Below are 115,343 nucleotides of genomic sequence, written 5' to 3'. Positions count from 1 at the left end.
AAAGTTAGCAGCCAAACAAAGGCGGTCAAACTAAGGGCGCTAGGAACAAGCAGCCATATTGACTTACCTTCTCTTAGCCATAAATATGGCAAGTAGCAACCTACAATCTCTGCTAGTGCAGTAATGGCAAAAAGCCCGACAGTTTTTAATTCAGACAAAATTATTCCTTTGATTATTTATAATGTAGTGTCTAAACAATACGGCTGATGTCTCTACTGATGACAAGAATTATCAGCAAGAGCATTTAATATCCCACAGGATACTGCGGGTGCGCTAGATAGGCATTTTTTTCGCAAATCCATTAGATGCTGTTTTAACTGCATCAACTCTTCAATACGAACTTCTACCGCCTCAATATGCTCATCCAACAAGGCATCTACATTGCCGCAGTCTCTGTCAGGCTCATCCCAGTATTGTAGTAACACCCGTACTTCATCCAACGTCATATCAAGCGTACGACAGTGCAGGATAAACTGTAGACGCTCGATGTGCGTGTCATTATATAAACGATAATTGCCTGCACTGCGTGAAGGCTCAGGCAACAATCCTTCCTTTTCATAGTAACGAATGGTTTCTACTGTCGCGCCTGTGCGTTTAGCAAGTTCTCCGATTTTAATCAGCATAACTGCCTCTTGAGCATTAAACATTAAAGTAACTATAAAGTTTAATGGCTAATAAATCAATGTTATGACGTTAAAGACGAAGTACCTTGACTCTAAAGCCACTATAGGGTTCATAATAGATTTATTAAAAAATGCTTATAGCAGCACAAGTTATCAGGACAACGCATTAGGAAAAATAATTATGCAATATCATATTGAAGGTATGGACTGTGCCAGCTGCGTCGGTAAAATCGAAACGGCGCTCGCTCGTATGCCTGACATCTCTGATGTACAGCTTAACTTTGCCACCGAAAAGTTAACGCTAACACTGGCTCCTGATGGAGAGACGCAATTTAGTGACATCGAAAAAACCATTAAGCGCCTCGGGTTTGGTATATCTGCCATAACGGATCAATCAACCGCAGCAAATAGTAGCCGTCAGTCCGCTACAGAGCAGCCACGTTGGTGGCAAAGCGGCAAAGGTAAGCGAGTCATTGGTCTTGGTGTGTTGATGAGCGCCGCTTACGCGCTATCAGTGGTTTTTTCTGATTATGGCATGTGGGCATTTGCTGTTGCCGTCATTGTGGGCGTGTCTCCTTTTGCTCGTAAAGCCTTTGCCTTAGCGTCGACCGGCACGCCTTTTTCGATTGAGATGCTGATGTCGATTGCGGCAATTGGTGCGCTTATTATTGGTGAGCCTGCAGAGGCAGCAGCAGTGGTATTCTTATTCTCAGTCGGCGAGCTACTAGAGAGCGTGGCTGCTGATCGCGCGCGTGCTGGCATTAGGGCTTTGGCGGCACTGGTGCCAAAGACTGCGATTTTACTTGACGCACAAGGCGGGCAGCGCGATGTACCGGCATCTTCATTACAAGTCGATGATTTGGTGCTGGTACGTCCGGGCGATAAGGTATCTGCTGACGGCATTATTACTCAGGGCGCATCTAGCCTTGATGAATCGCCCATCACCGGCGAGTCTATCCCCGTTGCCAAAACAGTAGGCGACGAGGTGTTTGCAGGCGCCATCAATATGGAGGGCGCGCTGCACATACGCGTAGAAAAAACAGCCGCTGACAATACCATTGCACGAATCATTGAGCTAGTGGAGCAGGCACAAGCCTCCAAAGCGCCCACTGCGCGTTTTATTGAAAAGTTTAGCCGCTACTACACGCCAGCAGTGATGGCGATTGCCGCTTTGGTTATCGTTACCCCGCCGTTAGTGATGGGCGGGGAGTGGGCAACTTGGTTATATCGCGGTTTGGTATTATTGCTCATTGCCTGTCCTTGCGCCCTCGTCCTATCCACACCGGCCGCTATCGCCTCGGGTCTGGCTGTTGGGACGCGCCGCGGCCTGCTAATCAAAGGTGGGAGCGCGTTAGAAACCATTGGTCGCGTCAATACGGTTGCTTTTGACAAGACAGGTACGTTAACGGAAGGCAAGCCCCGCGTGACCGACGTTATCACCTTTGCCCAGCAGTATATGGATGCTCAAGATGAAAATGCGATATTAGCGCTGTTTGCCAGTGTTGAGTCCGCCTCTAACCATCCGCTTGCAAAAGCCATCATCGATCACGCCAAAGCGGCCAGTATTGCTATACCAGTAGCGTCTAAGGCTCATGCGACTGCAGGTAAAGCTGTGCATGCAACAGTAGCTGGACGCTCTTTAACCATCGGCTCTCCTGTATATGCCGCCGACCAAACCTCAATAACCGCCAAACAAAATGCCCAAATTGAAGCGCTACAAAATGAAGGAAAAACGGTGTCGGTACTGTTCGATGAGCAAAACCGTGAGGTGCTCGGGCTAATCGCGCTACGAGATGAGTTGCGGGACGATGCCAAAGAAGGCGTAGCACAGCTTCATGCAATGGGGGTTCGCTCCATGATGCTGACGGGCGACAACCGCCTTACTGCTCAAGCGCTTGCTAGTCATCTAGATATAGAGTGGCAAGCTGAGCTGTTGCCCGAAGATAAGCTGCGTTTGATAGACGAGATGAAGACTAAAGCCCAAATAGCGATGATTGGTGATGGTATCAATGATGCGCCAGCGTTAGCGACTGCCGATGTCGGTATCGCGATGGGCGGTGGTACTGATGTCGCCATTGAAACGGCTGACGTCGCTTTATTAAAAAGTCGCGTGACCGACGTCGCTCATCTGATTGCATTGTCGCGTGCAACCTTATCTAATATTCATCAAAACGTGATTTTTGCGCTGGGCCTCAAAGCAGTGTTTTTAATCACCACGGTACTCGGTATCACTGGTTTATGGATCGCGGTATTGGCTGATACTGGCGCAACCGTGCTGGTTACACTTAATGCTTTGCGTTTAATGCGTTTTAAAAACGTCCATTAGCAAACGCCCTTAATACAACGAGATATTGAATATATGTAATGTTTAGAGCGTGTCCTTACTTCAATAGATAATCATCTAAATGGGTTAAAGATGGCTAACTCTGGCCAAATGCTGTCAATTAGCTGACTAATAGCTCGATATTCTCTGTGCTGTGTTCGTTGTTTGATGACAATGTTTGATCAAAATGTCTAATCACAATGTTTGGCTGCCATTCATCTCATTTTTATCACCATTTTTAAAATAAGGGCACGCCCTATATAAACCCCAGTTCGGAATAAGCAAAGTGCCCGTATTAACTGGGCAGTTTTGGTGGTTTTTTGGGTTTTGGCAGTGGCGTTTTGGCATCGCCTGCAGGCTTGCTATCAGGGGCGCTCATGCTTTGGTCAGCACTATTTTGGTCAGTACGATGGCGCTGGTTTTGCGCGCTACTATCAGCTGACAGATTGTTGGTTTTGCCGTATTGAATATCATTGGCGTACGGCACACTGTTTAGCTCTTCATCGACGAGGCCGTCATCTAAGTCGATGACTTTTTTTGGCGGTGCATGCGGCTGTATATGATCGCCTTTTGGCTGATTGGCGTAGTATATGTCGGTGCTGGTCTGCGCATTTTGTGCCCCTGCCTGTTTGGACTCAGGCAGTATTCTGACATCGGATAGGCGGCGTACCACATAGTTACTTGGGAGGGGTTTACCGCTTTTTTGTGCCGAGGTGTCATCAAATATCATGTGTCCTTGGCTATCGATACGCGCATATTTCATGGGCTTGTCACGTGGCCAAAAAAAGTCAGAAGGATGACTGATAATGTGACCAAACACCAATTTGGTCAAACGGCCCCATTCAAAGAAACGTACTTCTTTGGAGCGTAGCGCGACAAACAGCGCCAGAGAAAAACTGACCATCAGGTTGACGATGCCGATTAGCGCCACTCCTAGGATCGACAATAAAATCACGCTCCAGCTGATTTGGTCGGCGGAGATATTAAACAATCCATGCGCTAGGTTGGCTGAGGCAAAGGCGATATGGCGGATATCAATCGGTAGCCCAAAGATAAAGCCGATGGTAGCTGTACTACCCAAAAACACACCGAACAAAAAGTTGCCCATGATAGCGCCGAGGTTGGCCTCGACAAAACCGCCCAGCCGCTGGAGCCAAGATTTGGGCAGTACGTATTGCAAGAGTCGATGCCGCTGGATACGCGCCCCGACATGGTTATAAACCGCCAAATTATCGTAATAGCCTGCAATCAGACCTGATAAGAATAAATAAACCCCAGCGATGGCAGCATGAGGCAGAGCCAATGAGCGAAAAGGGTCAAGGTCGTGCAGGAGGTGCTCAGCCTTGGTGGTGTCGATCATCGGTGCGCCTGTGTACTGTAGCCATGCAAACGAGATAATCAAAGCAACTGGGATAGCCAGCATGACGTTACCCATGATAGCGATAAACTGCGTGCGCAAAATGTCGACCACCAGCTCTGAGAGCTTGGTCAATTGCCGTGATTTTTTGCCCGAGCCGTCCGATATCGTTGAAGCGATGGCCGCAGCAGTCATGGCCGGCTGCTTGGTGGCGACTGTGCCGCGAATGACATGAATGAATACAAAACCCAAGCCATAAATCATACTATTAACAAACGCGCGTCCCATTGGCGCTAAGGCCAATTGATAGGCCAATATTTTGATGGTAGCCATAAAGGCAATGACAAAACCACCGATAGAGGCCTTTTTAAACATTTTTTGATAGCCAGCTTTATCGGTACTGATATAGTGCTCACCAACGCGGCTGGCGTTTTCTGTGACTTTGCGCGATAGCAGTTTGGTATTGTTATCAATCAAATAGCCAATACTATAGCGGCGATTGGCCGTGGTAATCAGCGTCTGCACCAGCTCAATCACCGCATGATCTCGCTTTTGATGATCATCGGTCACAAGCTCGGTCAAGATGCGCATGCGCTGCAGGCTTTGATCAAGGCGCAGCATCATGTTGGTCAGACGAATAGAGATACCTGTTTTATAAATGCGTTTACGTACGGTGGCGACGATGCCTTCGCATTGCTCAAGCATGACCAGCAAGGGCGCTGGGTCTACGGCTTTTTCGGGTGTGATGTCTGTCAGCGTATCTAGCTCATGGGCTTGGCGATACTGATTGACAAACAGCACGGCTTCTTGGTTTTGGGCGACAAAAGACGCAGAGTAGTTGAGTATCTGAGGATACGACTCCATCAGATCGGGGTGCAAGCCAATGCCGCTAATACGGTACGATAAGATAATAATGGCGTTTAATATGTTGTTTTTGGCGGTAGCGACTAGGTCCAGATGCTGCTCATTGACTTTTAATAGCTCGACCAGTGCATCCCACTTGTCGCGCTCGATGTTGGCCAGCCAGCGTTCATCAGAGCGCTTATTAAATAAATAACCCACCAGTTCAACGACGGAGTCTTCTTGCGGCAATAAAGGCAAAAACCGATGCCCAATCAGCCGGCGCAGACTGTTAAAAAACCCTTGATCCGACATGATGCCTGTGTCGGTGTATAGCGCAATTTGTCGATACTCGATAATGAGCTTTAACACAAAGCTGGCCAGCCCATCTGCATACTCTGGATGCTGACGTAGGATGTCGATTAGTGATTGAATGTTTTGATTGGCTAGGGCAGGCTCTCTATCACTGACGCGCAGCTCATTTATCAAGCGCTTGAGCACCACCGGATCGGGCACATCACTGAGCGCAGTAATCTGTTGCAAAATGCGTTTTAGTTCTGACACGTTGCGTCCTTTATTATGAGAGGATTTATTATAAGCGGTTTTTATTATTTAAGAGTCATCAAAGTTGCTGGGCGACCAACGAGCGGCACACCATCAGACAAGTATCCTGCGTTATTTTAATCATAACGATAGTTCGGTGGTGAATTATTTTGTTAGCAGTTATTTTTACTAGGGCGTATCCTAAATACAATCGACAGTCACCTAAATGGACTAAAATGGCTAAATATTATCAAACGGTGTCAAATCACTCACGAATATATTGATATCCATAGCATAGACCTATAACACAGACCAAATGATTTGGGCAAAAAAAGGGACAGTCACCTAACTGTCCCTTTTTTTATATGTATTAATGTACCAATCGCGACCGATTAGTTGGCAGGTACATCAAAATAATCAAGATCAAAGTTCATCATTGGGTCACTACCAGCTTTGACCATCTGTGCATGCGCATTGATACGTGGCAAGATACGGCCAACGAAATAATCAGCAAGCTTGGCTTTGTTGGTGTAGAACTCACCCTCTTTGCCATTAGCGGCCTCGACCATCAAGGCAAACATATACGAGTAGGCAAGGTAACCAAAGGCATGCATATAGTCAACCGCGCAGCCGTTGATTTCGCTCTTACGCTCGCTGATATTGCTCAGCACTGTGGTGGTCAGCTCTTCGATGGTGTCAGCTGCATCTAGGGTGGCCTGCTTGATGCCATGATCGGCCTGCATGTTGTTGACAAAATCACGAATCTCACCTAAGAAATGAGTGACATATTTGCCGTTATTTTTTGCCACTTTACGACCGAGTAGGTCAAGCGCTTGAATACCGTTGGTGCCTTCATAGATCTGCGCGATACGAGTATCACGGACGATTTGCTCCATGCCCCATTCGCGGATATAGCCATGACCACCAAATACTTGCTGGCAATCAACCGTGGCTTCTAGTGCTTTGTCGGTTAAGAAGGCTTTGGCAACTGGCGTCAGTAGGGCAACACGTGCAGCAGCGGCTTGAGCGGCCTCTGGGTCAGTACTAAACTTTTCTTCGTCAAGGTTTTTGGCGACATACATGGCAAAGCAGCGTGACGCTTCGGTGTTGGCTTTGGCATTTAGCAGCATGCGGCGCACATCAGCATGATGGATGATGGCATCGGCAGGCTTTTCTGGGCTTTGGATTTGGGTGTCACTACGACCCTGACCACGATCATTGGCGTATAATGCTGCGTTTTGATAAGCCAGCTCAGAGCCACCAAGGCCTTGTAGACCCATGGTCACACGCTCATAGTTCATCATGATAAACATAGAAGATAAGCCGGTGTTTTCTGCGCCCACCATCCAACCTTTGGCGTTATCAAAGTTCATCACGCAAGTCGCTGAGGCTTTGATACCCATCTTGTGCTCGATAGAGCCAACCGCCAAGGTGTTGCGCTCACCCAAGCTACCATCTTCATTGACCAAGAATTTTGGTACGACAAACAGTGAAATGCCTTTTGAGCCTTCTGGCGCATTTGGAGTTTTTGCCAATACCAAGTGAATGATATTGTCAGTGAGGTCATGCTCGCCGCCAGTGATAAAGATTTTGGTACCAGAGATATTGTAGCTACCGTCATCGTTTGGCACGGCTTTGGTTTTGATGATGCCGAGGTCAGTACCAGCATGTGGCTCAGTCAAGCACATAGTGCCTGACCATTCGCCGTTATACATTTTTTCTAAGTAAGTTTGTTTTTGCTCTTCAGACGCCGCCGCGTTGAGGCAAAGCGTCGCGCCAACAGTTAGGTTAGGGTAGAGGGCGAAGGATTGGTTGGCGGTAAATACCATCTCTTCGGTCAGCATGGTAACCATCTTTGGGAAACCTTGACCGCCGTACTCAGCATTACCACTCAAGCCCACCCAGCCTGATTCAGCATACTGCTTATAAGCTTCTTTAAAACCAGTAGGCGTGGTGACAACGCCATCACCCTCAAAGGTTGCGCCTTCTTCATCACCGCTACGGTTGATAGGCAACAAAACGTTTTTTGACAGCTTTGCCATTTCTTCTAAAATCATATCGACGGTTTCCATATCGACATGAGCTAGGTTTTCGTTATTTTGCCAAAACTCAGGCGCATTAAATACATCGTTTAAGATAAAGCGCATGTCATTAAGAGGGGCATTATAAACAGCCATAAACATTCCTTTGGTTCAAATAAATAAAAGTTAGAGCGATGAAAATAAGAAGTGCCAAACGTGTGGATTGCTTTTTGAGGTCATCTGCGCGACTCATAATCAAAGCAACGGCTAAGCAAAGTTTAACAAATAAGCCTATGAGCGGGTGTGTTTCTTCGTGAATTATGCGTACACTAAAATATAATTGACCAACAAAATCGGCAACACACCTTGGTATGTTGCCGATATAAGTATAGTGTGCTGTCGTCAAAATACTAGTGCAAAAACACTATTAAAACGCAAATTGATCCACATCCATGGTCATATACGGCTCAACACCTGTGCTGATACGCTGTACATGCGTGGTGGTACGCGGCAATAATTTTGCAAAGTAGAATTGCGCGGTTTTGACTTTGGCATCATAAAAGGCTTTTTCGCCAGTACCGTCTGCCAGTGCCGTCTGCGCGACCAAGGCCATACGCGCCCATAAGTAAGCTAGGGTCACATAACCGCTAAAGTATAAGTAGTCAACAGCCGCACCGCCAACTGCATCTGGGTTTTCAGTTGCTTGCATACCGATGCGTGCGGTCAAGTCGCCCCACTCTTTGACGTGCTTGGCAAGTGGGCGGATGAACTGACCCATCTCGTCATTGTCTTTATGCTCTTGGCAGAACGTCTGGATGATGTTGACAAAATTGGCCAGCATTTTACCTTGTGAGCCCAAGACTTTACGGCCGAGTAGGTCGAGCGCTTGGATTTCTGTGGTGCCTTCGTACAAGCAAGCGATACGCGTGTCACGGACGTTTTGCTCCATGCCCCACTCACTGATAAAGCCGTGACCGCCATAGACCTGTACGCCATGGTTAGCCGCTTCTAGGCCAGTTTCGGTCAAGAACGCTTTAGCAATCGGCGTCAACAGTGACAGCATTTGGTCAGCAAATTTTAGATCATCGCCTTCGCCTTTTGCCACAGTATCAGCAAAGTGTGAGAGGTAATAAACGAGGGCACGACCGCCTTCAGCAAAGGCTTTTTCGGTCAACAGCATGTTGCGAACCGCTGGATGAACGATGATTGGGTCAGCGACTTTGTCTGGTGCTTTGGCACCTGATAGTGAGCGCATCGCTAGGCGGTCTTTGGCATAGGTCAATGAGCCTTGGAAAGCATATTCTGCTGCGGTCAAGCCTTGGACTGCCGTACCGATACGAGCGACGTTCATAAAGGTAAACATGCACTGTAGACCGCGGTTTTCTGGGCCAATCAAGTAGCCTTTTGCACCATCGAAGTTCATCACGCAAGTCGCTGAGGCTTTGATACCCATTTTGTGCTCGATAGAGCCACAGACGACGTTGTTGTTTTCACCAAGGCTGTTGTCTTCATTGACCAACACTTTAGGTACGATAAACAGTGAGATGCCTTTGGTGCCAGCAGGCGCGCCTGGTAGACGGGCTAGAACGATATGAATGATGTTGTCGGTGAGGTCGTGCTCGCCCGCTGAGATGAAGATTTTTTGACCGGTGATGCTATAAGTACCGTCATCATTTGGCTCAGCTTTGGTACGGATAATACCCAAGTCAGAGCCTGCGTGGGCTTCTGTCAAGCACATGGTGCCTGACCATTCGCCGGTGACCATTTTTTCTAGGTAAGTCTGTTTTTGCTCATCAGTGCCATGGTGTTCGATGGTTTGGATCGCGCCATGCGATAGGCCAGGATACATAGAAAATGACCAGTTCGCCGTACCGACCATTTCATTGATGACCGTTGATAATGAGAACGGCATATTTTGACCACCAAATTCTTCTTCAGCTGATAGCGCTGGGAAGCCAAGCTCACAGTACTGCTTATAAGCTTCTTTAAAGCCTGTGGGTGTGGTCACAGTACCGTTGTCAAACTGGCAGCCTTCTGCATCGCCGCTTTGATTCAAAGGTGATAGCTCGTTTTCGGCAAAGCTTGCCGCCATTTCAAACAGGCTATCCATCAACTCACGATCAGCCTCTTGAAATGCAGGCAACGTTTTGTAGTGGCTTTCACTATCGAGTAGCTCATGCATCACGAATTGAATGTCACGTAAGGGCGCTTTGTATTGCATAACTTCCTGTCCTTTTTAACATGTCAGCAGGCACAGTCTATAGACTACGGTAGTCGGTAGGCTCACTACAGTAAGTTGACAAGCACAAATAAATAATAGGCTGCCATACAGATAGACTACGTGCGCAATGACATAAAATGGTATTGAAAAGAATGGTGATTGTCAGAGTCGGTTTGAGACTTAATATATTCCAACAAATTCACTATAAAAGATAGGCGTTCATCAGCGATTATACAAGTTTGGTGACAGCACTGATAAGTCATGAACCTGCCTTGCATCGGTTATGCAATCAACGTTAGACGCAAAAGACACAGAGCAATAACCGTATGAAAAGACTGATGTTACCGACACGATAAAATCAATCATAGCCGCCGGTATTTGCTGATATTATTTGGTGGTTGACTGTTTGAGGAGCATGTCGGTGGCGACCTCGGCGGGCACGGGTTTTCCAAACCAATAGCCTTGACCATACTGGCAGCCCATCGCCAGTAATCGATCGCGCTGCGCCTCAGTCTCAATTCCTTCGGCGACCACTTGCATATCTAACGCCGCGGCCAAGTCTAAGATGGCTTTGACAATGGCATACTGGGTGCGATCCGACTCAATGTTTGAGATAAAGCTTTTATCGACTTTGATAAAATCAAACGGGTATTCTTGTAAATAACTCAAGGATGCATAGCCGGTGCCAAAGTCGTCTAAGGCAATACAAATACCCAGATCTTTTAGCAGAGCTAGTTGTTTTTTGACATTGTCATGGCGCTGTATCAAAGACGACTCGGTGACTTCGATATGTAGCTGATGGGCCGAGATACCGTGCTCTACCAACAGGCTACTGACCATCTCAAAAAAATCAGGGTGGCTAAATTCGGCGGCATCCGCGTTGATACAGATATGCTGATAAAACCCTTGCTGCTGCCAAATGGCCAGTTGCGCCGCGATTTTTTTTGCCATTTGAGAAAAAAGCTCAAACGAGAGCTTATGAGTGAGGATGGCGTTGATAAAATGCGCAGGTTTGAGAAGGCCGCGGGTAGGGTGTTGCCAGCGTACCAACGCTTCAAAGCCGATAATACGACCCGTCGTCAAGTCGAATTTTGGCTGATAATAGGGAATAAACTGGCCTGCGGTGGTGGCCTCTCTTAACTCAGCTTCTAACTGTAAACTGCCAGCGGTGGCTTCTTCGATCGCTGCATTGTACCAGCAGATATCGTCGCCGCCTTGCTGCTTGACATAATGCAAGGCTTTTTCAGCTTTGGTCAAAAGCCCTGTCAGCTCGGTGTCGTTTTGCGGAAAATAGCTGACACCGACGGAGATATGACAATAGATATTGGCGTCGGTTTTGGTGTCCTTATCGATCGAAAAAGGCCGCTCACACATCTGCATGAGCTTATCTAACTGATGGCGCACCATATTGGCATCATGACATTCAAATAACAACGCAAAATCATCGCCGCCAAAGTGCGAAAAGCAGCGCAAACAGCCCAACTCTAGCGCCTTGAGACGCGCCACAAAGCTTGTGATTAAATGATTGATACCATCAGGCCCCAATAGGCTCGCAAGACTACGATACCGATCGATATTGAGACGGACGATGATCACTTCTTGATAGCTATCGAGCAGCAAGTCACTGGTCTGACTCAAAAAAACCTTACGGTTGGGCAGGCCGGTCAGCTGATCATAATTGAGCAGATGGGTCAGCTGTTTTCGGTCTTTGGCCGCAGAAGACATATCGCGAATCAGACCGATATAATACGTCTTGGCCTCTATGGCCACCTTGCGATACGTGATATGGCACTGTAGTATCTCACCATAACGGTTGGCCATCGAAAAATCACTTTCATAAAAGCCGCTATTATCAAGCTGGTTGGTGATTTGCGCCAAAACGCCTCTTTCTTCCTCTGACAAAAAATCAGCGGCATAAACCCCAAGCGGCCGACCCAGCAAAAAAGACTCGCTATAGCCGATGATAAGCTCATAACTGGCATTGACCGACAAATAGCGTAGGTTTTCATCTAAAATGAAAATAGCATCATCGCATTGCTCACACAGTCTGGTCAGCAGTAGCTGCTTGTCGGCAATGGGGATGGGGGCAAAAGTAGTCATCATCGAACTCATCATGGCAAAGGTGAATAATCAGTCGGTTTGTCATCGTAATAATGAGCGAGCCGAGTGCTTGTGTTATAAAGTCAACGCGTGCAAAGTCGCCAAAGCCACCACGGGCGCTGTTTCGGTGCGCAGTACCCTTGCGCCAATTTGCCAAGGTGCAAAGTCTGCATTCGCCGCCCGCTTGCACTCCTCATCGCTAAGACCGCCTTCAGGGCCAATGAGCAACTCAATATAAGGCGCCGCTTGTCTTAGTACTGGCAATAACGCCTCTGGCATCGCAGGTTGTCCTGCTGCTGGCACGCTGAGCTGCAAACGCAAATCGGCTGGCTGCTGTAGGGCTTGGTAGTAATGGTCTTGGCTTAGCTCGGCGACCAAAGGGCTGACGGCGAGGTGTGGCGCGCTACGCGACGGCTGTGTCAGCCAATCAGTGATAGACATCGGTGTAAGGATGAGCGGCGGACGGTTGAGTCCACACTGCTCACAGGCCGCTATTGCCACTTGCTGCCAGTGCGCCAGCTTTTTCTCTACTTGCGCAGGTTTTAGATTGACCTCGCCATGATGGCTGGTGAGTAATTGAATCGCCGTAACCCCAAGCTCGGTGGACTTTTGAATAGCATAATCCATACGCTCGCCGCGGCTCATCACCAGACCAATCTGGCTGAGGATAGGCGCTGTACGCTCATCTGTGCTGTGAGCCAACACCGCCACCGTGGCGTGTTTTTTACTGATGCTTCGGAGCTGTACGTGATACTCACCGCCAAAACCATCAAACAACACCCCTTCATCGCCGATATTTGCGCGTAGTACACGGCACCAGTGATGAACGATACTGTCGGTCAATTCGATGCTGGCACCGATCGCAACCGTGCTCAATGGTGGGTAGGGCGTGTCCTTAGTCTTACTACTGGCATAAAAAAAACGTCGCACAGTCGGTTCATCCTTTGGTTGAACAATAGTCTGTCTTAGCATCTTAGCAGACTATTGGTGAAGTGAGGAGGGGAGATAAAAACGCGATGACAAAAAAAGCTTGCAACAAAAAACTGGCGCTCCTAAGAACGCCAGTTTTTGTTACTATATAAGTAGTCTAAGCGCTAAGGCCCAGTGCTTCAACCAAGCGCTTGTTTGGCTCGACTTTATTCATGCTATAAAAATGCATGGCAGGAGCGCCTTCACTCATCAAGCGCTCACACAGACGATAGACGACCTCAAAGCCAAACTCGCGAATGGCGCTGCGATCATCACCAAAATCCGCCAAGCGTTTACGCACATAACGCGGAATATCAGCGCCGCAGCTATCAGCAAAGCGTACTAAATTGCTGGAATTGGTGATTGGCATGATACCAGCGATTAATGGCTGTGCGACCGTGTCGATACCGCGCTTTTCTAACGTATCACGCAAGTACAAGTAGCTATCAGCATTATAAAAAAACTGAGTAATCGCCGCGTTGGCACCTGCTTGGTACTTGTTGACTAAGTTGTCGACATCAAACTCAAAGCTACGCGCTTGCGGATGCATCTCAGGGTAGGCGGCGACCTCGATATGAAAGTGCTCGCCTGAATGCTCACGAATAAACTTCACCAAATCTAATGCAAATGGCAGCTCACCCATACCGACCTGACCTGAGGGCAAATCACCGCGCAGCGCTACCAGACGTTTGATGCCCAGTGCTTTATAGTGATCGAGTAGGCCTGCGATTTCAACCTTATCATCACCGATACACGACATGTGCGGCGCAATATCAGTATCGCCGCGCGCACATAAGGTCTGTACGATGTCGAGAGTACGGCTACGTGTCGAGCCACCCGCACCGTAAGTCACTGAAAAGTAGCTTGGTGCCAGTTTGTTTAGCTCGTCATAGGTGTTTAGTAGCTTTTGACCCCCTTGCTCAGTTTTGGCAGGGAAAAATTCAAAAGAAAAAGCAGGCTTGCTCACAGTCGCGCTCCTTAGTATTTATAAGCGTCAGGCTTAAACGGGCCTTCGACAGGGACGCCTAGATACTCGGCTTGCTTTTCGGTCAGCTTCGTCAAGGTGCCGTTAAAGCCTGCAACCATCGCTGCTGCGACTTCTTCGTCGAGTTTTTTCGGTAGTACTTTAACGTACAAGTTGTCCGCGCGTGCATCCATTGGCAAATCAGCGAATTTTTCTTCAAACAAGTACATTTGCGCCAAGACTTGGTTGGCAAATGAGCCGTCCATCACGCGCGATGGGTGACCGGTTGCGTTACCTAGGTTCACTAAGCGACCTTCGGCAAGCAAAATCAGATAGTCGTTTTCGTCATCTGAGCGGAACACTTGATGTACTTGTGGTTTGATCTCAACCCAGCGCCAGTTGTCACGCATAAATTGCGTGTCGATTTCGGTGTCGAAGTGACCGATGTTACAGACGACCGCACCAGGCTTTAATGCTGCGAGCATATGTCTGTCACAGACATGATAGTTACCTGTCGTTGTGACGATCAAATCAGTATCTGCTAGCAAGCGCTTGTTGATGCTGTCTGCACCGCCGGTATTGTCGCCATCGATGTACGGAGACAATACTTCATAGCCGTCCATACAAGCCTGCATCGCACAGATAGGATCGACTTCTGAGACGCGTACGATCATGCCTTCTTGGCGTAGGCTTTGGGTTGAGCCTTTGCCCACATCACCATAACCAATGACTAGCGCGCGGCGACCTGCAAGGAACATGTCGGTTGCGCGTTTGATGGCGTCATTTAAACTATGACGGCAGCCGTATTTGTTGTCATTTTTTGATTTGGTCACCGCGTCGTTGACGTTGATCGCGGGTACTTTTAGCGTACCTTTGCCTAGCATCTCGATCAAACGATGCACACCTGTGGTGGTCTCTTCTGAGATACCATGGATGCTATCGAGCATCTGTGGGTATTCGTTGTGAATCAACGCAGTAAGGTCGCCGCCATCATCTAAGATCAAGTTGGCATCCCAAAGCTCGCCTGATGCTTCGCCGCCGACATGTACTTGTTGACGGAGGCACCACTCGTACTCTTCTTCGGTTTCGCCTTTCCAAGCAAACACAGGAATGCCAGCCGCTGCGATTGCTGCCGCTGCGTGGTCTTGGGTCGAAAAGATATTACATGAGGTCCAGCGTACTTCCGCACCTAGCGCAACGAGTGTTTCGATAAGCACTGCGGTCTGGATAGTCATATGGATACAGCCAGCGATTTTGGCACCTTTGAGTGGTTGCTCGTCTTGATAACGACGACGTAAGCCCATCAATGCAGGCATTTCAGCTTCGGCAAGGGTGATTTCGCGGCGGCCGTAGTCAGCCAGGCTGATGTCAGCGACTTTATAGTCAGTAAAGGAAGGGTCGATGGTATGGGCAGATGGGGTGGTAGACACTGCGTCCATAATATGCTCCTATCAGTGGTCAATGATTGATAAAAAGAATAAAAACGCAGGTGCCGTTATTTGCGCTGTTAATAAGCAAAAAATGCTGCAAACAGTTAACCGAGCCTAACATAATGCTTGATGTGCCTAGCGATAAAGCCTAGATGCAGTGATCGATGATTATGGCGCAACACCTCTCGGGAGGGTTATTGTAATAGATGATTCTGTGATTGTCACCTATTGGCTGCGGAAAATCGTAAGTGCTGTCGTCATAAAAAAAGGCCACCGCTGGGTGACCTTGCTTTGTTTATAATTTAAGTTTCGTATCAGTATTAGTACCAATCGTAATTAGTACCAATCGTAGGTAAGTGAGCCGAAGTAGCTGGTGCCTTCTGTGGCGTATTCATTACCAAATTGGCTGGCGAGGGTATAATCCTCATCAGTAATATTGTCGACCCGCAAGTTGGCACGAAGATTAGGAGTGATATAAACCGCGCCGCTCAAATTCAGCAAGGTATAGCTATCAAGCTTATTGTTTTCAGCCGTGACTCTATCATCAGTATGTTTGGCCTCGAGGCGAACATCGAACATCGGCTGCTGATAGCCCACATAAACCATGCCGCTGTTTTTAGGACGATAGGCAAGCTGTTGATTATAGCTTGCGCTATTTGCCGTTTTGTCTTTGGCATCCAAGTAGTCATAACCGAGACCAAATATAAAGGCATTCATATTCCAGTCGGAGGTCAGGCTCAACCCCTTGATTTTCGCTTCACTGATATTTGCTGCACTAGAAATCAGGTCTTCTGCATCGGTGTAATAGCCTGTCAATCGTGACGTTTGGGCATCATTTACGTATTCAACAAATACTTCAGTGTTTTTCGTTCTTTCGGGTTTTAGGTTGGGGTTGCTAAAACCAGGCCAGTATAAATCATTAAAGGTTGGTGCGCGAAATCCGGTCGCATAGTTGGCACCGATTCGCATGCCAGCCAACGGGCGTATCGCCGCTCCTAAATTGTATGTGCTTTCATGACCATATTGTGAGTTGTCATCTACGCGATAGTTGGCTTGCACGTCATAATAAGTGTCTGCCAGCTGATAACCAACAAAGGCACTTTTGACCGTTCTGTCGTCAGGATTATAAGGGGTTTGCACAGCTGGATCAGGATAACCTGAAAAATCTAAAACATCTGAGGCGTCTAGCTGTTGTGACAACCATTCTGCGCCAACAATCACAGTACCAGGTTGCGCGTTGATATTGGTCTCTAAACGTGCTTGCTCTTGGGTGGTATCGTACTGACTGCCTTTTTGATAATCAATAGAATTGGCGTCATGAGTAGTCGATTTGTCGATACTTTGACCATAGCTAAGTTTGCTGACTGTTAAAGGCGTTTTGTATTGAAGATAAGCATTGGCACTGCCGTTTTTTTGGTCTGAATAGGCATTTGGAAAGGCGTTGCCTGCTGAGTCAATATCAGTGGTAGAGTCGGTATACAAGGCACTTATTCCCGCGCTTAGCGAGTCTGATAGCTTATGCTGCAATGCTAGACTGGCATTGGTAGATTTAAAGCCATCATCGTCCGCGTTATAGTCAGCCGAGCTGCTATTGGCAATGGCGTTAAAGCCATCTGTTTCGTTACGACTGACACCCAAGCTCAAGGATAACGTGTCATTTTTCAGCTGACCTGTGATGCCGACTTGGTAGTGATTGTTACTACCATAACCCACAGTTGTAGAAATATTGGACTGCTCTACGTTATTGCCTTTGGTAAAAATCTGGATAACGCCGCCCATGGCGTCAGAGCCGTAGATGCTAGAGCCTGACGCACCATACAAAACTTCGATGCGGTCGATTTGGTCTGCGGCCAACAAGTTCAGAGATGGACTACCTAAAGAGATAGAGCCATAGCGTACCCCATCGATAATCACCAAGACCTGCTTGCTATCAAAGCCGCGCATATAAAAATTACTGGCTGTGCCCATGCCGCCACTTTGTGTGATATTAATACCAGGCTGATTCTTTAGTACATCGACCACGGTCTGACCCTGATAACGCTGTAGTGTCTCGCTATCGATCACACGGGTTTGGGCGATGACGTTACTGGTCTTGGTCGGCGTACGCGTGGCGGTGACGACGATTTTATCGAGCTCAACTTGTGGTAGTGTACGATCATCAGTGGCCGGTGAGGTATTGACTGCCGCTGGATCATTGCTAGCGGACGTCGCCGCCGTGGCAGCCTGCATGGTAAATAAGCCTAAGGCACTTAAAATACTCAAACGAAGATAAGTACGTGAAGATGAACGCGATAAAGACATAGCCAGTTCCAAAAGAATGATATAAAAGAGGTGGAGATAACGGTTTTGATGTTAATACAGGCAAAGGTTGCAAAAAGCAAAAAATTACAAAAAGAAATAAATAAGCAAAACTGCGCTCATTATCTACAAAAACTGGCCATTTATAAACCACTTTAACCTAATCTTTCCTCAAGGTAGGTTGAATGACGCTCATGGTCGGAGCGGTAAAGCAAAGCCCCTAAATGAATCTGACGGCAGCCATCTACAAAAACATGCAATCAAAGGCACTGTTGTGATAAATAATTGTTATGATAGTAAGGGTTCTATCTGCCCTTTTCGTGCCACTTATCAAGCTAAGAGGTTTGTTTTGTCTATTAAGCACCATCTGACTTTTCGTCAGGCTCCAGATGTATTGTCTACCAGCCTAAAAGCGCCGTTTATCACTGTGATGTTTTTGCTTATCATGGCGATGAGCGTACTGCTGCCCGCAGCGTCCTTTGCTGCAGAAACGACAACGCTTGGCGTAAATGGCACGACTGGCAGTGAAGGGTCGGCGAGCACGCCTATACCAGACTCGTTTGGACGCGATACGCCGCGCCATACGGTACAAGGGTTTATTAAGGCGCTGGGCGAAAACGACTACCTGCTGGCGAGCAATTATCTTAATTTGTCTAAGTCGGACAATCCCACCACGGTCGTGCGCCAGTTTAAGCAAGCACTAGATGCTGGCGGCCGTTTTCAGCCTGATTTGCAGATAAACAATACCCCAGAAGGCAATTTAACCGATCAGCTACCGCCGAGCCAAGAAAACGTCGGGGTCATCAATGTCGGAGAAACAAGCGTCCCGTTGGTGCTTGAGAGAGTGCTGTCTAAGCAAGGCGAACAGTATTGGCAGTTCTCTAGTGAGACGCTCAGCTCGGTACCCGAAGTGATAGAAAACACCGAGCCGACGTTGGTGTCTCGCTATACATTTGACTCATTGGAAGGCAAAAAGCTGTTTGGTTATCAGATGGCGGACTTAGTGGCGGCGCTGACGATGATCGTCAGTAGTTTTGTTTTTACTTATATTTTAGTCTGGCTACTGTATCATCTTTTGCGAATCGCCTATCCACGAGTACGCGGCGTTCCGCTACCTTTGCCAAACAAAGTGATACTGCCACTGTCTGTGGTCATTATGGCGCTGATACTATCTGAGGTGATGGTCTATGCTGGCGTCTCGGTGACGCTGCGAGAGCCGGTCAATCGTTTTGCTGATATTGCCTCGTGGTTGGCGTTGACTTGGTTATTACTGCGCGTCATTGATGCGATATTTACCCGTGCAGTCAATTTAAGCTATAAGAAAAACTATACCGAGCGTGTCTCCATCTTGGGTCTGCTCAGAAAAGTTGTCAAAGCGTTGCTGCTCATCTTTGCGGTGATTGTCATCTTTGGCAATTTAGGGTTTGACTTGACCACAGGGATTGCCGCACTAGGGGTCGGTGGTCTGGCATTGGCGCTTGGTGCGCAAAAGACCATCGAAAACCTCGTCGGTAGTGTGGTGGTGGTCGCAGATTCTCCCGTACGCATAGGGGACTATTGTAAATTTGGCACGTATGAAGGCACGGTCATCGATATCGGTATTCGCTCATCACGCGTGCGCACCTTGACGCGTACCATCGTCACTGTGCCAAACGGTGATTTTTCTTCGATGCAAATCGAAAACTTTACCTCGCGTGATATGTTTCGGTTTTTTCATCAGCTGTATATTAAGCGTACGGCTGATATCGATGTGGTCTTTAAGATGGTCAAAGACTTAGATGAGTTTTTAAATGAGCATTATTTGACCAACCAAGAATGGAATCAGGTCAATATCTTAGAGCTGCGCCAAGATTGCTATGTGATTCAGCTGCAAGCCTATATCAACGCCAACGATGTGACGGAATTTTATGATAAGCAAAACGTCGTGTTCGTTGATATATTAACTCAGGTCAAAAAATACGACGTCGAGCACGCACTGCCTACGCAGCAGCTGATAGTCAATCAAACCGATGTTGCGTCGTCTAAAGCAAACAGCGAGCAAAAATCTGATAACGACGGGTCTGCAGGTGACGTGTCAAAAGATGACGACATGGCCAATAGGGCAGATGGTAGCGTCAATCCTGCTCGCGACGACATGGATAAAAAACAAGATGAACATCATGATGATGCGCATAACATAGATCTGGATAAAGACCATAGAGCCAGCAAAGATAAAAAGACTGCCGCGTCGCCTGACGCCACGGCGACCAAAAAACAACATGGCATCAAGGCGCTCAGAGAAAAAGGCCGTGCGCTAAAAAAGAGGAAGTTTAAGCACACCAAACGCAAGTTTGGCTTGTCAATATGGAACCAGCCCTAAAAAGACAGCCATATAAGGCGTGGCATTGCCATAGAAACTATAATCGTTATAGTCGATTCTAAATAAAACAGATACATTGTATGTCAACGTGGGACTGGTATAAATTTTTCTTGCGTGCTGTGCCTACGCCGACAGAGGCTGCGTAAAATTCATCCCAGTCCCACTGTATCGTTTTTATACTGAAATCACTATATCAATCATGGGTTCTTAGATAGGCACAGCGGTCTTATCACGCAGCTGCCCGTAATACGACCAAAGCAATAGGCTGGCTGTGCTACGGTACGGTGACCAATGCTGCGTTAGAGAGTGGAGTCGTTTTGGGGTAGGACGCTCAGGCAAGTCCAGCAGTGTCATGGCGGCAACTTTGATCGCCAAGTCATCAACAGCGAGGATGTCAGCGCGCTGTAAAGAAAACAATAAGTACATCTCAGCCGTCCAGCGCCCGATACCTGTGACGGTGGTTAGGATGTTTATCACTTCCTCATCTGGTAGGGTTTTTAGGCTAGCAAAATCTATATCATGCGCAACCAAAGAGCGAATATAGCGAATTTTTTGTTTAGATAAGCCTTGGGCTCTGAGCGCGTCATCGCTTGCGTGCTGAATCATGCTAGGAGTGGTCAAGCCGGTATCAAGCAAACGCTGCCAAATACTGGTTGCCGCAGCGACAGACAACTGCTGGCCGACCATCGCTCGCATTAATTGCATAAAGCCGCCAGTATTGTGCCGCAGATTCGGTAAGCCCACTTGCTCGTAGACCGGCGCAAATCTCGGCTCGATTGCTATCAACGCATCGATATTTGCTGCTAGCTGCTCAGGGGTGTCAAGGGTCTGTATGCTCATCGTTATTTACTCTCATCGAAGTTATAAGGCGCACTATCTTCTAAAAAGCACATAATCCTACATTCTAAAACCACATCATCTATAAAAAAAGACTGCTTATTGGGCAGTCTTTTTTTGCTTTGCTTTAAGGTTTATTCACCCGCGCCTTTTGGTTTTTTTAGCAGTACTAGTACCGCACCATTACCGCCATCTTTTGGCGAGGCCGAGCAAAACGCCAATACTTCAGGCAGTTGACGGAGCCAGCCATTCACACAGGTTTTTAGGATGGCCTCAGAGCCTTTGCCATGGACGATTTTGACCACAGTTTCGTTGTTGGCTTTGGCTTGGCTGAGTAGTTGGGTCATCGCAGCGCGGGCTTCTTCGATGGTACAGCCATGGATGTCTACGGCATCATACCAGCGCAGTTTGCCTTTTTTTAGTTGATCAAATATTTTGTTTTGTAGGGTTGGCTGTTTGTACGATAAGTACGCTTCGCTTGCCACAGGGTTGAGCAAGGCTTGCATGTCTGATAAGCCGGCGCTTAGATCACCACTTTCACTGCCTTGCGCAGCGGCACGTTTTGATAAAGTCGTGGCATCAGGTTTGCCAGCTTTAGTGCTGGTGACAGGGGAGCGCACGTTTTTGTCTTCGAGCTGAGTGACGCCATGCATTGCTTGCATAAACAGCACTTTGTCGTCGTCGATATGCTCACTGTCTAGTTGTTTGACCGTTTTTTTGACTTGTTTTTGTGTCGGCAGCGATACAGGCTCAGTCGGCTTTTGGTTTTCGCCCTCAGGTGAGTTGGTATCACGGCCTTTGCTCAGCTGGCCTTTTAGCTCTTTGAGCTGATCTTGCATTTCTTTAGAAAATAGAGAATTTGACATAACAGTTAAGGTATCGTTGGTTGATGAAAAGGTAGTTGGGTAATGTGTGCTGTGGCATTTTTTAGTTACTTTACGCGTCTGCTGCGACGCCTGCAAGTAAGGATTGTAACGCGTGTCCAGGATGCTCGGTTTTCATAAATTGCTCACCGATCAAAAAGTGCTGAATGTCGTTGTTTAGCATCAGGCGAATATCAGCACTGCTATGAATCCCACTTTCAGTCACGATAAGTGGCTGATGTGCGCGGCTGTCGGCGTCAGCGGCCAATGATTTGATTAGGGTGTTTTTTAACTCAAGCGTGGTCTGTAGATCGACATCGAATGTATTTAAATCGCGATTATTGATGCCATAGATGTTGTGGACACTACGAGGCAGCTGGAGGGCGCGCTCAAGCTCGGTTTTAGTATGGACTTCAATCAACACGTCCATACCCAGATCGATACTCAGCGCATGCAGCTGCTGTGCTTGCGCATCATCAAGACACGCCATAATCAATAAGATACAGTCTGCACCCAGCAAGTAGGATTGATAAATCTGATACACATCGACCATAAAGTCTTTACGCAGTAGCGGCAGAGTGGCGGCATTGGCCGCTGCCTCAAGGTAACTATCCTCTCCCTGAAAGTACTCGCGATCGGTGAGGACAGACAGACAACTGGCACCCGCCCGCTCATATTGCTGGGCAAACAATGCGGGGGCAAAGTTATGATTGATGATGCCTTTAGAAGGTGAGGCTTTTTTAATCTCGGCGATGATACCGATGCCGCTCTCGCTTGTGCTCGCCGCTCGTAATGCCTGAGCAAAGCCGCGCCGCGGCTGTTGATTGGCCAGCACCTTGGCTTTTAAGTCATCTAGAGATAGCGTCTCACGAGCCGCTTTTACCTCAAGGTGTTTGGTCGCAACGATGCGCTGTAATACTGAAGGTATGTCTGTATGGGTCATGCTGGTGTCCGAATATGTCTAAAGGTAAAAGGGCAAAAGTCAGTGGGCGATAGCTGTATGAAAAATTTAAGTGTTTTGCGCCAGCTGCTGAGTATATTGTGCCAAAGACTCAAGCTTGGTCAAGGCATCGCCATTTTGAATGACCTTTTGAGCGCGGCTAACACCATTTGGATAGTTGCTGGCCAGCCCTGCCGTATAAATGGCCGCGCCTGCATTGAGTGCAATCATATCACGAGCCTTGAGCACCGCGCGATCATGAGTGTCTGTACCCGAGAGGGCGGCGCGTATTAGCTCCAGACTCTCTTTAGGGGAGTCAACATCCAGACCGATGAGGGTTTGCGATTCGACCCCCGCATCTTCTGGCATCATCTCAAAGACTGTGACCGTACCGTCTTTTAGCTCAGCGACCGTCGTAGAAGTGGCCAAGCTGATTTCATCTAGGCCGTCTTTGGCACCGACCACCATGACGTGACGCGCCCCTAGGTTTTTCATCACCTTAGCGATAGGCTCACACAGCGCTGCGGTAAAGACGCCAATGACCAGATTGGGCACGCCAGCTGGGTTGGTCAATGGCCCCAAAATATTAAATATCGTTCGCGCTTTTAGCTCACGGCGTACGGGGTTGGCATAGCGCATGGCGCTGTGGTGATTGGGCGCAAATAAAAAGCCAATACCTTGATTTTCTATGCATTGCTTGGCCTGCTCTGGGCTGAGTGTCAAGCTGATTCCTGCCTGTTCAAGCAAGTCGGAGCTGCCAGATTTGGTCGACACGCCGCGGTTACCATGTTTGGCCACTTGTGCCCCTGCCGCTGCTGCGACCAAGGCTGAAGCGGTAGAGACGTTAAACAAATTGGCACCATCACCGCCCGTACCGACGATATCGACCAGATAGTGGCAGTCTGCCGGTGTGATGTTGGCTGCTAAGTCACGCATGGCGCTGGCCGATGCGGTAATCTCGTCGATAGACTCGCCTTTCATGCGCAGACCCGTCAAAATCGCACCCATCATGGCATCACTACATCGACCCTGCATGATAATCAGCATGACTTGATACATCTCATCAAAGGTTAGGTCAATGTGCTGAAAAATTCTCGCCAATGCGGTGGTCAGGAGTTTGTGCGTCTGCTCATCAGACAGCTGAGCGATATGATCTGGGGTGGTGGTATCCTCTGTTTTTATTGTGCTCATTATTCTCTCGCTTAGTATTTTTATAAATAAGGGTTAAAAGGCGCAGGCGTTATGGATTATTTATCATCAGCATTGTCAGTAAATTGGTAAATAAACTGCCGTCAAATAGTCTTGAACCGAACGGACTCTAACCGACTTGCGGTAAGGCATCTGTAGGCAATACTGCCAAACCGTGAGTGTGCAAAAAGTTATTGAGCAGCTGATAGCCTGCTTGGCTTAGGATGGACTCTGGATGAAACTGCACGCCTTCAATGGCGTAGGTGGTGTGACGAACGCCCATGATCTCCTCGATGCTGTCATTACTATGTTGTGTCCAAGCAGTCACCTCTAGACACTCAGGTAAGCTGGCTTGGTCAATCACCAGTGAGTGATAGCGGGTGACTTGCACGGGTGCTGGCAGGCCAAAAAACACGCCTTGGTCGTTATGATATACCGCAGATAGGCGGCCATGCATGACTGCGCCTGCCTTGATGATCTGCGCCCCAAAAGCCTGCCCAATGGCCTGATGGCCAAGACAGATGCCCAAGATAGGTATAAGGCCCTTAAAGGCATCGATAACTTGTAAAGAAATACCCGCTTGGTCAGGGGTACACGGGCCAGGGCCAATCACGATCGCATCTGGTGCGAGAGCTTGGATCTGTTGGAGACTGATCTCATCGTTACGCCAGACGGTGATATGCTGCTGTAGTTCACCGAAGTACTGTACAATATTGTACGTAAAGCTGTCGTAATTATCGATCATCAAAATCATGTGGGTATCAACTTAGTTGGTTTGGCTTTTTTATAAATCTTAGCTTTATAAGTCTTGTTTTCGTAGATAGGGGACGACAGCTTTGGTCGTTTTTTTCTTTTTTGTTACATGCCTGTTTGCTGCATGGTTGAGCCTGCGTCAGCTTATAGGATTGTCACAGTCTTTATCGTCCGTCGTTATCTTACCACTATTTTGCGTGCTATCAAACGCAGCACGATAGTCAGCAGGTTTATCACAGATTTTTTGTATTACCGCTTATAGTTAATTTTATATAAAAACACTTTTTTATTGAGCGGCTTGATAGCAAAGTATCTGATGTACTTACATATAAATATATGCAGCGCCGTACCACTACTTACGAATAGATGCCATGTGTGCCGAGCAAGTGAGGCAAACGTGACATGAGGCAATGTATCAAAAATCGACTCACTCTGATATAGTCGATTGAGTTAAAACAGGGCGCAGTGCTGACTATACAGGTGATTTGCCCCAAAAGAGGGCATTGAAGAGACAGGTTGCACCATCGTATGAGCCGATTTGGTGCATTAAAGGTATTAACGGATACACCAAATCATCATATGGTGGTGATAGCCTAAGAAGCTACCTTTATTACGCATTAGCAAAAATGCGCTAAATGTTTGTATTTACTTACTATTTGTCTGCTTATGGATTTGCTGCACTGTCATGCGCCAAACAGGTTGGCACGGCAGTTGCATCATTATCGTCAGCAGACAATATAATATTTGGTGATGAGTTGCTTCTTTATCAGCTACTGCTGTCTATCACTGTTTATTAATAATAATCAGCCAGCATTTGAACAAAGCAACATTATCAGTCATATGTTGTTAAAATAGCGTTAAAACAATTTATATTACAAATATCTAATCAACACAACGGAGACTATTCATGTCGGATAAATTATTGGATCTTATCAAATCATCTAATGCTAAATGGGTTGACTTTCGCTTTACCGATACTCGCGGTAAAGAGCAACACATCAGCTTTCCTGCCTCTACCATCGACGAAGAAGTGCTAGAAGACGGCAAAATGTTTGATGGTTCATCTATCGCTGGCTGGAAGGGCATTGAAGCCTCAGATATGATCCTACGTCCTGACCCTGAGACGGCTTTTATCGACCCGTTTTTTGATGCCGTTACAGTCGTCGTGACCTGCGATATCATCGAGCCATCAACTCTGCAAGGCTACGATCGCGACCCGCGCTCTATCGCTCGCCGCGCAGAAGAGTATCTCAAATCAACGGGCATCGGTGACACTGCTTATTTTGGTCCTGAGCCAGAGTTTTTTGTATTTGATGATGTCAAATGGTCGGTTGAGATGTCGGGCGTGAGTCATAAGATCACCGCTGAAGAAGCGGCATGGTCCACCAACGAGACATACGAGTGGGGCAACATGGCCCACCGTCCGCGCGTCAAGGGCGGCTATTTCCCAGTACCGCCAATCGACAGCTCACAAGACATGCGTTCTGTGATGTGTGAGCGTATCGAAGAGATCATCGGTGAGGGCAGCGTTGAGGTGCATCACCACGAAGTAGCCTCTTGTCAGTCCGAGATTGGTGTGGCATTTAATACCATGGTGCGTAAGGCTGATGAAGTGCAGCAATTAAAATACGTCGTGCATAATGTCGCTCATCAGTTTGGTAAGACGGCTACCTTTATGCCAAAGCCTATCGTTGGTGACAATGGCTCAGGGATGCACGTACACATGTCGATCTCAAAAGATGGCGTCAATACCTTTGCGGGCGATGAGTACGCAGGTCTATCAGAAACTGCCCTATACTTTATCGGTGGTATCATCAAGCATGCGCGTGCACTCAATGCGATTACCAACCCATCGACCAACAGTTACAAGCGTCTAGTACCGCATTACGAAGCACCTATCAAGCTTGCGTATTCTGCATCAAACCGCTCAGCGTCTATCCGTATCCCGCACGTGAGCAGTCCAAAAGCGGTACGCGTCGAAGCACGTTTCCCTGATCCAACGGCCAACCCATACTTGTCTTTTGCAGCGCTATTGATGGCAGGTCTGGACGGTATCCAAAACAAGATGCATCCAGGCGAAGCTGCTGACAAAAACTTGTATGACTTGCCACCAGAAGAAGAGGCGCTAATCCCAACGGTAGCAGAGAGCTTGGATGTCGCCCTACAAGCGCTAAAAGACGACCACGAGTTTTTGTTAAAAGGTGATGTGTTTACTCAAGACATGCTAGATGCATTTATCGCCCTAAAAGAAGAAGAAGTGCAACGTGTCAACGTCACTGTACATCCAGTTGAATTTGACTTGTACTACAGCTGCTAATCAGCTACGTACTCAAAACGCTGAATTTAAGCTAAATGTAAAATAATATCAAATCACCAGCTAAGTCTGCCTTAGCTGGTTTTTTTATGTGCGAAAATAAAAAGTACACCATCCAATAAATGAATAAAACATCGCTACTGATTTCATCACGCAAATGCCGCATAATAGGAAGTATCAGATTGATTAGGTGGCTTGACCATGACGACATTTATCCTTACTCATATAAAAAACACTCATATAAAAGACGCTGATGTAACAACCATCGCTCTAAAGTCCAGTACTCTAAAGACCAGAGGTATAAAAGCCAAATGTTTTGGTTTGCTGACAGCGCTGACCGTACTTTCAGTGAGTATCACAGTACCTATAATAGTGCCTACCAGTCATGCAGCACCCATCTATAAAGTAGTCGATGAAAAGACGGGACAAGTCACCTTTACCGATCGGCCACAAAACTATAAACAGCAGAGGGACAAAACCGTCAGTCAGACGGCTGTTTCTACTGGTAGAGACACGATTGGTCAGGTGACTGGCGAGGCGACCTCGTCATCTGCGCCTGTGAGCACGGCCAATAGCACAGACATGGCGCGCAAGGCAGTGAGTTATCAGCTTATGATCGCCGAGCCTAGCGAGACTCGCGCATATCGCCGTCCTGCTCAAAGCATCGAGGTGCGCGTACAGGTGACGCCTGCCTTGCAGGCGGGTGATGGAGTCCGTATTTATCTGGATGGTAGTGAGGTTGCACAAGGGTTAAGTGCTTCTATCGCCACTGTCGACCTTATGCCCGGCGCGCATAATATAAAGGCGGTCATACAAAATAAAAAAGGACAGCTGCTCAAAGAAGCGGCCCGTACGGTATATGTGCTTCAAAACACCCAAACCCTCCAAAACAATAAAAAAATCGCGCAGCAGCGCTTAGCCTACCAAAATCTACCTTGGCATCAAAAACTGCTGCTAAAACTGCGGCAAAAGGATGGAAGTCTACAAACGGTTCAAAGTGCACAGCCTAAAACTAATGATGCTTTCACCAAGTAAGCGCCATGCCCTATAGCATACAAAAAAGGGCAGTCACTACGATAAGTGGCTGCCCTTGATATTCTTTGATGGTTAGTTAGGTACTCATAAAGTTTTTTTGCTAACAGCTGTCTTTATGGCACAAAAGCTATTTGGTCAGCTCGATGGTGCCGTTGGCGGTGACGGAGATGGTGCTATTGCCCGATTCAAAACTCTGGCTAGGTACTGAGGCATCGGCGGCTTCTGCTTTCATATTCATGCTGCCATACATTGGACGAGGGTAGTTGTTTCCTGTGTTTAGATTGACATTGACCACACGGTAGCCGCGTGCATTCCAAGCGCGCGTTAGGTTTTTGGCCTGCTGCTGAAAAGCGCGAGACGCTTCGGTCATCAGCTTTTGCTCTAGTGCGTCTTTTTTGCTGTCAGAGACGCCAAAGTTTAGGTTATCCATCACTAGCGTTTCTTGCAAATCAGCAATTAGCTGGCTGGTAGCCGCAAAGTCGGTGCTTTTTAGATCAATACTGGCTTGCCCCGTCCAGCCAATGATTTTGTCGTTTTTATCATATCGCGGATAGGTGCGCTGCTGTCCGGTGCTGACTGTCACGCTCGGGTAGCGCTTAGCAATCTTCATGGCATTATTAATAGAAGTGTTGAGCGTGGTGGCCAAGGCTTTTGAGGTACTGGCTTGGGCTTTTTTGTACATGCTGGCGCGTACTTCGTCATTTTGCACCTCTTCTTTGACTTCGGTTTGAAAGCTCAGCTGGTCATAGCCTGTCGGCTCAGCATGCGCGCTGCCTATCATGGCCAGCAGTAACGTGGCTGTTCCTGTTGCGAGAGTGGCTTTGTGTACTAAAGTGTTTTTCATTATTTTCTCCTAATAAATCATAGTTCTCTAGAGCCGTAGTGGGCGTTACCAAACGTACGGTGCTGGCTCAAAGTGATGCTGAATGCTATTTTGGTCGACTTATCTTTTATTGCGTTGTTTTTTGTTGATGGCTATTTTGTTGGGCTGCTTTGTTAAGCTATTTATAGTCAAAGATATGCTCTGATAGCTATTTGCTAAAATAGCAAAGTTTTTTGCCTGTGCTTGTAAGGGTTTTGTCACCAAGTTTGACCGTTTTTTTTGTCAAAAAGCATACAGTTTTACGATAGGGGTTGTAATACTAAAAAAATCTTGTATAATCTGCTCTGGTGGCTCCGTTGGTAGCCTCGCAACATTGTACTATGAATCCCGCCAGGACCGGAAGGTAGCAACGGTAGTAGATACAATGTGTGCCGAGGATGTGCTGGCGGAGTCGCTTTTTTTTGCCTAAAATTTGATATTGGTCTTTATCATTGTCCAGTCACAGCCTGTTTTGCTTAATACCTATCTCCATGCCTCTCTAGTACATCAAAATTATAAAACATCAAAAGCAGTTTTCGATATTCAGTCCTTTATCATAAAGGGCTTTTTTTTATCTAAAAATTGCCCGATGCTAGCGCTTCATAGATAAATTTAAGCTAAAATACAAGGTATTAACGTATCATTAATACTCTAGACACATTGGGATTTGCTTATGAAGATGTTTGTTTGGCTACTGATTATATTCATGGTACTACTGGTCGTGTTTGGGGTGTCGATATTTAATAAATTGGTACGCGCGCGCAATCAAGCAAAAAATGGTTTTGCGCAGATAGATGTCCAGCTCAAGCGTCGTCATGACTTGATTCCAAACTTGGTTGAGGCCGCCAAGCGTTATCTGACGCATGAAGAAGAGACCTTAAGCCGTGTGATTAGCGCCCGTAATCACGCCCAAAGCCTGCAAGACTCTACGCATCATAAGCCAGAGTCGCCCGCGCATATGGCGTTGTTTGCCCAAGCAGAAGGCATGCTATCTAAAGCTTTGGGGCAACTCTCAGCGGTGGTGGAGGCGTATCCTGAGCTAAAAGCGGATAGCATGATCAAAGAGCTGATGGATGAGCTGACCAATACCGAAAACCGTATAGGCTTTGCCCGTCAGCACTATAACGATAGTGTGATGTTTTATAATAACGACCGTGAGGTGTTTCCAAACAATCTTGTCAGTAGCACTTTTGGCTTTCGTCCGCTCAGCCCACTGGTCTTTGCAGACAGAGAAGCCATTGCCAAAGCCCCTGTTGTAGATATGACTTAAGATGCCGAGTAAAAGCACAAAAAGTGTCGCCAATTTGAGATAAGCGGATGGATTTTTTTGCTCAGCAGCGGATACGCACGCGCCGCAGTCTGTTACTTTATGGGCTGTTTTTTTTGATCGTCTTGGCTCATATAGCAGTGGCTCTCGGGGTCGTGTGGTTGTTGTTGACGATATTTACAGGGGGCGTCTACTACTGGGCGTTGGTTTTGGTCACCGTTTGGATCATAGCGAGTTTTGTTGGTGGTAGTTTTGTAGAGTATAGCCGCCTTAGAGCGGGTGGCCGCGCGATTGCTCAACGCGTGGGGGCGGTTCGTCTGTTTATCGATAGCAGTCAGGATGCTTGGGAGCACAGTCAAGGGGTGGCTCAGCAGCACACGGCGGCCAAAAAAATTCGCTTTAGTGACCGTCAGATTGCAGTGCGTGATGAGCGAGACTTTCCGCCTGTCTATCGCCGTTACTACGAAATCGCTCAGCAGCTGGCTATTGCATCGGGGCTGCGTATGCCGATATTGTACGTGCTGCCTGATGAGCAAGGTATCAATGGTTTTGTCGCTGGTCGTCACAGTCAAGACATGGTATTGGTCGTGACGCAGGGCGCGCTAGACAAGCTATCTGATGAGGCGCTATACGGGCTGATAGGGCATGAGTATGGTCATATCTTGCATGGTGATGCGACGTTTAATTTACAGCTAATGGTGGTGTTAGCAGGCTTGCAGTTACTCTATGATTGGAGCGATTCTATTAATAATTTTGGTACTGGTTATAAAAGCAACCAGCAAAACTATTTTAACAATGCAGTTAATCAGAATAACCCCTTATCACAAAGAGCTATTGACAGCCAGGCGCGTATTACTGAGGCGCAAACTGCTAATTTTAACACTCATAGCGAATGGGTAGCCTACTGGCAAAACCAGTCGCAAAGCCAGCAATCTTCAGCTAAGAGTCAGTCAAGATGGCTACAACATAATGATAAATTCGATAGTCAAGCGCCGCGTAATATTTGGACATTATTAATCCATGGACTGAGCTTTTCGAGTATGGCCAGCGCTCAGTTGATCAAACACAGCTTTAACCGTGAGCGCGAGTTGCTTGCCGATGCGACCAGTGTGCAGCTGACACGTTCGCCGGCTATTATGGAAACCTTAAAGGCCATTCATCAAGATGCGCTTGGTTCGCGCTTAACTGGTATCGCCGATATCAATGGATTAAGTCATTTCTTTTTTGCCAGTAGTGGTGCTGATTTGGGTGATGTCTCTTGGTTTGCCACGCATCCAAGTTTGGCTGAGCGCATGAGTGCCATCAATGCCAACGCTTATCACGATTTCGCCGTGCAAGTGGCTAAAGAAAAACATCTCAATCAGCAAAAGATAAAAGAAATTTATGAGCAGCGCCGCTTGGGTGATTGGGGCGAAGTCCAAGCAAATAGCCTAAGTAAAGATAAAAAATCAATTTTTAGTAACCTCTCTACTATTGCCACCAAAAAAGACAAAAATGCTGAAGAAAACATCAGAGAAAACGTCGATTTTTTAATCAATGAGCCTAATAATGCCTTAGAGGCAGAGTCGGCGCTGCCCTTTACCAAAAAAGAAGATGTCGTGATTGACGGTCGCTTGCAAGTATCAGCAGAGGATATAGGTGCCTGTCAGCTGCTAAAGCCATGGATGGCAAAACCCGATAGCGATTTACCAAAAAAATCATGGATCGATAGCGACGATTTGCATCAGGTTTGCCTGCCGCAGTACGTGCTGGATCACAGTCATCATCCATTGGGCGCGCAAGCTTTGATCGAAGCCATCATGTTATGCCATCAACGGCGCTTGCTGACGACGACGATGAAATATGATTTACACGACATTTGGGAAGGGGTTAGCTGTGATGAAGTATCGCAAAGTAATACGCAACAATATCAAGGTAAGGAACGCGCAGCGTCCACTGTAGATAGCAATCATGACAGTCATAACAACCCGCTCATCTTACCGCATACGATAGATGCTAAATTGCTGACAGCGGTGGCCAATTTGGATCGGCGCTTAGACAGTGCGGTGCTGGTTTTTGCGATAAAGCAGCTGCATCAGCAAGACTTATCGGCACAGACAGTTAATGCACAGCGCCTGCAAAACGAGCGCAGCCATGACCACCACGCCCATCAGCATTATCAGCAGCAACAAAGCAGCCGTACCATGCTCGCTCGCTATCAGTGCGGTTTACTACAGCTGTTTGCTCGCCAGCTGGCGGTGGATTTAACCTTTGACTTTGCTCAGGATATCTCAGCAGACCTTGTGTCTGGCACAGATACACCATTATCAGTATCTGATCAAGTAGCATGCACCAAGTCACAAGAAGTGTCTATTGTGTCATTATGGCAAGCGCTACATTTACAGCGGTTATTGCCAACGCTTTCTGCGGTGTTAAATGACAAAAATACCGATAAGCCGTCTGGCAGGCAGGCGCTATTGCAGGCGGGTATGGAGGATATAGGCGCGCAGCTTGACCCATCAGGTCAGGTGTTTTCTGGTCTGGATGCCGTGAGGAGGTCGGTGCTGATACTACTGGCGTATCGGCTGTCCAAAAACGCCCACCGCCATAGACTGCCAGCATGGGAGAGTGCCGCACGCTACATCGTGGATGTGAGGCGGCATGCCCGTTTGATTGATATTGACTTAAATGCCGTCAGCGATGCAAATCTACAGTGGTTGTTAATGACCGCATCTCACTTAAATAGTAGCCAGCTGTTAGCGGTGGTCTGTATGGTGCCAGCGTATCACGCGGACCATGCTGATACAGCGAGCACTCATAAGGCGGAAGATAATAATTGTGGCAAGAGACAACAGGATAGCGGCCAAATAGATTATAATGAGTATCGACGATGGCTAAGTACATTGCATACTGTCATGTTACACGATACGATAATCAGTCAAGATGAATACGACTGCCTGATGATGCTGGCAGAGCATTGGTTAGGCGTTCGCCAGCTTTTTTAACATCGCCCGCTCTCAATTAAAAAATAAGACAGCAGAACCGCATGAGTGATATCCAAGATCCGCAAATTGTACTACAGCGCCGTGTGCAGCAGCGCCAAATCCTAGCGATGATGGGTATCGATCAGTGGGTGCGCCCAGATGCTGCGACGCTAAGCATGGCTGATATTCCCGCCATTAGCGAAAGTCAGTCAGACCTCTCAAGTCCTAGCGTCTCTCTTGCCTCTTCGCAGCGCAGTCCTGTCAGCGATGTCAGCGACAGCGATGCAGCGTGGAATACCCAAAGCCCCGTCAATGACCGCTATCCTCACCACATCGATGATGGCTCGTCAAATTACTTAGACACGAGCGATACGCCTGCTTATCACGATGATGCCTATTTGGATGGCGAGCCTGCTCTACCAACCGTCGCCCAGGTGGTGGCACCACTCGTTGACGCCGTAAAAACAACCACTGCTGCGCCATCAGCGATACATGCATCAGCAGATAAATATGCTGATGAGAGCAACAAAAAGGTGTTGCCGTTTAGTTTGCAAGGTGGCCGCTACGGCAACTGGGTCATACTGGTGGACATGCAAACCCTCAGTGGTGACAGCCAAAAACTGTGGCAAAACATCACCCAAGCATTATCGATGACTTGTGAGACCACGTCGTTTCCGATCTGTGCGGGTATGGATACCGCTGAGCTTGCTAATGCCAGCTTAGCAGGCTATGTTTTTAAGATTGGGCGTAGTGAAGAGGTGCAAGTGGCGGCTTTGACGGCCTTGCCTGACGGGTTGACGCATCCTGCCCTAACTACGCTCCCAACTTTGGATGAGATGCTCGCCGATAGCCGTCTGAAGCGGCAATTTTGGCAACAGATAGCAAAACCTGTCTCGTAAATAAACATAACTGAGCGTTTGAGATAACAAGAAAAACTGCCAGACTTACAATGCCTTTAAAAATTCGCCCTAGGCGCTTTAATCGTTAATCAGCTTAGCTGTTAACCAACAATGATGACCTCATCAATTTAGGATAATAACCATGTCTACAACCCCAGAATCCATCCGCACATCCAACGCCTCTACCAATCCAAACGCTGCCGCGCATCGTCTGCCAAACTTCTGTGCGGGTCCTGCGACCATGCCCACCACCGTCTTAGAGCGTGCACAAAGCGAGCTGCTTGACTGGCAAGGGCGCGGCCTTTCGGTGATGGAGATGAGCCATCGTAGTAAAGACTATGTCGCTATCACAGAAAAGGCTGAGAGCAAGTTACGGGCATTGATGGAGATTCCAGATAACTATAAAGTGCTGTTTTTGCAAGGCGGTGCCAGCTTACAGTTTTCGGCGATTCCTCTGAATTTATTAAATGGTGGGCGCGGTGACTATTTAACGACGGGCGCTTGGTCAGGTAAAGCGGTCAAAGAAGCCAAACGCTATGAAGCCTTGGGGTTGGGCGCAGTCAATGTGGTCGCCACTGGCAAAGACAGTAACTTTACTGACGTGCCAGCCCAAAGCGAGTGGAACCTAAGCGACGATGCGGCGTATTTTCACTACTGTGCCAACGAAACCATTCACGGTCTACAGGTATTTGAGCCGCCACAAGTCGACGCGCCTATTATTGCCGATATGTCTTCTTGCATTTTGTCGCAGCCGATAGATGTGTCAAAGTTTGGCATGATTTACGCCGGCGCCCAAAAAAACATCGGTCCGGCAGGTCTTATCATTGTCATCATCCGTGAAGACTTGCTTGGCCGTGCCAGTGAGTGGTGCCCTATGCTCATGAACTATGAGCACCAAGTCGAAAAAGCGTCGATGTCAAACACCCCAGCGACGTACTCATGGTACTTGGCAGGATTGGTGTTTGATTGGTTAGAGGCGCAGGGCGGCGTGGCTGCGATCGGCAAGATTAACCAGCAAAAAGCCGACTTGCTCTACCAAACCATTGACGACAGCAGTTTTTATAACAACCCCGTTGCCCCTGAGCATCGCTCTATCATGAACGTGCCTTTCACCTTGGCAGACAGCAGTCTGGATAAGGTGTTTTTAGAAGAGTCAGAGGCCGCAGGACTATTGAACCTAAAAGGTCACCGTGATGTCGGCGGTATGCGTGCCAGTATTTATAATGCCGTACCGCTTGAGTGGGTACAGCAGCTGGTGGATTTTATGATTGCCTTTGAAAAAAAGCACGCTTAATCAAGCGGTCGCTATAACTCAAACGCTATCACACAAATACTAAAAGATAAAAAGACAAAAAGGACGCCACTTTTATAAGTGGCGTCTTTTTTATGAGCAGGCGCTTTTATTGTCAGTCAAAAAAACCGCTGGGCAAACCTGCTGTATACCTAAAAACGTGCCTCTACTGATGTAAATCCACCTCATCGCTGCGCTGTATTATCAAAAAAGCCTCGAGCATGACGACATCAATCCAGCAAATCATTAGGTGAAAAAACCTAAGTTTGTTATGATAAAATTTTCCGAGGGCAGAGCTTGGCATTGTTTTTTACGTGTTATGGCTATAATGCTCACGTTTTCGCGATGATAGGTACGGTAAGTAAAGAGGTCTATTGATACCCCATGACGCCCAAAAAAGCCCTGCCAAAAACCGTTTTGTTTGCTCTGGTCATCAGCTGGCTGCCGATAGCTATGGCAGCGCCTGTCACCACGACAGCGCTTGGTCATAATAGCACCACTGAATATGCCGACGCCCCATATATGCCCTATGCCAATCCAAATGCGCCCAAAGGCGGCACACTGTCACTCGATGCGCGCGGCACCTTTAATGCGGCCAATAAATGGATGACCACGGGGGTGGCGATGGTCGGTACCGACTATCTGTACGACACGTTGATGACCGGATCATTAGATGAAGCCTTTACCATGTATCCGCAGTTGGCCAGCAAAGTCACCTACGACCCGGATGATACCAGCTGGATTATCTATCATATCAATCCTGCGGCGCGTTTTTGGGATGGCACAGAGGTCACCAGTCATGATGTCAAAGCCACTTATGACGCCATATTAAATAAAGGCCCGATGTATATTCGTAGCTATTTGGGCGATATCAAAGACATCCAAATTGTCGATAAGCGGCGAGTCAAGTTTGTCTTTACCTCCGATGATAATAAAGAGATTCTATTAACAGTCGGGCAGTTTCCAGTGTTTGCCAAATCCTCTATTGATACCGACTTTGAAAAAATCAGCCTAACGCCGCTCATGGGCAGTGGGCCTTATAAGCTAGGCCGCGTCGATGCAGGGCGTTCAGTCAGCTATGTTCGTGACCCCAATTATTGGGGGCGGGATTTGATGGTCAATCGCGGTCGCTATAACTTTGATAGGATTAAGTTTGTCTACTACCAAAGTGATGAGATTGCCTTTGAAGGGTTTAAGTCTGGTCAATATCGCTTTCGCCCAGAAAATAAAGCATCAAACTGGGCAACTGGTTATCGCTTCCCAGCGGTAAAAGCAGGGCTCATTAAAAAAGAAACCATCAGCAGTCAAAACCCAGTACCTATGCAGGCGCTGGTGATGAATTTGCGCCGGCCATTGTTTCAAGACATTCGCGTGCGCCAAGCACTGAGCGCCGCTTATGACTTTGAATGGATGAATAAGACACTGTTTCATGGTCAGTATGAGCGCCTGCAAAGCTTTTTTCATGGCTCGGAGCTTGCGGCTTCTGGTACGCCATCGCCTACCGAGATGCAGGTATTGAGTCCATTGCTATCTAAGCTTGAACCGATACAGCGCCGTGCAGTATTAACGGAGTGGCAACTGCCCACCAGTGATGGTAGTGGCTTTAATCGTGAAGGGTTATTAAAGGCGCGTGCGCTTTTGCTAGATGCAGGTTTTTATTATGACGATATGCAGCTATATCAGCCTAATGGTAAGCGTGCTCGGATTGAGATGCTGATGACGGGCGAGGCCATGGGACGTGTATTGCTGCCTTATATTCGTAATCTCAAGCGTCTAGGGTTCGATGCGACCTTGCGGCAAGTCGATGGCCCACAATATTACGAGCGAATGCGCCGCTTTGATTATGATATGGTGGTCAATAAATTTGCCCAAAGCTTATCGCCTGGTGCTGAGCAAGTAGGGTTTTGGGGTAGTAGCGCTGCCGATGAGACGGGCAACCGAAACACGGCGGGTATCAAAAACGCGGCGATAGATGAGGTGATAGAGCGATTAGGCGACGCCGAAAGTCGTGAAGAGATTGTTTTATATACGCACGTCCTTGATCGTCTGCTACGCGCAGGTCACTATATGGTACCGCTATATGGCAAATCTAGTACCAATGTTGCCTACTGGAATCAGTATCGCCATAATGGCACACTGCCGACCAATGCAGTCGGAATCGACTACTGGTGGGTGGATAAAGCAGCCGAAGCGCGCGTTAATAACTACTTGAAAAAATAAACGATGGCTTGGGCACCCAAGATCTAACGTATCGTTTATCAAAAATAGCCATTCTCAATACTTGAATAAAAAGATAAGCAACACCTATAACTACTGGTAAGGATTTGATATGAGTATTCGTATTCACCCGATTAAAGCGTTTAATGACAACTATATCTGGGCGCTCATTAATGAAAATAACAAGCAAGCCATCGTCATTGATCCGGGTCAAGCTGAGCCTGTCGCTGCTTATCTAGAAGACAATGAGCTGGAGCTGACGTCTATCTGGACCACCCACCATCATCATGATCATATCGGCGGTGTGGCAGAGCTACAAGAGTCTTATCCGATGACGCATCTGGTGGCCCATGGCGAGCATACGGTCGATGAAGACCAGACCATCAAGGATGGCAGCACGGTCAGTGCCTGGGGCTGCGCGGCGCAAGTATGGGACGTGTCGGGTCATACGGCAAGTCACGTGGCTTATGTCTTAGATATCGATGGTCAAAAGCATTGCTTTTGCGGAGATACCTTGTTTAGTGCTGGCTGCGGCCGCGTGTTTACAGGAACGATAGAGCAGCTGCATGAGAGCTTTAAGCGTTTAAACGGACTGCCTGCCGAGACATTACTGTATCCGGCACACGAGTATACCGCTAGCAATCTACGCTTTGGTCTCTCTATCGAGCCTGCCAATGAGGCGATGCAGCAAGCATTGGCGCAAGCAGAAGAAAAGACCGCCCAAGGCATCCCGACACTGCCGGTGACCTTAGCGCATGAGCGTGCTGTTAATGTGTTTTTGCGCACTCAGGAGCCGAGTGTGATCGCAGGTGTCAAGGCCAAGATAGCGATCGATGATGATAAATCACTGACGGTATTTGCCGCGCTACGTGAGCTGAAAAACAACTTCTAATTATTTTAGGAAGCTGACATATGGGTCGTTATATCTTAAAAAGATTGCTGCTGATATTACCGACGCTATTTTTGATATTGTTGGCGAACTTTGTGATTGTACAAGCGGCGCCAGGCGGTCCTGTGGAGCAGCAGCTAGCATTGATTGAGCAGGGCGCAAAAGACAATGCGCTTGGCGGCAATATCGGCGCGGGCAGTGCAGGCGGCAATGATAGTACCTACCAAGGCACGCGCGGCCTATCTGAGGAGATGGTAGCCGCAATCAATGCGCAATATGGCTTTGATAAGTCAGCGCCTGAGCGCTTTTGGCTGATGCTAAAGAACTACGCCCAGTTAGATTTTGGTGAGTCGTTTTTTAAGGGTCAGACGGTGACCGATCTGATTATAGAAAAGCTGCCAGTCTCTATCTCACTTGGGCTGTGGAGTACGCTGCTGATATATATGATTGCCATCCCACTTGGTATCTACAAAGCCATGCATCATGGCTCAGGGATTGATAAAGCCACCGCTATGCTGCTGGCTATCGGTCATGCGATACCTGTGTTTGTGTTTGCCGTCATACTGCTGGTGTTTTTTGCGGGTGGCAGCTACTGGAATATCTTTCCACTGCAAGGACTGACCTCCGAGAATTTTGATCAGTTAAGTACCTTGGGTAAAGTAAAAGATTACTTTTGGCATCTGGCACTGCCACTGCTGGCAAGTACCGTTGGTGGTTTTGCAGGCTTAACCTATTTGACCAAGTTTAGCTTTTTAGAGGAGCTGGGTAAGCAGTATGTCCTCACCGCACGCGCCAAAGGCTTAGGCGCGCGTCAAGTGCTGTACGGTCATGTGTTTCGTAACGCGATGCTGATTATCATCGCCGGTATCCCCGCGGCCATCGTTGGGATTTTCTTTGCCGGTAATTTTCTTATTGAAATCATCTTTAAACTCGATGGTTTAGGACTGCTTGGCTTTGAGGCCATTCAGCAGCGTGATTATCCAGTGATATTTGGCACGCTGTTTATCTTTACCTTAGTTGGTCTACTATTGCAGCTCATCAGTGATTTAAGTTATCACCTTATTGATCCGCGTATTGATTTTGAGGGTCGCTAATGTCAAGTCAACCATCACCTTCAGCGCCTGCAAGTCCGTCTATGACGATGACAAAAAAACGCCGCCTAAATCCTATCTGGCAAGCACGCCTAAACCGCTTTCGCCGTAATCGTCTTGGCGTCGTATCGCTCGCTATTTTTGCCCTGATATTTGTCCTTTGTATGGCAGCCAATGTGATTGCCAATGACAAGCCGCTACTGGTGCAGTATCAAGGCGATTACTATTTTCCCGTGCTAAAGGCCTATCCTGAAACGACGTTTGGCGGTGTGTTTGAGACCGAAACCAATTATAAAGACCCTGCGGTGCAAACGCTGATTAATGAGCAAGGCTTTTATGTGATGCCGCCCATTCCCTTTGCCGATCAGACGCCAAACGTTGCGCTGGGTCTGCCTTATCCTGCGCCGCCCAATAGCCAAAACTGGCTGGGTACGGATGATTTGGGCCGTGATGTGCTGGCGCGTATACTTTATGGTATGCGGGTATCATTACTGTTTGGTATCGCTTTGACGCTAGCGGGGGCGATGATTGGTATTATTGTAGGGGCGATACAAGGCTATTACGGTGGCTGGGTGGATTTGGCAGGCCAGCGATTTATGGAAGTGTGGGGCGGGATGCCGCAGCTGTTTATGATTATTATTTTGGTCAGCTTGTTTAGTCCGAGCATCTTTATGCTGTTTGCCATGATGCTACTATTTGGCTGGATGGGATTGGTCGGTTTGGTACGCGCCGAGTTTTTGCGGGCGCGTAACTTTGATTATGTCCGCGCAGCTCGTAACCTTGGGGTATCGGACAGCCGTATTATGATGAGGCATATCTTGCCCAATGCCTTGGCCTCTAGCTTATCGCAGTTGCCGTTTATCCTAACGGCCAATATCATTGCCTTAACCGCGCTAGATTTTTTAGGGTATGGCTTACCGCCTGGCTCGCCGTCACTTGGTGAGCTGATGGTACAAGGCAAAAACAACCTTGATGCGCCTTGGCTGGCCTTATCAGGGTTTTTTAGTCTGACTTTTATCTTATCCTTGCTCATCTTCGTTGGCGAAGCGTTGCGTGATGCGTTTGATCCGAGGCGCTCCTGAAATGACAACTGATAAGATGATACACGCCAATATGATAACTACTACTGAACAAAGCAGCCTTTTAGGTGACAATCATAGCAATGTACAAAACAAGCTGATGCTGGTAGTAGATAAACTTAGTATCGTCACTGACGCAGATATCGTTTTAGTCGATAAGCTAACGTACGAGCTGCGACAAGGGGAGACGCTGGCTATCGTCGGTGAATCAGGCTCTGGCAAGTCGATCGCCAGTCTTGCACTGTTGGGACTGTTACCCGAAAGTTTGCGCGTCACAGGTGAAGTGCAGTTGGCAGACGCGGCAAAAATGACGACATTGCCGATAAGCAATCATAAAACACGTGATGCAGCGCTGCGCGCTATCCGTGGTCAGCGCATCGCTATGGTGTTTCAAGAGCCGATGACAGCGCTGAACCCATTACATACCGTTGCTAAGCAAATCGCCGAGTCGTTGCGTCTAAGCGGCGTACCCAAAAAGCACTGGCGAGACAGGAGCATCGCTTTGCTAAGTGATGTCAATATTACTGACCCTGCTGACAAGCTGCATCGCTATCCACATGAGCTGTCAGGCGGCCAACGCCAGCGGGTGATGATCGCCATGGCGTTGGCGCAGCAGCCTGATATCTTAATCGCTGATGAGCCAACCACTGCGCTGGATGTCACTCTGCAGCATGAGATTCTTGAGCTGCTAGATAGGCTTAAGCGGCAGCATCAGATGGCAATGATACTCATCAGCCATGATCTTAATTTGGTCAAACGCTATAGCGATAACGTCATCGTCATGCGCCAGGGCCAGACGGTCGAACAAGGGCCAACGGCAGAGGTGTTTAATCAGCCAGCAGCTGACTATACTCGCACCCTTATCGAGCAAGATTTTGGCCAAGCATTAGATCTATTTGATGACAATCAAAGTCAGCGGCCAACCGTATTGCAAGTCAGTCATTTAAAAGTACAGTTTCCGATTGAAAAAAGTCTGTTTGGCGGCGTCAAGCGCTGGTTTGATGCAGTAAAAAACGTCGATATGACGCTGCAAAAAGGGCAAGCGCTCGGTATCGTTGGCGAGTCCGGCTCTGGCAAAACCACCATTGCCCTGGCGCTGAGCCAATTACTGAGTCATCAAGCGCGCATCAGTGGTCAGGTTATGGTCAATGGCCAAGATATCGCGGCGTTGTCTAGGAGTGAGCTGCGAAAATCCCGCTCGCAGATTCAGATGGTATTTCAAGACCCCTTTGCCAGTATCAACCCACGCATGACCGTGATGCAAGTCATCGAAGAAGGACTGTTGGTTCAAGGTGTCGATAAAAAAACACGTCACAGCGCTGTTATAGAGAGCTTAGCGACAGTGCATCTGCCGAGTGAGTTTGCCCAGCGCTATCCGCATGAGCTATCAGGCGGTCAGCGTCAGCGGGTGGCGCTTGCCCGTGCGCTAATCATGCAGCCAAGCCTATTGATACTAGATGAGCCAACGTCTGCACTTGATAGTAGCACACAGGTTACTGTGGTCAGTTTGCTACGAGAGATTCAAGCAAAACTACAGCTCAGTTATGTGTTTATCAGTCATGATCTAAAAGTGGTGCGTGCCCTGTGTCAGCACATCATGGTACTAAAAGAAGGCACGAGCATCGAGTCTGGAGCGACCGAAGCTGTTTTTGACAATCCAAAGCATCCGTATGCCAAGCAATTACTGCAGGCGAGTATGCTTTAGTTTAGGGCGTATTGAACATTCAAATATTAGGACTGCTGATAGATAAAATCGCACCAAACTAGGCGTAAACCGACGATAATGTTGAGGCCTTAGCTAGGTTTACAACACCGTTTGGGGTGATTTTAGCATCAGCCCTTCGGGGCGGGGCTATTTTTTGCCAATACATGGCGAAATTGTCTATCCTAGAATGACTAGGCTTCGAAAATTTCACTGCGTATTGCCTGAAAAATAGCCGCCGCCAGTGCCACATTTGAATGTTCAACACGCCCTAAGCCGTCAGAATAAAATAACTATACGAATTTATAAAATCTGGAACACCATAGATGATAAGTAGGCTCAAAATAAAATCCATTCGAGCGCGTGATACCAGTGAGCCAAACAGGCCTTCGACCACGCTTGAACTATTGTTTGACTTGGTCTATGTCATTGCCGTAGCGGCGGCGGCTCATGGTTTTTATAGCCGTTTAAGTGAGCATGACTTATCGGGGTTTTTGACCTTTATTGTGGCGTTTTTTATCCTTTGGAATGCATGGACCAGCTTTACTTGGTTTGCCTCGGGATACGACCCTGACGACTGGTTTTATCGCATATCCGTGATGTTTCAGATGTTTGGCTCACTAATGATAGCAGCCAATATTCATCAATTTTATGAGCAAGGATTGACATGGATTGGGGTGACAGGGTACGCCATTATGCGGCTGGCGAGCTGCAGCCAGTGGTGGCGCGTTTATCGGCAAGTACCAGGTCATCAAAAAGTCGCTTGGCGTAGTATGGTGGGCTTGCTAGGCTTACAAGCCTTATGGATAAGTTGGCTGTTTTTGCCCGCGTCTCTACAGACGCCTGCTTTGTTTTTATTCATCCTAGCAGAGCTACTGATGCCAGTCTGGGCGCGCTCAGAGCAGTTTGATAACTGGCATCCTGGGCACATTGCCGAGCGTTATGGCTTGCTTACCATCATCGTATTGGGCGAGGGCGTGGTCGGGGTTAGCAATACCATTCAATACTTTTTGACCCATTCAGCATCAGCCGCCAGCTCCATCATATTTTTAGGCTCAAGTTTGGTGGCCTTGGTGTTTTCGTTATGGTGGCTATATTTTATCGTACCCTTTGATAGGATTTTAAACAAAGAACGTCGCCGTCATGATTTGTTTTTATTTGGCTATGGTCACTTTTTTATTTTTGCCTCGATTGCAGGTCTCGGCAGTATGCTCAATTTGGTTACAGAATCTGTCGCTGGTGATAATGGCAATGTGATATCTCAAACGTATGCGATGGGGATGCTAAGTGGAATGCTCAGCGTATTTTTATTGACCCTCACCATACTGCGGGAGCTGATGTGCCGTAAGTCGAGCCGTAATATGATGGCGATACTAATGGCCTTTGTGGTCATTGGGCTAAGTTATACTGCCGTAGCGCTAGGCTTGCCGATTATTTATGGTATTTGGCTAATTATTTTGGCACCTGTGGTGATGATTTGGTTTTTTGGGCGAGACAACGAGCATTGGCTGGCTAAGGATGGCGGTTAAGCGCGTTTGCGACAGGTTTGGCCGTGATGGTGTGACAGCATGACAATATGACAGCGTGAAAAGCAGAACAAAGTGAAAAGTAGAACAAGGCAGTTCACAGTAAGTGCGACATCACAAAAACGGCAGTGGTACAATAAATTTAAACAGTCGTTTGCTTGATACAGCAGTGATAGGGTATCTGGCATGGTTTAAAGACATCATAAAAAAGGATTTTTGTACCCATGAAACACCCAAATCGTCTCTCTAGATTGATCAATACCAATGGTTTACAGCATGCAGGCTATCTGGCAGTCGCCAAGACTCGCGCCAAAGTGCTAAAAGCGTTTTCTTATGTTGTGCCGATTAGAAGACCGATGTTGTTTGTCGGTGAGACCTCATGCGAGGAGCTGTGCGATATGCTGATAAATGAAGGCAACGCTCATGTCTTTATCGTCACAGATGCTGTGCTTAATAAGCTGGGCATCCCTGCCAAAGTCACCGACTATCTGGATGAAAAAAATATCCGCTACCATATCTATGATGGTATCACGCCAGACCCGACGTTTGCTGTGGTTAAAGAAGGATTGCGCCAATCTGTCGCCGCCAAGTGCGATTCGATTATTGCCATCGGCGGCGGTTCGGTTATTGATGCGGCCAAAATGATCGCCATGGCCCAAGGCAATAAATGCCAGCCTGAGCAATTGATCGGACTTTTAAAAGCTAAAAAGCCCTCTGCACCGCTTTATTGTATTCCTACCACTGCTGGTACTGGCTCGGAGGCGACTCTAGGCGCGGTGGTGTCTGATGATAAAACTCACCAAAAAGCGCTGTCGATTGACCCCAGAATGGTACCTCTAGCAGCCGCTATCGATCCAGCCATCATGCAAGGCATGCCATCCCATATCACCGCCGATACCGGTATCGATGTACTGACGCATGCCTTAGAGGCATGGATGAGTGCCAACGCCAGCGTTGAGACCGATTATTATGCCGCGTCTGCGGTCAAATCTGTCATGCAGTATCTGCCACTGGCGTATCAAGATGGTGGTAATTTAAAAGCACGTAAAGAGATGGGAGTAGCGGCGCACTATGGTGGCATCGCCTTTAACAAAGCGGGTCTTGGCTATGTCCATGCCATCGCGCACCAGCTAGGGGCGTATTATGGTATTCCTCATGGTCGTGCCAATGCCATCGTCTTGCCTTATGTGCTAGACGTCAATCGTCAAGCAAGCAAAAAAAGACTGGCCAAGCTGGCCAAGCAGACAGGAATGATTAGGCAAGGCAACGCTGGTAATAGCGATGCTGAGATCGCCGATCATCTTATCGCGCAAGTGCGCGACTTGATTGCTAGTTTACACATCGACCCAACGGTAAAAGGCATGCAAAGCAGTGATTTTGATGACATCGCAAAAGCGGCGGCAAAAGAAGTCAGTGATACTTATGCGGTGCCGACTTATCTATCAGCTGCCGAAATCAAAGACATCCTGACAAAGATCAAACACGCCAGTGAACAGCATATTGGCGCTGCTGGATGACATAACGCCTATTACCAAGCAGTAGTAGGTTTTTTTGGTAAAATGCATTTGATTTTACGGATATAAATAACAGTGTAGGCATATTTGTGTGAGACCAATGCGTTACAATCATGACATGATATAACGCTCAGGAGCACTTTATGACAGATCAATCACTGGTGAGTAATAGGCCGTCAATCAGATGGTTAGGGCTGGTCATCGTCGCCAGCAGTGCGTTTTATGTCGGGTGCGCTGCGACTGAAAATACCAGCCCGCCAAACGCCAGCTCTATTGATAATCCTTATGCCCCAACTGATCCAAACTTGGCAGTGGCCACGGTTGCAGGTGGGTGCTTTTGGTGTGTCGAAGCCGGTTACGAAAAAATACCTGGTGTCATCGAGGTGGTCTCAGGATATACAGGAGGTCAATCGACCAATCCCACTTATAGTACGGTATCAGCCGGTGGCACAGGCCATACCGAAGCGGCACAAGTATATTATGACCCTACCAAAATCACTTATAATGGTATCGTGCAAGCCTTATGGCGTATCGCTGATCCTACCGATGATAAAGGCCAATTCGTCGATCGCGGTACGCAGTATCGTCCAGCAATTTTTTATCATAATGAGCAAGAAAAGCAGATAGCGAAAGCAGCTAAGCAGTCGCTACAAGCCTCTGGCGTCTATGACAAACCTGTCGTGATCGAAATCGTTGCAGCCAGCGATTTTTATCCTGCAGAAGCCTACCATCAAGACTACTATAAAAAAAATCCAATCCGCTACAAAGCTTATACCTTCAACTCTGGCCGCTACCAGTTTATCAAAAGCGTCTATGGCGATGACTACGAGCTAGATTTTGATCAGTTTAAGCCTAGCGCTACAGAAACAAAGGCGACAGACATACGTATAAACACCAGTGGCGCTGCTGCGGCTGAGGCTACGGCACCAGTACAAACCACCGCTACTGGTTTTGATCCAAAAGCCTTTATAAAGCCCTCAACAGAGCAGCTAAAACAGTCGCTCACAGCCATGCAGTATAAAGTCACCCAAAAAGACGATACCGAGCGTGCCTTTGACAATGAGTACTGGGATAATAAATCGCCTGGGCTTTATGTCGATGTGGTCTCGGGCGAGCCGTTGTATTCTTCACGTGATAAGTACCAATCTGGCACAGGCTGGCCCAGTTTTACTCGCCCACTTGCGGCAGATCTTGTCGTAGAAAAAGCCGACCGAGGCATATTTGGTACCCGTACCGAGATTCGTAGCCGTTATGCTGATTCGCACGTGGGTCATGTCTTTGATGATGGTCCAGCGCCGACAGGTAAGCGTTATTGTATGAACTCTGCGGCACTGCGTTTTATACCGCTGGCGCAGATGAAAAAAGAAGGCTATGGCGATTGGATCGCTCAGGTAAAGCCGAACGTCTAAGGCTGACGAAAACTGATAAAAAAGGATACTGAGCGCAGTATCCTTTTTGGGTTTTGTTTGGGCGTTTATCTGGGTTTAGATGTTAGGCTTAATTGCTTGCGACATTAAAACGCAGGCCGACGCTTGGGCACCGCGTCCAAAAACTCATTACGTGCTTGATTGTCGTGAAGGTACTCACCCAGCATGGCGGTACTACGGGTGGTTGACTGCTGTTTGTTGACACCGCGCATCATCATACACATATGCGAGGCATCCATTACCACAGCTACCCCGCGACACCCTGTCACATCCATGATGGTTTGGGCGACTTGCTCGCTTAGGTTTTCTTGGATTTGCAAGCGGCGAGCAAACATATCGACGATGCGCGCAAACTTTGACAGACCCAGCACATGACCATTTGGTAAATAACCGATATGCGCCACGCCATGAAACGGTAGCATATGATGCTCACACAGCGAGTAAAACTCGATGTTTTGCACCAATACAAGCTCGCGATTGGTCGATGGAAACACCGCGTCATTGACGACTTCTTCTAAGCTTTGGTGATAGCCTTGCGTCAAATAAGAAAACGCCTTTGCTGCTCGTGCAGGCGTGTCTAGTAAGCCTGGGCGATTTAAGTCTTCGCCAGTTGAGTCAATCAATTGACGATAAGAGTCGATATTTTCTTTATAATCTGGAGTGATGATGGGGGTATTACTCATAAGTTTGGCAGCCATCCAAAATGTGGGTGTAGCTTAACGCTAAATCCTCAGTTACAAACACTCGATTACAAGCAAGGGTTGTAAGGGATTTTTATAAAAATTGTGCAAGCTGGGAAGGGCTGTGATTATACTTGAAAAAGGCTTAACTTCATACCGCTGTGGCCAGAGTTGCGCGTTTTATCGATATCAGGCATCACCATAAGATAGAGGATACCAGCATCTGTATCAGCAAGTACAGTTTACGACTGTTTACTTAAATCAATTCGTGTATAATGAGTCATCTTTTTATCATACTTATAATGAGCATTTATACTCTCGAACGATTCAAAAGGAAATATTATGCTACTGCAAGGACAACGATTTGTCGTAACTGGCATCGCAAGTAAACTCTCTATCGCATGGGCGATCGCAGAAGCGTTGCACCGTGAAGGCGCTTCATTGATTTTGACTTATCCAAATGAGAAAATCAAAAAACGGGTAGACATGGCTGCCGAAGCGTTTGAGGCAGACTTGGTGTTAGAGTGTGATGTCGCCTCAGATGACTCTATCGCCGCTTGCTTTGAGCAAATCACCGCACATTGGGGCGATGGTATCGATGGCGTCGTACATGCTATTGGCTTTGCGCCAATGGATCAGCTCGACGGCGATTTTGTTAGCGCCACCACTCGTGAGGGCAGTCAAATCGCGCACGATATCTCAAGCTACAGTTTTGTAGCACTGGCCAAAGAGGCGCGGTCGCTGCTAGCCATGCGTCATGGCTCGATGCTGACACTGACTTATGAAGGTAGTATCTCAGTATTGCCAAACTATAATGTTATGGGGATGGCCAAGGCAAGCTTGGAGGCCAGTGTGCGTTATCTAGCGACATCGATGGGCGGTGAAGGCATTCGTGTCAACGCCATATCAGCAGGGCCTATCCGTACGCTGGCTGCCAGCGGCATCAAGTCTTTTAGAAAAATGCTCGATATCAGCGAAAAAATAGCGCCGCTACAACGCAATATCACCCAAACAGAGGTCGGTAACGCAGCGTTGTTCTTGCTATCACCATGGGCTTCAGGTATCACCGGTGAGATTATGTTTGTGGATGCTGGGTTCAATACCGTGGCCATCAGCGAGCAGCTAATGATGGCTGATGAGTCAAAGTAGCCGCTCAAGATAAGTGCATGAACTGACATATTCAGTGATATTATTTAGCAAAGACAGAAGGCAGCCTATGGGCTGTCTTTTTTGGTTATAATAAAGGCTTTTTGGCCCTAAGCCATGAAACGATAAATATGATCACCAAACTACCAAAGTGGATATTGTGGGGCGGCGCGATTTTAGCGTTTAGTGCCGGTTGCGTCAATACAGCGGCGCTGATGGGCTTTGCACGTCTTTCTGTCTCGCACGTCACGGGTAATGTGAGCCTGTTTGCCGCTGCAATCGCTTATATGGATGCCCGTAGTATCTTGTATATCGGGGCGCTGTTACTGTCGTTTTTGGCAGGCGCGATATTGAGCGGTTATGTGATCGGGCAGACGTCCCTAAAGCTTGGGCGACGTTATGGTCGCGCGTTATATATCGAGGCGGCACTACTACTACTCAGTTATTGGCTATATCAGCAGCATGACTACTTAGGGCAGCTGGCGGCAGCGATGGCCTGCGGCTTACAAAATGCCATGGTAGCGACTTATAGTGGGGCCGTCATCCGCACGACTCATTTGACAGGTCTTACCTCAGATATGGGTGCGGCCATCGGAAACTGGCTGGCAGGTCGTGCCATCAGCAAGCCTACCTTAGGGTTTCAAGCGGTTATCTGGTACTGCTTTTGTGGTGGCAGTGCGCTTGGGGCGTTTTTATTTGCAAAGGTCGGTTATGATACGCTGTTTGTGCCCATTAGCATCGTGCTCAGCGCGGCGTTTATTTATAACTATGTTTCAGACCGTTTGCCGGAGAAAAGATAACTTAGAATAAAGATAAGCGAAAAAAGCGCTCATTATAATAATGAGCGCTTATAGCAAACAATACATTAATGGCGCGTTGTCAGTGGCAATGCGCTTATCTTGAAACTATAAAAACATTTGAAAAACCAGCGAATTACTTATCGCTTTCTTCGTTATGATCTTCGTGCTCATGCATGCCTTGCATCATGTCTAGGACAGAGTCATCGGTACGCTGCTGGTCTTTTTGGTCAAGGCCATCTTGATTGATATCTTTACGAGCCATTTTTGTGGTCGAGTCCGTTTTATTGTCATCTGTCATGAAATGCTCCTAATAGTTACTGTCAATTTGATTAAGGACATGGCCTAGTATGAAAGAGCATGGTGGTGTTGTACATATGGTGTGTACGCGTGTTTAGTGACGATGTGTAACTGAATATTTGTAAATGAAGGCTGATAACTAAAGCGCATGATCCTTGCTACTTGGCAGAACGGTATTTGCTAGCAGCGCCACCGATGGCAAAAAATGTTGCTTCGATAAGTAATTGAGTTTAAAGCGTTCTTATAAATGAGCATGGATACAGGTCAATCAAGTGCTTTGTCAGGCGCGTTTTTTGCGATATATCTGCTATGATAACAGCCTATTTTTTCTGATAACGCGCCAGTTATCACAATTCATACTCTCTCTTTGGTTTATCTTTAGGGTCTTTTTTTACACTGTCTTTGGATCAATAAGGACATTTTATGTCAAAGCAAAAACTAGACAGCCATCTTCCTGATGATGGCAACGAGTATTTATTTACCGATACCTTTCCAAAGGGGACGGGTAAAGGGCTGATAGTGGTCGCCATCGCCGCCATTATCGCTATGATTATCTATAACGTGTTACCCTTTGAAGTCAATGCCAATAAAGGCCTTGCGGTGCTATTTTTTATCGGTGTGCTGTGGCTGACAGAGGCGGTACACGTGACTATCACCGCCTTGCTGGTCGTAGTGGTCGGGGCGCTGGTTGGCATACCTGAGTTTGATGCCAAGATTGGCCTACAAAGCTTTGCCAGTCCGACTATTTATTTGTTTTTTGGTGGTTTTGCACTGGCGGCCGCCTTACATGTACAGCAGTTAGACAAAAAAATCGCCCTAAAGATTTTATCGATGTCAGGTGGTAAGCTAAGTACGGCGGTGTTTTTGATATTTGCCGTGACCGCGTTTTTGTCGATGTGGATATCTAATACCGCTACAGCGGCGATGATGCTGCCACTGGCGCTGGGTATTCTCACGCAAGTGGATCGTGAAAAAGACCGCGGCACTTTTGTTTTTGTGCTGCTGGGTATCGCATACTCAGCCAGCCTTGGGGGCTTGGGTACTATCGTGGGCTCGCCGCCTAATGCTATTGCGGCAAAAGCGCTCAACATCGCCTTTGTAGATTGGATGAAATTTGGTGTACCCATGATGGTGGTGTTGTTGCCGCTGCTCTTGGGGGCGATGTATGTGTTTTTAAAACCCAACCTCAACCGCACAATCACTGTACTCGATGAAGCGCCAATCGCGTGGAACAAGCCGCGCGTTGTGACGATTATCGTCTTTATTATCACTGCCTTTAGCTGGATATTTTCTAAAAAAATTGGTGCAGCGCTCGATATCACTGATACCGATGCTATCATTGCTTTGTCAGCGGCCGCCGCGGTGGTCAGTCTGGGTTTGGTATCATGGAAGCAAGTTTCGGATAATACTGATTGGGGCGTGCTCATGCTGTTTGGTGGCGGTATTGCGCTATCGACGATCTTAAAAGTATCGGGCGCGTCATTGGTGCTGGGTGAGACGGTGGCAAGTGCGCTGTCTTCTGCGCCGCTGATTTTGGTGATGATTGCAGTGTCAGCCTTTATTATCTTTTTGACCGAGTTTGCCTCAAACACTGCGTCAGCTGCGCTGCTTGTGCCAGTATTTGCAGCGATTGCTGAGCAAATGGGTCTGCCGCATGAGGTGCTGGTGCTGGTCATCGGTATTGGCGCATCTTGTGCCTTTATGCTGCCTGTTGCGACACCGCCAAACGCCATTGTCTTCGGTACTGGGTTGATCAAACAGTCTGAGATGGTCCGCACAGGGGTAATACTCAACATCATTGCCACCGTCGTTATTGGATTGTGGGCGTATTTTTTCTTAATATAGCCTCAAAGATGTCCGACTAAGACATACCAGTACAGACGAAACCCGATGCTTCCATGACTATTGGATATCGGGTTTTTGCTTTTATATATGCGGCAGGGCCGGACAACAGTGATAATTGATGAATATTGTATCGTCAGTTCACTATAGAGGTGTTATACAAGGCTGATGTGGCCAAGGTGTTTTTAGAGTAAACTGGTCCAAATATAGCTTATCAAACAGTGGTTCAAATAACGGCTCAAATAATAGCTCAAGTAGTCATAAGCCAAAAGCGATAAGCCAAACAAAGCTACCTGCACCAAAGTCTAATCGCTTATAACATTACCGAATAAAGAGGTGCCATCATATGCCCTTAACTATGTATTATAAAAACGGCATGATTCGTAAGACGCGCTGTCACATCCCTGATGATCTGGTGCCGACACTCTATCAGATTCATGATAATGCCAGCTTTCCGCAATTGACTTGGCTGATTGATAATCTTTATGAAAGCCTGCAAATTGAGCCTGCTACCGCGCAGGCATTGGCCGATGAGATGGTAGCGTTTGAGCGCTTGATACTGTCGTTGCACCTGCCTTTTCCTAGAGTGCCGTTACAGCGGCTACATACCTTTTTTGCTGGCGCGTCCAGTAGCCAACAGACAATTTTTACCTCAACATAGTATCAATAATCGGCAAGCGGCAGATTGAGTAAGTTATTCTGAAGGCTAGGCAAGTACGACAAGCCGCTTGAATCGTACCTGCATAACCCTCATAATCTAAGCACTTTTAAATAATAAATAGCCTAAGCAAATATGCCGAATCAAACTAAAAAATCGCAACATACTAAACCGCAAACAAACAGCCTCTCTCAATTTGATGTCGAAAGTACAGCAGCGCAGGCCGCTACCGGTGCGATGAGTCAAGTCGATACTTCTGATTTACCCGTCCTTGCAAAAGACAGCTACTACCTTGGGCGTTTGGAGCGCGAGCTGGCACGAGCCGCTGTGACCAAAAACAAAGCAGCCAATAGCAACGCTCACAAAAATGACTTGCCTAAAGCGGCAGACATTCTGAGCAAAAAACGCGCGCAATACGAAAAAATAAAAACCCGCTCACAGCAAGCGGTGCAAGCGCGTATCGATAGTATCCCAGACAATTTGCCAGCCACCTTAAATCTAGATTTGCCTGTCAGTCAGCGCGCTGATGACATCGTGCAAGCCATCATTGACAACCAAGTCATCATCGTCGCAGGTGAGACAGGGTCTGGTAAAACCACGCAATTGCCGAAGCTTGCGATGCTGGCAGGGCGCGGCATCACGGGGCAAATAGGGCATACCCAACCGCGTAGGCTCGCAGCACGTAGTGTGGCCAACCGTATCGCTGAGGAGCTTGGCGAGCAGCTTGGTCATACCGTCAGTTTTAAGATTCGCTTTAATGAGCAGGGTACGGCGCAATCGGTCGTGAAGCTGATGACTGATGGTATCTTATTGGCCGAACTCGGTCATGACCGGTTTTTGAGTAAATACGATACTATCATCATCGATGAGGCGCATGAGCGTAGTCTAAACATTGACTTTATCATGGGCTATCTAAAAAAACTGCTACCCAAACGCCCTGATTTAAAAGTCATTATTACCTCAGCAACCCTCGATACCAAGCGTTTTAGTGAATACTTTAGCCGTTATGATAGTAAGCTCAAGCGTAATGTTCCTGCACCGATTTTTAATGTCGAAGGCCGCAGTTATCCTGTTGAGGTACGTTATCGCCCGCTGACTGATGAGCCAGTGGGTAGCTCAGATGACGACAGCTACGATGATTTTGAAGAAAATCTACCGCGTGCGGTGGTTGCTGCTGTCGAAGAATGCTTTAGCGATGCGCAAAATAAAGGTCATGCCGACCAAGCAGATATCTTGATATTTGCGGCGACAGAAGCGGAGATTCGTGAGCTGCAAGATGTGCTTGAGCGTCATGGACCCAAGCACACCGAAGTGTTGCCACTGTTTGCACGGCAGACTTATGAAGAGCAGCAGCGTATCTTTCAGCCGTCAGGTCGCGGTAGACGTATTGTGATTGCTACCAACGTCGCTGAGACTGCACTGACCGTACCCGGCATTCGCTACGTGATAGACTTAGGGTTTGCGCGGATTTCGCGTTATTCGTATCGCTCACGCGTCCAGCGCCTGCCGATCGAAGCCATCTCGCAAGCGGCTGCCAATCAGCGTAAAGGCCGCTGTGGCCGTGTCGCGCCAGGCGTTTGTATTCGTCTGTATTCTGAGGAGGACTTTAGCGGTCGTCCAGAGTTTACCGAGCCTGAGATACTACGCACCAACCTTGCTTCCGTGATTTTGCAGATGGCCAACCTGCGCCTGGGTAGCGTCGATGATTTTGCTTTTATCGAGCCGCCAGATAGCCGTTTGGTCACCGATGGGCATAAACTGCTCGATGAGCTAGGCGCGATTACCTCTAAAAGCGACAAAGCACCCAGCCCTGCCAAGCGCTCCAAGGGCCTTACTCAGCTGCGTCTAACGCCGACTGGGCAAAAAATGGCACGTATGCCAATCGATCCAAGGCTGGCGCGTATGCTGGTGGCAGGTAGCGACTTTGATTGTATCCGTGAAATGCTCATCGTTGTCGCCGCCCTTGCCGTACAAGACCCGCGCGAGCGCCCCGCCAACAAGCGTCAGCAGGCGGATCAAAAGCATGCTGAGTTTCGTCAAGATGACTCCGACTTTTTGTTTTATTTAAGTCTATGGAAAGCGCTGTTTGAAAAGGATGCAGACGGCAATAAATTGTCTGGTAATCAGCGCAAACAGTTTGCCAAAAAACATTATCTGAGCTTCCCGCGCGTGCGTGAATGGAGTCAGACTCATCGGCAGTTGCTGCAGATGGTTACGGACCTTAATCTTGCAGATGAGAAAGGTGGTAAAAAAGGGGCTAGTAGTAGTGACCCTACCAGTGTAGAAGATGAGGAAGTCAAAGCGGTCAAATATGCCAATTTACATCGCGCACTATTGACGGGGCTGCTCTCGACTATCGCTCATAAAACAGATAATCGCGGTGAGTATTTAGCAGCGCGTCAGCAAAAAGCCAAAATCTTCCCAGCCAGTACTGTGTTTAAACAAGTACCGCCTTGGGTCATGGCTTTTGAGATGGTTGAGACTTCGCAAGTGTTTATGCGTACCGTTGCCAAGATTGAACCTGAGTGGATCATCTCCGCGGCGGGCAACTTATTAAAGTATCATTACTTTGAGCCGCATTGGTCCAAGAAAACAGGCTGTGTCAAAGCTTATGCGCAGATTAGTTTGTTTGGGCTTATTATCATCAGTAAGCAGCTAACCAACTACGAGCAGGTCAACTTGGCAGAGTCGCGGGAGATATTTATCCGTGATGGTTTAGTAACTGGTAACTTGGGTCGGCAAGCGCCGTTTTTGCAGCACAATATGGACAAAATCGCTCATGTTGAGCGTATTGAAGACAAATTGCGTCGCCGCGATTTACTCGTCGATGAAGAGGCGCTGTATCAGTTTTATGACAAAAAAATCCCCGAGCATGTCGCTAGTCGCAAAGCCTTTGAGGACTGGCGCGCTGAGGTAGAAAAAAACGATAGTAAATATCTGTTTTTTACCGATGATGACGTGCTCAACAGCCAAGCGCCGACCACAGGCGACTTCCCAGAAGTGTGGAAGCTGGGTGATTTAAAGCTGCCGCTACGTTATGTCTTTGATCCATCAAGCGATGACGATGGCGTGACCATTCGCGTACCGCTTGTCGCATTGCCGCAGCTTGATGCCATTGAGCTGCTGTGGGGCGTGCCCGGTTGGCGCTACGAGTTAGTATTACAATTGCTCAAGTCATTGCCAAAAGACATCCGCCGGCAGATCGTACCGATTCCTGACACGGCAGACAGTCTCTTTGATGAGCTGCAGCCCGAGGGCGGACAAGGGTTACTCAAGCAGCTATGCCAAGCGCTGCACCGCCGCGGCATTATGTCTGTGAGCGAAGCGAGCTTTAATCCGGCCAGCATTGATCGTTATTTGCAGCCACAAATCTGTGTGGTCGATGACAAAAACCGCATCATCGAAAAAGGCCGCGACCTACAGACGCTACAGATTCGTCATGCTCAAGAGACCCGTCAAGCGGTCAATGAGCAGCAAGGCGCACACACGGATTTCCCTGAGCACTTTGCCTTTAGTAAAAACCATCATAGCGCAGGCGTGGTAATGAAGCAGTTTGCTGCCTTGGTCGCAGATGAGGCGGGCGAGGCAGTATCGATTCATCAATACACCGATGTAAATGCGGCACTGCAGGCGCATCGTATCGGGGTTTTGACTTTGATCAAAGGCAAGCTGGGTGCCAAAAGAAAGCAGCTGACCAGTCAAATCGATAAGATATTTAAATTGGCCTTTGCCCCGCTGGGTGATATGGAAGCCCTAAAGACCATCGTGATTGATGCGACACTTGATGCCACGCTTGAGGAGCATTATGTCTTATTTGATCATAGTGAGGATTTGCCTGAGAGCGCCGACGATGTGGCAATTGAACTGAGCGAAGAGCTACCCTTTACCACAGATGAGTATGCAAAGACGCTCGATGCCGTGGTTAGCAACTTTTTATTGACGGGTCAGAGTGTCATCAAAACCCTCAAAAACGTCTATACGCGCTGGCAACGTATTCGTCAGAGCTTACTCATGCTGGATCGGGAGATATTTGGCGAGTCTATCGATGATATCGAAGACCAGCTTGAGGATTTGCATTTGTCTGATTTTGTTTATCGGATGGATTACAGTCAGTGGCAGCAGTATCCGCGCTATCTAGAGGCGCTAGAGATTCGTATCGAACGTCTGGAGCACAACCTCGAGGCGGATCTCGACGGTGTCTATGCGCTCGATGTGCACATGGAGCGACTGGCAAACCGTGCCAGCGATGCGGCCATCAGTGAATATCGCTGGATGGTCGAGGAGTATCGTATCCAGCTCTTTGCTCAGCCGATGAAAACGCGTATGGCGGTATCACCGAAACGCCTGAGTAAGTTGTGGGACAAGGTGAGTTAGTAAATTGCTGTCTCACTCATACTAGGGTGTGCTTTCATTCAAAAGATGGTGATAAAAATGAGATAAAGTGCTATGTCATTTTTAGGGTAAATTGACCATATATAATTGAACCCATTAAAAATAAACCCTATCTGTTTTTTAAACAATAAAAAAGGCTGGACTAGCAAGCGCTAATCCAGCCTTTTACTTTATAAAAACTTATTATGGCGCGAACTTAGCCTTTGGGTACACCATGTTGGCAGGAGACAGTAAATTATCCAAGGTCTCTTTGTCCATCAGCTTTTCTTCTAAGACGATATCATAGACACTACCGCCAGTCTCTTGGGCTTTTCTGGCCACATACGTAGAGGACTCATAGCCTAAGTGCGGATTTAGTGCGGTGACCAGACCGATGTTATTAAATACTTGTCCGCTACAGGTGTCGTTATTCATGATGATGCCATCGATACAGCGGGTCGCAAACATCTCACAAATATTGGTCATCATGCTCATACCGGTAAATAGGTTAAAGGCAATCACTGGCTCAAAGACGTTGAGCTGTAGCTGAGCGTTCTCTGATGCCATTACAATCGCGCTATCGACGCCCATGACGTGAAAACATGCTTGGTTGACCACCTCTGGAATCACAGGATTGACTTTGCCTGGCATGATTGAGCTGCCAGGTTGCATCTCAGGCAGACGATATTGCGCCAGCCCCGCACGTGGCCCTGATGACTGCAAACGTAAATCATGAGCGATCTTGGATAAACGAGCAGCAAACAGACGCAGGTTGCCAGATAAAGCGACATAAGCACTGGTATCTTGCGTGGATTCGATCAAATCCTCTGCGATGTAATATGGTCTACCAGTGAGCTCTGTTAAAGTCTCAGCGCACAGATCTGAGTAGCCAGCAGGCGCATTTAGCCCAGTACCAATCGCCGTACCACCCATGTTGATCTCGTGAAACAAAGCGCGCGTTGACTCGATACGCTGCATCTCTTTTTTGATCATCGTGGCAAAGGCATTAAACTCTTGCCCTGCCGTCATCGGCACTGCATCTTGCAAGTGAGTACGCCCCATTTTTAGCTTGTCAGCAAGCTCGATGCTTTTGTTTATCAAGCTTTGGTGGAGCAACGCCATTTTATCGAGCAGGTTTGTGCAGTACTCATCTAGTGCCACATTGAGTGCGGTTGGATAGGCGTCGTTGGTTGATTGTGATAGGTTGACGTGATTGTTTGGGTGTACATGCTGATATTGGCCTTTTTCATAACCTAAAATCTCCAAGGCACGGTTAGCAATCACCTCATTGACGTTCATGTTGGTTGAGGTGCCAGCGCCCCCTTGAAACATATCAACGATAAACTGGTCATGATATTTGTCGGCTATTAGGTCATCACAGGCAGCAACGATTGCGTCTTTGACCGTATCGTTTAGTACGTCGACTTTATTATTGGCAATGGCGGCGGCCTTTTTTACCGTCGCAAAAGCACGGATAAACGGCGAAAACTGATGCAAGCGCACACCACTGACGGTAAAGTTTTCAAAAGCGCGTAGGGTTTGGATGCCGTAGTAAGCATCAGCAGGGACATCACGTTGACCCAATAGGTCGTATTCTTGGCGAGTGGCGGTAGACATTTAATAAAACTCCTTCAGTAAAAGCCCTGACTCATATGTGAATCATCTCTTATTTTTATAAAAACAAATCGTATTTATAGCACATTTGAGAATCATCGTGGGCAACATTACAGAGTAGGCGTTTTATTCTCGGATTAATAATGAATATTTATTACATTATGCATAATTGAACAAAAATTTTTGGTTATCATTTATCTCGAGAGGTAAATCTTGAGGGTTTTACGATGCAAGGTGATGGGTAGGTCGGCATAATGGACATCCTCATCACTACGTTAGGCTAATGACCGATATTTTCTGTCAGTACGCCCATACTATGCAAAATAAAGGCAATGACTGCGAGTGCTACGATAAATGGGGTAAATATCCAAATCACGATGTTAATCAGCAATGAAGGTAACAAACCATTAAACAGCTCAGTGTTTGGGGCAAAAAAATTCATCATTGCATCGACGGCCCGTTTGGCAATGGGAAAAAGTACGGTACTCAGGGCCAGTATATAGACATATTTACTAAAACTGGGATCACTTAGCAGCACCATAAAGTAAAAACCGACAAAAAAAGCAACGCCCAATGCCCAGCATTTGATAGTGTAGCTTAAATGAATCATAGGAGCCTCCCATATATTCTGATGGATACGTAATAGACGCATCGCAATATATTTATTAATTAGAATATATTATATGTTATATATCGAATATATAAGAGAAGTCAATCATTTTTATCAAAAAGCACCGTAAAGCCACGTTTTTTTAGGGCGTGGATGTCAGGTATCAGTCATTGTCTCTCAACATTGGGATTGTCTAGATTGCGGTTGGTACAATAAAAAAGAGCCAGTAGCTTTACTACTGACTCTCATCATTATTTATAGTCGATAACTATAGTTGGCAGTTTACTTGATACTGTTGACCATTGTCTGAGGTAATGGTCATGATGCCAAAGTCTGCTTTGGTCTGCCAGTCATAGGTGGTCTTTGGGTTTACATTGTTCACATAACGTGCGCCAGAGCCTGATACTGCCTGCTCTAGCGTGATTTTTGCGTCTTGTAGACCTACTTTTGGCAAGGTGATGTTTAGGTTGGCCGCTTGACCGTCTGCTGCATAGGCGGCAGTAATCATGCCGTTGTCTTCACAGGTGAATGACTGAACGACTGGCTTGGCAGCAGTGGTTGGAGCGGTGGTGGTCGGAGCGTTGGTCGCACAAGCGGCTAACAAAACGGCAAAAGGAGCAACAGCAAGTAACTTTTTCATAAACGATATTCCTCAAGTTGGTAAGTGAATGTGAGTTGTTATACTGAGCAATATGATACATGCTCAAATGTAATTTCGTGTTGTGGTTAGAGTTTACTAAGGTAATTATTTCTGTCTTTTTCGTGATTTGCTAAGTCCTGATCGGTTAAGTGATTGAGTGACATTTGGTTTTTTGTTTACACTGTTTTTTTATTTAAGATAAATACCAGTACCGCCCCTAAGATGACTATACTGGCGATCAGAAAGTTGAGCGTCAGCTGCTCGGATAAAAACACCATGCCTAATATCGCCGCTAGGATAGGGGTGCAGAGCTGTACGACTGCGGCTTGGGAGTTTTTTAATAGTGGCATGGCCATATACCAGATACTATAGCCCAGTCCCGAGGCAAACGCTCCCGACGCGCAGGCCAATAAGATGCCTTTGATACTAATGTGATCGAGACGGACGTTTGGTATGCCAAAGGTGCTAAGGGCTGTCAGCGAGATGATAAGGAGGACTGGGACGGCCACCAAGCTTCTGATGAAGTTAAACCCTGTTGCGCGCAGCGGTGAGACGCAAGACTTGCCTCGTATGCTATATATGCCCCAAGCGCCGCCGCTGATGGCCATGAGTATCGCCGCGGTGGGTGAGGGCACGGTGGCTGATGGCAACATCAAGTATACAAACCCCGCCACAGCGACGATAAACGCCAACCACTGCCACGCGCTTAGCTGCTCTTTTTGATAAATCCCCCAGCCAATCATCGTCAGCTGTACTGCCGAAAACAAAATCAGCGCGCCTGTGCCTGTATCTAATGCTGTATATGCAATCGAAAAACACAGCGCATAAACCACCAGGCTGATGCTACTTATCCAGCTACCTTTATCTTGTAAAATAGCGTCATCAGTCGCGGTATTTAGATGTAGGTTTTTTTGACGTGACATTTGTTGACGTGGTTTTTGCTGATGCAGCCAGTAGGTGTGCACCGACATCACCACCGCCAAGCTCATCGCGGCACTCAGCAGGCGAAGGGTGGTGAAGCTCCAAGCATCGATATAGCCCTCCGCCAGCGCCATCCTACAAAATAAAGAGTTTGCGGCAAACGCAATTAACGCGACTATGGTATAAAACGTGGCTTTCAAAAATAATTCCTACAGTGATTGACGCAAGTTTTGCATGAAATAGAGCGTTATTAAAAATAACAACAAGGAACCATTTATGGATTGGGCGAGTATTTTTATTCATGATACCACGTGGGCATTTGTCCTAGAGATATTGGTACGTGTGACGGTGATGTTTGTACTGATTATTACGTTCTTGCGCTTTACGGGTAAGCGCGGCGTCCGTCAGTTGTCTATATTTGAGCTGACTATCATTTTGTCATTAGGCTCTATCGCTGGCGACCCGATGTTTACTGAGGATTTACCGATCATCCAAGCGGTGCTGATAATGAGTACCGTCATCTTGCTGTATCGCTTGTGTACGTGGGCGATGATGAAGTTTCAGCCGTTTGAAAATTTGCTAGAAGGAAAATCGCTGTATATCGTAGAAGATGGGATGCTGGTGCTCGATAAAATCAAAAAAGGCAAGATGTCGCACGATGAGTTTTTTGCTGAGATGCGTCAGCAGGGCGTGGAGCATCTGGGGCAAGTGCGTACCGGCCTGCTAGGGCGTGTCCCTAATCTGGAAAAGCAAGTATAAAGCCTTTAAAATAAAGAGACTATTTACCACATGGCTCTCTAAATTATGGCAAGAACAGTGCTCAATGATAATACATGGGAACAACTCCAAAGTACCATGAAAGCTCATGGCTGTCATACTTGGAAAAACGACAGACAAGTTATGGAAGCCATATTGTGGAAACTTCGTACAGGAGCCCCATGGCGTGATATACCGAGTGAGCTATGTCCATGGAAAACCGCCTATAATCGATTTAACAGGTTGTCAAAAAAAGGCTTATGGGAGCAATTTTTTTTGACCTACGAGCAAGTATTGATGAAGAATGGGTATTCGCAGACGGAAGCTACATCCGCTGTCATCAGCATTCAAGCGGCGCCAGACGAGGAGAGCTTCGAGCCACTGGAAAATCTCGAGGTGGAACAACCACCAAGATACATCTCGCCGTCGACTCGCATGGAAACCCGATTGATTTTAAAATCACTGGGGGTGACGTCCACGACAGCCAAGCGGTAGATGACATCATAGAGATGTTAACGGATGCGACCTACTTCATTGCTGATAAAGCTTATGATTCTGAAACCATTAGAAACAGGCTAAAGCAAGACAACATAAGCCCTGTCATCCCTAAAAGAAGAAATGCTAAACAACCAGATGTAGCGTTTGATCATTATTTATATAAGCTACGACACTTAGTTGAAAACACGTTTGCAAGGCTAAAGCAGTTCCGTAGTATTGCGACTCGATACGAGAAATTGGCTCGTAATTATAAGTCTATGCTGTATCTAGCTTGTACTATGATTCATTGCAAACTGAATTAGGGACACGCCCTAGAAACCGATGGCAATTTTAGCGTCTTATTATACCCACCTGAGCAAACAGGCTACGGTATGCCGCTTTTTCCTAAGCAGTATCAGCCAGTTGAGCAGGTGGAGTCAGGCGTGCATTATGCTTGCATGTACTGCGGTTATATCGAGCATATCACAAACCCTGATCAAATATGCTCGCGCTGTCAGAACAACTGCAAAAACTGGGCAAAAGCGCTCAATAGCCAGATTGTCAGATAAGGAATACCAGTCATTGCTTTTATTAAAATAGCCTAAGCAAAAAAATTACACATAATCAAAATTGTTTAACCACTCTACTACCTGCATAACACGAGCTTGCCTATCACCACCAATACGTCTAAATGACTTGTGATGGATACTAAGCTGATCCGCAAAGTAGGCACTAATCTCTTCACGCTCATGCGGCGCATCGCGCAAGTCGTCGGCGACCCACGGCGTATCAACCTCAGTCAGTAGTATCAAGTCATAATGATGCGCCAGTGCCGCTTGAGTTAGGGCAAGAGGGCAGTCGCCATAGTACCAGTTTGAATAAACCATCAGCTCAAACAAGCTGGTATCACAGAACACATAACGCTGGCCGGCAGGTAGCTGTGCCGCTTGCATTGCGCGTTTGTTTTCTAACTCAATCTGACCTTGCGCGATAGGCAATAAATCCTCCCACGTACAGGTCAGCTGCTCGTTATCCCATTTGGCTTGTAGGTAAGTGCGCATATACTCTGGCACCCAAGGACTGGCAAAATGCGCCGCCAGATCTCGGCACAACGTGGTCTTGCCAGTGCTTTCAGCACCCAATACTGCGACATTGATGACGGATTTAGGCGTATGCTGTTTGAGGTTGTTTGCGATAGCGTTGTTGCCATTCATAATAAGCCCAGATTGCGATCAGAGTGAAGACTACGTATTGTAGTGCAGTAAAGGTGAGACCTTTATAAAAGTATAGCGGTACGGAGATGGCATCGGCGACGATCCACAATAGCCAGTGCTCAATTTTGCGCCGTGCCATCAGCCACATCGCCATCAAAAACAGCGCCGTGGTCAGCATGTCGGTGTAGTCGACCCACGTAAATAACTGTAGTCCCAGCACAGTACCCTCAAAGCTAAAGCCATTGTTTATCACGGGGCGAAAGTAATACACCAGTGCCACAAAGGCCATGGTGGCAGCGGCCAGACTCGCTAATATGGGCAAATCTTTTGCGCTTAGCCGCTCAACTTGAATGGCGCTCTCAGCCTCCTTGAGCGCGCGGTCTTGCTGGCTGGTAGGGTTGATATGGTCTGAAACGGTGTTGTTTGCTTTGTTTTTTGACCAATTAATCCAGCCGTATAGGCTCATTACGGTATAATAAGCATTGATAAACATATCGCCAAACAGCTGCCACTTCCATAGGAGGTAGACAAATATGGCGGTACTAATCAGGCCGATGGGGAAAACAAGGATGTTGGTTTTGCTGGCGAGCATGACGCTGGCTACGCCAAATACCACCGCAATCAGCTCTAAAGCGATAAATAGAGCGGAGTAGTCAGCGTATTGTCCAAACAACCAGTTAAAAATCTCTACCATTAGTATTCCTAAATATAAACGCTTTGACTGTTTGCGAGCGCTCAATAGTCGCATATCACGCCCTGAGCCTCGTAATTATAGCGTAGATGCCCACAAATAAAGGCCGTCTTTGCTTATTTTTCGTCACAAATGCATTATTTGTAACAAAGTATTAGAAAAATAATAATATTCAGGCATAATAAAGGCTCTGATTTTAAGTTTACAGTTATTCACCGAAATCAAAACATCCTTATTTTCACTTTTACGCTTATCCAAGCACTACCGCAGTAGACAAGGAAGCTTATTATGACGACTTGTATCACGGGCACCGGCCTATACGTTCCTCCTTATAGCATCAGCAATGAAGAGCTGGTGGCTTCATTTAACCAGTATGTCGAAAACTACAACAACGAGCATGCTGACGAGATCGCAGCAGAGACTGTGACCGCACTGCAGCCTTCCTCAGCTGCGTTTATCGAAAAAGTATCTGGCATCAAATCACGCTATGTCATGGAAAAAGACGGGATCTTAGATCCTGAAATCATGGCACCTGTGATTCCTTATCGTCAGCTTGGCGAAGAGCTATCAGTCATGGCTGAGATGGGCGCCGCCGCACTAAAAGACGCTTTAGCGGACGCAGGGTTAGAGCCTAACGACTTGGACGGTATCATCCTTGCTTGCTCAAACTTTCAGCGCACGTATCCGGCAGTCGCCATCGAGATTCAGAACGAAATCGGCATGGTAGGCGGTTTTGCTTACGATATGAACGTTGCTTGTAGTGCCGCGACGTTTGGGTTATCACAAGCCCACGGTTCTATCATCTCAGGTCTGGCCAAACGTGTGGCTGTGGTAAACGTCGAGATTACCTCAGCGCATTTAAACTGGCGCAACCGTGATAGTCATTTTATCTTTGGTGATGTGGCGACGGCGTCTATCGTCGAAGAGCTAGAGACGCCTAAAGGTTATGAGATTATCAACTCAAAACTGTTTACTCAGTTTTCGACCAACATCAAAAACGAGTACGGCTTTATGGATCGCTCCGAGTTTTTGGCAGCGCAGACTGAGATGTATCCTGATATCAAAGAGCCTGTCACGGATAAGCTGTTTTTACAAAACGGTCGTAAAGTGTTCCGTGAGGTCTGTCCAAAGGTATCAGAGATTATCACTGAGCACCTGCATGACAACGAGCTACAAGCAAGCGACATTAAGATGATGTGGCTGCACCAAGCCAATGCCAATATGCTAGATCTTATCTTGCGCACGGTAGTGGGGCGTGACGCGGACAAAGCCATTGTGCCAAGCGTCATCGATGAGTTTGCCAATACCAGCTCAGCCAGTCCGATGATTGTCTTCCATCGCTACAAAGACAAGCTGGCATCAGGTGATTTGGGTGTAATTTGCTCATTTGGCGCAGGTTACTCGATCGGCTCGGTGCTGGTGCGCAAGGTATAGACGGCAGCGATACCGCTAGCACGGCGGCTGATAGTTGCTGTTACCTGTTGTTCACTACCGACAACAACAAAAAATAGCTAAGAGCAATCTTGGCTATTTTTTTATGTCAGTAGGATATGGTATCAAGCTGTTGATTTCTATCACTTCTGCTCGGCCGCACAGGCGGTAATTTATGAGTATAATAGGCAGATTGCTGACAGGTTTTAATTTAAACGGAAAAATTTGCTATAATCACTCTCTTATTCCCCTCATTTGATTAAAAGTCCTTTTATGAAAGAATCCTTACGCCTGCGTTTAGACCAGATGGTAGACCGTTATGAAGAGGTCACCGCCTTATTATCCGATCCTAGTGTCATCAGTGACAATAATAAATTTCGTGAGCTGTCTGTTGAGCATAGTGACTTGATGGACATCACCACGTTATGGCAGAACTATGGGCGTGCAGAAACCGATCAAGCAGATGCTGAGGCGATGCTGGCTGATGCCACTGATCCTGACATGAAAGAGATGCTGATCGATGAGATCGACAGCGCTCGTGAAACCATCGCTGAGATGGAAGAAGCGCTCAACGTCATGATGCTGCCCAAAGACCCGAATGATAAGGTGCCAGCCTTTTTGGAGATTCGCGCTGGGACGGGCGGCGATGAAGCGGCGATTTTCTCTGGTGACTTGTTCCGTATGTACCAAAAGTATGCCCAAAACCAAGGCTGGACTGTTGAGGTGCTATCGGCAAATGAGGGCGAGCACGGCGGCTACAAAGAAATCATCACCCGTGTCTCAGGCACCGGCGTCTATGGGCGCCTAAAGTTTGAGTCAGGCGCGCATCGTGTCCAACGTGTACCAGAAACAGAAAGCCAAGGCCGTGTCCACACCTCTGCGTGTACGGTGGCTGTCATGCCAGAAGTTGAGATTGATGATACAGTAGATATCAATCCTGCTGATATCAAGATGGACACGTATCGCTCAAGTGGCGCAGGTGGTCAGCACGTCAACACCACCGACTCAGCGGTGCGCTTAACGCACATACCGACAGGCGTGGTGGCAGAGTGTCAGCAAGAGCGTAGTCAGCACAAAAACCGCGCAAAAGCGATGCAAATGCTGATCTCACGTATTCAGCAGGCCAAAGTACAAGCACAGGTCGATACGGCAGATGAGATGCGCCGTGACCTCGTCGGTAGCGGCGATCGTAGTGAGCGTATCCGCACCTATAACTTCCCGCAAGGGCGTATGACCGACCACCGCATCAACCTAACTCTCTATAAGCTCGATTCCATCATGGAAGGCGATTTAGATGAGCTACTTGATGCGCTACTGCGTGAGCACCAAGCAGACTTGATGGCCAGTATCGGTGGCGGCGATTAATAGCCGCGCGTCGCAAAGATTGATGAGTACCATCTAAATGAGCAGTGTTCTTAGCTGCTCTACTATTATTTTTATGTTTTTTATTTCATTACCTAATCATTTTGAGAAGTATTATGTCAAAGCACAATAATCAAAACCAAGAGCAAGCGCCCACATTAGAAGAATCCAATGAGCTGATTGCCCAACTGCAAGCCAAGCTAGACGCTATCACAGAGTCGGGCAAGCCGGCGTATCCAAACACCTTTAAACGCACAGATTACGCCAAAGATTTGCAAACCGCCTTTGAAGGTATCTCAAAACAAGAAATCGAAGACAACGTCGCAAAAGGCGAAAAAACTAAGGTCAATGTGGCAGGACGCGTCATGTTGAACCGCGGCGCGTTTATTGTCATTCAAGATATGACGGGTCGTATTCAGCTATATGTCGCTCGTAAAGAGCTGGATCCAGAAACACTTGCTACCATCAAATCATTGGATTTGGGTGATATCGTTGGGGTGTCAGGCTATATCGGACGCTCGGGTAAAGGCGACTTATACGTCCATATCGAAGAGTTTACGTTATTGACCAAGTCGCTACGCCCGATGCCAAACAAATTCCATGGCCTCGCCGATGTAGAGGCGCGCTATCGCAATCGCCACCTTGACTTGATGACCAATGAGACCACACGTGATACCTTTATGGTTCGCAGTCAAGTGATCAGTGGTATTCGCAAGTTTATGCTGGGTGAGCGTTTTATGGAAGTAGAAACGCCGATGATGCATCCCATCCCAGGTGGCGCAGTGGCGCGTCCATTTGTAACGCATCATAACGCGCTAGATATGCCGTTATATTTACGCATTGCTCCTGAGCTTTATCTAAAGCGCTTAGTGGTCGGTGGTTTTGAGAAAGTGTTTGAGATCAACCGCAGCTTCCGTAATGAAGGGGTATCGACCCGTCATAACCCTGAATTCACCATGATTGAGTTTTATCAAGCCTATGCTGATTATCATGATTTGATGGATTTGACCGAGCGTTTATTTAACGAATTGGCGATGGATATCTTGGGTACCACAGAGCTTACTTATCAAGGAGAAGCCATCAGCCTAAAAGCGCCATTTGTGCGTCTGTCTATGTCTGATGCGATTGCCAAATACGCCGAAAACTTCGACATGTCACGCATCAATGACCGTGACTATCTGGCAGAGTATGTATCAACAACGCTCAAGCAACCAGTAAAAGACGTGTTTGGTGTGGGTAAACTACAAACCATTATCTTTGAAGAAACGGCCGAGCATCAGCTACGTCAGCCAACTTTCATCACTGAGTACCCAGCTGAGACCTCACCGCTGGCACGCCGCAGCGATGACAATCCAGAAATCACCGACCGCTTTGAGCTGTTCATCGGTGGCCGCGAATTGGCCAATGGCTTTAGTGAGCTTAACGACCCAGCAGACCAAGCAGAACGTTTCCACGGTCAGGTCGCCGAAAAAGACGCAGGCGATGATGAAGCCATGCATTTTGATGAAGAATACATCGAAGCCTTGTCTTATGGCTTGCCACCGACTGCCGGTGAAGGTATCGGTATCGACCGTTTGGTGATGCTGTTTACAGATTCGGCGAGTATTCGTGATGTGATCTTGTTTCCGCACATGCGTCGCAAGCTAGAAAGCTAGAAATATGCCGTGCGCTTAGCGGTTAAAAAACAAGCGAAAAGGGCTTTGCTTGCCATCAATCTGTGCTGAGACTAAACTAAAAATAAGCAGGTTTTTTCTACTTTTAAGGAATAGGCTCAGAATTTTAGAGCGCACATTTATAGGGATATTATGGATACTCAGCAAGCTGCCTCTTCAATTTGGCAACAGATGGTTCAGCAAAGCTTTTTGTCATTGTATGAAGCTGCAAAGTATGAAACTGCAAACGATGACTCACCTACCTCTGATCAGTTTCAGGGGTATGATTTTGTCTTTGAGTTCTCTGACGCGCGTATTTATCTGCTGGTCAATGATGTCATGAGGCAAGCAAGTCAGCATGACATCGATAGCAGCCAAGTTCGCGAGTGGCGAAAAGAAGTCGTCAATCAGCTTATCAAGCGTCATGCAGCGCTTTATCAAAAAAACGATAAATCTCTGACAAATAGTGATGTGCAGAGGGATAAAGCCGTGTACTTCATCGGTCTGACGTCGCTTGCAGTCCAGCACCATGCTGGCCGTGCAGAGGCACCGACTTATGCTATTGGCTATGAGTACGGCAGTCAGTTTTTTGCTGAAGACTGCGTGCTAGATTTGGATGATGAGCAAAGCGTCCTGCAGGTTTTTAGTTATCAAAACTTTATCGATATCTTGCGGCAACTGGTGACGCCAAGTGATTTGACCACTTTTTTAGACTTTCATCGTCGTCAGTTGACGAGTTTTGAATCCTTTCAAGATGAGTCAACGCTGCTGGCGCAGTTTTTGCAGTCGCCAGATTTTCATCAAAGAGCCATCGCTGTACAAGAGCAATTGGTCAAGTATGAGCTGATTGACCAGATTGAGCCGCGCTTACTCAAGGCCATGGAGCTTGGGCAGACGGATTTTGCGGCGGCCCTAATGGCAGAGATTCAAAAAAACACGGGCATGTGGTATAAGCTGTTTAATAGTTTGGTCAAAGACGCTTATGAGGCGCAGCGCCCGCTACCAAAAGCGCAGGTCGATACATTGGTTGATGAATCGATGTATACTTACGCGTGTTTGATAGAAAAAATCCTCGCTTATAGAACCATGGATCAAGACTCACGCTGGAATGGCTATGTCCGCCATGAGCACTCTTATAGGGTGTTTGGTCGTCATTATCTGATGGTGTTTTATGCCCAAGATCCTCATGGCTCGCTAAGCGCCGAGCAGGTGCGCGGCGCGCATCAAGATCTGCTGGCGGAGCTCAATGCACAAATGCAAACGCCTGTGATGCAGGATTTGTTTTTGATCGGTGTCGAGTTTAGGCCCTGCGAGGACAGCGTAAACACTGAGGTGCATTTGGATGCGTTTTATCAAAGTGGTGCGCTCATCGATGCAAACACTCAGCGCTTATACCAGCAGCTGGCACAGCTAAAAGCCCAGTTATAAATCAGGCGGGCTGTTGATCGCTGGGCGGATGCGCTATTTATCTTTGTATTATTCAAATTGGCATTTATTATGACGCAGCAATATCAAGTTTTAGCTCGCAAATATCGTCCAAAAAACTTTCACGAGTTGATTGGACAAACGCACGTCTCGCAAGCATTGATTAATGCGATAGATTATAACCGTCTGCATCACGCCTATCTGTTTACAGGGACGCGCGGGGTGGGTAAGACGACGATTGCGCGTATCTTATCAAAATGTCTGAACTGCGATACGGGTGTGACGAGCACGCCTTGCGGTGTGTGTGATAACTGTGTGGCCATCGATCAGGGACGTTTTATTGACCTGATTGAGATTGATGCGGCCTCTCGTACCAAAGTCGAAGACACCCGTGAGCTATTGGACAATGTCCCTTATGCGCCAAGCCAAGGGCGCTACAAAGTGTACTTGATTGATGAAGTGCACATGCTATCGACCCACAGTTTTAATGCCTTATTAAAAACACTAGAAGAGCCGCCCGAGCACGTCAAGTTTTTACTGGCGACCACTGATCCACAAAAACTACCGATCACTATCATCTCACGCTGCTTGCAGTTTGTACTGCGTCCCTTGCCGCAGACGCTACTTAGTGAGCATTTGGCAAATATCTTGACCAAAGAGCATGTGGCTTATACTCAGCCTGCGCTTTGGCAGTTGGCCAGTGCTGCCAAAGGCTCAGTGCGCGACGCTTTGTCACTGACCGATCAGGCCATCGCGTTTGGTCAAGGTGGCCTTGATGATGCGACTGTCAATGCCATGCTTGGGTTAATTGATTCAGCTGACTTGGTTCGTCTTATCACCGATATCTATAACCATGATAAGCCTGCTGTCGCTGCCCACATTGAGCAGATGCGCGCTCAGATGGTCGATGCAACCAGCATGTTTGACGGGCTCGCTGAGCTGTTGCATCAATTGGCTTTGACACAGTTGTTGCCTCAAGTGGCACTCAACGTTAATGAAGTACAAGCGCAAGATATTCATACCCTAGCGCAGCATATCAGCCCCGATGTGCTGCAGCTTTATTATGAAATCGTTGTGCAAGCGCGTGAAGGGGTCAAGCTTGCTAATACGCCCATGCAGGCGCTTGAGATGTGTCTACTGCGTCTATTGGCGTTTCGTCCGCTCGCAGCTGATGAGGTGCTGACAGAAACCCCTCCTACGCTGCCGCAGCCGCCTAGTGAGGTGAAAGATTCACCGACAGCTTCTACGGCTGAGTATAATGTTTCAGCAGTACCGCTACCAGATGATAATGTAGATTATCAACATGATCTTAGTCAGCAATTGCCGTCAGCTGCTTATGATCCTGAACCGATCGCAGAGCCTGAACCGATCGTAGAGCCTGAACCGATCGTAGAGCCTGAACCGATCGTAGAGCCTGAACCAATTGCAGAGCCTGAACCAATTGCAGAGCCTGAACCAATTGCAGAGCCTGAACCAATTGCAGAGCCTGAACCAATTGCAGAGCCTGAACCAATTGCAGAGCCTGAACCAATTGCAGAGCCTGAACCAATTGCAGAGCCTGAACCAATTGCAGAGCCTGAACCAATTGCAGAGCCTGAACCAATTGCAGAGCCTGAACCAATTGCAGAGCCTGAACCAATTGCAGAGCCTGAACCAATTGCAGAGCCTGAACCAATTGCAGAGCCTGAACCAATTGCAGAGCCTGAACCAATTGCAGAGCCTGAACCAATTGCAGAGCCTGAACCAATTGCAGAGCCTGAACCAATTGCAGAGCCTGAACCAATTGCAGAGCCTGAACCAATTGCAGAGCCTGAACCAATTGCAGAGCCTGAACCAATTGCAGAGCCTGGCGGAAATGATTCTCAATTGACTATGACGGCGGATGATCCTCGCACGTTATTGCGTTGCCCGCCACAGGAGCTGACTGGCGAGTGGACGCCAGATAAATGGGATTATTGGCTACAGACCGCTCGCGAGGCTGAGAGCTTGGCACAAGACGAGCTAGCATTGGCGCGTCAGGGCATGATGACTGGGCTGTGTAATGGCAAATCGACCTTTGTGACCAGTGTGGACAGCCGCCATTTACAAGCCACCTTTCAACACTTAGCAGCAAAACTGCAACAGCAGTTTGAGCAAGCCGAGATCGACCTAAAAATCGACAGCAGTGTCATGCAGGCTGAAGACAAGACCCCAGAGCGCCGTCAACAAAAGCGTATGGTGCAAGCAAAGTCACTGGCAGAAACCAAATTGCTTAACACCCCTGTGATGCAGTACCTCCTCGAGCGCGGCGAAGGTAAAATGGGTAAGGTTCAGCTATACTAAACAGTCAAATTTTTTTATATTAAAACCGATTAACAGTCTATATAGCTACTAGACACAATTGCTATCCAAAAATATCAAGGTGATGATTGCTATCGCCTTGATATTTTTGTTTTTATTAAGGGTGATGCGCCATTTTAGATAAGAAGCGGTGGTATTTAATCACTGTAAGGTAAATTAAAATTCGTTATAATGGTTAAGTTGTATTAAAAAACCAAATGCAGGTTAGGTGAGAATATGTTGGATAATTTACGCGGTATGGCTGTGTTCGCTAGTGTGGTTGGACATGGCTCCTTTAGTGGCTCAGCCCGTGAGCTTGGTATTACAACCAGTGCAGTCAGTCAGCAAATCCGCTCATTAGAAAACGAGCTGGGTGTGGTGTTGTTGCATCGCTCTACTCGAAAGCTTAGCTTAACAGAGGCAGGCGAGAGTTTTTATGAAGCGGCAAAAGATGTGGTCAGCGCGGCCGAGCAAGGGCGCATCAAAGTCAATCAATTGCGAGATGAGCTTGCTGGTAGCTTGCGAGTGGCGACCACCCCTGAGCTGGGCGTCAATCATATTTTGCCTGCACTCTCGACATGGATGGCCGCCCACGATGACTTGAGCATTACCTATTTGGCAGACAACCATTATATCGACATGATCGACGAGCGTATTGATATTGCGGTTCGTATGAGTCCATCCATCAATGACTCGAGCCTGAGTAGCCATCCATTGACTGATGTACGCCAGATGCTGGTTGCCTCACCACAGTATTTGCGTCAGCATGCCAAAATACAAAGCCCAAAAGATCTCAATGATCACCAGCTGATCTGTATCGAAATCATGAAAGACGCCAATCAAATTGATCTGATTCAGACAGAAACAGGCAAAAAAACCCGCATAAAAATGAACTCTCGTATCTATACCAATAACGTCTTTATGGCGACGACATTGGCCAAAGAAGGCCACGGTCTGGTGCGAATGCTGGAGATGGATGTTAAAAAAGAGCTAGAGAGCGGCGAATTGGTAGAGGTATTGACCGGTTATCAGCTGCCAAGCTTTGTGCTATATGCCGTTACTTTAAATCGCGAACAGCAGCCTGCAAAAATAACCCGTTGTCTTGAAGTATTAAAGAAGTATTTTCATGCCAACTAAAGCGTGATGCATCATCAATGCGATGCTAGCTTTAGCAAAAAAAGAGTATATAGACAATCGATGTCTATATGCTCTTTTTTTAACATGTCAAAATCAATCATTTTAATAATCAATGATCACTGCTGGTCTGAGACCGTGTTTTATCGTTTTACCATGAGGACTTTAATAGCTCAATCAAACGATCAGCGACCTGTGCGCTTTCATCACGTTTCATATTTAGTGGCGGCAATAAACGTATCACGTGGCCACCCGTGACGTTGATGATAAGCTTTTGCTCATCGCGTGCACGATTCACCAGCTGAGTACAGTCCATGTCTTCAGGTAACACGACACCGATCATCATACCTGCGCCGCGCGCACTGACGCCATACTGTCCTAGTGCATCGACTAGCGTCTCACGGATGAATTGCCCTTCGGTGACGGCATTATTCATGATGTCAGTATTGGCGAGTACATCATAAACACTATACACCACACGACTTGCCAGCGGTGTACCGCCATAAGTTGAGCCATGGCTGCCCGCGCCAAACAGCCCATTGGCGCGGCCACGTACCATACAAGCACCTACAGGAAAGCCATTTCCCAAGCCTTTTGCCGTCGTCAAGACATCGGGGCGGGCATTGCTGTGCTGATAAGCGAAGTATTTGCCAGTACGGCCATTACCTGTTTGTACTTCATCGAGCATAAACAGCCAGTTGTGAGCATCACATTCAGCCTGTAGTGCTTCTAAATAACCAAAGCCATTTGCGGCAGTATTTAGACCACCTTCTCCTTGAATAGGCTCTACCAAGATAGCGCAAATCTCATCGTGTTTTTGCGCAGCTTGTTTGATGGCTTCAATATCACCAAAGGGCACACGGATAAAATCCTCATCTAAAGTGTAAAATCCTTCGCGAGCTTTTGGGTTGGCGGTGGCTGACAACGATAGCAATGTGCGGCCATGAAACGACTGTTCCATGACGATGACTTTTGGACGGGCAAAGCCTTGCTGGTTGGCGTATAAGCGTGCAAGCTTTAAAGCGGCTTCGTTTGCTTCAGCACCGCTATTGGCAAAAAATACACTGTCCATCTGCGCGGCGGTGCATAGCGCTTCTCCAGCGCGCTCTTGCCAATCGATACCAAATAAGTTGCTGGTATGAACCAAAGTCGCGGCTTGCTGCTGAATGGCGTCTGTCACTTGTGGATGGCAGTGCCCTAGGCCACAAACGGCAATGCCCGTCAGCGCATCTAAATACGGGGTATCGTCCTTGGTATACAGCCAACTGCCTGAACCACGAGTAAAGCTGATTGGTTGACGGTTATAAGTGGGCATCAGGTAAGTTGCAGACATAGTAAACATCCTTAAGATGATAAGTGAGTAAAAAAGTGAGTGTTAGAGTTCGTCAGAAAAAGGCGTGGTTTCTGCAGGTAAGGTGTATTCTTCGTTTGCCCAAGCGCCTAGGTCGATCAGTTTGCATCGACTGCTACAAAATGGCTTGTACTTATTGTCTTGCCAAGCGGTCTGCGTGCCGCAGCGGGGGCAAGGATAAGTCTTGGGGCGCGTACTTGGATTACTTGAATTGGCTGGGTTGGAGGTTGATTCGGTCATAGTCGGTATGCATACATCCTTAAATTTATGATTATCAGCTTGGCAAGCGTATGGGTCAGTCATGAGCTGATTGAGGCCAATCTAATGCTGCTAAAATGCGCCCTCAGTCTGCCGAGTAAACGACAAATAGCAAAAAACGTCTAAAGGTTTGCCAGACCAGATAGCATGAAGGTATCAGTGCTATTTGTTTGATGGTTATCTATCTCAGTTTTATCGCTTTTTTGATAAGAAGACATTTCCAAAATAGGGAGGTGGGAAGCATGACTTGCTAGCGTTATATTACTATTGTCGCGGATTGACTATATAATAGCATGTGGCCGAATAATGGCAAAAGACAAATGCTTTAAGGATAGTAGATGACCGAACATATCGAGCTTACGCACCGACAGCAGCGTGCCTTTCAACCAAACAAGCTCTCAGCACCGCGCAGCTTTTGTATTCCTCCAATCATACAACAAACGGCAAACCCTGCGCCCTTACTCTTAGAGATTGGAGCGGGGAAGGGCAAGCATGCGCTTAGCTTCGCCGCCGAGCACCCAGACCAGCACTTGATTGCCATTGAGCGTACGCGCAACAAATTCGATGCTTTTGCAAAATTGGCCGAGCGCCAAGCATTGCCGAACCTAGATGCGATACATGCTGATGCGATCGCCTGGATTGTCCATGCGATAGAGCCGAATAGTATCGCCAAGATCTTTATTCTGTACCCCAATCCTGAGCAGCATAACCCCAATCAGCAGTGGTTAAACATGCCGTTTTTTGAGTTTTTATTATCACGTTTGCAGGTAGGTGGAGAGATCATATTGGCCACCAACATTGAGAGCTATATGGATAATGCCGAGCAGCAGGCGACGAAAGTATGGTGCTTACCCAATGAGCGCTACAAGGTACCACAAGATAGCCAGCGCACGCACTTCGAAGTGAAGTATCTGGCGCGCGGTGAGATATGCTGGGAGCTCTGTATGCGTAAGCCTGCCGGCTACAATACCAGATTCGATCAATGGCAAGCGAATCTAAGTACTCATAAAAGTTAAAAATAGCCTAAGTGAAAATAGAGAGCAAGGCTTGTATAAATCTACAAGGCTAAATAAAATATATAAAATAGCCTAAGCAAAAAAATTGAATAAAATAAAACCGCCTCTAAAAGAAGGCGGTTAAAAATGGTGCTTAAATTTAAGCAAAAATCGCTAGAATTATAAATAAAGCTTTACCAATTTATCAGAATCAGTATAAGCATCTAGTACTGTCAAAAATGTATAGGCACCAATAAACTTACGACTGATAAACATGAACTCTTTTGGTGGTAAATTAAATTCAAAAGACTGCATGGCACGACTAGCCTTTGATGAGAGGCGAGAATGCAATTTACTATTTGCCCAAATATAGCGGCTGTCAGCATCTAGACATTCCGCTGAAATATCAGGGTTGGTCGCAGGATTGCTAAAGGGTTCTGTGGCCAATAGGAATAGAGCAGCGATATCAGATTTGACTTTTTGACTCATGCTATCAAAGAAGTCATAACCAGTCATGGCTCGCATCATGGACTGATGGTCATGGTGATAGCCAGCTTTTAGTAAACCATGAGCGATGCTCAAGAGGTGATTGTCAAACTGACGTATCGCGCCAAAATCTAATAACACCAATTTGTCGATATCGTCTTCGTTTTCACTAACGCGTACCAGATAGTTGCCAAAGTTAGGATCTGTCTGCATCTCGCCCCAAACAAAAATCTCTTTCATCATGATTTCGATAGCGGCTTGACCAATGGCGTTACGGCGCTGATGCGACAACTGTTGCAGCGATGTAGAAACCACTGTGATACCTGGCTCATAGGACATGCACAGCAGACGTTTTTTAGAATACGTGCGATTGATTTTGGGTACGATATAACGTGGATCATCTTTTAGACGCTCATAAAAACGCTCTGTCGTGGCCGCTTCTGCTTCGTAATCTACCTCATGATGGAGTAGGTCGCGTATCTCCTCAAACCAAGCATCAAGCGCTCGTGTTTGCGGCACGATGTTACTAACCTTTAATAACTGTTTAAACAAAGCCAAGTCTGAGTTGATGGCATCCGCCACGCCTGGATACTGGACTTTTAACACGACTTGCTCACCTGTGGCAATGACGGTGGCACGGTGTACTTGAGCCAAAGACGCTGTACCGATAGGGGTCGGATCAATCGCCAGCTCACTTATTTTATCGCCCAACAATGTATGAAGCGTTTGCTCAATCGTTGGCCATGATAGCGTGGCTGTATCATCATTGAGCGTTTGCAGCGCTCGCGTAATCTCGGGAGGCAGTATGTGCTCACCATATATTGCAAGCATCTGACCGATTTTGACCACAGAGCCTTTTAGTTTGCCAAGCTCGGTAGCAAGATAGTTTGCTTGTGTCTCCATAAAGGCTTGGTTGCGTGCGGTGCGTGCTTCTTTATTTAAAAACATGCCAGACACGCTGTTGCCCGCCCAACGACGCCCAATATTTAAGGAGGTTTTGGCAATCGACATCCGGCGCTCAAACCCTGAGGTTTTTAGGTTATCGATAGAGTGCTTGGTACTAGAGGGTTTAGACGTATCGTGTGCCATAAATATAATCATTCATCCGGTTGCTATTGATTTGCGGGCATAAAACCTACAATACAAGGGACATGCGATGGTCGGTACAAAATTGTATCATAGAAACTGCCTTGGGTTGATGAAGCGATGCGCTCTGATAGCAGTTACTTTGTAAGCTCAGTGCATGGTGTTAGTCATCACAGATGCAGCGATGCAACATAAAGAAAATCAGACCTAGTATGACACTAGATCTGATCAGAGTTACGATAATAAGCTAAAACAGTAAATGCGGTAGGCTAAAGTTGGCCCACATTTATCGCCATTTTATGAGCGGCTGTTTTCGCGAGCGATAGCATGATGACCAATATCACGGCGATACTGCGCCCCATCAAAACTAATCGCACCAGTCACTGCCAACGCCGCTTGTTGCGCGTCCGAGATGCTATCGGCCAAGGCGGTCACGCATAGGACGCGGCCACCGTTAGTCACGACTTCTTTTTGATTGTTGGCGTTTCGATCTTGTGCCTCTGCGTCAGAAAATGCGGTACCAGCATGGAAGACTTTGACTGAGCTAGCATTGTCGGTATTAAGCTCTGGCAAGCCTGCAATGACATCGCCTTTCGATGAGCTTTCAGGATACCCTTTAGAGGCAATGACAATACCAAGAGCAGGGCGCGCGTCCCATTTGGCAGCACTAGGTAATTGCCCCGCCAGCCCTTGTGCGACCAAGTCGACCATTGATGACTGCAGGCGCATCAAGATTGGCTGAGTTTCTGGATCACCAAAACGGCAGTTGAACTCGATAACATAAGGGTCGCCTGACTTGTCAATCATCAGGCCAGCATATAAAAATCCGGTATAAGGATGACCTGCAGCTTTCATAGCATCAACCACAGGCTGAATCACTTTTGCCATTACTTTATCATGCACCGTTTGGGTGACGACGGGGGCAGGAGAGTATGCACCCATGCCGCCAGTGTTGGGGCCTGTATCACCTTCATAAGCGCGTTTGTGATCTTGGCTGGTCGCCATAGGCAAAATGTTGTCACCATCAATCATACAAATAAAGCTGGCTTCTTCGCCCTGCAAAAACTGCTCAATTACCACGCGGCTACCAGCATCGCCAAACTTGTTGCCCGCCAGCATATCATCGATGGCTTCGTAGGCTTGTTCGATCGTCTCTGCTACGATAACGCCTTTGCCTGCGGCCAGACCATCTGCTTTGATAACAATCGGCGCGCCTTGCTCATCGATATAAGCTTTTGCAGCAGCGGCATCGGTAAAGCCTTGATAGGCGGCAGTTGGAATGTTGTTTTGTGCCATAAATTCTTTGGCAAAGGTTTTTGAGCCTTCTAGCTGCGCGCAATATGCCGTCGGGCCCCACGCTTTGATACCAGCATCGCGGCAAGCATCGACGATGCCTGTGACCAGCGGTGCCTCGGGCCCAACGATGACCATATCAATGGCGTTGGCTTGACAAAACTCAATCACACCGCTGTGCTCACCATTGGTGTCGTTTAATACAACATTTTGGCACTTGGGCTCTAGCGCAGTACCTGCATTACCTGGTGCGACATAGACATTTTTGACAGTGTCGTCTTTTGCACATTGCCATGCCAGCGCATGCTCGCGACCACCTGAACCAATCACCAAAATATTCATCATACATTTTGCCCTTAGTATTATTGCCTTTAGTATTCGCCGTGTTCAGCAAGAAATGTGAATCATTGACGCACTGTTAAATATACTGCCGTATTCTAACAAAAAAAGCGCAGCGATTGCCATGAGTATCCGCCTGCCAGCCTATATTGCACCATCTAAGTCCAAAACCACTGACTGTTTCATTATTAAAGGTTATCGACATCGCGCTGATTCATGAAATGATGTTGTACACTTTAGCTGACGCCTGAGGTGCGTTAAACTGCCATAGACTAACGGTGTTAAGTCTGACCAGCTCTATGTTTTTAAACAGACGCATCAAAAAGGAGAAAATCTACACAAATCAGACATAAAAAACGATAGCGTTATGGACAGCGAAATAGCACAGATTAATAAACTCAAATAAATATCAGTATGCTACATATATAAAAAAGGACAAAGGACATGCCAAACTCTCTGAATATCGCCGAAGAGCGCATCAGCCAGATAAGCGATATCGCCACCAGTTATGTACAAAAGGACAAGTCATCATTCGATCGCTTTATTCATAGCTATTATCAGCCGCTCCATCAAGAGACGGCGAAGGCTATCAGCAATGCTGACTTAGCTGGCATGGCGCTTCATCACTTTACTTTGCTCAAAGCTTATGATGGCAGCAAGCCGCAATTGTCAGTGCTCAACCCAAAGGCCGAAGAGCAGCATTTTCATAGCTCACATACCGTCATTCAAATCGTCGCTTATGATCGCCCGTTTTTGGTCGACACGATTTTGATGAGCCTAGAGTCTGAAGGTATCGATGTTCATCGTACGTACAACATCATTATCAATGTCGAGCGCGACGATGAGGGCAATCTCACACATATTCATAACGCGCACGAAAGCGCCACCTCGCACCTGTCGATGATTCATTGCGAAATCGCCTATCAGGACAGTGAAGACTTAGCCGCCCTCCAGCAAATGCTATTAAATAAAATCGACACACTCGATGCGGTTGTTGGCGACTGGAAACAAATGCGTACGCAGTTGATGGAAGTCAAAAATGAGCTGGCCTGCAAGCCCTTGCCAGAGGTGTTTTATTCTCAGCAAGAGATTCAGGCGTTTTTAGAATGGATATTGGACGATCATTTTATTTTCTTGGGCTACCGCGAGTATCGTCTGGAGGGCGGGCAAGCCATCGAGGTAGATGTAGATGTAGATAGTGTCGATAATAAGGACAACGCCAACTCTCCTGATAAGCCTACCGACTTAGATTTATTTGCGATCGGCAATAGCGGCCTTGGGCTACTGCGCGGCGCGGAGGAAGACAAGCTATCAGAAAGCTTTAGCCAACTGCCCACCGTCCTAAAGCAGCTGCTGACCGAGCCACGTGTCTTAATGCTGTCCAAATCAAGCCGTGTCTCGCCTGTACATCGTCCTGTTTATATGGACTTTTTGGGTATTCATAAATTTGATGACAACGGCAAGCTGGTCGGTGAATATCGCTTTATTGGACTACTGACCTCACAAGCCTATCAGCTCACTGTGCAGCAAATACCGCTACTGCGAGAAAAAGCCAATAAAATCATGGCAATGGCGGATCTACCGCGCGATGGTCACGCCCATCACAAAATGATGCATGTCATCAACACTTTGCCTCGCGATGATCTGTTTCAAGCCAGCGTAGAAGAGCTCTATCCTATCGTCTCTGGCATCAGTCAGCTACAAGACAAAAAAAGCCTACGCTTATTTAGCCGCGTCGATCATTATCAGCGCTTTGTCTCCTGTTTGGTCTATATCCCGCGCGACAAGTTCAACACTGAACTGCGTATTAAGGTGCAAAATGTATTAAAAGAAGCTTATGGTGGCACATCATCTGGCTTTACCACGGAGTTTAACGAATCGGCCCATGCTCGCGTACACGTCCATGTGCGCACTGTGCCAGGTCAAGTAAAAGAGGTCAATACAGCCGCGCTTGAAGACAAGCTCTCAGCGCTGATGCAGTCTTGGAGCGACAATTACCAAAAAATGCTGCTAGATAATGTCGGCGAGCAGCAGGCCAATGCCTTAAACCGCCGTTTTATGAGCCATATCCCAGCCGCGTATCAAGAGCGCTTTGATGCGCGTACGGGTGTGGAGGACATCAAACGCTTGGCAAGCTTGAATGATGAGCAGCCGATGATTTGGCATCTATACCAATCAACAGGCGACGCTAGCAATCAGCTACACTTAAAGCTCTACGGCCGCGAGCAGCCAGTTATCTTATCAAAAGTACTGCCTATCCTTGAAAACTTTGGGGTGTCGGTAATATCGGCGCAGACATATGAGTTTGACTTGCCAGAGCAGCCCATCTGGATGCAAGAGTATGAGCTAATGCTCGAACACGTGGATGCGGTCAATATGCAAGTGGTGCGCGGTCAGTTTGAAGACAGCCTTAAGCAGATTTGGGCAGGGCGTGTCGAGAGTGACTCGTTTAACGAGCTGGTGCTTACGACCAAGCTAGATACCTTTGATGTGGTGGTGCTGCGCGCCTTATCACGCTATATGGTACAAGCTCGTGCGCCGTTCTCTAGTACCTATATCCAGCAAACGGTGGTCAAAAACAGTGACATCAGTGTGGCACTCGGTAGCCTGTTTGATGCGCGCATGAACCCCAAGCATGATTATGAGAGTCGCGCTAAAAAAACCGCTGAGATCGAAGAGCAGATCTTATCAGCGCTGGCCGATGTCGATAGCCTCGATGAAGACCGTATTTTGCGTTGGTATTTGGATCTCATCAAAGCGATGGTACGTACCAACTTTTATCAAACTGATAGCGAGGGTCAGCGTAAAGACCGCTTGTCGTTTAAGTTTTTGGCAGCCGATATCCCCAATCTGCCCAAACCCAAGCCCATGTTTGAAATATTTGTCTACTCGCCGCGCGTAGAAGCGGTGCATCTGCGCGGCGGTAAAGTGGCACGCGGCGGTCTGCGCTGGTCAGATCGTATGGAAGATTTTCGTACCGAAGTGCTCGGCTTGGTCAAAGCGCAGATGGTCAAAAACGCGGTGATCGTTCCTGTCGGCTCCAAGGGCGGTTTTATCGTCAAGACCAAAACCATGGCTGATGGCCGCGATGCCTTCCAAGCAGAAGGGATTGCCTGCTATCAGACATTCCTGCGCGGTATGCTTGATGTCACCGACAATATCGTCGATGGACAGATCGTCCCGCCAGCCAACACCGTGCGTCACGACGAAGACGATCCGTACTTGGTCGTCGCCGCTGACAAAGGCACGGCAAGTTTTTCTGATATTGCAAATAGCTTGGCAAGCGAGTATGACTTTTGGCTCGATGATGCCTTTGCCTCTGGTGGCTCGGCTGGATATGATCACAAAGCTATGGGTATCACCGCCCGCGGCGGCTGGGAGTCGGTCAAGCGTCACTTCCGTATGCGCGGCATGGATATCCAAAACCGCGATGACTTTACTGTGGTCGGTATCGGTGATATGAGCGGTGATGTATTCGGTAACGGCATGCTCAGATCCACCCATACCAAGCTGGTCGCCGCCTTCAACCATTTGCATATCTTTATCGACCCCAACCCAGACACTGCGACGTCGTTTGCAGAGCGTGAGCGCTTGTTTGAGATGCCGCGCTCGACGTGGGATGATTATGACAAATCGCTTATTAGCCAAGGTGGCGGCGTGTTTTCGCGTACCGATAAAAGCATTCCTATCAGTGCTGAGATGAAATCGCTGTTTGATATCAGCGAAGATAGCTTGGCACCCAATGAGCTAATCAGCGCATTACTAAAGTCACCTGTCGATCTGATCTGGAACGGCGGTATTGGTACCTATGTCAAAAGTGAAAACGAGACGCACGCCGATGTCGGCGACCGCGCCAATGATGCTGTTCGGGTCAATGGTGGTGAGCTGCGCACGGCGGTCGTCGGTGAGGGCGGCAACTTAGGCTTTACCCAGCAAGGGCGTATCGAGTACGCACAGACGGGCGGGCGCATCTATACCGATGCGATCGACAACTCAGGCGGGGTCAACTGCTCAGACCATGAAGTCAATATCAAAATATTGCTTGGCAAAGTCGTTGAGCAAGGTGATATGACCCTAAAGCAGCGTAATGAGCTGCTAGAGTCCATGACGGATACCGTGGCTGAGCTGGTACTGCGCCAAAACTACCTACAGCCCCAAGCGATTGAGCTCAGTCATATCCGTGCAGCCGCCAACTTAAGCGATCATCAGCGGTTTATTCAAATGCTAGAGGGCGAAGGTCGTCTGGACCGTGCTATTGAGTATTTACCATCGGATGAAGAGATTGCTAAACGCCAAAAAGCTGGGGTAGGCCTTACCAATCCTGAGCTGGCAGTCGTCTTAGCGTATGGAAAAATGTGGGTGTATGACAACTTGCTATTGTCTGATTTGCCAGATGAGCCATATTTTATCAATGAGCTACGCAAATACTTCCCTGATGAGCTGGCGACGCGTTTCTTTGATGAGATGACCCAGCACCGCTTGCACCGTGAGATTATCAGCACCTATCTGACCAATAGTGTGGTCAACCGGTTGGGTATCGAGGCGCTGTTCCGTCTGTATGAAGAGACGGGGCAGTCACTGGCAACCATCGTGCGCGGTTACGCCATCAGCCGTGATGTCTTTAATATCTCCAAAGCATGGAAAACGCTTGAAGTGTTAGACAATCAAGTGGATGCCACGTTGTTATTGAATCTAGAGCTGCGTCTGCGTGATGCACTAGAGCATGGCGTGGTCTGGTTTATCAATGCCTTTGGTCAAGACTTACAAGTCGCTGATATGATTGGCCGCTTTAGCGACAGTGTGGAAAAACTGACCAAATCTGGTGGGTTTATTGAGCAGCAATTTGCCGAGTATTTGCAAGAAGATGCCACAAACTTGATGCAAGAAGATTTGGCCGAAAATGATGCAACGATGTTTGCGATGTTGCCATATCACGTGGATGCGCTAGATGCAGCATTGCTCGCTGAGCAATATGAGCGCCCTGTCGATGAAATCGCCACATTGTACTTCGAGGCGTATCATGTCTTGCAGCTCGATTGGATGATGGATAATATCGCCACCTTACCGCAGCAAGACTATTGGGATCGCCGCGCGCGTCATGCGTTAGTCAATGAGCTGTCACGTAGCCTACGTATGCTGATGGACGCGATACTCTCAAAACCAGATGCCAAGCAAGCCTTTGGTGAATGGCGCTCGCGTCATACAGACCAATTGGCAGCGACTGAGGCTGAAATGGATAAGCTTGACGCCATCGATGGTGAGATTGGTTTATCGACGTTGTCCGTGCTGATGAGCGAGTTGAGTGGCTTGGTGACAAAATAGGCTATTTGGTAAAGGATGGACACAGCAGTCGCTGCTATCCTTTATCATTCTCTTATTATTTATAACATCATAAAAGAAAGAGTGATAAAGGGGAGGTCATGAGTACGCATATCTTTAGAACCATTAGAAACTCAGTCAAACACTGGTATATACCGCTTATCGTTGGGGTGATTCTCATTGGGTTGGGGGTTTATACTTTTGTTTCGCCAGAAGCGTCTTATTTAGCACTGGCTTTATTATTTAGTCTCTCGTTTTTGCTTTCAGGCATATTTGAGATCCTGTTTTCTATCGCCAATAAAGACGTGTTAGACAACTGGGGCTGGACACTGGGCTTTGGTATTTTGACCTTAGCCGTTGGTATGTTACTGTTCATCAACCCCGCCATTTCTATGATCTCTTTGGCATTTTATGTCGGGTTTTTAATTCTATTTCGTTCTATTAGCGCCATCGGTTATGCCGTTGACTTGAAGCGCTACGGCATCTCAGACTGGGGAGTGTTGATGCTGATCGGGGTACTGGGACTAATATTCGCTTTTTTATTAATCTGGAATCCTATCCTCTCTGGCATGACAGTGCTTATTTGGACAGGTTTGGCGTTAATCACTAGTGGTGTTTTTAGTGTTTATTTTTCATTCCAGCTCAAAAAGCTGAATGATCTGCCCAATAAAATCTCTGATAGACTGCGTAATCAGATAGAGTTGGTGCAACAAGAAGTCAATGAAGAGCTAAGAAGATAACCCGAAAACAGTCTTATGTTTTAAACCAAAGCCACCGCTAATCATTAGTGGTGGCTTTTTATTGGTTGAACTTAGTTGAGTTCACTCAAGGTTAATAAGATGCTCTAAACGAAGCATTTTTCCTTGGTTTTCAAGCCAAACCTCATCTGCGTCATCATGATAACTGTTAAATTGTGGCTCTAATACGACATTGCCTTTATCATTGATCAGACCAATCTTGCCAGCCTGTTTATAGGTATAGAGCTGATGATATAACAGCTTTTTAATCGGGGCGTCTGATGAGAGAATCAGCTTGCCATTGGCATCAATAATTTGGGCACTCTCGATATCGTCTTGAATATCCTCGCTCATACCCTCGGCGCTACTGCCAGCGACCAAAGTACTGCGCAAAAATAATGGCACCTCACCATAACTGTTAAACAACTCAATGTGTTGGTTGGTTGCCAGTGGAATGATGACATCGTTATTTTGATCAATAAGTGCCGTTTTATCTTGTGAGCTGACTTGCATATATAAGGGGTCACCAGTACAAGCATTTAACGGATTAATTGCATCGTACTGCGGCATCACTGCCCAATACCCTCTATCATCCAGCAGCCCTGTCAGTCCTTTATCATCAGTGATTGTAAAGAAGTCTTGATCATAATCAGGGTCGTAATGCGCATGCTGAATACGAGCATCAGCTAATGGATAAATCCAATTACCATGCCGATTGATAATGCCTTGTTTGGTAGTATTGCTGGCATCGTCTGAGGTGTGAAGACTGACGATAAAGCTGGTGGCAATATCTGGCTCGATGTGAATTTCATCATATTCAAAAGGCACGATAATCTCGCCAGCAGCATTTGCCACACCATGTTTACCTTGCTGTTTGGCCAGTAAATAAGTATCCATTACTATATACGCATCGGTGAGACTGTCTAAGATAACGTTGCCGTTTAGGTCTTGTAGCTGCTGCGACCCATCGGCTTGTTCAGTCAGTTTGCCAGCGAATTTAACATTGTTTTCGATACGCTCAAAATAGCTATTGGGCAGATAGCCGGCACAATTGACGGTGGCGTGAGCAGAAGTGAGCATACCGAAAGCGATCATAAAAGAAGCACACGCTGTTTTGAGGCTCATGCTTTTGATGGATAAGCGATCATCCTTGTTGGCTTGAGTTGGTGTTGCACTCATTTTAAAACCTACTATAAATTGCTGGTGTGTGGCTTAATGGCCAAGATGATAGCAGCCTTGTCCGCTGATTTGGCTAAAGCCGCCTGAGAGTTTTTCGACCTTGATTTGCGTCAAGATACGATCTTTTAACGCCTGTACGTGGGAGATGATTCCGATCAATTTACCTTCTTGCTGCAAATTGGTTAAAGTGTCGAGTGCGATATCAAGTGAGTCTTCATCAAGCGTACCAAAACCTTCATCCAAAAATAACGAATCGACACGGATATTATGACTGGCCATTTGCGACAGCCCAAGTGCCAGTGCTAGGCTGATGATAAAGCCTTCACCGCCGGAGAGGTTTTTGGTGCTACGAACCTCACCGCCTTGATAGTTGTCAATGACATTCAGCTCAAGCGGGTTGCTGTCGTCGTGAATCAGCAAATAACGGTCACTCATTTTTTGCAATTGCGTATTGGCATGGCCAATCATGACTTCAAACGTTAGGCCTTGGGCAAAGGTACGATACTTTTTGCCATCAGCCGAGCCAATTAACATATGCAGCTGCTGCCATACTTGTAGCTTTTGTCTTTGCTCATCAATGGCGATCAGCTGCGCCGCTTGTGTATTTTTTTGCTGCTCGTTGTCTTTAAGCTTTTGATCAATGGCACCAATTTTTTGGTTTAACTCGTCGATGTCTGTTTGTATCTGCTGATATTGGTCAGCAAGGAGCTCTCGGCTTGCATTCGTCATAGGCGCAGCAAGACTTTGCGTCAGTGCTTGCTGCGTACTGTCCAGCTGCAGCTGAGCTTGATGCAGCGCAGTATCAATCGCTACTTTACGTCTATGTAGGGCGTCACGCTCCTCTTTGGGCAAGCGGGCTTTGACAAAAGCGGCTTCATCGACAAAATCGGACGCTGCGAGTAAGTCTGTAAAGATACTTTGCTGAGTGTTCAGTGTGGTCGTCGCCGATTGTAGCTCTGTTGCTAGCTGCTGCTCTCTACTCTTTAATTGTTCTAATGCCTGTTGTACGGTATCTAGCTGCCTTTGCGCTACTCTTTGCTTATCTTTAGCAGCATCGACAGCATTGCGTAATTTATTTTCTTCATCATCTGTATCTTTATCTGCAAAAATCTCTGTTCTATCTTGTTTTGATTGTTCGATAGTCTTGACCTTATGAGCAATTAAGCGCTCTAGCTCGTTGAGCGTTGTTTCATCACTGTGCAACTGTGCTTGCTTGGTTTCCATCTGCGCAGTCAGGCTACTTAAGGTGTTGGTCAGCTGCTGTTGGCTGTTTTTTTGCTCATTGAATTGTTGTTTTAACTGACTTAAAGCGCTGCGCTGTTGCCGCAGTTTTTCAATATGATGGTCACATTCTGCGCTGTCTATTACGGTTTGCTTATCAAAACTATGACCCAACTGCGTAAGTGCGTCAGATAAGTCTGCCGTATTGAGCGCTGTGGTTAAGGTTGTGGTTAAGTATGCTTTATGTTGGTCCATGGGATACTTATTTACCAGGGCTGAAATGGTGCTCAGCAGAGGCGTTAATTCTGAGAAATTAGCAGTGATCTTATCTTTTATCCCATCAATTTTTTGTGAGTTAAGCTTAATGTCAGTTGTCAGGTTGTTAATGTCATGACTGACCGCCTGTTGCTTTTTTTCATCAGCTTCAATAGCCGTACTGAGCTGTGCAGCAGTTTCAGTTAAATTGTCATATTCGATTACTATGGTTTTAAGAGACTGTTTATGTTCAGTTAGATCGTGTTTGGCGGTATCTAATAAGGATAAGCTAGGCTCTAGGTTCGCAGTAGCCGCATCAATGTTATCGTTTATCTGCGTAAGTGGGTCGATAATTGCTGCGATTGCTTCAGAGTGATTGTTTTTAGCCTCAAATAGCGAGGAAAGGTAAGCTTGAACATCACTATGTAAGGTTTTGGCTTGCTGCTGTAGTGGCACCAGTTGTTGTTGCTGGTTATTCAGCGTCTGTTTTTTGGTGGCATATTCGATATTGTGTTTTGATAAATCTTGTTCAAGGTTATCAATAACGGTTTCTAGTTCCGCTATTTGCTGCTGTGTTTGTTGCGTCTTAGAGGGTTGGTGTTGGCTGGTATCCTGGTGACTGCGGTCTAATAATGGATGATGCTTACCATAAGGATGCTCAGTGGCGCCGCAAAGCGGGCAGGGCGATCCATTTTCAAGCTCTGCTATGTAGTCTTCAAGCTTAGCGACCTTTTGTAGTAGACTCAGATGCTCTTGCTTCTCTTGCCGCTTGAGTTTGGCATCTTGAATGTCTGATCGATGATCAGCAATGAGTCCTTCTAAGGTCGTTAATTCTTCATTGAGCGTCGGTAGTGAACGTTTGGTATTTTTGATTTGGCAGGCAAGATCGGACAGCTGCTGTAATTTAAAGCTGGCTTGGGCAATCTGAGCGTTGATTTGGTCGACTTGCTCCTGCTCAAAGCGCATACTCGCAAGCGATTGTTTTTCGATAAGTGCGGCTTGCTGCTGTTGTACGCCTGTAAGCTGCTCACGTTTGTCCTTAATTAATAATTCATCTGCGGCTTGTCGCTTAGACAGCTTGTCAAAATGAGCTTGTAGCTGGCTAGTTTTATGGTCATACGCAAGTTTATCCGTAGTCAAGCCGGCATTATCTTTTAGCAGCGTCTTTAGTCGGCCACAGCTGCTATCAAAGGTCACCATGTCTGTATCGAGGTCGTTTAGTGCTTGATTAGCGCTAAAGTACTTATCGATACTGCTAAGCTTGGCTTTCACTTGTTGTTCGGTCTGATGGTGATTGGAGATCTCTTGGCGCAACTCTTCAATACTATGAACAAGCGCGTTTTTGCGCTGCTGATCATCCGCCAAAGCAGTGCCATACTGCTGGATATCATTATCAAGCGCCCGTGCTTTTATGATGATAGGTAAGGTCGTTTGCAAATCGTTGGAGGTCTGCTCGGTAAGGCTATTGATGCTGTGTAAGCTGGCAGTCGCCTGCTGAAATGCTGCTTGTTTATGGGGAATAGTGTTAAGTAGCACTTGTTGTTCATCTGCGATCCGCTCTACCGTCTCTCGGCTATAGCCAAGCTTATGAAACTGGCTGTCAATCTCTAAGGCTTTATTGGCCAGCTCCAAGCGCTTTGCCTCTGGGGTAAACGCTGTCTGTGCATGCTGCGCTGCAGCAAAGTCTTTTTGATAACTCGCAAGGCTCTGCTGTAGCTGCTCAACCTGCTCCAGCCACTGCAGCTGCTCACTTAGGGTTTTAAAGCGTTGGCGCTGCTTACTTTGTTGCTGGTTAAGCGTCTCAAGCTCTGCTGCCAGTCGTTTTTCATCCTCAGGACTCAGTAAAGATAGACTGTCCACGCCTGCCTGTAGTTTGCCAAGCGCTTCTTTTTCAGTACGGTGTCTTTCATGGACATTGAGCGATATTTTGGCATAGATGGCAGTGCCGGTGATTTTTTCCAGTATAGCTGCTCTATCACCGATATCCGACTTCAAAAACGCGGCAAAACTGCCTTGAGCCAGCATGATGGAGCGGGTGAACTGATTAAAATCCATACCGATAAGGTCTTGAATATAGGCGGATGTTTTGGACTTTTTTTCTTCTAAAATCTTGCCAGTTTTGACCTCGCTGATCTCATGTCTAATCGGTAATAAGTTACCCTTGGCTTTTTTGTGCGCGCGGTGCTGATACCAGTAGCATTGATAACGTGTAGAGTCGATTTCGATGATGACTTCTGCTGAGCATTCACCCGTACCTTGGGTCATGATCTCGTTGGTTGAACCAGTAATGTCGCCCAATCGTGGCGTTTGGCTATAGAGTGCTAAACAAATCGCATCTAAGATGGTGGTCTTGCCAGCGCCCGTTTGCCCAGTAATGGCAAAGATGCCTTCATTCAGAAAAGCGGGGTCACTAAAATCAATGTGCCATTCGCCTTTTAGGGAATTGAGGTTTTTTAGTCGCAGTTCAATCAGTCGCATGGGCAGGTCTTATTTTTAGATAGGTCTATAGAGTGGTTATCAAAGTAGTTGACATGAGCGGCTGTTATTCCGCCTGAGTGTCTTCATGACGCAGGTTATATATGATTTGCTGATAGGCTTCTCGCAGGGCGTTTTTTTGTTCATCTGCGACCTTGTTAAGAAGCAAACAGCGCTCAAACACCTCTTCCTCATCCAAGTCTTGTAGTGTCTCAGAGGTTTGCTGCTGATTTAGCACTTTATTATAGGTACGGGTATTTTTTATTTTTAGTACCTCACACGGCAAGCCATCTACCATTGCCTGAATATGCTCACGTAACTCGCTGACCAGCTCGTCACCTGTGTAAATCACTTCGAGCCAAACAGACTCCGTGTCATCTAAAGACTGAGTAGTACTATTAATCGCCTGTTGGATAGACTGTAGATCACCTGAGACTTGTGCCAATCTTTGAAATTTTGGAATGGATAGGGAGGTCACTTGCATCTGATTAGAATCATTACGGTACAGCATTTTATTAGTAGGAGCGACATCAATAGGCAGTAATTGATTGTGTTCGTCTTGACTAGCAGAAGCGCTTTCTATGACAGCAACTTTTGCCACCTCATCTTTATTGTCATTGGCCGACGGTTCGTCAAATCCAAACAAATCATCCATAAAGCCATTCTCCTGATTGGCTACTTTTTTAGCGGCTTTTTCTACCGATTTTTCAATTGTGGCAACTGTATTGGGGATCTGAGGCACATTGCTTGCAATGGTACGAGCAGCAGTATTGGCGGTATTGTTTGACGTTGGTTTTTTATCATTAAACACATTTTCTACTGCGCCAAACTGTATGAGCAACACTTGTTTTTGCTGGCGTGCCTCACCAAAACCCATCGCAATCGGCGAACCTGAATAGCGAATGGTCTCACGGCCGCCGACCCGCTGCGGCACATGCAAATGCCCAAGGGCGACATAATCAAAGCCCTCATCAAACATATCAGCAGAGATCTTGCCGAGTGAGCCGACATAAAGCTCACGTACGCCGTCGTCTTCGGTTGTTGTGCCACCAGCTGCAAATAGATGACCTGTGGCAATGATCGGAATATGGCGTTGGTGGGATTTTATTAATTGAGCTTGCTTGGATTTAGCGATACTTGCCACGTCATCATAATGGGCGCGAATGCCTTTGATGACATTGGCGTCTTTGCTGTCCATCGACTCGCCAGCGCTGCTGCTACGGACATCACGATCACGCAGATAAGGCACAGCAGCGATAATGCAGTGCGGCGTGCCGTCCGTGTCATCTAATACCAAGACCTCATCGTTTAAGTCCTCGCAAGCGGTGCCAATGACATGAACGTTTAAGAACTTAAGCACATGACTTGGTGCATCCAAAAAAGTCGGAGAGTCATGATTACCGGCGACGATGACGATATGCTGGCAGCAGGAGCGTGAGACTCGCCCCAAAAACTCATAATACAGCGCCTGCGCTCGGTTGCTTGGGGTCATGGTGTCAAAGATGTCGCCGGCGACAATCAGTACATCTACGTGTTGCTCGCTAATGGTGGTTTCAAGCCAACCCAAAAACGCTGCAAACTCATCATAGCGCATACGACCATAGAGCCTGCGCCCCAAATGCCAATCTGAGGTATGTAAGATATTTAGAGGTTTTATAGGCATGGATTTGGTATCAGTAGGTGCGGGCATAGTTAAGTTTAAGGGTATTTAATAGAAAGCTGTCATTCTAGCAAGAATTGTTGTGGTTTGCTGTGTTGCACGTACATAAAAAAACCCTGCCAATAACATATTGACAGGGCTATATTATAGTCCGTTCGAAATCAAGCAAACATTATCCAATTACCAATTGCTCTAAGCTTTCTTCTTGCTGAGCAGCCAAATTAGCGACCATAGAGAGCGCATGGGCTTGCTGGTCTATCGGTTTTTTTGCATCTTGGTCCGTGATAGCTGTTCCTGTACGTAACCAATTATCTTCTGTAGCGCCAGTATTTTTATTATGTTTGTTGTACCATGCCAAATCATCATGCAGCGCCACCACATCTCCCATGATAAGTAAGGCGGGCGTGGGCAGCTGGTTTTGTTCTTGCAGCTCCACGATACTCTCAAGTGTGCCAGTTAATACTTGCTGATTGGGCATACTGGCATTAGAGACGATGGCAATCGGTGTCTCAGACGAGCGGCCAGCGTTTATCAAACCTGTCGTCAACCGTGCCAGCGAATGTAGGCCCATATAGAACACCACGGTTTCATTGCTATCAAGTAAGTTTTCAAACTTCTCATTGGGCGCACCCGCCTTTAAAAACCCAGTGACAAAACGCACCGACTGCGAATGATCACGGTGGGTAAGGGGAATACCAGCATAGCTGGCGGCAGCGTTGGCAGCGGTGATACCTGGTACCACTTGATAAGGTACCCCATGCGCCCGCAAGCTTTCAATCTCTTCGCCGCCACGCCCAAAGATAAAGGGATCGCCACCTTTTAGACGTACCACACGGCGACCTTGTTTGGCGCTATTGATGAGCAGCTCATTGATACCCAATTGCGCGACCGCATGGTTGCTACGCTTTTTGCCGACAAACACTTTATCGGCATCACGGCGGCACAGATCCAATACTTGCGGAGAAACTAGGGCATCATAGTAGACGATGTCTGCTTGCTGCATCAGACGCAGCGCCTTAAACGTCAAAAGCTCTGGATCACCAGGGCCTGCACCGACGATATAGACTTCACCAACAATAGCAGTATGTTGAGTAGTCGTTAACTTATCTGTTGCAACAGGGGCAAAGGCCGATAGTGATTCTGTACTGTGGCCCTGTGAATGCTGGCTAGTCGTCGTAGCAGGACTATTAGCAGGGCTATGGGCATCAGGGACAACGCTATGATTAGTACTGTTTTTAAGCGCTGCTACTGTACTTTCTAAATCTGCTTTTAGCTGGGTAGTGGCCTCACGCTCATTACCGGCAAACATCAGCTGACTGACCTGACCTTCAAAGGCACGCTCCCAAAACTGCCGACGGCCTGTCAGGGTTGGTATTTTACGTTTTACCTCGCTACGGAACTCACCAGCCAGCTTAGCCAGTTTGCCATAACCTTGCGGAATTAGAGTTTCAAGGCGAGCACGCAGTAAACGCGCCAGCACCGGCGCTTTGCCATTCGATGAGATGCCGATGACAATGGGGTTGCGATCGACGATAGCGGGGAAGATAAAGTCACATAAATGCGGGGTATCAACCACATTGACGGGGATGTTGAGCGCGGTAGCGTCAGCGTGAACTTGATGATTGAGCGTCTCATCATCAGTGGCGGCGATAATGACTCGTGCACCTGTCATATAGGATTTATTATAATTTTTATAAATCAGTTCGTGCTTATCGTCTGAGAGCAAGGCTTGTATCTCAGTGCTGATATCTGGCGCTAGAATGGTAATAGCAGCCCCAGCACGGCTAAGCAAATCTGCCTTACGCAGCGCTACATCGCCGCCGCCCACGATCAGTACCTTGCGGTCTTCTAGTTTAAAAAATAATGGAAAGGTGTTCATAGCATCACCAGCAATGTATTCAATGTCGTAAAATATGCATCCATTATGAGGTATCACAGGCACACGCTCACCTAGTGAATTGGCATTAGCATAGTCGTTTTTGTCATGTTGATTGTGGTTTTTGGTGGAATGTGGCATAGAGGAGGGAATAGTGTTAAGAGCGCTTACGAAAAAAAGGCTCTCTTACAAGTGTAAAAGAGCCTTTTAAACAGAGCTTTTTAAACGATGAGTTACGGTAACGCTTGATTATAACTGCGTGTGCAAGCCACACTCACGATGTTCTTCTACTTTAGTCGGATCAAAGTAATCAAACTCATTTGGCAAATTATGCTCAAGCAAATAGTCGTCTAAATCGCTATCGGTTTTTTCAAATAACGGCGCTACTTTTAACACACCATCTTTTGATAGGCTGAGTACATCAAGGCCTTGACGGAATTCGGTTTGATCCTTGCGAATGGCATTGAACCAGACGTCAGGCTTTAGCTCATCGAGTGCACGGCGAAACGGCTCAAGTTTGACTTGCTCGGTGAACTTGTCGTGTTGCTCATCATTAACACCTGGGATACCATTCATCGTGACATCACGGTGGGCAGCCGTCTGCTTAGGAATATAAGTAATGACATTGAGGTCTAAATCTTCAATCACCTTATTAGCAAAGCGGTAAGTGGCATCGGTGTTATAACCAGAGTCTACCCACAATACGGTGATATCCGGACGCTGCTTGGCGACCAAATGCAAAATCGCTGACTCATATGGGCGAAAGTTGGTGGTGATGATTGGGTTTTTCGCTTGCGTCAGTGCCCATGCCACAATTTCTTCTGGTGATTTGCCTTGCAGGTCTTGATTGGCTTGGTCAATGTCTAGATTTGGGTGTAACTGGCTCATTGTTTTTCCTTAAGTGTAGTTAAAGTCGTAGGCTGGGTTTTTAACCCAGCTTTAATGTTTTGCAAAATTGATATGCTGGGTCAAAACCACAGCCTACAAAAGAAAGTTAAATCTTTATAAACAGGTCATTATAAAAACTAAGCGCTGGCAAACATTGGCAGTGCGGCGGCGTTACGACCGTCATAACTGCTAGCAAGGGCAGTAAACGCTTGAGAAATATCAAAGTCCGACTGTAAGTCGTGTTCACTGAGCACAAAGCTGTCGACGCCCACACGCAGTAAGTAAGCAATTTGATCACGGCCAAATGCACCAGCGACCCGAATCTCACCTTGATAGGCCAGCTGGCGCAGCGTTTGAGCGAAGCTAAAGCCGCGACCATCCGCGAATTTGGGCACATGTATGACGATAAGCGTCTGCTTTAATAGCAGCTCACTCAGTGCGGTCAGCGCCTCTGTGTCGCTATCCGCAGTCACCCATAGGCCAGTACGGCTACTGTGCTGGGCAATCAGATCATACACTTCTTTCACCAACCCCGTTGCCATCGCCCCTGAGCCGTCCAACAGATCGGCTAGTGGTACTAGCACATCAGGTTTTTCTTGTTTTTGCAGCAGCTCAAGTAGCGTAAGCTCTATCGAAGCGATACCATCTGGCAGCGTATCTGCGGCGAGAGCATGCCAGCTGTCTTGAGCGCTAATATCGACGCCGCTACTATCCAAAATATGGTGATTAGCCATAGACCTTCTCCTTAAAGGGGTCAATACCGACGCGCTCGACCAATTCGCCAAAGCTCTCGACATCATTGTCCGTGGTGGCTCGCAGCTCGACATAGACATCGACGATCTGTTGAATGGTATCCGCCACCGCTTCGGTAGGGACGGAGCGGCCAAGTATTTTGCCCAGCTTGGCATCGTTGCTTGAATTACCGCCAAGGCTGATTTGATACCAGTTTTCACCTTTTTTATCGACGCCGAGGATGCCGATATCGCCGGTATGGTGGTGGGCGCAAGCGTTGATACAGCCTGACATATTCAGACGTATATCACCAAGATCGTAGAGGTAGTCCAAATCGCTAAACTGCTTCTCGATCTGCTCAGCGATATTGTGGGTGGTGGCATTGGCCAGCGAGCAATAGTCCCAGCCTGGGCAGACGATCATATCGGTTAAGGTGTTGATATTGGGACGCGCCAGATGTAGGTCAGTCAGCTTTTGCCATAGCTCATACAGCTGATTGGTTTGCACGTCAGCGAAGACCAGGTTTTGCTGATAAGTGCCACGCAGCTCGCCAAAGCTGTATTGGTCCGCAAGGTCAGCGAGTGCGTCCATTTGGGTATGGGTGACATCACCTGATGGGACGTATTTACCATCGACGAGACCTGCCTTTAAGGAGATAACAATCGCTCGGTAGCCTGCGACTTTATGGGCCACCGTATTTTGGTTGTACCAATTGGCAAAGTCTTTATCCGCACTTAATTGCTGCTGCAAATCAGACTGCGCTTGTAGTGCATCAAATTCTTTATAATCAGGCTCACTAAAAAAACTGCTGGCATGTTCAAAGTTGGCATCTGTCAGCGTTAGCGGCCCGTCTTTGGTATGCGCTTCCCACTCAGCATCGACCAATTTGGCAAAGGCAGGGCCGCCCAAGGTATCAACCAAAATCTTGATACGTGAGCGGTATTTACTGCCTTTATCACGGCGACCATGCAGGTTATAAACCCGCAAAATAGCGTCTAGATAGCTAAGTAGATGCTGACGGGGCAAGAATTTATTGATGACTTTGCCAAGCACAGGAATACGACCAAGACCGCCGCCGACCAAGACTTCAAAGCCAAGCTCGCCATCTTCGTTTTTCTTAAGGTGTAGACCAATATCATGCACACGGGTGGCCGCACGATCATTTTCCGTGCCAATGACGGCAATCTTAAATTTACGCGGCAAAAAAGCAAACTCAGGATGAAAGGTCGACCACTGACGAATGATTTCGCAATACGGACGTGGGTCGGCAATCTCATTTTGATGGATGCCAGCATAGGGGTCGGTGGTTGTATTGCGAATACAGTTGCCTGAGGTTTGGATAGAATGCATCTGTACTGAGGCCAGCTCCGCCAAAATATCTGGCACTTCTTCTAGCTTTGGCCAGTTCAGCTGCATGTTGGTACGAGTGGTAAAGTGGCCGTAGCCTTTATCATATTTACGGGTAATCTCAGCCAATTTGCGCAACTGGTAGCTGGCAAGTAACCCATAAGGAATGGCAATACGCAGCATAGGCGCATAGCGCTGGATATACAGACCGTTTTGTAGACGCAGCGGTAAGTACTGCTCCTCGGCAAGCTCGCCTGCCAAAAATCGCTCGGTTTGGTCACGAAACTGGGCGACTCGTTCTTCTACCAAGGTTTGGTCAGCGTAATTATATTGATACATGACGTAATCTCAATTTTGTTTTAAACATAAATGCGGCGACGAAAATGATTTGCGTGTGTACTGTTTTTTTGTGCCCTAAACTAAAAGGTGTCGCAAGGTCAATCATTGAATCATTGAGTGTCACATCATATAAGCTTGCCTCTATAAACATAAATTCCTTTAAGACATATCCATATCCAAAGTCAGCATAAATTTTCATAATCAAAGTTCGGTAGCCTATGCCTATTCGATTTATTCGCTGCTATAAGGTTAAAAACATGACATCTACTACTACGCCTAACCAGACATCAAAGCTTGTGCCGCCACATGGCAGCAAGGATCTTAAACCATTATTGCTAAAAGGTGAGGCGCGCCATCAAGCACTAAAACTTGCCAGCACTTTGCCGACGATTACCCTCAGCTCACGTGAGCGTGGCGATTTGATCATGCTCGGTATTGGCGGCTTTACCCCGCTAAATGGTTTTATGAATCAGGCCGACTGGCAAGGTGTGGTCGATGACATGCGTCTGCAAAGCGGTGACAATGCTGGCTTGTTCTGGCCGATTCCGATCACTTTGTCGGCACCGAAGGCGACGGCCGATAGCTTGAGTCAAGGCGATAAAGTAGCACTGGTGGCAAAAGATGGCGAGATTATGGGTATCTTGACGGTAGAAGAGAGCTATACCATTGACAAAGCCCATGAATGCCAGCAAGTCTTTACCACCACCGACAGCGAGCATCCAGGTGTACAGCAAGTATTGAGTCAAGGCGAGGTCAATATCGCAGGCAGTGTCGAGGTGTTGAGCGAGGGCGAGTTCCCAACCTTATACCCTGAGATTTATAAAACTCCAGCGGAGACTCGTGCCATCTTGGACGCCAAAGGCTGGAAAACGGTCGCCGCCTTCCAAACTCGCAACCCAATGCACCGTTCACACGAATACCTTGCCAAGATTGCTATCGAGATTTGCGATGGGGTATTGATTCACTCTTTACTGGGTGCACTCAAGCCCGGCGATATCCCAGCTGAGGTACGCCAAGAGGCCATCAAAACCTTGATTGACAATTACTTTAAGCAAGATACCGTCATTCAGGCAGGCTATCCGCTCGATATGCGTTATGCTGGGCCACGTGAGGCGCTTCTGCATGCGGTATTCCGTCAAAACTACGGTTGTAGCCATCTGATTGTCGGCCGTGATCACGCTGGTGTCGGTGATTATTATGGCGCCTTTGATGCGCAGACGATCTTTGAATATGTCGGTAAAGACGACCTCATTACTCAGCCATTAAAAATTGGCTGGACGTTTTGGTGTAATGCTTGTAGCGCTATGGCGTCCGATAAGACTTGCCCGCATGATGCCTCTGAGCATGTGAAAGTATCAGGCACCAAGCTGCGTAAGGCGCTATCAGAGGATCTCGAAGTCCCCGACAACTTTAGCCGTCCAGAAGTACTAGAGATTTTGCGTAATTACTATGCCGGTATCGCAAAAGAGCAACGTGCTGAGGTCAAGTTAACTGGTGCATCTGCGGTATAGAGCGCAATTTATTGTTGATAAACATCACTCATAAAAAAAGGTGGCAGAATATAAATCTGGCACCTTTTTTTATTCGTTATTAAAGATTGGCAGTTCAACAATAATACGTTTAGGTCAGATCCAAATCGCTTGAAAGCTTCTGATAGTCGCCAACTAGCGTACCGCCACCTGAGCAAAATTGATTGAGTGCATATTTATCCTGGCTATCAATGGTTAGCTTGCCATCTTTAAACTGAAAAAACGCCGTGCTGTCATTGACCTTGGTTTGAAAAATCACACCGTGCGCTTTGTCTTGACCCATTAATCTGGCGGTGCCATCAAAATGACACGTTGGTTTTTTTATATCGCTACGTGCACGTACCTTGATATCGATCTGCTCATTGCCCGCCGACCGTACCATCACGCCCACCCAGTCATAGCCTTGGCTGCGATTTTCATAACCTGCATCGGCATAATCGCCAACTACTGCCTGCATCATAGGCGCAGCGGCTTGCTCGGGCTGAGTGACGGGCGTGTTTGGCATGGCGGGTGTCACGTTGTTGCAAGCGCTTAAGCTCAGCATGGTCATGGCGGCTGTCCCTGCTGCCAATACACGAGAAAAACGAATCAAAGATGCGATCATTTAAGTACCTTTTAAGGCTGTGATAAGAGTGGGTAAACATTTAATAAAGATAGTAGCGCTTAGCGACCAGCTCGTCTACAGCTCAAGCAATACCATAATTTGCTTAACAGTATCTGTTGATGCTTTTATTGTTTCTGTGCTTAGCTGTATTTTATAAACGCTTGATAAGGCTGGTTTTATCCTTTAGTTATTCCCTTTTGGCAATACCATACGCATATTCATCATTAAACATAATAAGATGGCGCTGTTAGCATACTTGCATCACCTAACAGCATCTTTGAGGAAAGTATGACATACGCCGCCCCATATCAACAAAAAAGTAAAACACGTAGCGCTCTCAGTATTGCAGGTATAGCCTTGAGCTTAGGTCTAGCTGGCTGCAGCAATAATGATGCAGTCGACACCCCCGCAAACGCTGATGATACGGCGGCTACAGATGGTCAAAACATCGAGCTGCTCAACGTCTCTTATGACGTTGCCCGTAATTTTTATAAAGACTACAACCCGCTATTTGTAGAGCACTACCAAAACGAGCACCCAAATAGCACCATCACAGTCAAGCAGTCGCATGGCGGCTCAAGTAAGCAAGCCTTGTCAGTGGCCAATGGCCTACAAGCCGATGTCGCCACTATGAACCAAGGCTCTGATATCGAGCTACTAGAAAAAGAGGGTTTGGTTGAGTCAGACTGGGAAAGCAAATTCCCTGATAATGCGGTGCCTTTTACCAGCACCATCGTGTTTTTGGTACGTAAAGACAATCCAAAAGGCATCAGTGACTGGGAAGATTTGACTCAAGACGGTCTTGAGATCGTTATGGCCAATCCAAAAGTCACGGGCAATGGTCGCTATGCCTTCTTAGGCGCTTATGGTTATGGTCTGCATGCGTTTAATAACGAAGAGGCGCCAGCCAAAAACTACGTAAAAGAGATGCTCAAAAACGTCAAAGTCTACGAAAACGGTGGCCGTGCGGCAACCACAACCTTTGTGCAGCGCGGTATTGGCGATGTTTTAGTAACCTTTGAAAACGAAGCCAACTTGGCAGCGACTGATTTTGGTGCCGGTCAAGTGGATATCGTCTATCCAAAATACTCGATCAAGTCAGAAAGTCCTGTGGCCATTGTAAAAGCCGTCACGGACAAAAAAGGCACCACTGATGCAGCAAAAGCCTACTTGGACTATTTGTGGAGCGAGCCGGCCCAGCAATTGGCTGCTGATTTATATCTGCGTCCGAGCGTACAAAGCGTACTCGATAAAAACAGTGACAAACTGCCACCGGTTGAGACTTTCCGTCCAAATGATGCTTTTGGTTCATGGGACGAGATCATGGGCACTTACTTTAGTGACAATGGCGTCTTTGATCAATTAGCGATCAACGCACCGCAGTAAACAGTAAGCACTGCAGTAAACAATAAGCAGCGCGGTACCTAGAGCGATACTCTAGCGCAAGAGAAGCCGTGGTAAACGAAAAAAGGACATGGTCATCTACACCATGTCCTTTATACCGTAAGCGCAGCTGACCCAGCAGCAGCATCATTAAGTAGATTGCTCAATATTTTGTTACGTACCATTCGTTAGGCAATAGGACATCACTATGAGTGCAACCGCTTCATCCGCCCACAAAGCCCCTGCCAAAAAAGGCTGGCTGACCCGTATGCGTCAGCGCAACGTGCTGCCAGGGTTTGGGCTGAGCATGGGTATCACGGTTTTTAGCTTATCGCTACTGGTGGTACTGCCGTTTGCCATGATGGCCTATACCACGACGCAAATGGGCTGGACGGGATTTTGGCAGGCTATTAGCCAACCGCAGGTGACGTCTGCGATCAAGCTGAGCTTATGGATGGCGTTTGCAGCGATGCTGACCAATATGGTGTTTGGTACCTTGGTCGCTTGGGTGCTGGTGCGTTATGAGTTTTGGGGCAAATCCTTAATCAATGCCTTGGTGGATCTGCCGTTTGCGCTACCGACGGCGGTGACGGGTATCTCGCTTGCTACCCTGTATGCGCCCAACGGCCTAATCGGTCAATGGTTTGCCAAGTTTGATATTCAGGTGGCTTTTACGCCTTTAGGTATTTGGCTGGCTTTGGTGGTGGTCAGCTTTCCGTTCATCGTGCGGGCGGTGCAGCCGGTACTCGCTGAGCTGTCGGTTGAGTTTGAAGAGGCGGCGGCGGTACTGGGCGCCAATCGCTTGACCACGTTTCGCAAAGTGATCTTGCCTGAGCTGATGCCAGCCCTACTGATGGGGGCTGGGATGATGTTTGCCCGTGCGACAGGTGAGTATGGCTCGGTGATTTTTATCGCCGGCAACATCCCGATGGAAACTGAGATTTTGCCGCTGATTATCATCAGTAAGCTGGAGCAGTTCGATGTTGGGGGCGCATCAGCCGTGGCACTATTTATGTTGCTGATTTCATTTACCATCTTATTGACCATCAATATCGTACAGTGGAAACTGTCTCGCCGCGTAGGAGCTCGCTGATATGCAGATATCCAATAGCTATGATTACCAAAGCAATCCTGCGACCAAAGACACACCGTGGATACGTCGCACCTTTATCACCATTGCTGTGCTGTTTATGGTGGTGATGCTGGTCGTACCGCTACTTGCGGTGTTTTATGAAGCCTTTAAAAACGGCTGGCAGCTGTATGTTGCTTCCTTGGTCGATCCTGAGGCCTTACAAGCGATTAAGCTGACCTTGATCACTGCCGGTATCGTGTTGCCGATCAATATGGTGATGGGCATCGCTATTGCTTGGCTGGTGACACGTTATCAGTTTAAAGGTAAGCAGCTGGTCACCACCTTGCTTGATTTGCCATTTTCGGTATCGCCAGTGGTCGCAGGCCTCATGTTTGTGTTGTTATTTGGTCTTAACTCTACTGTGGGCGGCTGGCTTGAGAGTATGGGTTTTCAGGTGATATATGCGGTACCGGGCATTGTATTGGCGACATTATTTGTCACCTTCCCATTTGTGGCACGTGAGCTGATACCGCTGATGCAGACGCAAGGCGATAGTGAGGAGCAAGCGGCGCTGACATTGGGCGCAAGTGGTTGGCAGACTTTTTGGCATGTCACCTTGCCCAATATCAAATGGGCGCTGCTTTATGGTTTGATTTTGACCAATGCTCGAGCGATGGGTGAGTTTGGTGCAGTCAGCGTAGTGTCCGGTCATATTCGCGGTGAGACCAATACCATGCCGCTGCTGGTCGAGATTGCTTATAACGATTATAACTTTACCGCCGCTTTTGCTTTATCAAGCCTGCTTGCGGCACTGGCGCTGGTGACACTACTGATTCAGCAGGTCATGACCAAGATGCAAGCGCGCAAGTTTGCCAAATCGGCACGTCTCGCGGCTGCGCCTGAGCTACCAGTGAGCGCCAATGCTACCAATGCGGCCGACACCTATAAGACGGCGGCGCAGGCAGCTAAGAGCTCGGGAAACGTGTAAACAGCTGACGGCCTATACGAAAGATTGATTACCACAACGCTGTCGCCAGCATAGACGCTGCCACGATAAGCAAAAGTGAATAAGAGACACGATTATGAGTATTGAGATTCGCAACGTTAATAAAAAATTTGGCAGTTTTACCGCCTTAGACAATATCAATATCACCGTACCAACTGGCAAACTAACCACTTTGCTTGGGCCCTCAGGCTGCGGTAAGACCACCTTGCTACGCATCATCGCCGGTCTTGAGTATGCCGATTCAGGGCAGATATTATTTGATGACTTGGATGTGACCAACACCCCAGTACAAAAGCGCCATATCGGTTTTATGTTTCAGCACTATGCATTGTTTCGCCATAAAAACATCGCCGATAACGTCGCGTTTGGTCTGACGCTGTTACCAAAAGACAAGCGTCCTAGCAAGGCCGATATCAATAAGCGTGTAAATGAGCTATTAGAGTTGGTGCAATTGCCCCAAGTCGCCAACGCCTATCCGCATCAGCTCTCTGGTGGACAGCGTCAGCGGATTGCGCTGGCACGAGCTTTGGCAGTCAAGCCCAAGTTATTATTGCTTGATGAACCATTTGGCGCACTCGATGCCAAGGTACGTAAAGAGCTGCGCACGTGGCTAAAAAACATCCACCATGAGCTGGGTATCACCAGCATCATGGTCACTCATGACCAAGAAGAGGCAAGGGCGGTGTCAGATGAGATCGTGGTGATGAACCATGGACGAGTAGAGCAGGTGGGCACCTCAGAGGCATTGATACACCAGCCGGCCAATGCCTTTGTCAGCGACTTTTTAGATCTGGCTTGATCGGATACGGCAAACACGCCAATGTCTGCGCACCAGTTGATGCATAAGCGATAAAACGCCATAAAAAAGACCTATACAATTATAGGTCTTTTTTTTATGGCTTCATGCCTGATTATCTATTAGGCAGGTTTCATATCTGCATCCAACGATGTCTGCTCATGCGTGATCTCTAAGATCTCTTGACACCACTCTGGCAAGTCATCCGCGACCTCGTACCACATCCAAGTCCCATCACGCACACAGCTTAAGATACCCAGTTTTTTTAGGTGATTTAGATGGCGTGAAATGGTTGGCTGCGGCTGATCCAATATCTCAACCAACTCGCCCACACAGCGTGCTTCTTTTTTAAAAAGAATTTGAAATATTTTTAGACGAGTCGGATCAGATAAGACTTTAAACAAATCAATAGGTCGTATCATAAAGTTATTATCAGACATAGCATAATTCCAATAGGGCGTTGTTAATAGGGGGTCAATATAACAGCAGTCGTCAATAAAATCGATTAAAAATTGAGCCAAATTACAGTTCGTCGTTAATTTACTACCTTTGATACCATTCGGTTACATCGATACTTATATTTCGTTACATGAATTTATTTTTCAAAATATCTGTCTGCATTTATTTACTGCGTAGTCAAAGATAGGGTGATAAATACAGCAAACACTATTGAAAATGATAATAGTTATCGTTATTATATACCCATCACGCAAAGGAGCCAATCTATGTACGTATGTATCTGTAATGACGTAAAAGACAAGCAAATCAAAGCAGCGATCGCTTCGGGTATCGATACGCTCGAAGGCCTAAAAGACACGCTGGATGTGGCAACTTGTTGCGGCTGCTGTGAGCCTATGGTCAATGACTTCCTAGACGAACATCATGCCAAGCTCGATGCGCTGGCTTATGCAGTGTAGGGTAGCACCAGAAACCACCCCATTTTTTGTCCTGCGTATACCTCTTGCACCATCATCCTTTCACGCAATTTCTACCTCACGTACTGCCTCTATCTCACATACTGGTTGATGACGCGCTCATCAGCCATTCTAGTTAATTATGATTCTCAATTAGTATCTTATTCTTAGTTCATAACATTACAAGCGCTAGCACCTCTATATGCTACTATATCTGTCTGATATTGTAAGAAGTCTGACGGACTTTAATCTTTACTAAGCAGTTTACCAATAACGCTTTTATTATATGCAATATTGTGAATGTAACTTGCGAGACAACAATAGGAGTATGGGTGATGATAGGTAGCCAGAAAGTCATTGATTATTTAAATTTTTTATTGGGCGGCGAGCTTGCTGCGCGTGATCAGTATTTTATTCATTCAGAAATGTATGCTGAATGGCACTACGGCAAGCTATACGACCGCATCCATCATGAAATGGAAGATGAGACCTTGCACGCGCAGGCCATTATTCGCCGTGTTTTGATGCTTGGCGGCACGCCAAAGATGAGCGTTGATGAGATCAACATCGGTAGCACCGTCCCTGAGATGCTACAGTTTGACCTTGATTTAGAGTATCAAGTACAGCAGCACCTAAAAGACGGTATTGCGCTGTGTGAAGAAGAGCACGACTATGTCACCCGCGAGATGTTAGTCGAGCAGCTCAAAGATACCGAAGAAGACCATGCGCATTGGTTAGAGCAGCAGCTGCGCCTTATCGATATGATCGGTCTGCCAAACTATCTACAAAGCCAAATGGCAGAAGTGTCTCCTGATATTGTCTAGTATCGTCACAGCACAGCTATATTAAGCTGCAATATTTAGAGCACGCATCATAGATTAAATAGAGTAGGGAGAGAGTATATGAAAGGGGATAAAGAGGTCATTCGCGCCTTAAATAAAGTACTCGGACAGTCATTGATTGCCATCAATCAGTACTTTTTGCATGCGCGTATTGCTCGTCATTGGGGGCTTGAAGCATTAAACGAGCATCTTTATAAGCAGTCTATCGCTGAGATGAAGTGGTCAGATGATTTGATTGCGCGTATCTTATTATTAGGTGGTCTGCCAAACTTGCAAGATTATGGCAAGATGTTCCTTGCAGAAGACGTGCCTGAGATGATTGAGTGCAACCTGCGTTTAGAAAAGCAAAAATTCACTATTGTCACTGAGGCAATTACCCTATGTGAAGAAAAGCGCGATTATGTATCACGCCAGCTATTGGTCACGCTAAAAGATGGTAATGAGGAATATGACGACTGGCTGGAGACTCAAGAAGACTTAATACAAAGTATCGGGGTTGAGCGTTATATCCAGTCACAAATGCATGACGACGACGCACCATAATTAGCCACTCTTGACTGACACTTGCCAGCTTATTTTTTGAGTATTTTTTAAGATACATAAAAGGACAAGCTGGTATTTTTATGTCTATAAGACAGGTGTTTATAATGATAAAGCGTTAAGACAACTATCGATTGCTTGTTGCCTGTGAGACGTACCTAAGACATGCCCTAATATAAACCGCGACCATCTTCAGGCTTGAGTCGTAAAAAATACAGCCCTGATAAAATGGTCAAAATCCCCAGTACCCAATAAGTCGTTTGAAACGCCGCCAGCGTGTCTAGTCCAAAGCGCTCACGTAATAGGTTGAGCACTGCTGCCCCAAAGGCAATACCAAAGCCAATTGCTAGCTGCTGATTGACTGCCATAAGGCTATTGCCGCTACTGGTCTGCGCGCCTTCCAAATCACCAATGGTAATGGTGTTCATCGCGCTAAACTGCATAGAGTTACACGCGCCCATCAAGATAAGCAGCGGGATAAACCATGACCAATTATCAGGGTCGTTGAACTGCGCCAATAAGATGATGAGTATACCGATGAGTAGGGTGTTTAACACCAAAACTTTGCGATAGCTAAAACGCTGGATGATTTTGCTGACCCAAGGCTTGATACCGATAGCACCAATAGCGATAGGCGCAAGCAGCCAGCCTGCCTGTGAGGGCGAATACTCAAACACCACTTGTAATAATAATGGCAGTAAGAACGGCACAGCACTGATGCCCAAACGGGTAAATAAATTGCCCGTGATACCGATACGAAAGGTACGAATATCAAATAGACTCAGTGGAAATAAAGGCGCGGGGCGGCGTTTGGCATGTGCCACATAAGCGCCTAGCAATACGCTGGCTGTCACCGCTAGCAGCAGACCATACATGCCGCGGCCTACCTGCGAGCCAAACTCTACGGCGAGAGTAAACCCACATGCCGCAGCGGCAAACAGCCCAAAGCCTAACCAATCAAGGCGCTTGGTGTCTTCAAACAAAGCAGGCACCAGTTTTTTGCCCATAACAAACCCTAAAACACCCATCGGGATATTGATCAAAAATATCCAATGCCAACTGGCATACTGGACGATATAGCCGCCCAGCACCGGCCCCACGAGCGGCGCGACCAAGGCCGGTATCACGGCAAAGTTCATGACAGTTAGTAGCTTGTTGCGCGGATAAGACTTGACCAATATCAAGCGCGCAACAGGCGTCATCATCGCCCCGCCAATCCCTTGTATCACCCGTGAGCCTATCAGAAAATCCAACGTGGGCGAGGCTGCGCACAGTAGCGAGCCAATAGAAAAAACAACAATGGCAGTCAAAAATATACGCCGCGTACCGTATTTGTCCGCCAAAAAGCCACTGATAGGAATAAAAATCGCTAACGTCAGCGCATAACTGATCACCGCCCATTGCATTTTTAGCGGCGACTCGCCGAGAGCTTGTGCCATCTGCGGCAGCGAGGTATTTAAGATAGTCGCATCTAATATCTGCATAAACAGCGCCACCGCTAACACGTAGGGTAGGTATTTATCTTGCGTTGGGGTTAGCGTTACCATGTGACTCTCATTGGATATTGGGTGTTAATCAGCAAATGATCTGTTTATTCGCGAGCGAAGCAGCCACAGCCGATAAGTGGCACAAGCTGGGTAGTATAAGAAACAGCGGCATATAATAACAGTGAATCAAAGTAACGATAAATAGCAACGATAAACAGTAGCAATAAAAGTGGGCGATAAAAACAAACATCACCGCACAAAAAGCAACCATCAAAAACTGCATCCAGAGCTAACCACAAGTTTAGAACCTAGGCGCTGGTATGGTCACCTGGTATGGTCAAAAAGTGCTTATTTACAAGAGAGGGCTTTAATATCAAGGCAGAGTGTCGTTATAGTAATGGCTGATACATCTTAAATAAAAATAGCCGACACCCAATGGATAGATAATAGGAACTGAACAACCCATTAACCACCTAGGGATTAATACCTCAGTACCAATTACCTCAGTACCAATAAATAATAGGCATCAATATTCGATAGTAAGGAGATATGATGAAACAAAACAATCACCATAGCACGCATGCTGATAACAACCGCACAGCAAATGCCGCCTACGTCCCGCCCAAGGTGTGGGTGCAAGACAAAGACAATGGCGGCAAGTTTGCCAGTATTAATCGGCCGACCGCTGGCGCGCGCCACGAGCAAGCGCTGCCGGTGGGCGGCGCGCCGTTGCAGCTGTATTCGCTCAACACCCCTAACGGCATCAAGGTCAACATCCTCTTAGAAGAGCTGGCTGAGCTGGGCGTCAAAGGTGCTGAGTATGATGCGTATAAAATTGATATCTCTGAGGGCGATCAGTTTGGCTCAGGGTTTGTAGACATAAACCCAAACTCAAAGATTCCCGCCTTGGTCGATCGCTTGCATGATGAGGCGGACGAGCCTATCGCTATCTTTGAGTCGGGCGCTATCATGATGTATCTGGCCGAAAAATTTGGCAAATTTATGCCGCTATCTTTAGGCAAGGCGCGCGCCGATTGTCTGTCTTGGGTCATGTGGCAGATGGGCAGTGCGCCGTTTTTAGGCGGCGGGTTTGGGCATTTTTACGCATATGCACCTGAGCCTTTAGAGTATCCGATCAACCGCTATACGATGGAGACCAAACGGCAGCTTGATGTGCTAGATAAGCATTTAAAAGACCACCGCTATATGTGCGGTAATGATGACAGCGATTACAACATCGCTGATATGATTATTTGGGCATGGTATGGACAATTGGTGCTTGGCAAGCTCTATGATGCGGCTGAATTCTTACAAGTCGATGAGTATCAGCATGTCAAACGCTGGGCTCAAAATATCGCTGAGCGTCCAGCGGTCAAGCGCGCTGTAGACTTGAGCTTAAAACCTATCAATCAATAACCGTATTTATACCAGTAACACAGAGCATATCAGCATCTCGATTTTATGCCAAATTGATTATTGTTAGAGCAATAGGGCTGATAAGTGATGACTTATCGGCCTTTTTTCGATTTCTCAATACTTACTACGCTGTTTTAGATATCGCTTGTCATTCTATATTCATATATGCTTATATTATAATAGCAGTATACTTATCTAATTACACAATGGTACATTAGTACAACAGATAGAAACATTGATACGTTAAGATAGCGTGTCGCCACATTTATAACAGGTGCGTAGACATCGTCTATTAATGGATAGCGACTATGAAGGATGATATCAAGCTAGGAGGCTTTAGCAACTCCTGCCAAGCTCAGCAGCGGCGGATGTTGCATATGCGTATGTTACATAGCAGCGAGCAAGACAGCAGACCAAACCCTGTGGCTGGCGTGACTGGTCTTATGTTAGGTAGTGAGCTGCCTATATCCAGACATTATCTCATTCCTAAAACAACAAAACTTTTTAAAAAAATAACAAAGATACTTTTATTTATGATAAAAAACACCCTCTCATTTTCTCAGTTTATTCATCTTCCTATACCCTTGGTCGCTGCTATCGGTGCCGCTGTCGTTAGTACAGCCAGCATGGCGGCAGGCGGCAGTATCGAGTTTACCAGTCAAGACTGGCAGGTAGCTTGTGATAACACCCGCACTTGCCGGCTGGCAGGCTATCAAGCAGAAAACAACAGTGAGTTTCCAGTCTCGGTGCTACTGGTGCGCCGCGCTGGGGCAAATGCAGATGTCGACGGCAAGATCAAGCTGGGCGGCGCCAAAGAAAGCTCCTCAAAGGCGTTGATGCAGCTTGGCAGCCGTCACCGTATATCACTGCTGATCAATGGCAGAGATTATGGCGAGACTCGGCCTTTTTCTGCTGCCGCTGGCAACGCTGAGCTGACCGCCACGCAAGTCAATGCGCTATTAGAGGCATTGACCAAATCGAGTAAGATTGAGCTGGTTTTGCGCAACTCCCGCTGGCAGTTGTCGGATAAAGGGGCCAGCGCTGTCATGCTCAAGGCCGATGAGTTTCAGGGGCGAGTGGGGACGCCGAGCGCTTTTATTAAGGCTGAAGGCACCGCCAAACCCAATAGCAGTGTCTTGGCGCCCAAGCCTGCACCAAAGCTAAGGTTTGTCGCTCCCAACCCGAAAGCTGTGCCCAGCCGTCAACGAAAATTCGTCATGAGATCGTCCCAGCTTACCGCGCTGATGAAAGAGACCTTAAAAGATGCTGATCGCGACTGCCCACACTTAGATGATAAGTCGCCATGGCGGGTCAGCCGCTTAAACAACTCTCAATTACTCGCGCAGCATGATTGCTGGGTGAGTGCCTATAATGCAGGCAGCGGCGTTTGGGTCCTTAATGACAAAAAACCTTATAAGCCGACCTTGGTGACCACCAGTGCCACCAGCTATGACAAAGGCAAGCTAAGCTCGGTACAAAAAGGCCGCGGTATCGGCGACTGTATCAGTCAGGTTGATTGGCTATGGACGGGCAGGGCGTTTGAAAAAAGCCATGAAAGCACCACCGGACTGTGCCGTATGATCGAGGCGGGCGGCGCGTGGCAGCTGCCGACCTATGTCACGGAGGTAAAAATAGGCAAATAATACGATATTGCAAAAAATAGCTACAGATAGTTTTTTATTGTGCTATACTACGTCGCCACGAAAGCTTAGGCTTTTGTGAATTATGAGATTGATAACATCGCCTGCGATTTTGGGTCTAGGATTGACCATGAGTAATTGTTGCCGATGATTTTGTGTACTTAAATAACGTTTTTATCGTTGTTTTTGACTCATATCTTATCTACTGAATCATCACGATGGTTTGGATTGGTTGTTGTTTTCGATTATCTGCTTTGGACAAAGCATTGATAATACGCTGATAGCAAGCAAGGATAAGACACTCGGCACTACCACCAAAATACGTCAGACAGCACGCACGCATTTATGATAGAAGCTTGGCTTGAATCGCTTAGCTTCTAACGATCGATATCGTTATATGATTCGATGGTAGCTCATAAAGGCGGTGTGGTGAACGGTTATCAGTGGTATGCATCAAGCTTGCTGAATGTACAGCATCTTATACTTACCCAAGGATTCTCATGACTGATATCTTATCTGCCATCGCCGCTGAAAACGGCATCATCGAAAGCACCGATACGCCAAACACTGACACCTCTAACACCTCTAACACGGACGCTACTGCTCAAGCAGCAACAGACGCGGCCTCAGAAGACAAAACAACTTTTAGCGATCTTAATATTGCCAAGCCGATTTTGACCGCGCTTGATCGCATCGGTTATACCAATCCAACACCTATCCAAGAACAAGCCATTCCTTTTGCCCTACAAGGTCGCGACCTATTGTTGTCTGCGCAAACCGGTAGTGGTAAGACCGCCGCTTTTGTTATCCCTGTACTCGATCGCCTAAGCCGTGCCACCAGCTTTGATAAGCTCACCAAAGCCCTTATCCTAACGCCAACGCGCGAGCTTGCTCAGCAAGTACATGACAGCGTGCGCACGTACTCAAAAGACATGCGCGGTTTGTTCTGCGTGCCATTGGTCGGCGGCGCGCCTTACAACGGTCAAATCACCGCCCTACGTAAAGGTGTACAGGTCATCGTCGCCACGCCTGGTCGTTTGCTTGACCATATCAAAGCAGGCCGTGTGGATTTATCAAACCTTGAAGTGTTGGTATTAGATGAAGCGGACCGTATGCTTGACATGGGTTTTGCTGATGACATCAGTGATATCTTAAGCGCCGCGCCAACCGATCGTCAGACGATCATGTGTTCAGCCACTTGGGATGGTCCTGTCGGCAAAATCGCTGCCAGCTTTACCAAAAACCCTGAGCGCGTGTCTATCAAGGTAGAGTCAGCACATATCGAAGAAAAAGTATACTACTGTGATGATTTTGATCACAAAAACAGATTGCTTGATAAAGTGGTTTGCCAACCAGAGATGGACCAAATCATTATCTTTGCCGCGACCAAACGCAGCACAGAAAAACTGGCCAAATCGCTACAAGAGCAAGGCCACAAAGCCAGCTTTTTACATGGCGACTTGCCACAAAGCAAGCGTAACCGTATCGTGCAAGACTTGCGTAATGGTAAATGCAAAATCCTAGTAGCGACTGATGTTGCTGCCCGTGGTCTTGACGTGCCAGCCATCTCACACGTCATCAACTACGACTTACCGCGTCAAACAGAAGACTACGTGCACCGTATCGGCCGCTGTGGCCGTGCAGGTCGTACCGGTGTTGCCATCAGCCTATGCAGTATGGATGATCGCCCACAGTTAAACGCCATCAATCGCTACTTAGATCGTCAGATGGAAGTGTGCGTCATCGAAGGCATGGAGCCTAAGAAAACCTACGTACCAAGCGAAAACAAAGGACGCGGTCGTGGCCGTGGTCGCGGACGCTCTAACGGTGGTGGTCAAGGCCGTGGCCGCTCAAGCGGTGGCTATGCTGGCAAATCTACTGGCGGTGGCCGTGGTCGCTCAAACGATCGCGCAGCAACAGGCCAGCGCGCCAGCAATGACAGTGGCTACCAAGGCAAGCCGCGCAGCTCATCTGGCAAACCAAATGAGCGCTCAGGCGGTAAGCCATATCAGGGCAAGCGTAGTGGCCCAAGCCGCGGCGATGGCAATAGCGCCCCACGCGGTGACCGTGCAGCCACAGGCCGTGGTCGTCCAAGTGGTAGTCAAGGCCGCCCAGCGGGTCGCTCTGATAACCGTGGCCAAGGTCGTCCAAACGGCGGCAACCGTGGTAAAAACTCGTAATACAGCGCCATAATATTGCTGGCGTTGATGACACTGTGATATATAGCGGTATAAAACTCGCCCAATACAAAAAAGCCAGATACGTGTTATCTGGCTTTTTTGTGGCTATAGATAAGGACTAAATGGTGTTGGCTATTTAATAACCACCCATCATCAAACAAATAGGATAAACGCGGGTGAATGCAGAATCCTTGCTTGCACCTATTTTTTGCCTTGTCTATACTGACGGGCTTTGATTAATCGTACACTCGGAGGCCTCTGATGCCCGCCACCTCAAGTTTAGCAATCGATAGCCTGCCATTAGCCTTTGGTATTATCATGGCCATTATCGGTTTGGTGTTTTATACCCAAGGGCTGCCTGGTAAATTTTGGCGACGTTTTTATGCCGTACTGCCCGGTATCGTTCTATGCTGCTTTATACCCGCAACGCTTAACAGCTTAGGGGTGTTTGCAGACGGTGTCGGCTCGCAGATTTATGGCTTTACCGCCACTTACCTGTTGCCAGCCAGCTTGCTGCTGATGACCCTGTCGATGGATGTGCCCAAGATATTGGGTCTAGGCTGGAAAGCCATTGCCATGTTTTTTGCCGCCAGTATCGCCATTATCATCAGTGGTCCGATCAGCTTAGGCATCGCCAAATGGGTGTCACCCAGTATGTTTAGTGATGATACCTTGTGGCGTGGGTTTTCGGCGGTGGCGGGCAGCTGGATCGGCGGCGCGGCCAACCAAGCGGCGATGAAAGAGCTGTTTGGGGTCAGTGATGACTTGTTTGGCATGATGATTCTGGTCGATACCACCAACGCCTCGCTATGGTTACTCGCGATACTTATTATGGCCAAGCACAGCGATAAAATTGATAAATTATTAAAGGCCGATAGCAGCAGTATCGACAAAGTCATCACCGCCGTTGAGAGCTATGAGCGCCACCATGCGCGGCCTGCGACTTTAAATGACCTCATGGTGATGTTTGGTCTGTGCTTTGCCATGGTGGGTGTGGCGCACTTTTTGGGTGGGCAAATTGCAGGGTTTTTTGCGCCTTATAGCTGGGCGGTGCAGTACAGCTTTGCCAGTAGCTTCTTTTGGATGGTGGTCATCATTACCATCATAGGGGTGATCTTCTCTTTTACCAAAATTCGCCGGCTTGATCATGTGGGCGCTTCCAAAATCGGTACAGTATTTATCTTTGTACTTATCGCGGCTATCGGCATGCAAATCAATCTAGCCGGTATTGTCTCGCAGTGGCGGCTATTACTCATCGGTCTCTTATGGATGAGTATTCACGTCGTCATTATCTTTGCTGTCGCAAGGCTCATTCGTGCGCCGTTTTTCTTTTTGGCTGTGGGCTCCAATGCCAATACGGGCGGCGCATCCTCAGCTCCGATTGTCGCTACCGCCTTTCATCCATCACTCGCACCAGTGGGAGTGTTTTTGGGTATTCTTGGCTATGCAGTCGGTACCTTTGGCGGCTATATCAGCACGCAGATGATGCGGCTGGTGGTGGGTTAAGGTTAAAAATATCCCTAGGTTGCTAACAGGTATCATTTCATAACAAAAAGTCGACTTAATTGTCGGCTTTTTAATTATACCCTCGTTAGTAAGATATTGAACGATTGGTCAAAATCAATCTTAAAAGTCACAATAACGAGAATATACAAGGATAAAATTATGCAAGCAGCTTACAATCAAAAACTACTTTCTGGCACCAAGTTTCCTGAGATACAGGTACAGCTGTATAACGGCGAGATGCAGTCATTGGGGAAACCAGCCCATGGCCATGATTGGAAACTGGTCGTCATTTATCGCGGTCAGCATTGTCCGATGTGTACCAAATACCTCAACGAGCTTGAGAGCAGAAAAGCGTCTTTTTATAAGACAGGTGTCGATATCATTGCGGTATCTGGCGACAGTAAAGAACAGCTAGAAAGCCATTTTGACGATATAGATATCGATTTTCCGATCGCTTATGGTTTGAGTGTTGAGCAAATGAAAACGCTGGGGCTTTATATCTCTGACCCGCGCTCAGAAAACGAAACCGATCATCCGTTTGCTGAGCCTGGTATCTACGTGGTCAATGACAAAGGGGATATCCAAGTCGTGGACATCTCAAACAATCCTTTTGTAAGACCCGATCTTGAAACACTTGCAGAAGGTTTGGCGTTTATCAGAGACAAAGATTATCCTATTCGTGGTACTCATGATTATTAATAGTGATTAATAATTACGCGTCATAAGTTATAAACGTATTGACCAGTCAATAAATAGCGCGCTAAAGATGTCTTTAGTGCGCTATTTTTATACTCTTTTAAGTATCAAGTTATCGTTTTGTCTCTCTATACTATGAATACGTAAGCCTAGCTCTAGCCTACAGCCAAGGTGTGTTAACCTCTTGTGAATCAAGTCTTATAATAATAATGAGTTAAGAGGAAAGACTGCGGTATGGCCAAGTACAATAACACAATCTCGCGCGACCTTTATAGCCCTCCCAATCATCAGCGAAACAAGCAACCAAACAGCCACGTTCAAGTCCGAGGCGCACGTGTGCATAATCTAAAAAACGTCGACGTTGATTTGCCACGTGATGCGCTGGTGGTATTCACGGGTATATCAGGCTCAGGCAAGTCATCGCTGGCGTTTGGGACTTTGTTCGCCGAATCACAGCGCCGTTATCTGGATTCGGTGTCGCCGTATGCAAGGCGTCTGATCGATCAAGTGGACGAGCCAGATGTCGATGCCATACAAGGCCTGCCACCCGCAGTCGCCTTACAGCAGCAGCGAGGCACGCCCTCTGTACGCTCCTCCGTTGGTAGTGTCACGACCATATCGAACGGCCTGCGGATGTTGTACTCACGAGCTGGCGAGTACCCGGCAGATCAAGAGATGCTCTACGCCGATGCATTCTCGCCCAATACCCCAGAGGGGGCGTGCCCGATGTGTTCGGGTATTGGCCGAGTGTTTGATGTAACCGAAGAGTTGATGGTACCTGATGGTAGCAAGTCCATTCGTGAGCGGGCGATTGCATCGTGGCCCGGTGCTTGGCAAGGACAAAACCTAAGCCGGATCTTAACCACGCTTGGCTATGATATCGATACGCCGTGGCACAAATTGCCCAAAAAGTCTCGCGACTGGATTTTGTTTACTGATGAGACGCCAACACTCCCCGTCTATCCTGAATACAACCTTGAGCAAACGCGTGCTGCGATTGAAAAAGGTGAAAAGCCCAACTATATGGGCACGTATATCAGCGCAAAAAACTTTATTTTAAATGCCTTTACCACCACGCAAAGTCCACGGGTCAAAAAGCGCGTCTCGCAGTTTATGCAAATCTCTGTATGCCCAGAGTGCCACGGTAAAAA

Annotated in this window: 84 protein-coding genes, 1 other RNA gene and 1 pseudogene (2 of these 86 only partly in view); 48 read left to right on the top strand and 38 right to left on the bottom strand. The window is 47.3% G+C overall.

The annotated features are described in order from the left end of the window. On the bottom strand, positions 1-158 hold the 5' end (the start) of the coding sequence (locus AADH33_RS07340) for a YnfA family protein (RefSeq protein WP_105245643.1). Its footprint begins 175 nt before the window's first position; only the first 158 of its 333 coding nucleotides appear in the window; the start codon lies at positions 156-158; its stop codon lies beyond the left edge, outside the window. 54 nt (positions 159-212) lie between these two features. Next, positions 213-623 (bottom strand): Cd(II)/Pb(II)-responsive transcriptional regulator, encoded by a 411-nt coding sequence (gene cadR, locus AADH33_RS07335; protein ID WP_075101032.1) that lies wholly within the window; start codon positions 621-623, stop codon positions 213-215. 181 nt (positions 624-804) lie between these two features. Between cadR and AADH33_RS07330 the strand changes: the two genes are divergently transcribed. Next, positions 805-2,949: a heavy metal translocating P-type ATPase gene (locus AADH33_RS07330; protein WP_348548450.1), complete on the top strand. Its 2,145-nt coding sequence runs from the start codon at positions 805-807 to the stop codon at positions 2,947-2,949. Positions 2,950-3,241: 292 nt separating this feature from the next. Here the strand turns inward: AADH33_RS07330 and AADH33_RS07325 are convergent, their stop codons facing one another. The 8 genes from AADH33_RS07325 to AADH33_RS07290 all read right to left on the bottom strand — a co-directional run bounded on the left by AADH33_RS07325 (position 3,242) and on the right by AADH33_RS07290 (position 17,692). Then, positions 3,242-5,707 carry a site-specific recombinase gene (locus AADH33_RS07325; protein WP_348548449.1) on the bottom strand — a complete coding sequence of 822 codons (2,466 nt, stop codon included), beginning with the start codon at positions 5,705-5,707 and terminating at the stop codon, positions 3,242-3,244. Positions 5,708-6,078: 371 nt separating this feature from the next. Continuing rightward, positions 6,079-7,863, bottom strand: a complete 1,785-nt coding sequence (locus AADH33_RS07320; RefSeq protein ID WP_075100912.1) for an acyl-CoA dehydrogenase C-terminal domain-containing protein — start codon at positions 7,861-7,863, stop codon at positions 6,079-6,081. A gap of 271 nt (positions 7,864-8,134) precedes the next feature. Next, complete coding sequence (locus AADH33_RS07315) at positions 8,135-9,928, bottom strand: acyl-CoA dehydrogenase C-terminal domain-containing protein (protein WP_348548448.1); 1,794 nt, start codon at positions 9,926-9,928, stop codon at positions 8,135-8,137. Positions 9,929-10,315: 387 nt separating this feature from the next. After that, the gene (locus AADH33_RS07310) at positions 10,316-12,031 is read right to left on the bottom strand and encodes a putative bifunctional diguanylate cyclase/phosphodiesterase (RefSeq protein WP_348548447.1); all 1,716 of its coding nucleotides are present in this window, start codon (positions 12,029-12,031) and stop codon (positions 10,316-10,318) included. A gap of 72 nt (positions 12,032-12,103) precedes the next feature. Beyond that, entirely contained in the window at positions 12,104-12,958 is an 855-nt protein-coding gene (locus AADH33_RS07305; protein ID WP_348548446.1) for a 16S rRNA (uracil(1498)-N(3))-methyltransferase, read from the bottom strand. 157 nt (positions 12,959-13,115) lie between these two features. Next, positions 13,116-13,964, bottom strand: coding sequence for a methylenetetrahydrofolate reductase (locus AADH33_RS07300; protein ID WP_348548445.1), 849 nt, complete (start codon positions 13,962-13,964; stop codon positions 13,116-13,118). A gap of 11 nt (positions 13,965-13,975) precedes the next feature. Then, positions 13,976-15,400 (bottom strand): adenosylhomocysteinase, encoded by a 1,425-nt coding sequence (gene ahcY, locus AADH33_RS07295; protein WP_075100907.1) that lies wholly within the window; start codon positions 15,398-15,400, stop codon positions 13,976-13,978. Positions 15,401-15,727: 327 nt separating this feature from the next. Then, complete coding sequence (locus AADH33_RS07290) at positions 15,728-17,692, bottom strand: TonB-dependent receptor (protein ID WP_348548444.1); 1,965 nt, start codon at positions 17,690-17,692, stop codon at positions 15,728-15,730. 346 nt (positions 17,693-18,038) lie between these two features. Between AADH33_RS07290 and AADH33_RS07285 the strand changes: the two genes are divergently transcribed. Beyond that, entirely contained in the window at positions 18,039-20,048 is a 2,010-nt protein-coding gene (locus tag AADH33_RS07285) for a mechanosensitive ion channel family protein (protein WP_348548443.1), read from the top strand. 207 nt (positions 20,049-20,255) lie between these two features. Here the strand turns inward: AADH33_RS07285 and AADH33_RS07280 are convergent, their stop codons facing one another. The 5 genes from AADH33_RS07280 to AADH33_RS07260 all read right to left on the bottom strand — a co-directional run bounded on the left by AADH33_RS07280 (position 20,256) and on the right by AADH33_RS07260 (position 24,630). After that, the gene (locus tag AADH33_RS07280; RefSeq protein ID WP_348548442.1) at positions 20,256-20,888 is read right to left on the bottom strand and encodes a DNA-3-methyladenine glycosylase family protein; all 633 of its coding nucleotides are present in this window, start codon (positions 20,886-20,888) and stop codon (positions 20,256-20,258) included. A 131-nt stretch (positions 20,889-21,019) separates the two neighbouring features. Then, positions 21,020-21,751: a Smr/MutS family protein gene (locus AADH33_RS07275; RefSeq protein WP_100749670.1), complete on the bottom strand. Its 732-nt coding sequence runs from the start codon at positions 21,749-21,751 to the stop codon at positions 21,020-21,022. A 70-nt stretch (positions 21,752-21,821) separates the two neighbouring features. Further along, complete coding sequence (gene trpC, locus AADH33_RS07270) at positions 21,822-22,691, bottom strand: indole-3-glycerol phosphate synthase TrpC (RefSeq protein ID WP_348548441.1); 870 nt, start codon at positions 22,689-22,691, stop codon at positions 21,822-21,824. A gap of 66 nt (positions 22,692-22,757) precedes the next feature. Then, a complete protein-coding gene (gene trpD, locus AADH33_RS07265; protein ID WP_075100902.1) occupies positions 22,758-23,879 on the bottom strand; it encodes an anthranilate phosphoribosyltransferase in 1,122 nt (373 codons plus the stop codon). Between the two features lie 127 nt (positions 23,880-24,006). Next, a complete protein-coding gene (locus AADH33_RS07260; RefSeq protein ID WP_075100901.1) occupies positions 24,007-24,630 on the bottom strand; it encodes an anthranilate synthase component II in 624 nt (207 codons plus the stop codon). A 906-nt stretch (positions 24,631-25,536) separates the two neighbouring features. On the opposite strand from AADH33_RS07260, the gene glnA reads away from it, so the two are divergent. Both glnA and AADH33_RS07250 read left to right on the top strand, forming a co-directional pair. Then, complete coding sequence (gene glnA / locus AADH33_RS07255; RefSeq protein WP_075100899.1) at positions 25,537-26,946, top strand: type I glutamate--ammonia ligase; 1,410 nt, start codon at positions 25,537-25,539, stop codon at positions 26,944-26,946. Between the two features lie 198 nt (positions 26,947-27,144). Continuing rightward, on the top strand, positions 27,145-27,978 hold the full coding sequence (locus tag AADH33_RS07250; protein ID WP_348548440.1) for a DUF4124 domain-containing protein: 834 nt from the start codon (positions 27,145-27,147) through the stop codon (positions 27,976-27,978). A 127-nt stretch (positions 27,979-28,105) separates the two neighbouring features. Here the strand turns inward: AADH33_RS07250 and AADH33_RS07245 are convergent, their stop codons facing one another. Then, positions 28,106-28,822, bottom strand: coding sequence for an SIMPL domain-containing protein (locus AADH33_RS07245; protein WP_348548439.1), 717 nt, complete (start codon positions 28,820-28,822; stop codon positions 28,106-28,108). 333 nt (positions 28,823-29,155) lie between these two features. On the opposite strand from AADH33_RS07245, the gene ffs reads away from it, so the two are divergent. The 13 genes from ffs to msrB all read left to right on the top strand — a co-directional run bounded on the left by ffs (position 29,156) and on the right by msrB (position 46,687). Beyond that, positions 29,156-29,252, top strand: an RNA gene (ffs, locus tag AADH33_RS07240) — signal recognition particle sRNA small type. A 261-nt stretch (positions 29,253-29,513) separates the two neighbouring features. Continuing rightward, positions 29,514-30,110 carry a LemA family protein gene (locus AADH33_RS07235; protein WP_348548438.1) on the top strand — a complete coding sequence of 199 codons (597 nt, stop codon included), beginning with the start codon at positions 29,514-29,516 and terminating at the stop codon, positions 30,108-30,110. 47 nt (positions 30,111-30,157) lie between these two features. Next, positions 30,158-33,091: a M48 family metalloprotease gene (locus AADH33_RS07230; RefSeq protein WP_348548437.1), complete on the top strand. Its 2,934-nt coding sequence runs from the start codon at positions 30,158-30,160 to the stop codon at positions 33,089-33,091. A 41-nt stretch (positions 33,092-33,132) separates the two neighbouring features. Beyond that, entirely contained in the window at positions 33,133-33,969 is an 837-nt protein-coding gene (locus AADH33_RS07225) for a hypothetical protein (RefSeq protein ID WP_348548436.1), read from the top strand. Positions 33,970-34,111: 142 nt separating this feature from the next. Next, positions 34,112-35,263 carry a 3-phosphoserine/phosphohydroxythreonine transaminase gene (serC, locus tag AADH33_RS07220; protein ID WP_348548435.1) on the top strand — a complete coding sequence of 384 codons (1,152 nt, stop codon included), beginning with the start codon at positions 34,112-34,114 and terminating at the stop codon, positions 35,261-35,263. A 381-nt stretch (positions 35,264-35,644) separates the two neighbouring features. Then, positions 35,645-37,480, top strand: a complete 1,836-nt coding sequence (locus AADH33_RS07215; RefSeq protein ID WP_348548434.1) for an extracellular solute-binding protein — start codon at positions 35,645-35,647, stop codon at positions 37,478-37,480. A gap of 109 nt (positions 37,481-37,589) precedes the next feature. Next, positions 37,590-38,369: a hydroxyacylglutathione hydrolase gene (gloB, locus tag AADH33_RS07210; RefSeq protein ID WP_348548433.1), complete on the top strand. Its 780-nt coding sequence runs from the start codon at positions 37,590-37,592 to the stop codon at positions 38,367-38,369. A 20-nt stretch (positions 38,370-38,389) separates the two neighbouring features. Then, positions 38,390-39,460 carry a microcin C ABC transporter permease YejB gene (gene yejB / locus AADH33_RS07205; protein ID WP_348548432.1) on the top strand — a complete coding sequence of 357 codons (1,071 nt, stop codon included), beginning with the start codon at positions 38,390-38,392 and terminating at the stop codon, positions 39,458-39,460. Between the two features lie 41 nt (positions 39,461-39,501). Then, the gene (locus AADH33_RS07200; RefSeq protein WP_198336850.1) at positions 39,502-40,539 is read left to right on the top strand and encodes an ABC transporter permease; all 1,038 of its coding nucleotides are present in this window, start codon (positions 39,502-39,504) and stop codon (positions 40,537-40,539) included. 1 nt (position 40,540) lies between these two features. Beyond that, entirely contained in the window at positions 40,541-42,241 is a 1,701-nt protein-coding gene (locus AADH33_RS07195) for an ABC transporter ATP-binding protein (RefSeq protein WP_348548431.1), read from the top strand. A 323-nt stretch (positions 42,242-42,564) separates the two neighbouring features. Beyond that, on the top strand, positions 42,565-43,767 hold the full coding sequence (locus AADH33_RS07190; RefSeq protein WP_348548430.1) for a low temperature requirement protein A: 1,203 nt from the start codon (positions 42,565-42,567) through the stop codon (positions 43,765-43,767). A gap of 221 nt (positions 43,768-43,988) precedes the next feature. Beyond that, complete coding sequence (locus AADH33_RS07185; RefSeq protein ID WP_348548429.1) at positions 43,989-45,281, top strand: iron-containing alcohol dehydrogenase; 1,293 nt, start codon at positions 43,989-43,991, stop codon at positions 45,279-45,281. 140 nt (positions 45,282-45,421) lie between these two features. Beyond that, the gene (gene msrB, locus AADH33_RS07180; protein WP_348548428.1) at positions 45,422-46,687 is read left to right on the top strand and encodes a peptide-methionine (R)-S-oxide reductase MsrB; all 1,266 of its coding nucleotides are present in this window, start codon (positions 45,422-45,424) and stop codon (positions 46,685-46,687) included. Positions 46,688-46,791: 104 nt separating this feature from the next. On the opposite strand, the gene folE is transcribed toward msrB, so the two are convergent. Further along, positions 46,792-47,388: a GTP cyclohydrolase I FolE gene (gene folE / locus AADH33_RS07175; protein ID WP_172953095.1), complete on the bottom strand. Its 597-nt coding sequence runs from the start codon at positions 47,386-47,388 to the stop codon at positions 46,792-46,794. A 339-nt stretch (positions 47,389-47,727) separates the two neighbouring features. On the opposite strand from folE, the gene AADH33_RS07170 reads away from it, so the two are divergent. Beyond that, the gene (locus tag AADH33_RS07170; RefSeq protein WP_075100887.1) at positions 47,728-48,534 is read left to right on the top strand and encodes an enoyl-ACP reductase FabI; all 807 of its coding nucleotides are present in this window, start codon (positions 47,728-47,730) and stop codon (positions 48,532-48,534) included. Between the two features lie 128 nt (positions 48,535-48,662). Continuing rightward, positions 48,663-49,331 carry a YoaK family protein gene (locus tag AADH33_RS07165; protein WP_100749655.1) on the top strand — a complete coding sequence of 223 codons (669 nt, stop codon included), beginning with the start codon at positions 48,663-48,665 and terminating at the stop codon, positions 49,329-49,331. 133 nt (positions 49,332-49,464) lie between these two features. On the opposite strand, the gene AADH33_RS07160 is transcribed toward AADH33_RS07165, so the two are convergent. After that, positions 49,465-49,629: a hypothetical protein gene (locus AADH33_RS07160; protein WP_172953094.1), complete on the bottom strand. Its 165-nt coding sequence runs from the start codon at positions 49,627-49,629 to the stop codon at positions 49,465-49,467. Positions 49,630-50,051: 422 nt separating this feature from the next. Between AADH33_RS07160 and AADH33_RS07155 the strand changes: the two genes are divergently transcribed. From AADH33_RS07155 to hrpA, 3 genes are all read left to right on the top strand, one after another. Next, a complete protein-coding gene (locus AADH33_RS07155) occupies positions 50,052-51,473 on the top strand; it encodes an SLC13 family permease (RefSeq protein WP_207970225.1) in 1,422 nt (473 codons plus the stop codon). Positions 51,474-51,816: 343 nt separating this feature from the next. Continuing rightward, on the top strand, positions 51,817-52,131 hold the full coding sequence (locus tag AADH33_RS07150; RefSeq protein ID WP_348548427.1) for a hypothetical protein: 315 nt from the start codon (positions 51,817-51,819) through the stop codon (positions 52,129-52,131). 234 nt (positions 52,132-52,365) lie between these two features. Further along, entirely contained in the window at positions 52,366-56,502 is a 4,137-nt protein-coding gene (gene hrpA, locus AADH33_RS07145) for an ATP-dependent RNA helicase HrpA (RefSeq protein WP_348549968.1), read from the top strand. A 201-nt stretch (positions 56,503-56,703) separates the two neighbouring features. Here hrpA and AADH33_RS07140 read toward each other — a convergent pair whose 3' ends face one another. The 4 genes from AADH33_RS07140 to AADH33_RS07125 all read right to left on the bottom strand — a co-directional run bounded on the left by AADH33_RS07140 (position 56,704) and on the right by AADH33_RS07125 (position 60,484). After that, positions 56,704-58,116: an aspartate ammonia-lyase gene (locus AADH33_RS07140; RefSeq protein ID WP_348548426.1), complete on the bottom strand. Its 1,413-nt coding sequence runs from the start codon at positions 58,114-58,116 to the stop codon at positions 56,704-56,706. A gap of 277 nt (positions 58,117-58,393) precedes the next feature. Continuing rightward, positions 58,394-58,723: a hypothetical protein gene (locus tag AADH33_RS07135; RefSeq protein WP_274632171.1), complete on the bottom strand. Its 330-nt coding sequence runs from the start codon at positions 58,721-58,723 to the stop codon at positions 58,394-58,396. Positions 58,724-58,991: 268 nt separating this feature from the next. Beyond that, positions 58,992-59,363, bottom strand: coding sequence for an MliC family protein (locus tag AADH33_RS07130; protein ID WP_348548425.1), 372 nt, complete (start codon positions 59,361-59,363; stop codon positions 58,992-58,994). Positions 59,364-59,539: 176 nt separating this feature from the next. Then, a complete protein-coding gene (locus AADH33_RS07125) occupies positions 59,540-60,484 on the bottom strand; it encodes a DMT family transporter (RefSeq protein WP_348548424.1) in 945 nt (314 codons plus the stop codon). 76 nt (positions 60,485-60,560) lie between these two features. On the opposite strand from AADH33_RS07125, the pseudogene AADH33_RS07120 reads away from it, so the two are divergent. From AADH33_RS07120 to AADH33_RS07110, 3 genes and pseudogenes are all read left to right on the top strand, one after another. Then, positions 60,561-61,010, top strand: a pseudogene (locus AADH33_RS07120) (YetF domain-containing protein); the annotation flags it as partial. Positions 61,011-61,088: 78 nt separating this feature from the next. Next, a protein-coding gene (locus AADH33_RS07115; RefSeq protein WP_198411581.1) for an IS5 family transposase occupies positions 61,089-61,840 on the top strand; the annotation gives its coding sequence in 2 pieces (ribosomal slippage) (positions 61,089-61,317 and positions 61,317-61,840; 753 coding nt in all). Positions 61,841-61,909: 69 nt separating this feature from the next. Further along, positions 61,910-62,086, top strand: coding sequence for a hypothetical protein (locus AADH33_RS07110; protein WP_348548423.1), 177 nt, complete (start codon positions 61,910-61,912; stop codon positions 62,084-62,086). A 45-nt stretch (positions 62,087-62,131) separates the two neighbouring features. Here AADH33_RS07110 and AADH33_RS07105 read toward each other — a convergent pair whose 3' ends face one another. Both AADH33_RS07105 and pnuC read right to left on the bottom strand, forming a co-directional pair. Next, positions 62,132-62,731, bottom strand: a complete 600-nt coding sequence (locus tag AADH33_RS07105; protein WP_075100878.1) for an AAA family ATPase — start codon at positions 62,729-62,731, stop codon at positions 62,132-62,134. Beyond that, complete coding sequence (gene pnuC / locus AADH33_RS07100) at positions 62,682-63,425, bottom strand: nicotinamide riboside transporter PnuC (protein WP_100749649.1); 744 nt, start codon at positions 63,423-63,425, stop codon at positions 62,682-62,684. Before pnuC ends, AADH33_RS07105 begins: the two co-directional genes overlap by 50 nt. A 285-nt stretch (positions 63,426-63,710) precedes the next feature. Between pnuC and AADH33_RS07095 the strand changes: the two genes are divergently transcribed. The 6 genes from AADH33_RS07095 (at position 63,711) to AADH33_RS07070 (ending at position 72,748) form a co-directional block, all read left to right on the top strand. Then, positions 63,711-64,856, top strand: coding sequence for a beta-ketoacyl-ACP synthase III (locus tag AADH33_RS07095; RefSeq protein ID WP_075100876.1), 1,146 nt, complete (start codon positions 63,711-63,713; stop codon positions 64,854-64,856). Between the two features lie 270 nt (positions 64,857-65,126). Then, positions 65,127-66,218, top strand: a complete 1,092-nt coding sequence (gene prfA, locus AADH33_RS07090; RefSeq protein ID WP_075100875.1) for a peptide chain release factor 1 — start codon at positions 65,127-65,129, stop codon at positions 66,216-66,218. 113 nt (positions 66,219-66,331) lie between these two features. Then, entirely contained in the window at positions 66,332-67,870 is a 1,539-nt protein-coding gene (gene lysS, locus AADH33_RS07085) for a lysine--tRNA ligase (RefSeq protein WP_348548422.1), read from the top strand. A 150-nt stretch (positions 67,871-68,020) separates the two neighbouring features. Then, on the top strand, positions 68,021-69,295 hold the full coding sequence (locus AADH33_RS07080; protein ID WP_348548421.1) for a hypothetical protein: 1,275 nt from the start codon (positions 68,021-68,023) through the stop codon (positions 69,293-69,295). A gap of 69 nt (positions 69,296-69,364) precedes the next feature. Then, the gene (gene dnaX / locus AADH33_RS07075; protein WP_348548420.1) at positions 69,365-71,614 is read left to right on the top strand and encodes a DNA polymerase III subunit gamma/tau; all 2,250 of its coding nucleotides are present in this window, start codon (positions 69,365-69,367) and stop codon (positions 71,612-71,614) included. A 234-nt stretch (positions 71,615-71,848) separates the two neighbouring features. Further along, positions 71,849-72,748 (top strand): LysR family transcriptional regulator, encoded by a 900-nt coding sequence (locus AADH33_RS07070; protein WP_100749645.1) that lies wholly within the window; start codon positions 71,849-71,851, stop codon positions 72,746-72,748. A 148-nt stretch (positions 72,749-72,896) separates the two neighbouring features. On the opposite strand, the gene AADH33_RS07065 is transcribed toward AADH33_RS07070, so the two are convergent. After that, positions 72,897-74,078, bottom strand: coding sequence for an aspartate aminotransferase family protein (locus AADH33_RS07065; RefSeq protein ID WP_348548419.1), 1,182 nt, complete (start codon positions 74,076-74,078; stop codon positions 72,897-72,899). Between the two features lie 42 nt (positions 74,079-74,120). Beyond that, on the bottom strand, positions 74,121-74,336 hold the full coding sequence (locus AADH33_RS07060) for a DNA gyrase inhibitor YacG (protein ID WP_075100869.1): 216 nt from the start codon (positions 74,334-74,336) through the stop codon (positions 74,121-74,123). Positions 74,337-74,692: 356 nt separating this feature from the next. On the opposite strand from AADH33_RS07060, the gene AADH33_RS07055 reads away from it, so the two are divergent. Further along, positions 74,693-75,370, top strand: coding sequence for a tRNA (guanine(46)-N(7))-methyltransferase TrmB (locus AADH33_RS07055; RefSeq protein ID WP_207969524.1), 678 nt, complete (start codon positions 74,693-74,695; stop codon positions 75,368-75,370). A 159-nt stretch (positions 75,371-75,529) separates the two neighbouring features. Here the strand turns inward: AADH33_RS07055 and AADH33_RS07050 are convergent, their stop codons facing one another. Both AADH33_RS07050 and purD read right to left on the bottom strand, forming a co-directional pair. Beyond that, positions 75,530-76,924, bottom strand: coding sequence for an ABC1 kinase family protein (locus AADH33_RS07050; RefSeq protein ID WP_348548418.1), 1,395 nt, complete (start codon positions 76,922-76,924; stop codon positions 75,530-75,532). A gap of 294 nt (positions 76,925-77,218) precedes the next feature. After that, the gene (gene purD / locus AADH33_RS07045; RefSeq protein ID WP_348549967.1) at positions 77,219-78,556 is read right to left on the bottom strand and encodes a phosphoribosylamine--glycine ligase; all 1,338 of its coding nucleotides are present in this window, start codon (positions 78,554-78,556) and stop codon (positions 77,219-77,221) included. Positions 78,557-78,997: 441 nt separating this feature from the next. Between purD and AADH33_RS07040 the strand changes: the two genes are divergently transcribed. Further along, positions 78,998-83,875: an NAD-glutamate dehydrogenase gene (locus tag AADH33_RS07040; protein ID WP_348548417.1), complete on the top strand. Its 4,878-nt coding sequence runs from the start codon at positions 78,998-79,000 to the stop codon at positions 83,873-83,875. Between the two features lie 98 nt (positions 83,876-83,973). Further along, positions 83,974-84,612: an HdeD family acid-resistance protein gene (locus tag AADH33_RS07035; RefSeq protein ID WP_348548416.1), complete on the top strand. Its 639-nt coding sequence runs from the start codon at positions 83,974-83,976 to the stop codon at positions 84,610-84,612. A gap of 81 nt (positions 84,613-84,693) precedes the next feature. Here AADH33_RS07035 and AADH33_RS07030 read toward each other — a convergent pair whose 3' ends face one another. The 7 genes from AADH33_RS07030 to AADH33_RS07000 form a co-directional block, all read right to left on the bottom strand. Then, positions 84,694-85,788, bottom strand: coding sequence for a WG repeat-containing protein (locus AADH33_RS07030; RefSeq protein ID WP_348548415.1), 1,095 nt, complete (start codon positions 85,786-85,788; stop codon positions 84,694-84,696). 33 nt (positions 85,789-85,821) lie between these two features. Continuing rightward, the gene (locus AADH33_RS07025) at positions 85,822-89,742 is read right to left on the bottom strand and encodes an AAA family ATPase (RefSeq protein ID WP_348548414.1); all 3,921 of its coding nucleotides are present in this window, start codon (positions 89,740-89,742) and stop codon (positions 85,822-85,824) included. Between the two features lie 64 nt (positions 89,743-89,806). Then, positions 89,807-91,402: an exonuclease SbcCD subunit D C-terminal domain-containing protein gene (locus AADH33_RS07020; RefSeq protein ID WP_348549966.1), complete on the bottom strand. Its 1,596-nt coding sequence runs from the start codon at positions 91,400-91,402 to the stop codon at positions 89,807-89,809. 169 nt (positions 91,403-91,571) lie between these two features. Then, positions 91,572-93,278 (bottom strand): uroporphyrinogen-III C-methyltransferase, encoded by a 1,707-nt coding sequence (gene cobA / locus AADH33_RS07015; protein WP_348549965.1) that lies wholly within the window; start codon positions 93,276-93,278, stop codon positions 91,572-91,574. Between the two features lie 246 nt (positions 93,279-93,524). After that, positions 93,525-94,163, bottom strand: coding sequence for a phosphoadenosine phosphosulfate reductase domain-containing protein (locus tag AADH33_RS07010; protein ID WP_348548413.1), 639 nt, complete (start codon positions 94,161-94,163; stop codon positions 93,525-93,527). A 137-nt stretch (positions 94,164-94,300) separates the two neighbouring features. After that, on the bottom strand, positions 94,301-94,897 hold the full coding sequence (locus AADH33_RS07005) for a DUF934 domain-containing protein (RefSeq protein WP_348548412.1): 597 nt from the start codon (positions 94,895-94,897) through the stop codon (positions 94,301-94,303). After that, positions 94,890-96,581 (bottom strand): nitrite/sulfite reductase, encoded by a 1,692-nt coding sequence (locus AADH33_RS07000; protein WP_075100859.1) that lies wholly within the window; start codon positions 96,579-96,581, stop codon positions 94,890-94,892. Before AADH33_RS07000 ends, AADH33_RS07005 begins: the two co-directional genes overlap by 8 nt. A gap of 257 nt (positions 96,582-96,838) precedes the next feature. Here AADH33_RS07000 and sat point away from each other — a divergent pair, with 257 nt between their 5' ends. Then, the gene (sat, locus tag AADH33_RS06995) at positions 96,839-98,092 is read left to right on the top strand and encodes a sulfate adenylyltransferase (protein WP_348548411.1); all 1,254 of its coding nucleotides are present in this window, start codon (positions 96,839-96,841) and stop codon (positions 98,090-98,092) included. Positions 98,093-98,201: 109 nt separating this feature from the next. Here sat and AADH33_RS06990 read toward each other — a convergent pair whose 3' ends face one another. Further along, positions 98,202-98,714, bottom strand: coding sequence for a hypothetical protein (locus AADH33_RS06990; RefSeq protein ID WP_348548410.1), 513 nt, complete (start codon positions 98,712-98,714; stop codon positions 98,202-98,204). Positions 98,715-99,002: 288 nt separating this feature from the next. On the opposite strand from AADH33_RS06990, the gene AADH33_RS06985 reads away from it, so the two are divergent. The 4 genes from AADH33_RS06985 to cysA all read left to right on the top strand — a co-directional run bounded on the left by AADH33_RS06985 (position 99,003) and on the right by cysA (position 102,974). Continuing rightward, positions 99,003-100,100, top strand: a complete 1,098-nt coding sequence (locus AADH33_RS06985; protein WP_348548409.1) for a sulfate ABC transporter substrate-binding protein — start codon at positions 99,003-99,005, stop codon at positions 100,098-100,100. 205 nt (positions 100,101-100,305) lie between these two features. Next, the gene (gene cysT, locus AADH33_RS06980; protein ID WP_075100855.1) at positions 100,306-101,190 is read left to right on the top strand and encodes a sulfate ABC transporter permease subunit CysT; all 885 of its coding nucleotides are present in this window, start codon (positions 100,306-100,308) and stop codon (positions 101,188-101,190) included. Position 101,191: 1 nt separating this feature from the next. After that, positions 101,192-102,157, top strand: coding sequence for a sulfate ABC transporter permease subunit CysW (gene cysW, locus AADH33_RS06975; RefSeq protein WP_075100854.1), 966 nt, complete (start codon positions 101,192-101,194; stop codon positions 102,155-102,157). A 94-nt stretch (positions 102,158-102,251) separates the two neighbouring features. Next, a complete protein-coding gene (gene cysA, locus AADH33_RS06970; protein WP_075100853.1) occupies positions 102,252-102,974 on the top strand; it encodes a sulfate/molybdate ABC transporter ATP-binding protein in 723 nt (240 codons plus the stop codon). 119 nt (positions 102,975-103,093) lie between these two features. Here cysA and AADH33_RS06965 read toward each other — a convergent pair whose 3' ends face one another. Then, positions 103,094-103,411, bottom strand: a complete 318-nt coding sequence (locus AADH33_RS06965) for an ArsR/SmtB family transcription factor (protein ID WP_075100852.1) — start codon at positions 103,409-103,411, stop codon at positions 103,094-103,096. Positions 103,412-103,696: 285 nt separating this feature from the next. Between AADH33_RS06965 and AADH33_RS06960 the strand changes: the two genes are divergently transcribed. From AADH33_RS06960 to bfr (AADH33_RS06950), 3 genes are all read left to right on the top strand, one after another. Beyond that, complete coding sequence (locus tag AADH33_RS06960; RefSeq protein ID WP_068405488.1) at positions 103,697-103,888, top strand: (2Fe-2S)-binding protein; 192 nt, start codon at positions 103,697-103,699, stop codon at positions 103,886-103,888. A 332-nt stretch (positions 103,889-104,220) separates the two neighbouring features. Then, a complete protein-coding gene (gene bfr, locus AADH33_RS06955) occupies positions 104,221-104,709 on the top strand; it encodes a bacterioferritin (protein WP_100749627.1) in 489 nt (162 codons plus the stop codon). Positions 104,710-104,787: 78 nt separating this feature from the next. Next, positions 104,788-105,270: a bacterioferritin gene (bfr, locus tag AADH33_RS06950; protein WP_348548408.1), complete on the top strand. Its 483-nt coding sequence runs from the start codon at positions 104,788-104,790 to the stop codon at positions 105,268-105,270. Between the two features lie 167 nt (positions 105,271-105,437). Here the strand turns inward: bfr (AADH33_RS06950) and AADH33_RS06945 are convergent, their stop codons facing one another. Beyond that, positions 105,438-106,814 (bottom strand): DHA2 family efflux MFS transporter permease subunit, encoded by a 1,377-nt coding sequence (locus tag AADH33_RS06945; protein WP_348548407.1) that lies wholly within the window; start codon positions 106,812-106,814, stop codon positions 105,438-105,440. Positions 106,815-107,306: 492 nt separating this feature from the next. Here AADH33_RS06945 and yghU point away from each other — a divergent pair, with 492 nt between their 5' ends. The 6 genes from yghU to uvrA all read left to right on the top strand — a co-directional run. Beyond that, a complete protein-coding gene (yghU, locus tag AADH33_RS06940; RefSeq protein WP_348549964.1) occupies positions 107,307-108,170 on the top strand; it encodes a glutathione-dependent disulfide-bond oxidoreductase in 864 nt (287 codons plus the stop codon). 308 nt (positions 108,171-108,478) lie between these two features. Beyond that, positions 108,479-109,813: a DUF1176 domain-containing protein gene (locus AADH33_RS06935; RefSeq protein ID WP_348548406.1), complete on the top strand. Its 1,335-nt coding sequence runs from the start codon at positions 108,479-108,481 to the stop codon at positions 109,811-109,813. Between the two features lie 497 nt (positions 109,814-110,310). Next, positions 110,311-111,990 carry a DEAD/DEAH box helicase gene (locus AADH33_RS06930; RefSeq protein WP_348548405.1) on the top strand — a complete coding sequence of 560 codons (1,680 nt, stop codon included), beginning with the start codon at positions 110,311-110,313 and terminating at the stop codon, positions 111,988-111,990. Between the two features lie 261 nt (positions 111,991-112,251). After that, positions 112,252-113,496 (top strand): DUF819 family protein, encoded by a 1,245-nt coding sequence (locus tag AADH33_RS06925; RefSeq protein WP_207992097.1) that lies wholly within the window; start codon positions 112,252-112,254, stop codon positions 113,494-113,496. 159 nt (positions 113,497-113,655) lie between these two features. Next, entirely contained in the window at positions 113,656-114,195 is a 540-nt protein-coding gene (locus AADH33_RS06920) for a redoxin domain-containing protein (RefSeq protein WP_100749620.1), read from the top strand. 231 nt (positions 114,196-114,426) lie between these two features. After that, positions 114,427-115,343, top strand: partial view of an excinuclease ABC subunit UvrA gene (gene uvrA / locus AADH33_RS06915; RefSeq protein ID WP_348548404.1) — the 5' portion only. Its footprint extends 1,642 nt past the window's final position; only the first 917 of its 2,559 coding nucleotides appear in the window; it begins with the start codon at positions 114,427-114,429; its stop codon lies off the right edge, out of view.

The organism is Psychrobacter sp. KFRI-CH2-11 (genome assembly GCF_038239325.1).
In the GTDB taxonomy this organism is placed as follows: Bacteria; Pseudomonadota; Gammaproteobacteria; order Pseudomonadales; family Moraxellaceae; genus Psychrobacter; species Psychrobacter celer.
The sequence above is the reverse complement of the archived record's forward strand: the minus strand, read 5'-3'. Positions and strand labels throughout refer to the sequence as shown.

Coding starts and splice junctions, on each gene's coding strand:
- cadR (WP_075101032.1), bottom strand. CDS start 623: ATGCTGATTAAAATCGGAGAACTTGCTAAACGCACAGGCGCGACAGTA.
- AADH33_RS07330 (WP_348548450.1), top strand. CDS start 805: ATGCAATATCATATTGAAGGTATGGACTGTGCCAGCTGCGTCGGTAAA.
- AADH33_RS07320 (WP_075100912.1), bottom strand. CDS start 7,863: ATGGCTGTTTATAATGCCCCTCTTAATGACATGCGCTTTATCTTAAAC.
- AADH33_RS07315 (WP_348548448.1), bottom strand. CDS start 9,928: ATGCAATACAAAGCGCCCTTACGTGACATTCAATTCGTGATGCATGAG.
- AADH33_RS07310 (WP_348548447.1), bottom strand. CDS start 12,031: ATGATGACTACTTTTGCCCCCATCCCCATTGCCGACAAGCAGCTACTG.
- ahcY (WP_075100907.1), bottom strand. CDS start 15,400: ATGGACGCAGTGTCTACCACCCCATCTGCCCATACCATCGACCCTTCC.
- AADH33_RS07290 (WP_348548444.1), bottom strand. CDS start 17,692: ATGTCTTTATCGCGTTCATCTTCACGTACTTATCTTCGTTTGAGTATT.
- AADH33_RS07280 (WP_348548442.1), bottom strand. CDS start 20,888: ATGAGCATACAGACCCTTGACACCCCTGAGCAGCTAGCAGCAAATATC.
- AADH33_RS07275 (WP_100749670.1), bottom strand. CDS start 21,751: ATGTCAAATTCTCTATTTTCTAAAGAAATGCAAGATCAGCTCAAAGAG.
- trpC (WP_348548441.1), bottom strand. CDS start 22,691: ATGACCCATACAGACATACCTTCAGTATTACAGCGCATCGTTGCGACC.
- trpD (WP_075100902.1), bottom strand. CDS start 23,879: ATGAGCACAATAAAAACAGAGGATACCACCACCCCAGATCATATCGCT.
- AADH33_RS07260 (WP_075100901.1), bottom strand. CDS start 24,630: ATGATTTTGATGATCGATAATTACGACAGCTTTACGTACAATATTGTA.
- glnA (WP_075100899.1), top strand. CDS start 25,537: ATGTCGGATAAATTATTGGATCTTATCAAATCATCTAATGCTAAATGG.
- AADH33_RS07250 (WP_348548440.1), top strand. CDS start 27,145: ATGACGACATTTATCCTTACTCATATAAAAAACACTCATATAAAAGAC.
- AADH33_RS07245 (WP_348548439.1), bottom strand. CDS start 28,822: ATGAAAAACACTTTAGTACACAAAGCCACTCTCGCAACAGGAACAGCC.
- AADH33_RS07235 (WP_348548438.1), top strand. CDS start 29,514: ATGAAGATGTTTGTTTGGCTACTGATTATATTCATGGTACTACTGGTC.
- AADH33_RS07230 (WP_348548437.1), top strand. CDS start 30,158: ATGGATTTTTTTGCTCAGCAGCGGATACGCACGCGCCGCAGTCTGTTA.
- AADH33_RS07225 (WP_348548436.1), top strand. CDS start 33,133: ATGAGTGATATCCAAGATCCGCAAATTGTACTACAGCGCCGTGTGCAG.
- serC (WP_348548435.1), top strand. CDS start 34,112: ATGTCTACAACCCCAGAATCCATCCGCACATCCAACGCCTCTACCAAT.
- AADH33_RS07215 (WP_348548434.1), top strand. CDS start 35,645: ATGACGCCCAAAAAAGCCCTGCCAAAAACCGTTTTGTTTGCTCTGGTC.
- gloB (WP_348548433.1), top strand. CDS start 37,590: ATGAGTATTCGTATTCACCCGATTAAAGCGTTTAATGACAACTATATC.
- yejB (WP_348548432.1), top strand. CDS start 38,390: ATGGGTCGTTATATCTTAAAAAGATTGCTGCTGATATTACCGACGCTA.
- AADH33_RS07200 (WP_198336850.1), top strand. CDS start 39,502: ATGACGATGACAAAAAAACGCCGCCTAAATCCTATCTGGCAAGCACGC.
- AADH33_RS07195 (WP_348548431.1), top strand. CDS start 40,541: ATGACAACTGATAAGATGATACACGCCAATATGATAACTACTACTGAA.
- AADH33_RS07190 (WP_348548430.1), top strand. CDS start 42,565: ATGATAAGTAGGCTCAAAATAAAATCCATTCGAGCGCGTGATACCAGT.
- AADH33_RS07185 (WP_348548429.1), top strand. CDS start 43,989: ATGAAACACCCAAATCGTCTCTCTAGATTGATCAATACCAATGGTTTA.
- msrB (WP_348548428.1), top strand. CDS start 45,422: ATGACAGATCAATCACTGGTGAGTAATAGGCCGTCAATCAGATGGTTA.
- folE (WP_172953095.1), bottom strand. CDS start 47,388: ATGAGTAATACCCCCATCATCACTCCAGATTATAAAGAAAATATCGAC.
- AADH33_RS07170 (WP_075100887.1), top strand. CDS start 47,728: ATGCTACTGCAAGGACAACGATTTGTCGTAACTGGCATCGCAAGTAAA.
- AADH33_RS07165 (WP_100749655.1), top strand. CDS start 48,663: ATGATCACCAAACTACCAAAGTGGATATTGTGGGGCGGCGCGATTTTA.
- AADH33_RS07160 (WP_172953094.1), bottom strand. CDS start 49,629: ATGACAGATGACAATAAAACGGACTCGACCACAAAAATGGCTCGTAAA.
- AADH33_RS07155 (WP_207970225.1), top strand. CDS start 50,052: ATGTCAAAGCAAAAACTAGACAGCCATCTTCCTGATGATGGCAACGAG.
- AADH33_RS07150 (WP_348548427.1), top strand. CDS start 51,817: ATGCCCTTAACTATGTATTATAAAAACGGCATGATTCGTAAGACGCGC.
- hrpA (WP_348549968.1), top strand. CDS start 52,366: ATGAGTCAAGTCGATACTTCTGATTTACCCGTCCTTGCAAAAGACAGC.
- AADH33_RS07140 (WP_348548426.1), bottom strand. CDS start 58,116: ATGTCTACCGCCACTCGCCAAGAATACGACCTATTGGGTCAACGTGAT.
- AADH33_RS07135 (WP_274632171.1), bottom strand. CDS start 58,723: ATGATTCATTTAAGCTACACTATCAAATGCTGGGCATTGGGCGTTGCT.
- AADH33_RS07130 (WP_348548425.1), bottom strand. CDS start 59,363: ATGAAAAAGTTACTTGCTGTTGCTCCTTTTGCCGTTTTGTTAGCCGCT.
- AADH33_RS07110 (WP_348548423.1), top strand. CDS start 61,910: ATGCCGCTTTTTCCTAAGCAGTATCAGCCAGTTGAGCAGGTGGAGTCA.
- AADH33_RS07105 (WP_075100878.1), bottom strand. CDS start 62,731: ATGAATGGCAACAACGCTATCGCAAACAACCTCAAACAGCATACGCCT.
- pnuC (WP_100749649.1), bottom strand. CDS start 63,425: ATGGTAGAGATTTTTAACTGGTTGTTTGGACAATACGCTGACTACTCC.
- AADH33_RS07095 (WP_075100876.1), top strand. CDS start 63,711: ATGACGACTTGTATCACGGGCACCGGCCTATACGTTCCTCCTTATAGC.
- prfA (WP_075100875.1), top strand. CDS start 65,127: ATGAAAGAATCCTTACGCCTGCGTTTAGACCAGATGGTAGACCGTTAT.
- lysS (WP_348548422.1), top strand. CDS start 66,332: ATGTCAAAGCACAATAATCAAAACCAAGAGCAAGCGCCCACATTAGAA.
- AADH33_RS07080 (WP_348548421.1), top strand. CDS start 68,021: ATGGATACTCAGCAAGCTGCCTCTTCAATTTGGCAACAGATGGTTCAG.
- dnaX (WP_348548420.1), top strand. CDS start 69,365: ATGACGCAGCAATATCAAGTTTTAGCTCGCAAATATCGTCCAAAAAAC.
- AADH33_RS07070 (WP_100749645.1), top strand. CDS start 71,849: ATGTTGGATAATTTACGCGGTATGGCTGTGTTCGCTAGTGTGGTTGGA.
- AADH33_RS07065 (WP_348548419.1), bottom strand. CDS start 74,078: ATGTCTGCAACTTACCTGATGCCCACTTATAACCGTCAACCAATCAGC.
- AADH33_RS07060 (WP_075100869.1), bottom strand. CDS start 74,336: ATGACCGAATCAACCTCCAACCCAGCCAATTCAAGTAATCCAAGTACG.
- AADH33_RS07055 (WP_207969524.1), top strand. CDS start 74,693: ATGACCGAACATATCGAGCTTACGCACCGACAGCAGCGTGCCTTTCAA.
- AADH33_RS07050 (WP_348548418.1), bottom strand. CDS start 76,924: ATGGCACACGATACGTCTAAACCCTCTAGTACCAAGCACTCTATCGAT.
- purD (WP_348549967.1), bottom strand. CDS start 78,556: ATGAATATTTTGGTGATTGGTTCAGGTGGTCGCGAGCATGCGCTGGCA.
- AADH33_RS07040 (WP_348548417.1), top strand. CDS start 78,998: ATGCCAAACTCTCTGAATATCGCCGAAGAGCGCATCAGCCAGATAAGC.
- AADH33_RS07035 (WP_348548416.1), top strand. CDS start 83,974: ATGAGTACGCATATCTTTAGAACCATTAGAAACTCAGTCAAACACTGG.
- AADH33_RS07030 (WP_348548415.1), bottom strand. CDS start 85,788: ATGAGTGCAACACCAACTCAAGCCAACAAGGATGATCGCTTATCCATC.
- AADH33_RS07025 (WP_348548414.1), bottom strand. CDS start 89,742: ATGCGACTGATTGAACTGCGACTAAAAAACCTCAATTCCCTAAAAGGC.
- AADH33_RS07020 (WP_348549966.1), bottom strand. CDS start 91,402: ATGCCTATAAAACCTCTAAATATCTTACATACCTCAGATTGGCATTTG.
- cobA (WP_348549965.1), bottom strand. CDS start 93,278: ATGAACACCTTTCCATTATTTTTTAAACTAGAAGACCGCAAGGTACTG.
- AADH33_RS07010 (WP_348548413.1), bottom strand. CDS start 94,163: ATGAGCCAGTTACACCCAAATCTAGACATTGACCAAGCCAATCAAGAC.
- AADH33_RS07005 (WP_348548412.1), bottom strand. CDS start 94,897: ATGGCTAATCACCATATTTTGGATAGTAGCGGCGTCGATATTAGCGCT.
- AADH33_RS07000 (WP_075100859.1), bottom strand. CDS start 96,581: ATGTATCAATATAATTACGCTGACCAAACCTTGGTAGAAGAACGAGTC.
- sat (WP_348548411.1), top strand. CDS start 96,839: ATGACATCTACTACTACGCCTAACCAGACATCAAAGCTTGTGCCGCCA.
- AADH33_RS06990 (WP_348548410.1), bottom strand. CDS start 98,714: ATGATCGCATCTTTGATTCGTTTTTCTCGTGTATTGGCAGCAGGGACA.
- AADH33_RS06985 (WP_348548409.1), top strand. CDS start 99,003: ATGACATACGCCGCCCCATATCAACAAAAAAGTAAAACACGTAGCGCT.
- cysT (WP_075100855.1), top strand. CDS start 100,306: ATGAGTGCAACCGCTTCATCCGCCCACAAAGCCCCTGCCAAAAAAGGC.
- cysW (WP_075100854.1), top strand. CDS start 101,192: ATGCAGATATCCAATAGCTATGATTACCAAAGCAATCCTGCGACCAAA.
- cysA (WP_075100853.1), top strand. CDS start 102,252: ATGAGTATTGAGATTCGCAACGTTAATAAAAAATTTGGCAGTTTTACC.
- AADH33_RS06965 (WP_075100852.1), bottom strand. CDS start 103,411: ATGTCTGATAATAACTTTATGATACGACCTATTGATTTGTTTAAAGTC.
- AADH33_RS06960 (WP_068405488.1), top strand. CDS start 103,697: ATGTACGTATGTATCTGTAATGACGTAAAAGACAAGCAAATCAAAGCA.
- bfr (WP_100749627.1), top strand. CDS start 104,221: ATGATAGGTAGCCAGAAAGTCATTGATTATTTAAATTTTTTATTGGGC.
- bfr (WP_348548408.1), top strand. CDS start 104,788: ATGAAAGGGGATAAAGAGGTCATTCGCGCCTTAAATAAAGTACTCGGA.
- AADH33_RS06945 (WP_348548407.1), bottom strand. CDS start 106,814: ATGGTAACGCTAACCCCAACGCAAGATAAATACCTACCCTACGTGTTA.
- yghU (WP_348549964.1), top strand. CDS start 107,307: ATGAAACAAAACAATCACCATAGCACGCATGCTGATAACAACCGCACA.
- AADH33_RS06935 (WP_348548406.1), top strand. CDS start 108,479: ATGAAGGATGATATCAAGCTAGGAGGCTTTAGCAACTCCTGCCAAGCT.
- AADH33_RS06930 (WP_348548405.1), top strand. CDS start 110,311: ATGACTGATATCTTATCTGCCATCGCCGCTGAAAACGGCATCATCGAA.
- AADH33_RS06925 (WP_207992097.1), top strand. CDS start 112,252: ATGCCCGCCACCTCAAGTTTAGCAATCGATAGCCTGCCATTAGCCTTT.
- AADH33_RS06920 (WP_100749620.1), top strand. CDS start 113,656: ATGCAAGCAGCTTACAATCAAAAACTACTTTCTGGCACCAAGTTTCCT.